This is a genomic window from Defluviitalea raffinosedens, from assembly GCF_016908775.1.
Classification (GTDB): domain Bacteria; phylum Bacillota; class Clostridia; order Lachnospirales; family Defluviitaleaceae; genus Defluviitalea; species Defluviitalea raffinosedens.
In genome coordinates this window covers 115,343-230,685 of the sequence record NZ_JAFBEP010000001.1, presented here as the reverse complement: position 1 = coordinate 230,685, position 115,343 = coordinate 115,343, and the positions used below count along the sequence as shown (strand labels likewise).

At 36.0% G+C, this 115,343-nt stretch carries 123 protein-coding genes and 1 other annotated feature (2 of these 124 running past the window's edge); of the genes, 114 read left to right on the top strand and 9 right to left on the bottom strand.

What is annotated here, in order from left to right:
• From JOD07_RS01145 to JOD07_RS00765, 77 genes are all read left to right on the top strand, one after another.
• Positions 1-700, top strand: the 3' portion of a protein-coding gene (locus JOD07_RS01145) for a hypothetical protein (protein WP_204611706.1). 485 nt of this gene lie to the left of the window's left edge; 700 of the gene's 1,185 nt are visible here — the last part of the coding sequence; its start codon lies beyond the left edge, outside the window; the stop codon is at positions 698-700.
• 143 nt (positions 701-843) lie between these two features.
• On the top strand, positions 844-2,034 hold the full coding sequence (locus tag JOD07_RS01140; protein ID WP_204611704.1) for a glycosyltransferase: 1,191 nt from the start codon (positions 844-846) through the stop codon (positions 2,032-2,034).
• A 92-nt stretch (positions 2,035-2,126) separates the two neighbouring features.
• The gene (locus JOD07_RS01135; protein ID WP_158739837.1) at positions 2,127-2,612 is read left to right on the top strand and encodes a nucleoside-diphosphate sugar epimerase/dehydratase; all 486 of its coding nucleotides are present in this window, start codon (positions 2,127-2,129) and stop codon (positions 2,610-2,612) included.
• Between the two features lie 69 nt (positions 2,613-2,681).
• Entirely contained in the window at positions 2,682-4,313 is a 1,632-nt protein-coding gene (locus JOD07_RS01130) for a glycosyltransferase family 4 protein (protein ID WP_204611702.1), read from the top strand.
• A gap of 85 nt (positions 4,314-4,398) precedes the next feature.
• Positions 4,399-5,472, top strand: a complete 1,074-nt coding sequence (locus JOD07_RS01125) for a glycosyltransferase family 4 protein (protein ID WP_158739835.1) — start codon at positions 4,399-4,401, stop codon at positions 5,470-5,472.
• Between the two features lie 62 nt (positions 5,473-5,534).
• Entirely contained in the window at positions 5,535-6,620 is a 1,086-nt protein-coding gene (glf, locus tag JOD07_RS01120) for a UDP-galactopyranose mutase (RefSeq protein ID WP_204611700.1), read from the top strand.
• 73 nt (positions 6,621-6,693) lie between these two features.
• Positions 6,694-8,001: a glycosyltransferase family 2 protein gene (locus JOD07_RS01115; RefSeq protein ID WP_204611690.1), complete on the top strand. Its 1,308-nt coding sequence runs from the start codon at positions 6,694-6,696 to the stop codon at positions 7,999-8,001.
• A 4-nt stretch (positions 8,002-8,005) separates the two neighbouring features.
• Positions 8,006-8,905 carry a glycosyltransferase family 2 protein gene (locus JOD07_RS01110; RefSeq protein ID WP_204611689.1) on the top strand — a complete coding sequence of 300 codons (900 nt, stop codon included), beginning with the start codon at positions 8,006-8,008 and terminating at the stop codon, positions 8,903-8,905.
• A 10-nt stretch (positions 8,906-8,915) separates the two neighbouring features.
• The gene (locus tag JOD07_RS01105; RefSeq protein ID WP_158739831.1) at positions 8,916-9,419 is read left to right on the top strand and encodes a glycosyltransferase family 9 protein; all 504 of its coding nucleotides are present in this window, start codon (positions 8,916-8,918) and stop codon (positions 9,417-9,419) included.
• 19 nt (positions 9,420-9,438) lie between these two features.
• Entirely contained in the window at positions 9,439-10,383 is a 945-nt protein-coding gene (locus JOD07_RS01100; protein ID WP_158739830.1) for an ATP-grasp domain-containing protein, read from the top strand.
• Positions 10,384-10,481: 98 nt separating this feature from the next.
• The gene (gene neuB / locus JOD07_RS01095) at positions 10,482-11,528 is read left to right on the top strand and encodes an N-acetylneuraminate synthase (protein ID WP_204611687.1); all 1,047 of its coding nucleotides are present in this window, start codon (positions 10,482-10,484) and stop codon (positions 11,526-11,528) included.
• Positions 11,529-11,546: 18 nt separating this feature from the next.
• Positions 11,547-12,284 (top strand): cytidylyltransferase domain-containing protein, encoded by a 738-nt coding sequence (locus JOD07_RS01090; RefSeq protein ID WP_204611685.1) that lies wholly within the window; start codon positions 11,547-11,549, stop codon positions 12,282-12,284.
• A 31-nt stretch (positions 12,285-12,315) separates the two neighbouring features.
• A complete protein-coding gene (locus tag JOD07_RS01085; protein ID WP_204611683.1) occupies positions 12,316-13,494 on the top strand; it encodes a glycosyltransferase family protein in 1,179 nt (392 codons plus the stop codon).
• 14 nt (positions 13,495-13,508) lie between these two features.
• Positions 13,509-14,477, top strand: a complete 969-nt coding sequence (gene pseG, locus JOD07_RS01080; protein WP_158739826.1) for a UDP-2,4-diacetamido-2,4,6-trideoxy-beta-L-altropyranose hydrolase — start codon at positions 13,509-13,511, stop codon at positions 14,475-14,477.
• A 15-nt stretch (positions 14,478-14,492) separates the two neighbouring features.
• On the top strand, positions 14,493-15,653 hold the full coding sequence (gene pseC, locus JOD07_RS01075; RefSeq protein WP_204611681.1) for a UDP-4-amino-4,6-dideoxy-N-acetyl-beta-L-altrosamine transaminase: 1,161 nt from the start codon (positions 14,493-14,495) through the stop codon (positions 15,651-15,653).
• A 34-nt stretch (positions 15,654-15,687) separates the two neighbouring features.
• Positions 15,688-16,635, top strand: coding sequence for a dTDP-glucose 4,6-dehydratase (locus JOD07_RS01070; RefSeq protein ID WP_204611674.1), 948 nt, complete (start codon positions 15,688-15,690; stop codon positions 16,633-16,635).
• Positions 16,636-16,727: 92 nt separating this feature from the next.
• Positions 16,728-17,114 carry a flagellar protein FlaG gene (locus tag JOD07_RS01065; protein WP_204611672.1) on the top strand — a complete coding sequence of 129 codons (387 nt, stop codon included), beginning with the start codon at positions 16,728-16,730 and terminating at the stop codon, positions 17,112-17,114.
• Between the two features lie 18 nt (positions 17,115-17,132).
• Positions 17,133-19,688 carry a flagellar filament capping protein FliD gene (gene fliD, locus JOD07_RS01060; RefSeq protein ID WP_204611670.1) on the top strand — a complete coding sequence of 852 codons (2,556 nt, stop codon included), beginning with the start codon at positions 17,133-17,135 and terminating at the stop codon, positions 19,686-19,688.
• Between the two features lie 15 nt (positions 19,689-19,703).
• The gene (flgN, locus tag JOD07_RS01055; protein ID WP_158739821.1) at positions 19,704-20,183 is read left to right on the top strand and encodes a flagellar export chaperone FlgN; all 480 of its coding nucleotides are present in this window, start codon (positions 19,704-19,706) and stop codon (positions 20,181-20,183) included.
• Between the two features lie 152 nt (positions 20,184-20,335).
• Positions 20,336-20,719, top strand: a complete 384-nt coding sequence (fliS, locus tag JOD07_RS01050; protein WP_158739820.1) for a flagellar export chaperone FliS — start codon at positions 20,336-20,338, stop codon at positions 20,717-20,719.
• Between the two features lie 24 nt (positions 20,720-20,743).
• Positions 20,744-21,214, top strand: coding sequence for a flagellar export chaperone FlgN (locus JOD07_RS01045; RefSeq protein ID WP_158739819.1), 471 nt, complete (start codon positions 20,744-20,746; stop codon positions 21,212-21,214).
• Between the two features lie 143 nt (positions 21,215-21,357).
• A complete protein-coding gene (gene rpmG / locus JOD07_RS01040; protein ID WP_158739818.1) occupies positions 21,358-21,507 on the top strand; it encodes a 50S ribosomal protein L33 in 150 nt (49 codons plus the stop codon).
• 36 nt (positions 21,508-21,543) lie between these two features.
• Positions 21,544-21,726, top strand: a complete 183-nt coding sequence (gene secE / locus JOD07_RS01035; protein ID WP_243144550.1) for a preprotein translocase subunit SecE — start codon at positions 21,544-21,546, stop codon at positions 21,724-21,726.
• Positions 21,727-21,738: 12 nt separating this feature from the next.
• Positions 21,739-22,257, top strand: coding sequence for a transcription termination/antitermination protein NusG (nusG, locus tag JOD07_RS01030; RefSeq protein WP_158739816.1), 519 nt, complete (start codon positions 21,739-21,741; stop codon positions 22,255-22,257).
• Between the two features lie 75 nt (positions 22,258-22,332).
• On the top strand, positions 22,333-22,758 hold the full coding sequence (rplK, locus tag JOD07_RS01025) for a 50S ribosomal protein L11 (RefSeq protein WP_204611663.1): 426 nt from the start codon (positions 22,333-22,335) through the stop codon (positions 22,756-22,758).
• A gap of 65 nt (positions 22,759-22,823) precedes the next feature.
• Entirely contained in the window at positions 22,824-23,519 is a 696-nt protein-coding gene (gene rplA, locus JOD07_RS01020; RefSeq protein ID WP_158739814.1) for a 50S ribosomal protein L1, read from the top strand.
• A 91-nt stretch (positions 23,520-23,610) separates the two neighbouring features.
• Positions 23,611-23,754: a sequence feature (ribosomal protein L10 leader region), on the top strand.
• Between the two features lie 24 nt (positions 23,755-23,778).
• Entirely contained in the window at positions 23,779-24,288 is a 510-nt protein-coding gene (gene rplJ, locus JOD07_RS01015) for a 50S ribosomal protein L10 (RefSeq protein WP_158739813.1), read from the top strand.
• A gap of 42 nt (positions 24,289-24,330) precedes the next feature.
• Entirely contained in the window at positions 24,331-24,711 is a 381-nt protein-coding gene (gene rplL, locus JOD07_RS01010; protein WP_158739812.1) for a 50S ribosomal protein L7/L12, read from the top strand.
• Positions 24,712-24,995: 284 nt separating this feature from the next.
• Positions 24,996-28,862, top strand: a complete 3,867-nt coding sequence (gene rpoB / locus JOD07_RS01005; RefSeq protein ID WP_158739811.1) for a DNA-directed RNA polymerase subunit beta — start codon at positions 24,996-24,998, stop codon at positions 28,860-28,862.
• A 25-nt stretch (positions 28,863-28,887) separates the two neighbouring features.
• Positions 28,888-32,415 carry a DNA-directed RNA polymerase subunit beta' gene (rpoC, locus tag JOD07_RS01000; protein ID WP_158739810.1) on the top strand — a complete coding sequence of 1,176 codons (3,528 nt, stop codon included), beginning with the start codon at positions 28,888-28,890 and terminating at the stop codon, positions 32,413-32,415.
• 407 nt (positions 32,416-32,822) lie between these two features.
• Positions 32,823-34,343, top strand: a complete 1,521-nt coding sequence (locus JOD07_RS00995; RefSeq protein WP_158739809.1) for a methyl-accepting chemotaxis protein — start codon at positions 32,823-32,825, stop codon at positions 34,341-34,343.
• Positions 34,344-34,525: 182 nt separating this feature from the next.
• Complete coding sequence (locus JOD07_RS00990; protein WP_158739808.1) at positions 34,526-34,765, top strand: ribosomal L7Ae/L30e/S12e/Gadd45 family protein; 240 nt, start codon at positions 34,526-34,528, stop codon at positions 34,763-34,765.
• A gap of 13 nt (positions 34,766-34,778) precedes the next feature.
• A complete protein-coding gene (gene rpsL, locus JOD07_RS00985; protein ID WP_158739807.1) occupies positions 34,779-35,192 on the top strand; it encodes a 30S ribosomal protein S12 in 414 nt (137 codons plus the stop codon).
• Positions 35,193-35,342: 150 nt separating this feature from the next.
• The gene (gene rpsG / locus JOD07_RS00980) at positions 35,343-35,813 is read left to right on the top strand and encodes a 30S ribosomal protein S7 (RefSeq protein WP_158739806.1); all 471 of its coding nucleotides are present in this window, start codon (positions 35,343-35,345) and stop codon (positions 35,811-35,813) included.
• A gap of 132 nt (positions 35,814-35,945) precedes the next feature.
• Entirely contained in the window at positions 35,946-38,036 is a 2,091-nt protein-coding gene (fusA, locus tag JOD07_RS00975; RefSeq protein WP_204611661.1) for an elongation factor G, read from the top strand.
• 79 nt (positions 38,037-38,115) lie between these two features.
• Complete coding sequence (gene tuf / locus JOD07_RS00970; RefSeq protein ID WP_204611659.1) at positions 38,116-39,309, top strand: elongation factor Tu; 1,194 nt, start codon at positions 38,116-38,118, stop codon at positions 39,307-39,309.
• Between the two features lie 409 nt (positions 39,310-39,718).
• On the top strand, positions 39,719-40,030 hold the full coding sequence (rpsJ, locus tag JOD07_RS00965) for a 30S ribosomal protein S10 (RefSeq protein ID WP_158739803.1): 312 nt from the start codon (positions 39,719-39,721) through the stop codon (positions 40,028-40,030).
• A 109-nt stretch (positions 40,031-40,139) separates the two neighbouring features.
• Positions 40,140-40,772, top strand: a complete 633-nt coding sequence (gene rplC, locus JOD07_RS00960) for a 50S ribosomal protein L3 (protein ID WP_158739802.1) — start codon at positions 40,140-40,142, stop codon at positions 40,770-40,772.
• Positions 40,773-40,800: 28 nt separating this feature from the next.
• Positions 40,801-41,415 carry a 50S ribosomal protein L4 gene (gene rplD / locus JOD07_RS00955; protein WP_158739801.1) on the top strand — a complete coding sequence of 205 codons (615 nt, stop codon included), beginning with the start codon at positions 40,801-40,803 and terminating at the stop codon, positions 41,413-41,415.
• Positions 41,415-41,714, top strand: a complete 300-nt coding sequence (rplW, locus tag JOD07_RS00950) for a 50S ribosomal protein L23 (RefSeq protein ID WP_158739800.1) — start codon at positions 41,415-41,417, stop codon at positions 41,712-41,714. The genes rplD and rplW overlap by 1 nt, the downstream gene beginning before the upstream one ends.
• Before the next feature lie 57 nt (positions 41,715-41,771).
• The gene (gene rplB, locus JOD07_RS00945) at positions 41,772-42,605 is read left to right on the top strand and encodes a 50S ribosomal protein L2 (RefSeq protein ID WP_158739799.1); all 834 of its coding nucleotides are present in this window, start codon (positions 41,772-41,774) and stop codon (positions 42,603-42,605) included.
• Positions 42,606-42,657: 52 nt separating this feature from the next.
• Positions 42,658-42,942 carry a 30S ribosomal protein S19 gene (rpsS, locus tag JOD07_RS00940; protein ID WP_158739798.1) on the top strand — a complete coding sequence of 95 codons (285 nt, stop codon included), beginning with the start codon at positions 42,658-42,660 and terminating at the stop codon, positions 42,940-42,942.
• A 24-nt stretch (positions 42,943-42,966) separates the two neighbouring features.
• Positions 42,967-43,353: a 50S ribosomal protein L22 gene (gene rplV / locus JOD07_RS00935; protein ID WP_158739797.1), complete on the top strand. Its 387-nt coding sequence runs from the start codon at positions 42,967-42,969 to the stop codon at positions 43,351-43,353.
• A gap of 11 nt (positions 43,354-43,364) precedes the next feature.
• Positions 43,365-44,024, top strand: a complete 660-nt coding sequence (gene rpsC / locus JOD07_RS00930) for a 30S ribosomal protein S3 (protein WP_158739796.1) — start codon at positions 43,365-43,367, stop codon at positions 44,022-44,024.
• Positions 44,024-44,464, top strand: coding sequence for a 50S ribosomal protein L16 (rplP, locus tag JOD07_RS00925; protein ID WP_158739795.1), 441 nt, complete (start codon positions 44,024-44,026; stop codon positions 44,462-44,464). Before rpsC ends, rplP begins: the two co-directional genes overlap by 1 nt.
• Positions 44,454-44,657, top strand: coding sequence for a 50S ribosomal protein L29 (rpmC, locus tag JOD07_RS00920; RefSeq protein WP_158739794.1), 204 nt, complete (start codon positions 44,454-44,456; stop codon positions 44,655-44,657). Before rplP ends, rpmC begins: the two co-directional genes overlap by 11 nt.
• Positions 44,658-44,684: 27 nt before the next feature.
• Complete coding sequence (rpsQ, locus tag JOD07_RS00915; protein ID WP_158739793.1) at positions 44,685-44,942, top strand: 30S ribosomal protein S17; 258 nt, start codon at positions 44,685-44,687, stop codon at positions 44,940-44,942.
• 27 nt (positions 44,943-44,969) lie between these two features.
• The gene (rplN, locus tag JOD07_RS00910; RefSeq protein WP_158739792.1) at positions 44,970-45,338 is read left to right on the top strand and encodes a 50S ribosomal protein L14; all 369 of its coding nucleotides are present in this window, start codon (positions 44,970-44,972) and stop codon (positions 45,336-45,338) included.
• A gap of 19 nt (positions 45,339-45,357) precedes the next feature.
• Positions 45,358-45,681, top strand: a complete 324-nt coding sequence (gene rplX, locus JOD07_RS00905; RefSeq protein WP_158739926.1) for a 50S ribosomal protein L24 — start codon at positions 45,358-45,360, stop codon at positions 45,679-45,681.
• Between the two features lie 21 nt (positions 45,682-45,702).
• Complete coding sequence (rplE, locus tag JOD07_RS00900) at positions 45,703-46,242, top strand: 50S ribosomal protein L5 (protein ID WP_158739791.1); 540 nt, start codon at positions 45,703-45,705, stop codon at positions 46,240-46,242.
• A 16-nt stretch (positions 46,243-46,258) separates the two neighbouring features.
• Complete coding sequence (locus JOD07_RS00895) at positions 46,259-46,444, top strand: type Z 30S ribosomal protein S14 (RefSeq protein WP_158739790.1); 186 nt, start codon at positions 46,259-46,261, stop codon at positions 46,442-46,444.
• Positions 46,445-46,467: 23 nt separating this feature from the next.
• Positions 46,468-46,869: a 30S ribosomal protein S8 gene (gene rpsH / locus JOD07_RS00890; protein ID WP_204611656.1), complete on the top strand. Its 402-nt coding sequence runs from the start codon at positions 46,468-46,470 to the stop codon at positions 46,867-46,869.
• Between the two features lie 49 nt (positions 46,870-46,918).
• The gene (rplF, locus tag JOD07_RS00885) at positions 46,919-47,455 is read left to right on the top strand and encodes a 50S ribosomal protein L6 (RefSeq protein ID WP_158739788.1); all 537 of its coding nucleotides are present in this window, start codon (positions 46,919-46,921) and stop codon (positions 47,453-47,455) included.
• A 21-nt stretch (positions 47,456-47,476) separates the two neighbouring features.
• Positions 47,477-47,845 carry a 50S ribosomal protein L18 gene (gene rplR / locus JOD07_RS00880; RefSeq protein ID WP_158739787.1) on the top strand — a complete coding sequence of 123 codons (369 nt, stop codon included), beginning with the start codon at positions 47,477-47,479 and terminating at the stop codon, positions 47,843-47,845.
• Between the two features lie 16 nt (positions 47,846-47,861).
• Positions 47,862-48,371, top strand: coding sequence for a 30S ribosomal protein S5 (gene rpsE / locus JOD07_RS00875; protein ID WP_158739786.1), 510 nt, complete (start codon positions 47,862-47,864; stop codon positions 48,369-48,371).
• A gap of 12 nt (positions 48,372-48,383) precedes the next feature.
• Positions 48,384-48,566 (top strand): 50S ribosomal protein L30, encoded by a 183-nt coding sequence (rpmD, locus tag JOD07_RS00870; RefSeq protein ID WP_158739785.1) that lies wholly within the window; start codon positions 48,384-48,386, stop codon positions 48,564-48,566.
• Between the two features lie 29 nt (positions 48,567-48,595).
• A complete protein-coding gene (gene rplO, locus JOD07_RS00865) occupies positions 48,596-49,036 on the top strand; it encodes a 50S ribosomal protein L15 (RefSeq protein WP_158739784.1) in 441 nt (146 codons plus the stop codon).
• Complete coding sequence (gene secY / locus JOD07_RS00860; protein ID WP_158739783.1) at positions 49,037-50,293, top strand: preprotein translocase subunit SecY; 1,257 nt, start codon at positions 49,037-49,039, stop codon at positions 50,291-50,293.
• Between the two features lie 20 nt (positions 50,294-50,313).
• Positions 50,314-50,964, top strand: a complete 651-nt coding sequence (locus tag JOD07_RS00855; RefSeq protein ID WP_204611654.1) for an adenylate kinase — start codon at positions 50,314-50,316, stop codon at positions 50,962-50,964.
• Positions 50,964-51,713, top strand: coding sequence for a type I methionyl aminopeptidase (gene map, locus JOD07_RS00850; protein ID WP_243144549.1), 750 nt, complete (start codon positions 50,964-50,966; stop codon positions 51,711-51,713). Before JOD07_RS00855 ends, map begins: the two co-directional genes overlap by 1 nt.
• A gap of 21 nt (positions 51,714-51,734) precedes the next feature.
• The gene (locus tag JOD07_RS00845; RefSeq protein ID WP_158739781.1) at positions 51,735-52,028 is read left to right on the top strand and encodes a KOW domain-containing RNA-binding protein; all 294 of its coding nucleotides are present in this window, start codon (positions 51,735-51,737) and stop codon (positions 52,026-52,028) included.
• A gap of 4 nt (positions 52,029-52,032) precedes the next feature.
• Positions 52,033-52,251 carry a translation initiation factor IF-1 gene (infA, locus tag JOD07_RS00840; protein WP_158739780.1) on the top strand — a complete coding sequence of 73 codons (219 nt, stop codon included), beginning with the start codon at positions 52,033-52,035 and terminating at the stop codon, positions 52,249-52,251.
• Between the two features lie 27 nt (positions 52,252-52,278).
• Positions 52,279-52,392 carry a 50S ribosomal protein L36 gene (gene rpmJ / locus JOD07_RS00835; protein ID WP_058485943.1) on the top strand — a complete coding sequence of 38 codons (114 nt, stop codon included), beginning with the start codon at positions 52,279-52,281 and terminating at the stop codon, positions 52,390-52,392.
• A gap of 194 nt (positions 52,393-52,586) precedes the next feature.
• A complete protein-coding gene (gene rpsM, locus JOD07_RS00830) occupies positions 52,587-52,955 on the top strand; it encodes a 30S ribosomal protein S13 (RefSeq protein ID WP_158739779.1) in 369 nt (122 codons plus the stop codon).
• Between the two features lie 22 nt (positions 52,956-52,977).
• Entirely contained in the window at positions 52,978-53,379 is a 402-nt protein-coding gene (gene rpsK / locus JOD07_RS00825) for a 30S ribosomal protein S11 (protein ID WP_158739778.1), read from the top strand.
• A gap of 20 nt (positions 53,380-53,399) precedes the next feature.
• Complete coding sequence (gene rpsD, locus JOD07_RS00820) at positions 53,400-54,026, top strand: 30S ribosomal protein S4 (RefSeq protein WP_158739777.1); 627 nt, start codon at positions 53,400-53,402, stop codon at positions 54,024-54,026.
• A gap of 57 nt (positions 54,027-54,083) precedes the next feature.
• On the top strand, positions 54,084-55,043 hold the full coding sequence (locus tag JOD07_RS00815) for a DNA-directed RNA polymerase subunit alpha (RefSeq protein WP_158739776.1): 960 nt from the start codon (positions 54,084-54,086) through the stop codon (positions 55,041-55,043).
• Between the two features lie 33 nt (positions 55,044-55,076).
• Positions 55,077-55,607, top strand: coding sequence for a bL17 family ribosomal protein (locus JOD07_RS00810; protein WP_158739775.1), 531 nt, complete (start codon positions 55,077-55,079; stop codon positions 55,605-55,607).
• Positions 55,608-55,744: 137 nt separating this feature from the next.
• Positions 55,745-56,608, top strand: a complete 864-nt coding sequence (locus tag JOD07_RS00805; protein ID WP_158739774.1) for an energy-coupling factor transporter ATPase — start codon at positions 55,745-55,747, stop codon at positions 56,606-56,608.
• Positions 56,584-57,438, top strand: a complete 855-nt coding sequence (locus tag JOD07_RS00800) for an energy-coupling factor transporter ATPase (protein WP_158739773.1) — start codon at positions 56,584-56,586, stop codon at positions 57,436-57,438. Before JOD07_RS00805 ends, JOD07_RS00800 begins: the two co-directional genes overlap by 25 nt.
• Before the next feature lie 8 nt (positions 57,439-57,446).
• Positions 57,447-58,247, top strand: a complete 801-nt coding sequence (locus JOD07_RS00795) for an energy-coupling factor transporter transmembrane component T family protein (protein ID WP_158739772.1) — start codon at positions 57,447-57,449, stop codon at positions 58,245-58,247.
• Positions 58,248-58,261: 14 nt separating this feature from the next.
• Positions 58,262-59,011 (top strand): tRNA pseudouridine(38-40) synthase TruA, encoded by a 750-nt coding sequence (truA, locus tag JOD07_RS00790; protein ID WP_330576532.1) that lies wholly within the window; start codon positions 58,262-58,264, stop codon positions 59,009-59,011.
• A gap of 150 nt (positions 59,012-59,161) precedes the next feature.
• Complete coding sequence (rplM, locus tag JOD07_RS00785) at positions 59,162-59,599, top strand: 50S ribosomal protein L13 (protein ID WP_158739771.1); 438 nt, start codon at positions 59,162-59,164, stop codon at positions 59,597-59,599.
• Positions 59,600-59,622: 23 nt separating this feature from the next.
• Positions 59,623-60,015 carry a 30S ribosomal protein S9 gene (rpsI, locus tag JOD07_RS00780; protein WP_158739770.1) on the top strand — a complete coding sequence of 131 codons (393 nt, stop codon included), beginning with the start codon at positions 59,623-59,625 and terminating at the stop codon, positions 60,013-60,015.
• Positions 60,016-60,337: 322 nt separating this feature from the next.
• Positions 60,338-60,901 carry an HD domain-containing protein gene (locus JOD07_RS00775; protein WP_158739769.1) on the top strand — a complete coding sequence of 188 codons (564 nt, stop codon included), beginning with the start codon at positions 60,338-60,340 and terminating at the stop codon, positions 60,899-60,901.
• 206 nt (positions 60,902-61,107) lie between these two features.
• Complete coding sequence (locus tag JOD07_RS00770; protein ID WP_158739768.1) at positions 61,108-61,341, top strand: polya polymerase; 234 nt, start codon at positions 61,108-61,110, stop codon at positions 61,339-61,341.
• A 187-nt stretch (positions 61,342-61,528) separates the two neighbouring features.
• Entirely contained in the window at positions 61,529-63,217 is a 1,689-nt protein-coding gene (locus JOD07_RS00765; RefSeq protein WP_158739767.1) for a methyl-accepting chemotaxis protein, read from the top strand.
• Here the strand turns inward: JOD07_RS00765 and JOD07_RS00760 are convergent.
• Positions 63,214-64,401, bottom strand: a complete 1,188-nt coding sequence (locus JOD07_RS00760; RefSeq protein WP_204611652.1) for an MFS transporter — start codon at positions 64,399-64,401, stop codon at positions 63,214-63,216. The two genes, JOD07_RS00765 and JOD07_RS00760, sit on opposite strands and share 4 nt — an antisense overlap.
• Before the next feature lie 168 nt (positions 64,402-64,569).
• On the opposite strand from JOD07_RS00760, the gene JOD07_RS00755 reads away from it, so the two are divergent.
• Genes JOD07_RS00755 through JOD07_RS00745 form a run of 3 tightly spaced genes read left to right on the top strand, consistent with a single transcriptional unit; the run spans position 64,570 to position 66,986 of the window.
• Entirely contained in the window at positions 64,570-65,556 is a 987-nt protein-coding gene (locus tag JOD07_RS00755) for an ABC transporter substrate-binding protein (protein ID WP_204611650.1), read from the top strand.
• Positions 65,531-66,289: an ABC transporter permease gene (locus JOD07_RS00750; protein WP_204611648.1), complete on the top strand. Its 759-nt coding sequence runs from the start codon at positions 65,531-65,533 to the stop codon at positions 66,287-66,289. Before JOD07_RS00755 ends, JOD07_RS00750 begins: the two co-directional genes overlap by 26 nt.
• Before the next feature lie 4 nt (positions 66,290-66,293).
• Complete coding sequence (locus tag JOD07_RS00745; RefSeq protein ID WP_158739763.1) at positions 66,294-66,986, top strand: ABC transporter ATP-binding protein; 693 nt, start codon at positions 66,294-66,296, stop codon at positions 66,984-66,986.
• On the opposite strand, the gene ymfI is transcribed toward JOD07_RS00745, so the two are convergent.
• The gene (gene ymfI / locus JOD07_RS00740; protein WP_158739762.1) at positions 66,966-67,706 is read right to left on the bottom strand and encodes an elongation factor P 5-aminopentanone reductase; all 741 of its coding nucleotides are present in this window, start codon (positions 67,704-67,706) and stop codon (positions 66,966-66,968) included. The two genes, JOD07_RS00745 and ymfI, sit on opposite strands and share 21 nt — an antisense overlap.
• A 215-nt stretch (positions 67,707-67,921) precedes the next feature.
• Here ymfI and JOD07_RS00735 point away from each other — a divergent pair, with 215 nt between their 5' ends.
• The 15 genes from JOD07_RS00735 (at position 67,922) to JOD07_RS15750 (ending at position 86,505) form a co-directional block, all read left to right on the top strand.
• Positions 67,922-68,896, top strand: a complete 975-nt coding sequence (locus tag JOD07_RS00735) for an LCP family protein (protein ID WP_158739761.1) — start codon at positions 67,922-67,924, stop codon at positions 68,894-68,896.
• 29 nt (positions 68,897-68,925) lie between these two features.
• The gene (locus JOD07_RS00730; protein WP_158739760.1) at positions 68,926-70,221 is read left to right on the top strand and encodes an LCP family protein; all 1,296 of its coding nucleotides are present in this window, start codon (positions 68,926-68,928) and stop codon (positions 70,219-70,221) included.
• 179 nt (positions 70,222-70,400) lie between these two features.
• Entirely contained in the window at positions 70,401-73,262 is a 2,862-nt protein-coding gene (locus JOD07_RS00725) for a phosphodiester glycosidase family protein (protein WP_204611646.1), read from the top strand.
• A 13-nt stretch (positions 73,263-73,275) separates the two neighbouring features.
• The gene (locus JOD07_RS00720) at positions 73,276-73,752 is read left to right on the top strand and encodes a hypothetical protein (protein ID WP_158739758.1); all 477 of its coding nucleotides are present in this window, start codon (positions 73,276-73,278) and stop codon (positions 73,750-73,752) included.
• A 26-nt stretch (positions 73,753-73,778) separates the two neighbouring features.
• Positions 73,779-75,725: a DUF5693 family protein gene (locus JOD07_RS00715; RefSeq protein WP_158739757.1), complete on the top strand. Its 1,947-nt coding sequence runs from the start codon at positions 73,779-73,781 to the stop codon at positions 75,723-75,725.
• Entirely contained in the window at positions 75,713-76,762 is a 1,050-nt protein-coding gene (gene csaB, locus JOD07_RS00710; protein ID WP_158739756.1) for a polysaccharide pyruvyl transferase CsaB, read from the top strand. The genes JOD07_RS00715 and csaB overlap by 13 nt, the downstream gene beginning before the upstream one ends.
• Positions 76,763-76,841: 79 nt before the next feature.
• Positions 76,842-77,609 carry a WecB/TagA/CpsF family glycosyltransferase gene (locus JOD07_RS00705; RefSeq protein WP_330576531.1) on the top strand — a complete coding sequence of 256 codons (768 nt, stop codon included), beginning with the start codon at positions 76,842-76,844 and terminating at the stop codon, positions 77,607-77,609.
• Positions 77,610-77,640: 31 nt separating this feature from the next.
• Positions 77,641-78,507 (top strand): YitT family protein, encoded by an 867-nt coding sequence (locus tag JOD07_RS00700; protein ID WP_158739755.1) that lies wholly within the window; start codon positions 77,641-77,643, stop codon positions 78,505-78,507.
• Between the two features lie 240 nt (positions 78,508-78,747).
• A complete protein-coding gene (locus JOD07_RS00695; protein WP_204611644.1) occupies positions 78,748-79,860 on the top strand; it encodes an ABC transporter ATP-binding protein in 1,113 nt (370 codons plus the stop codon).
• A gap of 132 nt (positions 79,861-79,992) precedes the next feature.
• On the top strand, positions 79,993-81,084 hold the full coding sequence (locus JOD07_RS00690) for a PucR family transcriptional regulator (RefSeq protein WP_158739753.1): 1,092 nt from the start codon (positions 79,993-79,995) through the stop codon (positions 81,082-81,084).
• 91 nt (positions 81,085-81,175) lie between these two features.
• A complete protein-coding gene (gene ftsE / locus JOD07_RS00685) occupies positions 81,176-81,862 on the top strand; it encodes a cell division ATP-binding protein FtsE (protein ID WP_204611636.1) in 687 nt (228 codons plus the stop codon).
• Positions 81,852-82,751 (top strand): permease-like cell division protein FtsX, encoded by a 900-nt coding sequence (gene ftsX, locus JOD07_RS00680; RefSeq protein WP_158739751.1) that lies wholly within the window; start codon positions 81,852-81,854, stop codon positions 82,749-82,751. The genes ftsE and ftsX overlap by 11 nt, the downstream gene beginning before the upstream one ends.
• A 25-nt stretch (positions 82,752-82,776) precedes the next feature.
• Positions 82,777-83,919: a murein hydrolase activator EnvC family protein gene (locus tag JOD07_RS00675; RefSeq protein ID WP_158739750.1), complete on the top strand. Its 1,143-nt coding sequence runs from the start codon at positions 82,777-82,779 to the stop codon at positions 83,917-83,919.
• Between the two features lie 115 nt (positions 83,920-84,034).
• Positions 84,035-85,219: a S41 family peptidase gene (locus tag JOD07_RS00670; RefSeq protein WP_158739749.1), complete on the top strand. Its 1,185-nt coding sequence runs from the start codon at positions 84,035-84,037 to the stop codon at positions 85,217-85,219.
• Positions 85,220-85,260: 41 nt separating this feature from the next.
• Complete coding sequence (locus JOD07_RS15750; RefSeq protein ID WP_204611634.1) at positions 85,261-86,505, top strand: PDZ domain-containing protein; 1,245 nt, start codon at positions 85,261-85,263, stop codon at positions 86,503-86,505.
• Positions 86,506-86,611: 106 nt separating this feature from the next.
• Here JOD07_RS15750 and JOD07_RS00660 read toward each other — a convergent pair whose 3' ends face one another.
• Both JOD07_RS00660 and JOD07_RS00655 read right to left on the bottom strand, forming a co-directional pair.
• Positions 86,612-87,397, bottom strand: a complete 786-nt coding sequence (locus JOD07_RS00660; protein ID WP_158739747.1) for a rhomboid family intramembrane serine protease — start codon at positions 87,395-87,397, stop codon at positions 86,612-86,614.
• A 12-nt stretch (positions 87,398-87,409) separates the two neighbouring features.
• Positions 87,410-88,210, bottom strand: a complete 801-nt coding sequence (locus JOD07_RS00655; RefSeq protein ID WP_158739746.1) for a mechanosensitive ion channel family protein — start codon at positions 88,208-88,210, stop codon at positions 87,410-87,412.
• A 159-nt stretch (positions 88,211-88,369) separates the two neighbouring features.
• Here JOD07_RS00655 and uvrB point away from each other — a divergent pair, with 159 nt between their 5' ends.
• The 3 genes from uvrB (at position 88,370) to JOD07_RS00640 (ending at position 93,629) form a co-directional block, all read left to right on the top strand.
• The gene (uvrB, locus tag JOD07_RS00650; protein ID WP_204611632.1) at positions 88,370-90,355 is read left to right on the top strand and encodes an excinuclease ABC subunit UvrB; all 1,986 of its coding nucleotides are present in this window, start codon (positions 88,370-88,372) and stop codon (positions 90,353-90,355) included.
• 9 nt (positions 90,356-90,364) lie between these two features.
• Positions 90,365-93,196 carry an excinuclease ABC subunit UvrA gene (uvrA, locus tag JOD07_RS00645; RefSeq protein WP_158739744.1) on the top strand — a complete coding sequence of 944 codons (2,832 nt, stop codon included), beginning with the start codon at positions 90,365-90,367 and terminating at the stop codon, positions 93,194-93,196.
• Positions 93,197-93,278: 82 nt separating this feature from the next.
• Positions 93,279-93,629: a hypothetical protein gene (locus JOD07_RS00640; RefSeq protein ID WP_158739743.1), complete on the top strand. Its 351-nt coding sequence runs from the start codon at positions 93,279-93,281 to the stop codon at positions 93,627-93,629.
• 29 nt (positions 93,630-93,658) lie between these two features.
• On the opposite strand, the gene JOD07_RS00635 is transcribed toward JOD07_RS00640, so the two are convergent.
• From JOD07_RS00635 to JOD07_RS00625, 3 genes are all read right to left on the bottom strand, one after another.
• Positions 93,659-94,756, bottom strand: coding sequence for a copper amine oxidase N-terminal domain-containing protein (locus tag JOD07_RS00635; RefSeq protein WP_204611624.1), 1,098 nt, complete (start codon positions 94,754-94,756; stop codon positions 93,659-93,661).
• Between the two features lie 111 nt (positions 94,757-94,867).
• Complete coding sequence (locus tag JOD07_RS00630) at positions 94,868-95,278, bottom strand: hypothetical protein (RefSeq protein ID WP_158739741.1); 411 nt, start codon at positions 95,276-95,278, stop codon at positions 94,868-94,870.
• 161 nt (positions 95,279-95,439) lie between these two features.
• Complete coding sequence (locus JOD07_RS00625; protein ID WP_158739740.1) at positions 95,440-96,165, bottom strand: lysophospholipid acyltransferase family protein; 726 nt, start codon at positions 96,163-96,165, stop codon at positions 95,440-95,442.
• An 87-nt stretch (positions 96,166-96,252) separates the two neighbouring features.
• On the opposite strand from JOD07_RS00625, the gene uvrC reads away from it, so the two are divergent.
• The 10 genes from uvrC to JOD07_RS00575 all read left to right on the top strand — a co-directional run bounded on the left by uvrC (position 96,253) and on the right by JOD07_RS00575 (position 104,869).
• The gene (gene uvrC, locus JOD07_RS00620; RefSeq protein ID WP_158739739.1) at positions 96,253-98,118 is read left to right on the top strand and encodes an excinuclease ABC subunit UvrC; all 1,866 of its coding nucleotides are present in this window, start codon (positions 96,253-96,255) and stop codon (positions 98,116-98,118) included.
• A 98-nt stretch (positions 98,119-98,216) separates the two neighbouring features.
• The gene (locus JOD07_RS00615; protein WP_158739738.1) at positions 98,217-98,522 is read left to right on the top strand and encodes a hypothetical protein; all 306 of its coding nucleotides are present in this window, start codon (positions 98,217-98,219) and stop codon (positions 98,520-98,522) included.
• Positions 98,523-98,668: 146 nt separating this feature from the next.
• A complete protein-coding gene (gene hprK, locus JOD07_RS00610; protein ID WP_158739737.1) occupies positions 98,669-99,604 on the top strand; it encodes an HPr(Ser) kinase/phosphatase in 936 nt (311 codons plus the stop codon).
• Positions 99,605-99,652: 48 nt separating this feature from the next.
• Positions 99,653-100,594, top strand: a complete 942-nt coding sequence (locus JOD07_RS00605; protein ID WP_158739736.1) for an ROK family protein — start codon at positions 99,653-99,655, stop codon at positions 100,592-100,594.
• 7 nt (positions 100,595-100,601) lie between these two features.
• Entirely contained in the window at positions 100,602-100,754 is a 153-nt protein-coding gene (locus tag JOD07_RS00600) for a hypothetical protein (protein ID WP_204611623.1), read from the top strand.
• Between the two features lies 1 nt (position 100,755).
• Entirely contained in the window at positions 100,756-101,670 is a 915-nt protein-coding gene (gene murB / locus JOD07_RS00595) for a UDP-N-acetylmuramate dehydrogenase (protein WP_330576529.1), read from the top strand.
• A 91-nt stretch (positions 101,671-101,761) separates the two neighbouring features.
• Positions 101,762-102,634: an RNase adapter RapZ gene (gene rapZ, locus JOD07_RS00590; RefSeq protein WP_158739735.1), complete on the top strand. Its 873-nt coding sequence runs from the start codon at positions 101,762-101,764 to the stop codon at positions 102,632-102,634.
• A 9-nt stretch (positions 102,635-102,643) separates the two neighbouring features.
• The gene (locus tag JOD07_RS00585; protein ID WP_158739734.1) at positions 102,644-103,648 is read left to right on the top strand and encodes a gluconeogenesis factor YvcK family protein; all 1,005 of its coding nucleotides are present in this window, start codon (positions 102,644-102,646) and stop codon (positions 103,646-103,648) included.
• 1 nt (position 103,649) lies between these two features.
• Positions 103,650-104,612, top strand: a complete 963-nt coding sequence (whiA, locus tag JOD07_RS00580; RefSeq protein WP_158739733.1) for a DNA-binding protein WhiA — start codon at positions 103,650-103,652, stop codon at positions 104,610-104,612.
• Positions 104,609-104,869, top strand: a complete 261-nt coding sequence (locus JOD07_RS00575) for an HPr family phosphocarrier protein (RefSeq protein ID WP_158739732.1) — start codon at positions 104,609-104,611, stop codon at positions 104,867-104,869. Before whiA ends, JOD07_RS00575 begins: the two co-directional genes overlap by 4 nt.
• A gap of 150 nt (positions 104,870-105,019) precedes the next feature.
• On the opposite strand, the gene JOD07_RS00570 is transcribed toward JOD07_RS00575, so the two are convergent.
• A complete protein-coding gene (locus JOD07_RS00570) occupies positions 105,020-105,613 on the bottom strand; it encodes a DUF1836 domain-containing protein (RefSeq protein ID WP_158739731.1) in 594 nt (197 codons plus the stop codon).
• A gap of 202 nt (positions 105,614-105,815) precedes the next feature.
• Here JOD07_RS00570 and trhA point away from each other — a divergent pair, with 202 nt between their 5' ends.
• The 3 genes from trhA (at position 105,816) to JOD07_RS00555 (ending at position 108,925) form a co-directional block, all read left to right on the top strand.
• Positions 105,816-106,457: a PAQR family membrane homeostasis protein TrhA gene (gene trhA / locus JOD07_RS00565; RefSeq protein WP_158739730.1), complete on the top strand. Its 642-nt coding sequence runs from the start codon at positions 105,816-105,818 to the stop codon at positions 106,455-106,457.
• A 138-nt stretch (positions 106,458-106,595) separates the two neighbouring features.
• Positions 106,596-106,868 (top strand): site-specific integrase, encoded by a 273-nt coding sequence (locus tag JOD07_RS00560; RefSeq protein ID WP_158739729.1) that lies wholly within the window; start codon positions 106,596-106,598, stop codon positions 106,866-106,868.
• 254 nt (positions 106,869-107,122) lie between these two features.
• On the top strand, positions 107,123-108,925 hold the full coding sequence (locus JOD07_RS00555; RefSeq protein WP_204611621.1) for a methyl-accepting chemotaxis protein: 1,803 nt from the start codon (positions 107,123-107,125) through the stop codon (positions 108,923-108,925).
• 143 nt (positions 108,926-109,068) lie between these two features.
• Here the strand turns inward: JOD07_RS00555 and JOD07_RS00550 are convergent, their stop codons facing one another.
• Positions 109,069-109,299: a DUF3892 domain-containing protein gene (locus JOD07_RS00550; protein ID WP_158739727.1), complete on the bottom strand. Its 231-nt coding sequence runs from the start codon at positions 109,297-109,299 to the stop codon at positions 109,069-109,071.
• 158 nt (positions 109,300-109,457) lie between these two features.
• Between JOD07_RS00550 and JOD07_RS00545 the strand changes: the two genes are divergently transcribed.
• The 3 genes from JOD07_RS00545 to pyk all read left to right on the top strand — a co-directional run.
• The gene (locus JOD07_RS00545) at positions 109,458-112,934 is read left to right on the top strand and encodes a DNA polymerase III subunit alpha (protein ID WP_207756723.1); all 3,477 of its coding nucleotides are present in this window, start codon (positions 109,458-109,460) and stop codon (positions 112,932-112,934) included.
• Positions 112,935-113,067: 133 nt separating this feature from the next.
• Complete coding sequence (pfkA, locus tag JOD07_RS00540) at positions 113,068-114,042, top strand: 6-phosphofructokinase (RefSeq protein WP_204611619.1); 975 nt, start codon at positions 113,068-113,070, stop codon at positions 114,040-114,042.
• A 12-nt stretch (positions 114,043-114,054) separates the two neighbouring features.
• Positions 114,055-115,343, top strand: the 5' portion of a protein-coding gene (pyk, locus tag JOD07_RS00535) for a pyruvate kinase (protein ID WP_158739724.1). 484 nt of this gene lie beyond the right edge of the window; only the first 1,289 of its 1,773 coding nucleotides appear in the window; it begins with the start codon at positions 114,055-114,057; its stop codon lies beyond the right edge, outside the window.

The following is a 115,343-nucleotide window of genomic DNA, read 5'->3' as shown; positions in this document are numbered from 1 at the left end:
TATTTATGATGTATCTTGTAGAGATGCGGCAGTAATAGCTAAGGCAGTTCATCTAAAGAGGAAAGATTATATTCAAGGGGATTTAGATGATATAATACAATATTGTAAAAATACAGGTATTTATTTTAATGCAATAGGTTCTTATGATGTTATCGAACATATATATGACATAAAATACTTTTTTTTAAACATTGATAAAATTGCTCATAACAAGTGTACTATATTTATGATTTCAGGAGCAAATCCATATAATAAAAAGATAAAAAATGAACTCATGTTACAACATAAAAAGCTGGAAAATGAGAGCCGTAATAAATATTATGGATGGAAACAAAGGGATACATTAGAATCATACCACTCTGTTAGGAAAAGAATTATAGAACAATATATAGATCAAAATAATATAAAGCTTAAACAAGATGAAATTCAATTATTATCAAAGTACACCAGGGGAATGGTAAAGCAAGATATAGAAAAAAGTGTTGATCAATATATAAAAAATGGTGTATTGCCTGAAATAGATAAAAAGTTTCCTACAAATACTTGTGATCCTTATACAGGTAATTGGGCTGAACACCTCATGGATTTCGATATGTTGATAAATATTTTGAAGACTACTAATTTTAAAAGTGCGAGAGTGGTTCCTGATAAGGATAAATTAAGTAGTTCTGATATTATAGGAATATTTGCTAGTAAGTAAGATAGATAAGCTATTCAATATGAAATAAGTACTACTTGATAAGCATTTTAGATTTTGCTTCTGAAAGAGGGGATAATGTGCAAAAGAAGGTACTGATCATTACGAGAGAATTTTTACCTTACTGTCATTCTCTTGGTGGGGTAATGAGAGTATTAAAACTTGGAGAATATCTTGTAGAAAACGGATGTGAAGTTTTTATATTGGCAGGAAAAGGAGAAAAAAAGTTAAATTATTTTGGATATAAAGATTCTTTATATAAAATGCATATTTCTTATAATCCTGTTAAGCAAAAAGAAGATAAATATTGGAGAATATTGTATTCGTTTAATAAAAACATAGGGAGAGGATTTGAAGAATTCGCCATTCCAGACGCTTATGTATATTCAGTCAATAGTTATTTTAAAAGTGCAGTCAAAATGATAAAAAAGTATAAAATAAAAAACGTGATTATTTCAAGTCCTCCTCATAGTATGCAACTTGTAGGATTAAAGCTGAAAAAATATTTTGGGAAAAGTATAAACTTAATTGTAGATTATAGAGATAGTTGGAATACTAATGAAATTTTTATGAAGAAAAATTATTTAGCGCAGCGGATTAGTGAATTTTTAGAAAAGAAAGTTTTGAAAAATGCAGATCATTTTACTTTTATTTCGCAACCTATATTAAAAAAAGTTGAAAAAAAATATAATATAGATATTTCTAAGAAATCAACCTTAATTGCCAATGGATATGATCAATCTACATTAAGTGATGATTATATTAATAAGAATAATAAGATTAGTGGAGATTGTATATTATTAGGGCACTTTGGAACAGTATCTGATAGCGACCCTTACAGAAATATTTCAAACTTTTTGAGAGCTTTAAATAAACTTCAGAATGATAGTCATTATGCTTCAAAAATTAACCTTCATCTTTTTGGAACAACAGAATTTAAGAAATTCAGAAGCGGAAAAATAAAAGAAATAATAAATATTCATAAACCAGTATCTCATTTAGAGGCACTAAATAAGATGAAAGAAATGGATTGGCTATTAGTTTTTTGCTCAAATTATTATGGAGCAGATGAAGTGGTGACCGGAAGATTATATGAATATATATCCGTTAGAAAGCCTATTATTGTTATTGGCCCTCAAAGTATGGAAGCAGTTCGGATAGTTGAAGAAGAAAATATAGGAATTTTCATAAATATAGAAGATGAAAATGATATTCTCAATAAATTAAAAGACATTATAGATGGAAAGATAGATGAAATTAATGGCTATGATACGATAGATCTGGAAAGGTATAGTAGACAATACCAATATTCTAAGTTCTTTAAAATATTTAAGTAAGGAATATCTTAAGGGAAACTAAATGAAATAAGTTTTTTGACGATATTTAGTATAAAGAGTTTATTTGATTGTCGATGGAAGGAGAGTTTCAGTTGAAGATTTGGAAGACTATTTTTAATGTGGGTGTTATTGCAGCAGTAGGCGGAGTGCTTTGGACAGCAAAGAAAGTAATTGATAAAAGTTCAAATTTAGAATCGAGATTTAGAAATTATTATGAAGTGCTCAACCAATGGGTTAAAAATAAAAATCAACATATAGAAATTGTAGAATATTTTAAAGAAAATGATATTAAAAATATAGCTATTTATGGCATGGGAGAATTAGGAAACAGATTATATGAAGAGCTTAGAACATCGGACATTAATATAGCCTATTTTATTGATAAGAACGCTGCAGAAATTTATTCAGGAGCAGATGATATTCCTGTTGTTGGATTGGATGAAATTTCTCAAAGAGATGATGTAGATGCTATCATTGTAACGCCTATATATGATTTTGATAAAATAGAAGAAGAATTAATTAACCAAGGAATAGATTTAGATATTATATCGCTTGAAGATATTATCTATGCACTTTAATTTAAAATTAATAGTCTGAGTAATATACTCAGACTATTATTGTATAGGCAAGATGAGAGGAGCAATATTGTGAAAAATCAAAGCGTTTTATTAGTTTTAGAATTCGATTTAAATGAGATGATGACTCAACGGCCCCATCATTTAATTAATTATCTTAAAAATACTTTTAAAAACGTGGTAATCCTATATTTTAATAAAAAACTTTATTTAAAGAATCAACTGTTTGATTTTGAAGTGATCAAAGAACAAGAAGATAATATAACATATATAAGTATTCCTTACTGTAAACATTATGATGCAGAAAAGAAACTATTAATAAACTCTCAATTAATGAAACATTATATTCTTAATAATTTTACCAATAGGAATTTCGATATTTGCATTTTCACCAATCCGTTATCCGCGCCATTGGTAGAATCCATAAAGAAAGAAAATGTCGCAAAAGTATTAGTATATGAGGATCTGGATGACTTTACACAATATTATTCTTTGTATTCACCTGAAATTACTTCTTATATGGAGTTATGTGAAGGATATATGTTAGATAATGCAGATGTAATTTTTTCAGTGAGTGAGAGCTTAAAGGATTATAGAATAGGCCAAGGCCATACCAATGTTCCTATTTATATATCTCCCAATGGAGTTATCTTAAAAAATTTTAATTGCTCATCCAATAGTACTAGGGAAGATAAAATAATTTTTATTGGTGCATTAGAAGAGTGGGCCGGGGTTCAATTTGCAATAAGAGGATTGAAACAGTGTATTGACCGAGGATTTAAGACAGAATTTATTATTGTTGGAGAAGGTTTGTATGAAAAGGAATTAATGCAATTAACTAAAGATTTAAACATAGAGCAGTATGTTAAATTTTTGGGGAGATTAGAGCATAATAAGTTACCGGAATTAATGAACAGATGTAAAGTAGGTATTATAACCTTTGAAGAAAGCAATCTAACAAAAGTGGCCCATCCAATAAAGATTATTGAATATTTTGCGTGTGGACTAGCGGTTATTGGAAGTGATTTTGGAGAAATCAAGAACGCTATAGATGAATCAGGAGCAGGCTTAACTGTAGGCAATGAAGAGGAATTTGCAGATGCGGTTATAAAACTGTTGACTGATCATAATTTTTATATACAATGTCAGAAAAATAGTAGAAAGTATGCAGAAGAATTTGATTGGACAAGGATATTCGATAATGAATTCACGATTATTTCTGAAGTTAGACCCAAAACAAGAGTGAATAAATTAAATATTAATTTTGAAGAAGTGTTGCAAGAGTTTGAAATGACATTAAACAGTAATGGTCAAGATGAATTTTCACTAAGCAATTTATTTAATAGTTTAGAGAAAGAATGGGTACGCAAAGGATATAAGAAAGCAGCAATTTATGGGGCAGGAGAACATACAGAAAGATTACTAAAACATATCTCCTTTGAAAACATGGAAATTGGCGGGTTAATTGATTCTAATCCAAAGTATTTAGGCCAAAGCAGATATGGCTATAAGATCATTTCTTTTCAAAATGCTATTGAGCAGGAAGTAGATGTGATCATCATATCTTCTCGAAAATATGAAGAGGAAATATATAATATGATTAAGAACGAATGCAGTAAAAATCATATTGAAATATTCAAATTGTACAAAGAAAACAAAGAGTATGAAGATCAAATATGGAGGCAGTTATACATTGAAGAATAATAAGCATAAGTCTGTACTATATATTTGTTTTATACAGAATTATTTTAATACGTTGATTCAAAGAACCCATCATATAGTGCAATATATGACAAAACAAAATGATATAGAAAATATAGATATAATTTATGTAAAGCAAGATCCGGAAAAGCATGTTGATATATTTCAGGAAGGCAAGCAAACATATTACGGTATCAGTACTATTCCGGCTTGGAAATATGGGTTAGGTCATATATCAAACCCGTTAAAAATGTTTTTTAGATTTTATAAAATCAACAAAAAAAAGTATGATTACATTGTTGCTGAATCTCCGTGGGGAGGCATAGTAGCATTAATGCTCAAATTATTCCGTAAATCATCTGTTGTAATATATGAAGACATGGATTATTATCCTGGTTTTTATACAAAGTCCAAAATTCGAAATATCATCGTAAATATGTTTGAAAAAATAGTTATGAGACATTCAGATTTGATCATTACTGTAGGGCAAGAGTTGAGAACACTAAGAAGGACTTATACGAAAAAGGAGATAAAAGTTATTCCAAACGGCGTTAAGTTCAATACATTTTATAATGGTATAAAACATAAGCCGGAACATGATTTAACCATGATCTATATGGGTAAATTGGATGATTGGGCGGGGGTAGATCTTCCAATTAAAGCAATGCCTCAATTAATCAAAATTATACCTAATATAAAATATCTGATTATTGGAGAAGGACCTAGCGAAAAGAAATTAAAAGAAATGGCTAAACAGTTAGGAGTAGAAAAAAATGTAGAGTTTTTAGGATTAAAATCTTACGAAGAATTACCATATTATTTAAGCAAAGCAGATATAGGTATTGCAACATTTCAGCCTATTCCATTAATGAAATATGCATTTACTTTAAAAGTAGTAGAATATGGTGCGGCAGGATTACCTGTTATAGCTACTCGCATAGGAGAAACAAAAAGATATATAGAGGATTATCAAACCGGGTTAACCATTTCATATGATGTTCAAGAGTTTATTGATAAGGTTAAAATGATTTTTGAGAATAAAACGCTCTATGATCAATTAAGTAACAATGGGATAAAACGAGCTCAAGAATTAGATTGGGATAATTTATTACAGAATAGATATGAAATTATTAATAAGTTTTTAAGTGAAAAGGCATTATAGAGATATAGTGGAAATTGTTCTATGAAATTCAGATGATAAATTGAAATTGAGAGGAGATAAAAATGAAAATAAAAAACGTTGTAGTTGGTGCAGGATATGCAGGTGCTGTTACAGCGCGCCGTTTGGCAGAAGAAAAAAATGAAAAAGTTCTTGTTATTGACAAACACAATCATATAGCTGGACATGCCTATGATCAATATAATGAGTATGGCGTTTTGATACACACATATGGACCTCATATTTTCCATACCAACAATAAGAAAGTTTGGGATTGGCTTTCTCGATTTACCGATTGGTATTTATATCAGCATAGAGTCTTAAGCTATATTGATGGTATGAAAATTCCTATGCCAATATCTGCAGAGACGATTAATCAACTTTACAATCTGAATTTAAGCTCTGATGAAGTTGAAAAATGGCTAGAAAAGCAGGCAGAACATATTGATGAAATCAAAACTTCTGAAGATGTTGTTATTTCAAAAGCAGGTCGAGATATTTACGAAAAGTTTTTTAAAAACTATACCTATAAACAATGGGACAGATATCCTGATGAATTGGATCCCAGTGTCATCAAAAGAATTCCTTTTAGGAATAATCGTGATACCAGGTATTTTACAGATAAGTATCAAGGGCTTCCAAAACAGGGATATACAAAGATGTTTGAAAAGATATTAGATCATCCCAATATACATATTATGTTAAATACAAATTGGCTGGATATTAAAGATCAGATTCAATATGATAAGTTGTATTTTACTGGGCCTATTGATTTATATTATGATTATAAATTTGGAGCCTTAGAATACCGTTCAGTACGATTCGAATATGAAACATTTTTTAATAAAGAATTTTATCAAGAGGTTGGAACGGTCAATTATCCAAATGATTATGACTTTACAAGAATTACAGAATATAAACATTTAACAGGTCAAAATATCCCATACACTACAATTGCTAAGGAGTATTCAATGGCTCATGGAGAACCTTTTTATATTGTACCTGACAAAGAAAATCAAGATAAGGCGGAACAGTATCGCCAATATGCTCAGAAAGAAAAGAATGTTACCTTTATTGGAAGGTTAGCAGAGTATAAATATTATAATATGGATCAAATTGTAGACAGAGCATTGGAGCTTCCATTAGATTAACAGCCTTTTAGGCTGTATTTTTATATATAACATGTTATAATATTTTTAATAATTGAAAAGTGTGGTGAACATGATGGAAATATGTAATATTCCAGTGGGAATTGTAATTTGCAATTGGAATAAAAAAGACTATGTCTTAAAATGTATAGAATCAGTTAAACAATTAAATTATAGGAATTATGATATAACTGTTGTAGATAATGCTTCAACAGATGGTTCCGTAGAAGCTATTGAAGCAGAATATCCAGATGTTACTCTTATTAAAAATACAGAAAATAAGGGTGGTTCTGGAGGATTTAATACAGGAATTAAATATATGCTTAATAAGAATAAGTATAAATACCTATATTTATTAGATAATGATGTCATAGTAGATCAAGATGCATTATATGAACTTGTTAAAGAAATGGAGTCAGATGAGCATCTAGGGATTGTAGGGTCCAAAATATATGTAATGGATATACCGAATCAAATTCAAGAATTAGGCGCTTTTGTACGATGGAATAATGCTACCCTTGAATTTAATAAAAGAGGATATATCGAAGAGGAAGGCATAGTAACTGAGAATGTTGAAGTGGACTATGTACCAGCTTGTTCACTTTTAGTTAGAGTGAATGCAGTAGAAACAGCAGGAATTATGGATGAGGAGTTTTTTCTCTATTGGGATGATATTGAATGGGCTCATAGAATAAAATTAAAAGGATACACGATTAAAGCAATCAGTTCTTCAAAGGTTTGGCATAAACTTGGTGGTGGGAACAAAACGAACACCCTGGGTACGTATTATTTTTGGCGTAATCGTATTTATTTCTTTAATCAATATGCCCCCGAGGAACAATGGGAAGAGATCATGTCTACTATTTTTGAAGACTATTTTACAGGTATGTATACTAGCCTGTTTTACGGGAAAAAGCAGACTGCTAGAAGTATGTATGAAGCTATTAAGGATGGAATAAATGGCAGGAGAGGTAAAGCTAAGGAAAATCAGTATGGATTAGTTGGTACGCCTCGAATAAAATTAAATGATATTATAACCAGTGACCAGAAAATTGTGATAGCAGATAATCAATATTCCCATTCTGTTAAAACGATGCTTGATAGAAGATTTCCTGATTTAAATTACGGTTCAGCAAATGATAATGATATTACCAATGAGAAAGTTATTTTAATTCCTTGCTCTCATGTTTTTGATCATACGGACGATATTAAATATGAAGGTACAAAATCTTATTGGATTGATGGCTATTTAAATGTTTTACCCAATAATACTTTTGGTAAAAAAGCAATCAACCGTTTTCAAAATAAAAAGCATCAATTTATAACAAAGCAATTAACGGTTTTATTAGAAAGATTAAGACAACAGAGGGTGGAAAAGGAGTAGACGAATGCTGCAAATACAACCATTAGTAAGTGTAGTCATTTTATGCTGGAATCGAAAAGACGATGTCAGAGAAAGCTTAACTCGTCTCAGAGGACAAACTTACAAAGAAATTGAGGTTATTGTGGTTGACAATGGTTCTACTGATGGAACAATTGCAATGATTGAAGAGGATTTCCCTGAAGTCAGATTGCTGAAGATGCCTAAAAATATGGGTATTGAAGCTTATAATATTGGATTTAAAAATGCAAAAGGAGAATATATTGTAATCCTGGACGATGATTCTTTCCCGGCAGAAGATGCTATAGAAAAGATGGTAGATAAATTTAAGAATGATGAGAAATTAGGAATTGTGGCTTTTGATGTCAGAAATTATTTTAGTTATGATGAAACGAATAAGAAAATAGAAGAAAGGAAGAATACTTCTGCTGCCATACAAAAATATTTAATGGCCTTTAATGGAGCCGGAGCAGGGGCAAGAAAAGATGTCATAGAGCAGGTGGGGTTTTATCCAGAAGAGTTTTTTTTGTACTGGAATGAGCAGGACCTGTCTTTCCGCGTGTTAGATGCAGGCTATAAGATAGAATTTTTCTCGGATATTGTATCTTATCATAAATACTCTCCAGTTAATCGTGCATCATGGAGAGCGCCATTTTACTATACCAGAAATGCTTTTTGGCTTTTATGGAAAAATTATCCCATGTCCATGCTGATACCTCTTACTTTTCGATTAATATATCTGGTATTTTATTATTCTTTAGAGCAGTATACGACGGTTTATATAAAAGCAATGTTTTCTGCGATATTCAATGTAAAGCAAATTAAAGATAAAAGAAAACCGGTTAAAAAATATATAGCAGAAAATCTTCGTATTCCATTTGATGTGTCTTTTACCTTTTATAGATAGGTGGGGAAACGTGAAAAAGTTATTGATTATTCGTTCGGTTAGTTTTCAGCAATTAGATCATAATTTAAAAGCAATCAAAGATAAATTTCCAGAACATGAGATCCATTTATTAACCCATGAGCATGGGAAGAAATTAGCAGAAAAATATAAAGATATAAAACAGATTTGGATTTATCCTTATAAAGAGGGATTTGGATATACAAGAAAGTGTTTAGATTTAAAAGATGAATATTTTGATGTAGTAATTGTTCCATGTACGAATTTATCAGGGACAGGATTTATAAATGTCTTTTTATTTAGTTTATCCATTCATGCAAAAGAGAGATATAAATGTAATTTGATATCAGAAATCAAAGCTTTTTCAAAGGTTCAGGTTATGTTTTGGTGGATAAGAAGCCAAGTCTTTAAAATAATTTCTTTATGTTTATCAGGAATAGTGGGAACTATAGGATTTGGAATTTTCTTTTTGTGTAAGGCATTAGGAAAATTAAGGTTACACAAAAGCAGATCATAAATAATAGGAAGGCGAAACAATGAATATATTATTAACCGCCATTGGTAAAAGAGTTCAATTGATTTCTTTTTTAAAGAAGAGTTTTAACATTATCGGGGTTGATTGCTCTTCTAATAATCCTGCAAAGCATTTTGTTGATGCTTTTTTTGAAGTTCCAAGTTATCAAGACGAAAAATATGTAGATACACTTCTTAAGATATGTAACGATAAAAAGATCAATGTATTGATACCTTTGTTTGAAAGAGAATATCTCCTGCTGGATAGCAGAAGAAAAGAGTTTCATGATATAGGTGTTCATTTGCTTCTTTCTAATTACTTGGTACTTAACATCTGTGAAGATAAGTTTAAAACCTATGAGTTTTTTTTAGAGCATGATATTAAGTCCCCCAAAACATGGTCTAAGGCAGAAGATATCAATATATATAATGAAAAATCTTCCTTTATTATAAAGCCAAAAGATGGTATGGGGAGTCAAGGAGTTTATCGTGCTGGTAATCAAGAAGAACTGGTTTTCTTTTCGAAATATGTATCAAATTCAATTATTCAAGAATATATTCAAGGGACAGAGTATACTGTAGATGTGTTTTGTGACAATGGTGGCCGTGTGGTTTCTTGTGTTCCCAGAGAGAGACTTCAAGTTCGAGCTGGAGAAGTGTCTAAATCTATAACAAGGAATCATCCTAGAATTATAGAAGAGGTAGTAGAAATCTGTGAAAAATTAGGTGGGGTAGGTCCGCTTACTCTTCAGTGCATTGAAGATTCTAAAGGTGAAATATATTGGATTGAAATTAATCCTCGTTTCGGAGGAGGAGTACCTCTTTCTATAGAAGCTGGAATCGATTATGGAAAGATGATTAAAGAATGGGCAGAGGGGAAACTGGTAGAATCCCAAATGGGGAAATTTAAACCGAATCTTTTAATGTTAAGATATGATGATGCAATTTTTCTAGAGAACTATAAATAAGCCAATTACATTTGTAGTTGGCTTTTTTTTGATGTATAATTATTAAAGAGAATATTTACGATAACATTAGTAGAAATATTTTACTAGGAGGAAAGTATATGAGGAGTATTTCCATTGGGGACAGATTAATTAGTGAAGATAGTCCCTGTTTTATTATTGCTGAAGCAGGAAGTAACCATGACAGAGATTTAGGTCAAGCAAAAAAATTAATAGATGTAGCGGTAGAAGCAGGGGCAGACGCAGTTAAGTTTCAAACGTTTACAGCGGATAAGATTGCTGCTAACACTTCTCATCCTATTATGAAACTTGGAGATGAATATGAAGGAGTTCCAACTTTATATGAATTATATAAAGGATTAGAGCTTCCAAGAGAATGGCAAAGGGAATTGAAAGAATATGCTGATGAAAAAGGGATTATGTTCTTATCTACACCCTTTGATTATGATGCTGTTGAAGAATTAGAAGAATTAGAAATGGAAGCATATAAAATTGCGTCTTTTGAAATGGTAGATATTCCTTTTTTAAGATATATTGCTAAGAAGAATAAACCTATTATTCTTTCAACAGGTATGGCGAATTTAGGGGAGATAGAAGATGCCCTTAATGCCATTTATGAGCAGGGGAATAATCAAGTTATTCTTTTACATTGCGGAATTAGTTATCCTATGCCTGTAGAAGAAGTGAATTTAGCAGCGATGGATACGATGAAAGCTGCTTTTAGGCTTCCTGTTGGATATTCTGATCATACTTTGGGAATTGCTATACCAATTGCTGCTGTAGCCAGAGGTGCTAAGGTAATCGAGAAACACTTTACTCTTGATAGAAATCTAAAAGGCCCCGATCATAAATTTGCGATTGAGCCGGATGAATTAAAAGCTATGGTAAAAGGCATTAGAGATGCCGAAAAAGCTATCGGTTCTTCTGTTAAGGAATTAGCTGATACAGAAAGATTGCATCATCAAAGAGGCCGAAGAAGTATCTTTGCTAAAATGGATATTCCAAAGGGGACTATTATAACAGAAGATATGTTGGCAGTACTTAGACCGGGGGTTGGGCTTATGCCAAAGTATTTTGATATTGTGGTTGGCAGAGAAGCCAGAAAAGATATTAAAAAGAATGATCCCATTACTTGGGAAGTTATTTAGCGAAAGAAGGGTTATAATATGGGGAATGGCGTAATTTGCATTATTCAAGCCAGAATGGGATCTGAGCGATTGCCGGGTAAAGTTATTAAAGAGATTAAAGGTGTTCCTATGATTGTGCACATATTAAATCGATTAAATCAATCTAGTAAAATCGAAAAAACAATTGTTGCTACTTCTACCAATTCTGAAAATGATCAACTGGTTGAAATAGTAGAGAATGCAGGAGGAACTATTTTTAGAGGCTCGGAAGATGATGTGTTAAAGAGATATGTTGATGCAGCAGAACAGTTTGAAGGAGAATATATTATAAGAGTTACTGGGGATTGTCCTCTTATTAGTGCAGAAGTTATTGACGAACTAATTGATAAGTTTTTAGAAGCAAAGGTAGACTATATGAGAGTCGATGTTCCAAATACCTTTAGCCGGGGTTTTGATGCGGAGATATTTACAAGAGAAGCCCTTATGAAAGCCCATTATAAAGCCACAGGAGCAAGATATAGGGAACACGTAACCTTATATATGTATGAGCATCCAGAGGAATTTTCTGTTGAAAGAATGGAAGCAAAGGAAAGCTGGAACAGACCGAATTATAGATTATGTGTTGACACTAAAGAAGATTTTGACCTTGTAGAAAAAGTATATGAGGCTTTATATGATCAGAATAAAGGGTTTGAGATAGATGAGATTATTTCATATCTAGACAACCATCCTGAAGTGGCAGGGATCAACCAATTTATTATTCAAAAAAATGCATAGGAATCTTGCTGAAATCTAATAGGAGGGCTTTATGGCTAGAATTGTATTATTAAAAGGGCGATCCCAATATGATGTGCTTAGAATATTTGTCGATTATTTAGGAGAAGCCTTTAATCAATTAGGTGATGAGATATTTATTGTAGATTTAACGAACCCCAATAGAATGAAAGCGTTACAAGATGCTTTTTCTTTTCCGTGTGATTTCGTATTTGCGTTTAATTGCATAGGAATAGATTTAAAATTAGATGATGAGTATTTGTTTAATCTTGCTGATACAACTTATATTGGCTGCTTAGTAGATCATCCAATTTATCACCTCCAAAGAATTAATACCAATTTAAATAACCTTATTTTGACATGCGTGGATTATTCTCATATTGAATTTCTGTGTACATATTTTCCACTCAAGAGATCTGCATTTTTACCTCATGGAGGCTCTGTTAAAGGAGAGGATATTAAAGAGCAAAGAATAAGAGATATAGATGTATTATTTGGAGGAAGCTTTAAAGATCCTGATTTGATACGTAAAGAATGGCTCGTTTTACCTAAAACCATGATTTCTATAATGGACGAAGCAGCAGAATATTTATTGGCAAATCCAGATAAAACATTAGAGGGAGAACTTCAGTTTGTACTCCAATCAAGAAATTTTTATGGAGAATATGGTATTTTAATGAATAATCCTGCATTTCTCCAATTAGTGGATAGCTACGTAAGGAGTTATCGCAGATATAAATGTGTTGAAGAATTGATAAAATCTGGAATACCAATAGATTTTTATGGTGTACTAGGATGGGATAGAAATCCTTTTGAAATGTATAAGAACTTTAGAGTGCATAATTCTGTGGATTTTAATGAAATGCTTTCTCTAATGGGAAATTCAAAATTTGTCTTAAATGTACTCCCTAATTTTAAAAATGGCTCTCATGAAAGAATCTTTACTTCTATGCTTCAAGGAGCAATATCTGTAACAGATAAAAATCAATATTTAGAAAATCAATTTAATGATGAAGAAGATATTATTTTTTATACTTGGGATAAAATAGAGCTTTTACCGGAAAAAATTAAAGATATATTAGAAGATGAGGACAATAGGAATTATATTGCTTTGAACGGAATGAAAAAAGCAAATGAAAAGCATACCTGGTTGCAAAGAGCAAAGGAAATTAAAGAGTTAGTGGAAATAAACAGTGTATTTAGAACTCCCTGAAGGTAGGTTTAATGATGAAAATTCTGATTCGCGCAGATGGAGGCAAAACCATAGGTATGGGGCATATTATGAGAACTTCTGTATTGGCTGAGGAATTAAGACGATGTGCAGAGGTTTCCTATGTTTGCTCAGAAGAGGAAGAATTTGATTTTGGCGTTAACTTCTTAAGACAAAATGGATATTTCGTTTATCGATTTTCGGAAGAAAACTTATTAAGCAAGATTAATGACATAGCCTATGATTGTATGATTGTAGACAGTTATAATGTAGATGCAAACTTTTTTAAAAGTGTGAAAAGGGCAGGAAGTTTTCTGGGATATATCGATGATTTAAAGAAAGAAGAATATCCCGTTGATTTTATTGTCAATCAAAACCCCTATGCCTTAGATTTAAACTATACAGAAGAAAATTATATAGAAACATTTTTAGGCATTACATATGTTTTGCTTAGAAAAGAGTTCCAAAATCCAACGAAACGATATATTAATCCTATTTGCAAAGATATCCTGGTAACTATAGGCGGTTCTGATATAAATAGAATTACGGAAAAAATTATTCAAAATATCCTAAAAGAAGAGTTGGATATGACCCTTCATGTAGTCATTGGACCGGCATTTCCTAAGGGGTATTTAGATACCTTCAGTCACCCTAAGGTTAAATTATATTATAATCCTATTATGTCACATTTAATGAAAAAATGTGATTTAGCTGTTTCAGCCTGTGGTTCTACAGTATATGAACTGGCAGCCTGCGGCACGCCTACTATAGGAATTGTAGTAGCAGATAATCAAATGATGGCATATGAAAAATTAAAACAATTGGGTATTATAAAAGGATCAAATGTTGAAAATATACTGGATTCAATTAAAGAAATGACCTATGAAAAAAGACTCGAGATGTCCAGGAAAGGGCAAGAATTGGTTGACGGGTTGGGAGCAAAACGACTGGCCTCCGAAATAATCCGCCTTATAACGAAAGAATAACAGGAGCGTGACGAAATGAGAGACGATTTTTTACCCTATGGGCGTCAGTGGATTGATGAAGATGATATACAGGCTGTTGTAAATGTATTAAAAAGCGACTATTTAACCACAGGTCCGGCCATAAAAGAATTTGAAGATCAATTAAAGTCAGTGACAGGAGCAGAATATGTGGTTGCCATATCCAATGGAACAGCAGCCCTTCATGCGGCTTGCTTTGCGGCAGGAATTGGTGAAGGAGATGAAGTCATCACAACACCAATGACTTTTGCAGCGACTGCCAATGCAGTACTTTACTGCGGAGGAACACCCGTATTTGCAGATATTGATCCTGAAACCTATAATATTGATCCGGAGGACATTAGGAGAAAGATAACAGATAAAACAAAGGCGATTATACCCGTTCATTATACAGGGCAACCCTGTGATATGGATGAGATTATGAAAATAGCAAAAGAACACAATTTGATTGTCATAGAAGATGCAGCCCATGCTTTAGGTGCTGAATATAAGGGCAGAAAAATTGGAAGTATTGGGGATATGACAACCTTTAGCTTTCATCCTGTTAAACCCATTACAACAGGAGAAGGAGGAGCCATAACCACCAACAATAAAGAATTTTATGATAAATTAATGCTCTTTCGCTCTCACGGTATTACCAGAGATCAGAAGATGCTTTTAAATGATAATGCAGCTTGGTATTATGAACAGCACTTTTTAGGATACAATTACAGAATGACGGATATTCAGGCGGCCCTTGGCTGCAGTCAGCTTAATAAACTGGAATTTTTCCTTCAAAAAAGAAGAAAATACGCCAAGATGTATAGTGAAGCCTTTAAAGATTTAGAAGGCGTCATTATTCCAAAGCAGCTTGATGATACTTTATCCGGATGGCATCTCTATGTTCTTCAACTCGATACGGATAAAATAAGACCGGATAGAAGAGTAATATTCGATGAATTACGTATTCATAATATAGGGGTTAATGTCCATTACATTCCTGTGTACTATCATCCTTATTATCAAAAACTGGGTTATAAAAAAGGCTTATGTCCCAATGCAGAAAAACTTTATGAAAGAATTATTACCCTTCCTCTTTTTCCTAAGATGTCAGAAGAAGATATTATGTATGTAATAAAGATTGTTAAAGAATTAGTCGATACTTATAGAGTAGGTTAATCCTACTCTTTATATTTGATAAGGAGTGAGTATTTTGAATATATTGGTAACTGGCGGAGCTGGTTTTATTGGAAGATGGGTTGTAAAAAAACTACTAGACGACAATCATAATGTTTGGGTTCTAGATGATTTATCCAATGGCAGAGAGGAAAATATCAAAGAATTTACTAATTACCCGAATTTTAAGGATTTTATTAAAGGAGATATCAAAAACAACGATATTCTTGAAAAACTCTTTATTAATAAATTCGATATTTGTTATCACCTGGGGGCCAGCATTAATGTTCAAGACAGTATTGATGATCCAAAAACAACTTTTGACAATGATGTGATAGGAACCTTTAATGTATTGGAACAGTGTAAAAAATACCGTACCAAAATGGTCTTTATGAGTACCTGCATGGTTTATGACAGAGCAAATGATGAAAACGGTATTACAGAGATGCATCCGACCAAACCTGCTTCTCCTTATGCAGGCAGTAAGATCGCAGGAGAAAATATGGTGCTTTCTTATTGGTATGCGTATCAACTTCCAACAGTAGTCGTAAGACCCTTTAACACTTATGGACCTTTCCAGAAGACAGGGGGAGAAGGTGGAGTGATCGCAATTTTCCTTAAAAAGGCTCTAAAGGGAGAAGAACTTTTTATTTATGGAACAGGCGAGCAAACAAGGGACTTCTTATATGTTGAGGACTGCGCAGAATTTGTCGTACAAGCAGGATACAGTGACAAAGTAAACGGAGAAATTATTAATGCTGGATTAGGACGTGACATATCCATTAATGACTTAGCCTTATTAATCGCAGAGGATGAAGCAAAAATCAAACATGTTCCCCATATTCATCCTCAAAGTGAAATTATGAAGCTGCTTTGTAATTTCGATAAAGCAAATCGCTTGCTTGGATGGAAACCCAATCATCCCCTGGAAGCTGGAATCGCTAAAACAAAAGCTTGGATTGAGCAAAATCCTCATCTTATATAGCTATAGGATATAATAGCTATAGATCATCTATAAATCCTTAAAAAGAAAATGACGATACATAAGTAAAGAATTTGTTTTCGGAGGGATCTAGCATGAAAATAGAAAACAATATTCAATCGCCCCATGTACCTATGTCTACACCACAAACAATGCACAACGAAAACATTGACAAAGGTAGAAAAGACTCGATTCTTGACAAAAATATTGACTTGCTGGAATACACGCAAATTCACCCTGAGTATCAGCCTACCATAGCAGAGAAGACAGTTATTGAAGCTATTGAAAAAGCAAATAAAAAATTAAATGGTGTAATGGCGGAATTTGAGTTTTCAATTCATGAAGAAACAAAGCAAATTATGGTGAAAGTCATTAATAAAGAAACGAAAGAACTCATCCGTGAAATACCTCCAGAAAAAATTTTGGACATGGTAGCTCACCTCTGGGAAGTGGCAGGTATTATAGTGGATGAAAAAAGATAAGGAATAAGGAGGGACACTATGCTTGTAAGTAATAGACTTAGGCTTACAGGGTTTTCCGGCTTTGATACGGAATCCATGGTCGAGCAATTAATGAAAGCCGAATATACGAAAGTAGATACAATGAAGCAAAAGCTGCAGAAGTTAAAATGGCAGCAAGAAGGCTACAGAGAAATGATCAATGTTCTTAAAAATTTCAGGGATAAATATTTAGACATTTTATCTAAGGATAACTTGATTTCTGCAACGAGCTTTCGAGCTTATTCGATTTCTACCAAGATTAATGGAGTAGATACCACTGCTGTTCAGGCAGAAGCATCATCCAGTGTAGCTACTGGTACCCATACAATAAAGGTTACCCAACTGGCTAAAAATGAAATATGGGAAAGTAATAAAACTGTTTCAAAAAGTATGGCTTCAAGTATAGATTCTATTAATTGGGATTATTTGAAAAAAGGGAAAACCTTTGATATTACATTAGACGGAGTTAAGAAGACAATTACATTATCAAATGATTATTCAGGCCCTGCATTAGATCAAGAAAAAGCAAGACAATTAGTAGCAGAGTTAAATGAAAAAATATCCGACGCTTTTGGAGCAGGAAATGTAGAAGTAATAGCAAAGGATACAGATGGTAATAAAATAGATGTAAAAAATGTTGATGATATAAACAAAATTATAGCAAATATAGAGTTTAAAGCGACAGGACATACATTAAAAATTTCTGATACCACAAATACCTACGTTAGTTCCCTGGGATTTTATAACAATCAAACGAATGCCATTACAGGGAGCAAACTGACAAGTTTTCCTGTAGATTTGAGTGATGGTACATTTAAAATAAGTGTAAATGGAGAAGAAAAGGTAATCACTTTACCATCTGATAAAGTTTATAATGAAGGCGATTTAGATACATTGGCAAGCGATTTATCAAATGCAATAAATGATGCATTTGGCAAAAATGTAGTCAAGGTAACTGCAACAGATGATCAACAGCTTAAAATCATATCTTATAATACTTCAGACGAAATAAAGTTTAGCAATGGAGATACGAATAATATCCTGTCTAAATTAGGATTCAATAATGGTGCTAAAATTTCAAAATTAGAGGGCGCCCCTGATCTTACAATATCTGAAATAGGAAAAGAATTTGATATTTATGTAGACGGCAAAAAAATTTCAATTGATCTTACTGAAGAAATAGCTAATGGTAATATAGACAGGTTAGCAGAAATAATTAATGATAAGGTACAAGGTGAAGGCATCGAAGTTGCTGTAAACGAAGGTAAATTAGTTTTTAAAAATACCAATGGAAAAGAAATCAGAATTGCAAACAGTACTCATCAAACGGTAAAATCTTTAGGATTTACAAATGGAACAACCAATGTTTTAAATTTAAAAGATACTTTAGGTAATGCGTTTGAAATTACAGACGATGTTAAACTTGAAATCAATGGAGTTTCCTTCACATTTAAAGCAACGGATACAATACAATCGGTAATGGACCAGATCAATAAAAGTAATGCGGGCGTTAATCTCTCCTACAATAGTGTGAGCGATAAATTTATACTTCAAGGCGAAAAAGAAGGAGCAGCCAATAAAATCAGAATCTCTACAGGCAGTCCTGAGGGAGATAAGTTAATGAAAGCAATGTTTGGAGAGAGCGGACCAAACATTAAGCAGGAGGCTGCTGATGCAAAATTCATTTTAGATGGTGTAGAGACTCAAAGAAGCTCCAATACATTTGAAGTTGATGGGGTAAAGTATACATTAAACAGCGTTACAACTGAAGAAGTGCAAATAACCATCAAAGGAGATCCAGATGCCCTCGTTTCTAAAATCAAAGATTTTGTGAATGCTTACAATGAGTTAATTGGCAAAATTAATGGAAAAACGAGTGAAAGCAGAGTAAAGTCAGGTAAATACGAATATTATGAACCCCTGACAGATGAGCAGAAGGAATCAATGTCTGATAAAGACATCGAGCTTTGGGAAGAAGCTGCGAAAAAAGGATTACTAAGAAATGATTCTACACTGATGAAAATCACAGAATCCATGAGAAGAGCATTATATGATAGCGTAGAAGGCGTAGGAATCAGAATCTTTGATATAGGTATTACCACATCAACTGTCTATAGTGACAAAGGAAAACTTGTTATTGATGAAGAAAAATTAAGAAAAGCTATAGAAGAAAACCCTGATCAAATTGCAGAATTATTTACAAAGAAATCCAACATATCTTATAATGACAGTGAGAATAGATCAAAAAGATATGCGGAAAATGGTTTGTCTGCCAGACTTCAGGATATCATTAATGACAATATTCGTACAACCATGGACTCGAAAGGCTATAGGGGAATTTTGATTGAGAAAGCAGGTCTTGAGAATACAACTACTGTATCAAATAACTGGATGAGTAAAGAAATAGACCGCCAAAGCCAGGCTATTGAAGAATTTTTGGAAAAATTAGAGCGAAAAGAAAACAATTACTTTGCTATGTTTGCAAGAATGGAATCCGCTCTGGCGTCCTTAAATAATCAAACCAGCTATTTCACTTCTATGCTGGGACAACAATAAAAGTAGGATGATTATATGGAAATTAATTTGCTTATTCAAGAAATGACGTTACTGGGAGAAAAGAAAATTCAACTTTTAAAAAAGGCATGGGAACTTACTGAAAAACAGGCACAGCATTGTACAGAGGAGCAATTTTTTGAATTTGAAAGGCTCGTTAATGAAAGACAAAAATGTATTGATGAAATGAAAACATTGGATCAAAGCTTTGAAGAAAAATCCAGTCTTCTAAAAAAAGCTTTGAGCATTCATTCTCTGGATGAAATTGATGTAAACGTATATCCAGTGGCTCAAAGGCTAAAAAAAGTTCGGGAAGACATCATTAATCATGCTTTGAGAATAAAATCTCTGGATGACGAGAATAAGAAAGTTCTGGAAAAATTGCTGCATGAAACAAGCCTGGAATTAAAAAAGATCAGACAGGGGAAGGCGGCTAATCAGCTGTATCAATATGAGTCGCCGGGTTCTGGGGGATTTTATTTCGATACTAAAAAATAAATCGTTCCTTCACCTTACAAGGTGAAGGAACGATTTTCTTTTTATTACATTTCAATTTTATTAAGCAAAATTCCGATATTTATAGTATAATAATTATTAAATATAAAAATCATTATAAAGCTTCTCTTGAAGTTTTTTAGGGAGGAATGTTTATGACATACTCAAATGCGTATCAAACATATAAAAATAATTCGATTTTAACTGCTTCTCCTCAAGAACTTACATTGATGTTATACGATGGAGCGTTAAAATTTTGCAACCAGGCAATAAAAGCTATTGAAGCAGGTAATAAGAGCGAAGCCCATAGATGCATTGTTCGTACGGAAGACATTATAGAAGAATTCCAGGCCAGCTTAGATAAAAAATATCCAATCAGCAAAGAATTAGGTGCCCTTTATGATTATATATACAGAAGACTGGTAGAAGCAAATATCAAAAAGGATAAGGTTATTTTAGAAGAAGTATATGGATTAATTAAAGAATTAAGAGATACATGGAAGGAAGCTATGAAACTGGCAAAACATCAGTCTGTGTAATCACGTTTTTCTGGAGGCATTCAGATGACTTATAAAGAAGTCCAGGTGCAGTTAAAAATTTTGTTGGAAATACTGAATAAAAAAAAGAAACTGTTAGAGCAGATTTATACCATTACCGAAAATCAAGCATTAATCCTGGGGTCAAAAGAAAACAATATGGATTTGTTTGATCAGCTTAGTTGTGAAAAAAAACAGCAAATAGATCAAATTAATGATTTGGATAAACACTTTGATGATCTGTATAAAAAGATTTCGTATAATATTCAAAACAATGTTGAGGAATATAAGGACTTAATAAAAAGTTTGCAGGATCAAATTAAAATTATTACGGATATAGGCGTAAAAATCCAAATCCAGGAAGAAAAAAACAGCCAGCTTATTCAAATGAAGTATAAAAATATACGGGAAGAAATAAAAAGCATCACTAAGGGGAAAGTTCAGGCAGTTCAGGTGTATAAAAATATAGCTTCATTTACTGCAAGAAAAATCAAATAATTACCATTTGCAAATATGCACTGGCTTTTTTACTAAAGTCTTGACTTATTTGCCATACCATGATATATTATTGGAGTGGCAAAAGGTCTTTTTTTTATGCCTAAAAATATGGAACTCATTAGTAGTAAGTGGAGGTGGAAGTTGTGAGAGTAAAGATCACTTTGGCATGTACAGAGTGCAAACAAAGAAATTATAACACAACAAAAGAAAAAAGAAATCATCCTGACAGGATGGAAACCAAAAAGTATTGCAGATTCTGCAAAACTCATACTTTACACAAAGAAACCAAGTAGGAAGTACCAAAAGTACTTATAAAGGGAAGTGGAATGATGAAAGAACTCTTTCACCAGTTCAGAGGTGAGTTTAAGAAAATCATTTGGCCCAATCGAGAAGATCTAATCAAACAAACCACAGTAGTTATTGTTACTTCTTTATTGGTAGCAGCGGTTGTTTTTGTTATGGATTTTATTTACAGTAATGGATTCGACTTTATTATGAAAATTTTTGGATAAAAGGATGATTGTATGTCTGACGAGGCAAAATGGTATGTGGTCCATACCTATTCCGGATATGAGAACAAAGTTAAGGCGAATATTGAAAAAGTTATAGAAAACAGAGGTATGCATGACCTCATCCATGAAGTGATTGTACCGCTGCATGATGCAGTTGAAATCAAGAATGGAAAGAAAAAGACAGTTCAGCGAAAAATATTCCCGGGATACGTACTGGTGAAAATGTTGATGACAGATGACACATGGTATGTTGTGAGGAATACTAGAGGAGTAACCGGATTTGTAGGACCTGGTTCAAAACCTGTTCCTCTTTCAGAGGAAGAAATAAGAGGTATGGGCATTGAACTTCCAAAAGCAAAAATTGATATAGAAGTCGGAGATGCTGTAAAAGTCATAACAGGACCGTTTGAGAATTCAGTTGGTGTAATCCAGGAAATCCATGAACATAAACGAACGGCGATTGTGAGATTATCCATGTTTGGACGAGAAACACCAGTTGAACTTGATTTTACTCAGATTCAAAAGATGTAAACAAAGAGCATGCAAAAGCATGAGCAGTGGGAGGGAAATCCCCGCAAATACCACATTATATGGAGGTGCGCTTAAATGGCGAAAAAAGTTACTGGAATGATTAAATTGCAGATTCCTGCAGGAAAGGCAACACCAGCACCACCAGTTGGACCTGCATTAGGACAACATGGTGTAAATATTATGGGATTTTGTAAAGAATTCAATGAAAGAACAGCTCAACAAGCAGGATTAATAATCCCTGTTGTAATCACTGTTTATCAGGACAGAAGCTTTACATTTATCACAAAGACTCCACCGGCAACAGTATTGCTCAAGAAAGCATGTAAAATAGAGTCCGGTTCCGGAGTACCAAATAAGAATAAAGTTGCAACCATTTCCAAAGAAGAAATCAGAAAAATTGCTGAGCTTAAAATGCCAGATTTAAATGCTTCAACTATAGAAGCTGCTATGAGCATGATTGCAGGAACAGCAAGAAGTATGGGAATTGTAGTACAAGACTAATGAACTAAGTATTTAGAACAGTGGGAGGGCATTTGTCCCCGATAATACCACAAGGAGGTAATGAAATGAAAAGAGGAAAAAAATATATCGAAGCTGCGAAATTAATCGATCGTAGCACTCTTTATGAAGCAAGAGAAGCTATGGAATTGGTTCAAAAAGTAGCTATTGCGAAATTTGATGAAACAGTAGAAGCACATATTAAATTAGGTGTTGACTCAAGACACGCGGACCAACAAGTTCGTGGTGCAGTTGTTCTCCCTCATGGAACAGGTAAAACAGTACGTGTACTTGTATTTGCTAAAGGTGATAAAGCAAAGGAAGCAGAAGAAGCAGGAGCAGATTTTGTTGGAGGAGAAGAACTGGTTCCAAAAATCCAAAATGAAGGATGGCTGGAATTTGACGTTGTTGTTGCAACACCAGATATGATGGCTGTTGTTGGACGTCTTGGACGTGTTTTGGGACCAAAAGGCTTAATGCCAAACCCTAAAGCAGGAACCGTTACTATGGACGTTGCAAAAGCAATTGCAGATATTAAAGCCGGTAAAATTGAATACCGTTTAGATAAAACAAATATTATCCACGTACCTATTGGAAAAGTATCTTTTGGTACAGATAAATTACTCGATAACTTCCAAACACTTATGAGTGCAGTTATAAAAGCAAAACCGGCAGCTGCTAAAGGACAATACCTGAAGAGCATTGCCGTATCTTCCACTATGAGCCCTGGAATCAAAATCAATCCTTTGAAGATATCAGAATAATATTCTGGTACAAGCTTTTGGTAAAAATAGTTTATTGCAACAATGTGTTGACAAATACAGAAGAAATGGATATAATATCTTTTGTTGAATAAAACTGAAAACCTTGTGGCCGCAGACAGTAGGTGCCGTATGGCGTAAAGATTTTCTACCTACCGAGGTATAGAAGTTATAAATGATTTATGATCGTTATATATAACCTCTTTGTCTGCGGGCAAAGAGGTTTTTTGATTGAATGGTTATATCCAAGGAGGTGGAAGTAGTGGCTAAATTAGATCAAAAACAAGCAGTGGTTAATGAAATTAAAGAAAAATTAAATGGTGCTGCGTCTGTTGTATTGGTTGATTACAGAGGTTTAACTGTTGAACAGGATACAGAGCTTAGAAAGAAGCTCCGTGAAGCAGGAGTAGACTACAAAGTTTACAAAAACACAATGATGAACTTCGCTGTAAAAGATACAGAGTTCGAACCTTTAAAAGATTACCTTGAAGGACCTAGCGCTATTGCGTTCAGTTATAATGATCCAACCAATGGCCCTAGAGTTCTAAATGAAATTGCATCCAAATATAAAGCTTTAGAATTTAAAGCAGGCGTTGTAGAAGGTAAATTATACGATGCACCTGGAATTACTAAGATCGCAAAGATCCCACCAAAAGAAGAATTGCTTTCCAAATTGCTTGGAAGCTTCAATTCTCCTATTGCATCTTTTGCTCGTGTAATAAAAGCAATTGCAGAAAAGAAAGCAGAAGGCTCAGAAGCTGCTGCAGAATAATGTGTGAAAAATATAAAATAAAATATTCGGAGGTGTCCTAGAATGGCAAAATTATCAATTCAAGAAATTATTGATGCTGTTAAAGAACTTACAGTTTTAGAACTTAATGAATTAGTAGAAAAATGTGAAGAAGAATTCGGAGTATCCGCTGCTGCTGGTGTTATGGTAGCTGCTGGCGCTGTAGCTGGTGGAGCTGCTGCTGCAGAAGAAAAGACAGAATTCGATGTTGAATTAACAGATGCAGGCGCTCAAAAGATTAAAGTAATCAAAGTAATCAGAGAAATCACTGGCCTTGGATTAAAAGAAGCTAAAGACCTTGTAGAAGGCGCTCCAAAAGTAGTTAAAGAAGGCGTTGCAAAAGAAGAAGCTGAAAGCTTAAAAGCAAAATTAGAAGAAGCTGGAGCAAAAGTAACATTAAAATAATGAATTTCATAAAAAATAAAATCTCCCTAGGGAGATTTTATTTTTTTTATAATAATAAAAAGACCTTGACAGGTCTAGTGAAGTATGCTAACATTTTAAAATGTGTCAATATGTATATAATTAGACTTTATATCATTTTTATTATAACATATTCACACAGCAATGACAATATGCATTAAATATTTTATTATTTTCTACTAAGTTTTGCAGTGTTATCTAATTGTGGTTACAAAATGCATTTATTGCATTTGTGAGTATAAAAAATTCAAGGGGTGAGAGTATACATGGAGAAAAATAGAATCCATCCCGTGCCAGTCGGGAAAGGAGTTCGCATGAGCTATGCCAGAATGGATGAAGTTCTGGAAATGCCAAATTTAATTGAAGTGCAGAAAAACTCTTACAAGTGGTTCTTAGAAGAAGGATTGAAAGAAGTTTTTCAAGATATCTCCCCTATCACGGATTATAGTGGTAATCTAGTGCTGGAGTTTGTCGATTTTTCATTGGACAAGGAGCCAAAGTATTCAATCGAAGAGTGTAAAGAAAGAGATGCTACATATGCAACAGCACTGAAAGTAAAGGTTCGTCTGCATAATAAGGAAACAGATGAAATCAAAGAACAAGAAATATTTATGGGCGATTTTCCGATCATGACCGATAATGGAACTTTCATTATTAATGGTGCAGAGAGGGTTATCGTAAGCCAGCTTGTGCGTTCACCGGGCATTTATTATGGAGTAGATTTTGATAAAGTAGGAAAACAACTCTTTTCAGCTACGGTTATTCCTAATAGAGGTGCTTGGTTAGAATATGAAACCGATTCCAACGATGTTTTCTATGTACGCGTGGATCGTACAAGAAAAGTTCCGGTTACAGTTTTGATTCGTGCATTTGGAATTGGAAGCGATGAAAAGATAAAAGAATTATTTGGAGAAGAAGCAAAGATATTAGCTACGCTTGAAAAAGACAATACAAAATCCCACGAAGAAGGATTAATTGAAATCTATAAGAGAATTCGTCCGGGAGAACCTCCGACTGTTGAAAGCGCGAAGTCTCTTCTAAATAATATGTTCTTTGATCCCAAAAGATACGATTTAGCGAAAGTTGGACGATATAAATTTAATAAAAAGCTCGCATTTAGAAATAGAGTACGCAATTTAGAACTTGTAAATCCGGTAATTGATGAAAGTACTGGAGAAATTATTGCTGAAGCGGGACAAAAGATAACAATGGAGTTGGCTGATGCGATCCAAGATACAGGCGTAAAATCCATTGTCGTAAAAGCACCAGGCTCAGATACACCGGTAATTATTCTTAGCAACTTAACCGTAAATATCGAAAAGCATCTTAATATCAATGCAGAAGAGCTAGGAATAAAAGAAAAAGTTTATTATCCGGTACTAAAAGAATTGATGGATGCCTATGAAGATGAAGAAGAGTTGAAACAGGCAATAAAAGATAATATTGCCAGATTGATTCCAAAACATATCACCCTTGAAGATATTATGGCATCAATTAATTACAATATTCACTTAGAACATGGAATAGGCAATGTAGATGATATTGACCATCTTGGCAACAGAAGAATTCGTGCAGTAGGTGAATTGTTCCAGAACCAATTCCGTATTGGCTTGTCAAGAATGGAAAGAGTAATAAGAGAACGTATGACCATTCAAGATATGGAAGCAGTTACTCCACAGGCGCTTATTAATATCAGACCTGTTTCCGCAGCCATAAAGGAATTCTTCGGAAGTTCTCAATTGTCTCAGTTCATGGATCAAACCAATCCATTAGCAGAGTTAACTCATAAAAGAAGATTATCCGCCCTTGGACCTGGTGGACTTTCAAGAGAAAGAGCAGGATTCGAAGTGCGTGACGTTCACTATTCCCATTACGGAAGAATGTGTCCTATTGAAACACCTGAAGGTCCAAACATTGGTTTGATTAACTCCTTGGCTACTTATGCAAGAATCAATGAGTACGGTTTTATTGAAGCTCCTTACCGTGTTGTTGATCATTCGAGCGGTAAAGCTATTGTTACCGACAAGGTTATCTATGTAACTGCTGATGAAGAAGAAAACTATATGGTTGCTGAAGCAAACCAACCATTAACAGAAAATGGAGAATTTGTCAACAAGAAGATCACTGGTAGACATAAAAAAGAGATTCTTGAGATAGATGTTGATAAAGTAGATTTAATGGATGTATCTCCAAAGCAATTGGTTTCAGTTGCAACAGCGATGATTCCTTTCCTTGAAAACGATGACGCTAACCGTGCCCTTATGGGATCCAACATGCAGCGCCAGGCAGTTCCGCTTTTAAAGACTGAAGCGCCTATTGTAGGAACAGGTATGGAATATAAAGCAGCAAGAGATTCTGGAGTTGTTGTGATTGCAAAAGAAGGCGGCATTGTTGAGAGAGTTACTGCAAATGAAATTGTCATCAGAACAGATAAAGGAGATCGACATACTTATAAACTATTGAAGTTCTTAAGAAGCAACCAGGGAACCTGCATCAATCAAAGGGCGATTGTGGACAAAGGTCAAAAAGTAGAAGCAGGCGAAGTGATTGCTGACGGTCCATCTACTGACCATGGAGAAATTGCCTTAGGTAAGAACCCTCTCATTGGCTTTATGACATGGGAAGGTTATAACTACGAAGATGCTGTTTTACTCAGTGAAAGATTAGTGCAAGAAGATGTATATACATCTATTCATATAGAAGAATACGAAGCAGAAGCCAGAGATACGAAATTAGGTCCTGAGGAAATCACAAGAGATATTCCAAACGTAGGGGAAGACGCTCTTAAAGATTTGGATGAAAGAGGAATCATAAGAATTGGTGCCGAAGTACGCTCAGGAGATATCTTAGTAGGTAAGGTAACCCCTAAAGGAGAAACTGAGTTAACTGCTGAGGAAAGATTACTTAGAGCAATTTTTGGAGAAAAAGCAAGGGAAGTAAGAGATACTTCACTTCGTGTTCCTCATGGAGAAGCTGGAATTATTGTAGATGTTAAGATCTTTACAAGAGAAAATGGTGATGAATTATCTCCAGGAGTGAATCAATTGGTTCGATGCTACATTGCTCAGAAGAGAAAGATCTCTGTAGGAGATAAAATGGCAGGGCGTCATGGAAACAAAGGGGTAATCTCGAGAATTCTCCCCGTAGAAGACATGCCATTCTTACCAAATGGTCGTCCGTTGGATATCGTACTCAATCCTCTTGGTGTGCCTTCTCGTATGAACATAGGTCAGGTCTTAGAAGTCCATCTTGGTTTAGCGGCAAAAGCTTTGGGCTGGAAGATTGCGACGCCAGTATTTGACGGGGCTAACGAAATAGATATCATGGATACTTTAGAACTTGCTAATGATTATGTGAATACAGAGTGGGAAGAATTTGAAAGCAAGTGGAAGGACAAACTTCATCCTGAAGTATTTAAGTATCTGGAAGAAAATAAAGATCACCGAGAAGAATGGAGAGGCGTACCAATACCAAGAGATGGAAAGATCATGTTAAGAGATGGGCGTACAGGGGAATACTTTGATAACCCAGTTACTGTCGGATACATGCATTATCTGAAACTTGCACACTTGGTTGATGATAAGATTCATGCCCGTTCAACAGGACCTTATGCTACCATCACTCAACAGCCTCTTGGTGGTAAAGCACAATTCGGAGGACAACGTTTCGGAGAAATGGAAGTTTGGGCGCTTGAAGCATATGGTGCGGCATATACCCTGCAAGAAATTCTTACTATTAAGTCTGACGATGTTGTAGGTCGTGTAAAAACCTATGAAGCTATTGTTAAAGGCGAAAATATCCCAGAACCAGGTGTTCCGGAATCTTTCAAAGTTCTCTTAAAAGAACTGCAATCTCTTGCTTTAGATGTAAAAGTATTGTTGGAAGACCAAACAGAGGTAGAAATCAAAGAATCTGTAGACGATGTTGATGAATTGAATGTGAATATAGAAGGTACTGAAGATGGACCAAACTATTCTGCAGGCTATAACAATGAAAGTGCCAATGAAGATGAGGAAGAAGACTTAGACGCAGATGATTTAGACGAAGATTTCTTTGATACAGCGGAGGATGTTGAGCCTTTGGATGACGATGCATTTGGCCTTTTTGACGATGAAGACGATATCGATTTTTAAACGGAATAGGAAAGGAGAGTAATCCATGCCTACAAATATGGACCAATCCGTTTTATTTGATGCCATAAAAATATCTTTGGCTTCTCCCGACAAGATAAGAGAGTGGTCCAAGGGAGAAGTAAAAAAACCTGAAACGATTAATTATCGTACATTAAAGCCCGAAAGAGACGGTCTATTCTGTGAAAGAATTTTCGGGCCCAGTAAAGACTGGGAATGTCACTGCGGAAAATATAAACGCATTCGCTATAAAGGCGTTGTATGTGACCGCTGTGGTGTTGAAGTAACAAAATCTAAAGTTCGAAGAGAAAGAATGGGACATATTGAGTTGGCTGCTCCTGTTTCTCATATTTGGTACTTTAAAGGGATTCCGAGCCGCATGGGACTGATCCTTGATATGTCCCCTAGGGCTTTGGAAAAAGTGCTGTATTTTGCATCCTATATTGTATTGGATTCAGGAGATACCGGCTTACAATACAAGCAACTTTTAACAGAGAAAGAGTACAGAGATGCTGTAGAAAAATATGGTAATGGCTTCCGTGCGGGAATGGGTGCAGAAGCTATAAAAGAATTATTAATGAGTATTGACCTTGAAAAAGAATCTAAAGAATTAAAGAAAGCTCTCCAGGAAACGACAGGTCAAAAAAGAATCCGTATTATTAAAAGATTAGAAGTTGTAGAAGCGTTCAGACTTTCAGGCAACAGACCAGAATGGATGATTCTGGATGTTATTCCCGTATTGCCTCCTGATCTTAGACCTATGATTCAGCTGGACGGAGGAAGATTTGCGACTTCTGACCTTAATGATTTATACAGAAGAGTAATCAACAGAAACAACCGCCTTAAAAGACTCCTGGATTTAGGGGCTCCTAATATCATTGTACGCAATGAAAAGCGTATGCTTCAGGAAGCCGTAGATGCCTTAATTGACAATGGCAGAAGAGGCAGACCTGTAACAGGTCCTGGTAATAGACCGCTTAAATCCCTTTCTGATATGTTAAAAGGAAAGCAAGGACGTTTCCGTCAAAACTTGCTTGGGAAACGTGTTGACTACTCCGGCCGTTCCGTTATCGTTGTAGGACCTAATTTGAAGATTTACCAATGTGGGCTTCCTAAAGAAATGGCTATTGAGCTATTTAAGCCTTTTGTAATGAAGAAACTCGTGGAAGACGGATTGGCTCATAATATTAAATCTGCAAAAAGAATGGTTGAAAGACTTCAAAATGAAGTATGGGATGTATTAGAAGAAGTGATCAAAGAACATCCTGTTATGTTAAACCGTGCTCCCACACTTCACCGTTTGGGAATTCAAGCATTTGAACCGGTATTGGTTGAAGGTAGAGCGATTAAACTCCACCCCTTGGTATGTACGGCGTATAATGCTGACTTTGACGGAGACCAGATGGCTGTTCACGTACCGTTATCCGTTGAAGCACAGGCAGAATGCAGATTCTTGCTTCTTTCTCCGAATAACTTATTAAAACCGTCTGATGGTGCTCCTGTGGCTGTACCTTCTCAGGACATGGTATTAGGAACATATTACTTAACTCTTGAGAAAGATGGCGAAAAAGGAGAAGGAAAAGTCTTTAAAGATGAACAGGAAGCGATCTTAGCGTACGATAACAAGATAATTGGCCTTCATGCTAAGATCAAGGTACGACGCTATAGAGAAATCAATGGAAAAATGGAATCCAGACTGGTTGAAACAACAGTTGGCCGTATCATTTTTAACGAGGCAATACCTCAGGATATTGGTTTTGTAGATAGAAGTATTCCAGAAAACCAATTCAAATTCGAAATAGATTTCCTGGTGGATAAAAAAGCCTTAGGAAAGATCATTAACAGATGCATCATCAAACATAAAGCAACCAAAACTGCAGAAGTATTAGATAAAATTAAAGAATTAGGTTTTAAATTCTCGACAATAGGAGCTATTACAGTATCCGTTTCCGATATGGAAATTCCGGAACAAAAGAAAGCAATCCTAAAAGAAGCGGAAGAAACTGTGGATAAAGTTACCAAACTCTTCAGAAGAGGATTAATGACGAATGAAGAAAGATACAACAAAGTTATTGCGGCGTGGAACAAGGCAAATGACAAGATCACAGCGGCTCTGTTAGAGAATTTAGGCAAATACAACAATATCTACATGATGGCTCATTCCGGTGCCCGTGGTTCAACCAATCAGATTAAGCAATTAGCTGGTATGAGAGGACTTATGGCCAGTGCATCAGGTAGAATTATCGAGCTGCCTATTAAAGCGAACTTCCGTGAAGGACTGTCCGTTCTTGAGTACTTTATTTCTGCTAACGGTGCTAGAAAAGGTCTGGCAGATACAGCGCTTCGTACAGCGGACTCCGGATACTTAACAAGACGTCTTGTTGACGTTGCACAGGATTTAATCATAAGAGAAGAAGACTGCATAAAAAATGGCGAAGAAGTTCCAGGAATGTGGGTTAAGGCATTTACAGACGGAGATGAAGTGATTGAATCCTTGCAAGACAGAATTCGTGGTCGTTGGGCAGTAGAGGATATTAAACATCCTGAAACAGGTGAGATTATCGTAAAAGCAGACAATATGATAGGCGCAGACGAAGCTGAAAAAATTGTAGCGGCTGGTATTACTGAAGTGCACATAAGAACCGTATTGACTTGCCGCTCAAGAATTGGTATTTGTGCAAAATGCTATGGTGCAAACCTGGCATCAGGCAATAAAGTAAGAGTAGGTGAATCTGTCGGAATTATTGCTGCTCAATCCATTGGTGAACCAGGTACACAGCTTACCATGCGTACATTCCATACCGGAGGTATCGCAGGAGACGATATCACACAAGGTCTTCCTCGTGTAGAAGAATTGTTTGAAGCAAGAAAACCAAAAGGACTTGCAATTATTGCGGAATTTGGCGGCGTTGTTAAGATCAGTGATACAAAGAAGAAAAGAGAAGTTATCGTTACAAACGAAGAAACAGGAGAATCTAAATCATATCTCATCCCTTACGGTTCCAGAATTAAAGTATATGATGGAACAAAGGTAAAAGCTGGGGACGAATTAACTGAAGGTAGTGTAAATCCTCATGACCTTCTGAAGATTGAAGAAAAAGGTGTAAGAGCCGTTCAGGATTATATGCTCAAAGAAGTACAAAGAGTATATCGTCTTCAAGGGGTTGAGATCAATGATAAGCATATCGAAATTATTGTTCGACAAATGCTCAAAAAAGTAAAAATCGAAGAAAACGGAGATACAGATCTGCTTCCGGGAAGTTTAGTAGACAGACTGGAATTTGAAGAAACCAATAAGAGAGTGAGAGAACTGGGACTTAGAGAAGCTGAAGGAAAGCAGGTTCTGCTTGGTATTACAAAAGCTTCCTTGGCAACAGATTCTTTCTTATCGGCAGCATCTTTCCAGGAAACTACCAGAGTATTAACAGAAGCAGCGATCAAAGGAAAGACCGATCCATTAATTGGTCTTAAAGAAAATGTAATTATCGGTAAACTCATTCCGGCAGGAACAGGAATGCAAAGATATCGCAGAATAGATGTTGAAAAGGTTGACTAACCAAAAGAGGACCCATAGGGGTCCTTTTTTGTTAGAAAATAATTACTGGTGATCACTTAAGATGGTAACATAAAAGAAATAAGAGAATCATAAAATGAATCAAAATAAATTATATTATTGTGATATTCTTGACAATTGTTAATTTGTAATATATAGTTATTTTATTAGTAATAGCAACGAGGCTTAAAACCTGGTTGCTTTTTTTGATTTTTAAGATGGAAAATAAATGATGTAATTACAATTATTTGATGCATGTAAGTTTTACATGTTTAATGGGGGACGCTTTCTGAACATAAGAATATGGTATTGGCAACACTATAAAATGTACTAAAATGCGGTGTGTATAAGCAGAAAAATAAAGATTATTAAAATTATTAAAATAGATATGAGAAGGGGGAAATGAGCATATGAGGCTGAGAAAACATAATAAGGAATTAAGAATAATTTCAGAAGAAGCGGATCACATTAGAAGCCATATAAAGCAAATGCGTAATGGTAACCTGGATGTCAAGATTGATACAGACCAATTTGCTTTTTTAGGAGATTTGGCAGAGGAAATTAATCAAATCAATAATACCTTTAATTCTTATATCAATGAGATATCCCATATATTATCCCATTTGTCGGCTGGGAATATGGCTGTTTCCTTTTCAAAGGATGTAGTTTATCAGGGAGATTTTTTGCCCATTAAAAATGCTCTTCATAAAATCAGGCATTCTCTGAATTGCTCCTTCGAAGAGATTCACAAGCTGTCTACGGAGATAGACAGTATGAGCAATCAGGTTGAGACGGGTTCTTCATTCCTGGCAGAAAATACGACGGAACAGGCAGCTTTGATTTCTGATTTGACAGAAACTATATATGATATTACAAGCAAAACGGTAGTTAATGCAGACAATGCAAAGGCAGCCGCGCAGACCGTCGAAGCGATTACAAGAGAAACCGAAATCGGCAGAGACTGTATGGATCAGATGCTATCTTCTGTAGATAAAGTTAAGTCTTCCATTGATGATATATCTCATATTATCGGATTAATTAATGAAATTGCCGAACAGACCAGATTGCTAGCTTTAAATGCAACAATTGAAGCCGCAAGAGCTGGGGAGACCGGTCAAGGTTTTTCAGTAGTTGCCAAAGAAATTACCAAACTGGCACAGAAAAGTACTGAAGCGGTTGGTCAGACTACGCAACTCATTAATAACAGTATAATTGCAGCCGATGAAAGTGCAAAAATCACGCAAAGGACGGCAGAAAGTTTTAAAAACATACATGACTCGATTCAAGGGGTAGCTGGCCTCTGTAAGCAAATAGCAGATTTGTCTAATATTCAGGCAGAAAACCTCAAAGAAACTTCTGTGATCATTACAAATATTTCAGAAGGGGTACAAAGTAGTGCAGCTTATGCCGAAGAAAATAGTGCAGGGGCAATGACCTTGTCGAATATTTCTACTCATTTGAAAGAAGTTCTTCAACGATACCGGTTAAAGGGAGACAAAAAAGTAGCTGTCATTGATAAGAAAACGGAAGAAATATTCACAAGAGAACTGGTTACCAGACTCGTATCAAAATTATTTAATGCAACGACTACACAGACAATCGATGTGATCCTGAAGGCAGAAATTGAAAACCTTAATGATATTGAATGTCTGTATGTCATTAATGGATCAGGTAAACAAGTAAGTCATACGATTATGAATCCAAAAATCCAGGTGGAGCAGGATGAAAACTTTAAACCGGCAATGCCTGGAGACGACTATAGCTCCAAAAAATACTTCCGTCAGGCTATGAAAAATCAGGAAGAATGGTATACTTCTCTTGAATATATTTCAAAGGCCACGGGCAACTTGTGCAAGACGATATCAGTTGCTTATAAAGCTGCAGATCAGGAAACTTATGTACTTTGTATCGACCTGCTATGCAGATTCTAGAACGTGAGAAGCTTCCACACTCTCAGCATATTATGTGATATACCAAGGTATCGCAAAAACTGGAAAATTCAATATTACCTTGACATTTTTCTTGCTAAGTGATAAAATTCATCAGTGTGTGTTTAAAAATCATATTATGATATGATTTCCCACATAAAAATGAACCTGAGAGGGGGATTTATGTGCACAGACTAAAAACACATCAAAAAGTAGTAGGAGCAAAGCAAACAGCCAAAGTATTAGAGAATAATCAAGCTGAGGTTGTTTATGTTGCTAAAGATGCAGACGAGCGCGTAGTGCGCAGAGTTCTGGAGCTCGCAAAAGAGCGTAATGTACCGATCGTCATGGTAGAAACCATGGCAGAACTGGGTAAAGCATGCAATGTAGAAGTAAAAACTGCGGCAGCAGTAGTTATTAAGTAAGGAGGTGTAAAGCATGCCCACATTTAATCAGTTAGTACGTAAAGGAAGAAAAACAGTTGAGAAAAAATCAACTGCACCAGCGCTTCAAAAAGGATTCAACTCCTTAAAGAAGAAAGCAACGAATCTTTCTGCTCCACAAAAGAGAGGAGTTTGTACAGCTGTTAAAACAGCTACACCAAAGAAACCAAACTCAGCTCTTCGTAAAATTGCGAGGGTACGTCTTACTAACCAAATCGAAGTAACAGCGTACATTCCTGGAGAAGGACACAACCTCCAAGAGCATAGCGTTGTTCTTATCAGAGGCGGAAGAGTAAAAGACCTTCCTGGTACAAGATATCACATCATTCGTGGTACATTAGACACAGCTGGAGTAGCAAACAGAAAACAAGGCCGTTCCAAATACGGAGCAAAGAGACCTAAAAAATAAGTCGTTTAAGACATAAAGTGCCCAGACGGATACAGATATAACTCTGCGTGAAGCGGTTATAATATAGATGTAGCGGACCTGGAGCACGTAACGTACATTTTGTACGAGTACCGATGAGATAATTAATCCATTATTAAGGAGGGAAGAATCGTGCCACGTAAAGGACATGTTTCAAAAAGAGAAGTACTGCCTGATCCTTTGTACAATAGCAAGGTTGTTACAAAGTTAATTAACAATGTAATGCTTGACGGGAAAAAGGGAGTTGCTCAAAAAATCGTATACGGCGCATTTGAAAGAATAGCTGAAAAAACAGGTAAAGATGCTTTAGAAGCATTCGAAGAAGCATTAAACAACATTATGCCTGTTTTAGAAGTAAAAGCTCGTCGTGTAGGGGGAGCAACATACCAAGTACCAGTAGAAGTAAGACCTGACAGAAGACAAACATTAGGACTTCGCTGGTTAGTGTTATATGCTAGACAACGCGGTGAAAAGACAATGACAGATCGTCTTGCAGCAGAAATCTTGGATGCTATTAACAATACAGGCGGAGCTGTTAAGAAAAAAGAAGATACACACAAAATGGCAGAAGCCAACAAAGCATTTGCACACTACAGATGGTAATGATATACGAAAGTATATCATTACTCTACATAGAAATTGGATTCTTTGTAGATGTGCATAAAAGTTAAAAAACAGTAAAAACTACCGAAGTAAAGAAATAGATAAGTAGATATTACCAAAGGAGGAGTAACTTTGGCAGGAAGAGAATTCCCGCTTGAACGTACCAGAAATATTGGTATTATGGCTCATATTGATGCGGGAAAAACAACATTAACTGAGCGTATTTTATTTTATACCGGTCGTACCCATAAACTTGGTGAAAGCCATGAAGGCACTGCAACTATGGACTGGATGGAACAAGAACAAGAAAGAGGTATCACGATCACCTCTGCAGCAACAACTTGCCAATGGAAAGGTAATCGTATTAATATTATTGATACACCTGGTCACGTTGACTTCACCGTTGAAGTTGAACGTTCTCTTCGTGTATTAGATAGTGCTGTTGGTGTGTTCTGTGCAAAAGGTGGCGTAGAACCTCAATCAGAAACTGTATGGCGTCAAGCTGACAAATATCATGTTCCACGTATGGCTTTCGTAAATAAGATGGATATTATGGGAGCCGACTTTTACAATGCAGTGGCAATGATGAAAGAAAGATTAAATGCCAATGCAGTGCCAATTCAATTACCAATTGGTAAAGAAGAAACTTTTACAGGAATTATCGACTTAATGAAAATGAAAGCCTACATCTATAAAGATGATTTAGGAAAAGACATTTCAGAAGAAGAGATTCCTGAAGACATGAAAGAACAAGCAGAAGAGTACAGAATGGCAATGGTTGAAGCAATTGCTGAAACCGATGAAGAATTGATGATGCTTTATCTTGAAGGAGAAGAATTAACTGAGGAACAGTTAAAAGCAGCTCTTAGAAAAGCAGTAATCAATGTACAAATCATTCCTGTACTTTGCGGTTCTGCGTATAAGAATAAGGGAGTTCAAAGACTATTAGATGCTGTAGTAGAATACCTTCCTGCACCAACGGATATCCCATCTATTAAAGGGGTAATTCCAGGTACAGAGGAAGAAATCGAAAGACATTCTTCCGATGAAGAGCCTTTCTCAGCATTAGCATTTAAAATTATGAGCGACCCTTATGTTGGAAAACTTGCATTCTTTAGAGTATATTCTGGTACAATGAACTCCGGTTCTTATGTACTTAACTCTACAAAAGGCAAGAAAGAAAGAATCGGTCGTATCCTGCAGATGCATGCAAATCACCGTGAAGAAATTGATAAAGTATATTCCGGTGACATTGCGGCAGCAGTTGGATTAAAATTCACAACAACAGGAGATACCCTTTGTGATGAACAACATCCTGTTATCTTAGAATCCATGGTATTCCCAGAGCCTGTTATTTCTGTTGCGGTTGAACCAAAAACAAAAGCAGGTCAGGAAAAAATGGGAATTGCCCTTTCTAAACTTGCAGAAGAAGACCCAACATTTAGAACTTACACCGATAAAGAAACAGGACAGACCATTATTTCAGGAATGGGAGAACTTCACCTTGAAATTATTGTTGACCGTCTGCTTCGTGAATTTAAAGTAGAAGCAAATGTTGGTGAACCACAAGTTGCTTATAAAGAAACCATTCAGGCAGCTGCAGATGTTGAAGGAAAATTCGTTCGACAATCTGGTGGACGTGGACAATACGGACACTGTAAAGTTAGATTTGAGCCAATGGATGTTAATAGCGAAAAAACTTACGAATTTGAAAACAAGATTGTTGGAGGAGCTATTCCAAAAGAATACATCCCAGCAGTTGATAATGGTATTCAGGAAGCAATGCAAAGTGGTATTTTAGGTGGATATCCTGTACTTGGTATTAAGGCTATATTATACGATGGATCTTACCATGAAGTTGACTCATCTGAAATGGCGTTTAAGATTGCTGGTTCCATGGCATTTAAAGAAGCTATGAAAAAAGGTAATCCAGTTCTTCTTGAACCTATTGAAAAAGTTGACGTTACTGTTCCTGAAGAATACATGGGAGATGTTATAGGTGACCTTAACTCTCGCCGTGGTAGAATCGAAGGAATGGAAGCAAGAAACGGTGTTCAAGTTATCCATGCATTTGTGCCATTGGCTGAAATGTTTGGATATGCGACAGACCTTCGTTCCAAGACTCAAGGACGTGGTGTATATTCTATGGAATTCCATCACTATGAGCCAGTGCCAAAGAGCATTCAGGATAAAGTAGTAGCCGGTAGATCAAAGGCTGAATAGCATAAAAGGCTTGAAATAAAGAAAGACTTCAAATATAATTAATATTGATGTTAAGCAAATAAAAGGAGGATAATTTAAAATGGCAAAATCTAAATTTGAAAGAACAAAGCCCCATGTTAACATTGGTACAATCGGACACGTTGACCATGGTAAAACAACATTAACAGCAGCAATTACAAAGACTCTTCATGCTAGATATGGATTAGGTGAAGCTGTAGCTTTCGATAATATTGACAAAGCTCCAGAAGAAAGAGAACGTGGAATCACAATTTCTACATCTCACGTAGAATACGAAACTCCAAACCGTCACTATGCACACGTTGACTGCCCAGGACACGCTGACTACGTTAAAAACATGATCACAGGAGCAGCTCAAATGGACGGTGCTATCATCGTTGTTGCTGCAACTGATGGTCCTATGGCTCAAACAAGAGAACATATTCTTCTTTCCCGTCAGGTAGGCGTTCCTTACATCGTAGTATTCATGAATAAATGTGACATGGTAGACGATGAAGAATTACTTGACTTAGTTGAAATGGAAATTCGTGAATTATTAAATGAATATGAATTCCCAGGAGATGAAATCCCAGTAATCAGAGGATCTGCTCTTAAAGCATTAGAAGATCCAAACAGCGAATGGGGAGACAAAATTCTTGAATTATTCGAAGCTGTTGACTCTTACATCCCAGCTCCAGAAAGAGATGTTGACAAACCATTCCTTATGCCTGTAGAAGACGTATTCTCCATTACAGGACGTGGAACAGTTGCTACTGGTAGAGTAGAACGTGGAGTGCTTAAAGTACAAGACGAAGTTGAAATCGTAGGACTTTCTGATGAATCCAGAAAAGTAGTTGTAACTGGAGTAGAAATGTTCCGTAAATTATTAGATCAAGCGCAAGCTGGTGACAACATCGGAGCACTTCTTCGTGGTGTTCAAAGAGATGAAGTTGAAAGAGGACAAGTTTTAGCTAAACCAGGATCTATTACACCTCATAAAAAATTCAAAGCACAAGTTTACGTTCTTAAGAAAGAAGAAGGTGGACGTCATACTCCATTCTTCGCAAACTACAGACCACAGTTCTACTTCAGAACAACAGACGTTACAGGTGTTATCGCTTTACCAGAAGGCGTTGAAATGTGCATGCCTGGTGATAACATTGAAATGACAATTGAACTTATTGCACCAGTTGCTATGGAAAAAGGACTTCGTTTCGCTATCCGTGAAGGTGGTAGAACAGTTGGTGCTGGTTCCGTAGTAGAAATTATTGAATAATATAATATAAAATCACATCCCATTTGGGATGTGATTTTTTCAATTAACGAAGAAGATAAACAAGCTTCTTCAATTTTAGTCAAATAATTAAGTTTTTTTTACGAGCATGGGTAAATTTTCTAGTAGAAAAAAAGGAATTAATGAAAAAAACCCTTGCAATGCAAAGGATTTTATTGTATACTCATTAATGTTGTGACATTGAGAGCGATGATGTGAAAGGTTGCCGCAAAAGCGGGATAATTTTCACTGAGCAATGTCCAGTTCAAGAAACGGGGCGACAAGGTCACTGTACCATATCGAGGGAATTGCATTTTTAATGCATTTGTGTATTATTAGATACACCCGGATGAGTGTGCAGTCACCACTTGTCGTACTAAACTAAAAGTGCGAAAAGGAGGGGACTTTTTTTATGGCAAATCAAAAAATTAGAATTAGCTTAAAGGCGTATGATCACAAGTTAATCGATCAATCAGCTGAAAAAATTATTGAAACAGCTAAAAAGACTGGGGCAAAAGTAAGTGGACCTATTCCATTGCCAACTAAAAAAGAAGTGATTACTATTTTAAGAGCGGTTCACAAATACAAAGATTCCAGAGAACAATTCGAAATGAGAACTCACAAGAGATTGATCGATATTGTTGTTCCAACACCTAAGACTGTAGATGCTTTAATGCGCCTTGACTTGCCTGCAGGCGTAGATATTAAAGTAGATGTAAAATAAGTTTTCGGAAATAGATTCAGCATCAAAGATATAAAATCCAAGATATTGAATCTATCTAGGATGATTGTATGAATGTACAATCCGCTGTAGATTAATAGGAGGTGTAATAATGAAGAAAGCTATTTTAGGAAGAAAAATTGGTATGACTCAGATTTTCGATGCAGATGGCAAATTAATTCCTGTTACCGTTTTAGAAGCAGGACCTTGTGTAGTGGTTCAGAAGAAGACTGTTGAAAACGACGGATACAATGCAATCCAGGTTGGATTTGTTGATGCTAAAGAAAAGCATGTGAATAAGCCAATGAAAGGCCACTTTGAAAAAGCTGGCGTAGCGCCAAAAAGAAAATTAAAAGAATTCCGTTTGGAAGATATCAGTAGCTACGAAGTAGGCAGTGAAATCAAAGCAGATATCTTCGCTGCTGGAGAAAAAGTTGATGTAACTGGTATTTCTAAAGGTAAAGGATATCAAGGTGCTATTAAAAGACATGGCCAACATAGAGGACCCATGGCACACGGTTCTAAATATCACAGAGCTGCGGGTTCAATGGGAGCAAGTTCTTTCCCATCAAGAGTATTTAAAGGAAAGAAACTTCCAGGACATATGGGCGCTGTACAAGTAACTGTTCAAAATCTTGAAGTGGTACGCGTAGACGCTGAGAAGAATTTGCTTCTTATTAAAGGTGCGATTCCCGGACCTAAAAAGTCAATCGTATTAGTAAAAGACAGTGTTAAAAACGCATAGTTGACATTGTGAGAAAGGAGGAACTATAATGGCTAAAGTTGCTGTGTATAATATGAGCGGACAGCAAGTTGGAGAAATCGAATTAAATGATGCTATTTTCGGAGTAGAAGTAAACGAACATGTGCTTCATGCTGCAGTAGTACAGTACTTAGCAAACCAAAGACAAGGTACACAAAGTGCTAAGACTCGTGCAGAAGTACGTGGAGGCGGAAGAAAGCCTTGGAGACAAAAAGGAACAGGAAGAGCAAGACAAGGATCCATTCGTGCACCACAATGGACTGGTGGCGGTGTTGTATTTGCTCCAAAGCCAAGAGACTATTCTTTCAAATTAAATAAGAAAGTAAAAAGATTAGCGCTTAAATCTGCGTTAACCAGCAAAGTACAAGAAAATAAATTTATCGTTTTAGATGAATTAAAATTAGATGCAATCAAAACTAAAGAAATGAAAAAGGTTTTAGACAACCTGAAATTAACTAAAGCATTAATCGTAAATGATGATAAAAACGTAGTGTTATCAGCAAGAAACATTCCAGATGTAAAAACAATCTCTGTAAATAACATAAATGTATATGATATTTTAAAATATGATACATTTGTTGTTTCCAAAGATGTGTTGCAAAATATCGAGGAGGTGTATGCATAATGGCAGATTTGAAATATTATGATGTCATTTTGAAACCAGTTATCACTGAAAAAAGTATGAATCAAATGGCAGAAAAAAAATACACCTTCCTTGTGCATCCATCAGCAACCAAAACACAGGTAAAAGATGCTGTAGAAAGAATGTTTGAAGGTGTAAAAGTAGAAAAAGTTAACACAATTAATCAAGACGGAAAAATCAGAAGAAGAGGAATGACCTTTGGTAAAACTGCAAAAACCAAAAAAGCAATTGTTAAATTAACAGCAGATAGTAAAGAAATTGACTTTTTTGAAGGAATGTAGTTAATGAGTTGAAGAAACACCAGGGAACGTGTATAGAAGTTGAAAGGAGTGAATACGATGGGTATTAAAAAATACAATCCATATACCCCTTCAAGAAGACAAATGACTTCGTCTACCTTTGAAGAAATTACAAAGACCACTCCCGAAAAATCATTAGTGGTATCTTTGAAAAAACATTCAGGTAGAAATAATCAAGGAAAAATAACAGTTCGCCATCGTGGAGGCGGAGTTAGAACAAAATATAGAATCATCGATTTTAAGAGAAATAAGGATGGAGTTCCTGCAAGAGTAGCAGCCATCGAATACGATCCAAACAGAACAGCAAACATCGCGCTTTTACACTATGCTGACGGTGAAAAAGCTTACATCTTAGCTCCTAACGGCTTAAAGGTAGGAGACAAAATTATGAATGGAGAAAATGCAGAAATTCGTGTAGGTAATGCACTTCCTCTGCAATTTATTCCTGTTGGTACTACCATTCATAACATTGAAATGAAACCAGGAAAAGGTGGACAGCTTGTTCGTTCTGCAGGAACAGCTGCGCAATTAATGGCTAAAGAAGGCAAATATGCAACAATTAAATTACCTTCTGGAGAAACAAGACTGATTCCAATCACTTGTAGAGCAACCATAGGACAAGTAGGAAATCTTGATCATGAACTTATCAATATCGGTAAGGCAGGAAGAAAACGTCACATGGGAATCCGTCCTACTGTTCGTGGATCTGTAATGAACCCTAATGACCATCCACACGGTGGTGGAGAAGGTAAAGCACCTATCGGACGTCCAGGACCATCTACTCCATGGGGTAAACCAGCACTTGGATTCAAGACAAGAAAGAAAAATAAACCTTCAAATAAATTAATTATTCGTAGAAGAGGTCAAAAGTAAATTTAGATTTTTATAGCTTAATATAAGCTTGAAATCGGAAGGAGGAGCATTTATGGGTCGATCCCTTAAAAAAGGACCTTTTGCAGATGACCATCTGTTAAAAGCAATTGATGCAATGAACAAAAGCGGAGAGAAAAAGGTTATAAAGACTTGGTCTCGTCGTTCAACAATTTTCCCACAAATGGTTGGACATACAATTGCTGTTCATGATGGAAGAAAACATGTTCCTGTATACATTACAGAAGACATGGTTGGTCATAAATTAGGAGAATTTGCGTTAACAAGAACCTATAGAGGACACGGAAAAGACGCTGAAAAGAGATCAAAGGTACGTTAATTTTGATGGAAGGAGGGTCGCTTCATGGCTAAAGGACATAGAAGTCAAATCAAAAGAGCGAGAAACGAAAATAGAGATACAAGACCTAAGGCACATGTAAAATATGCAAGAGTATCTGCAACAAAAGCGAAAATTGTTCTTGATACAATAAAAGGTAAAGGAGCAGGAGAAGCGCTTGCTATCCTTGCATATACTCCAAGATATGCTGCAAGAATCATTGAAAAGGTATTAAAATCCGCGGTAGCAAATGCAGAAAACAATTATGGAATGGATGTTTCCAAACTTTATGTAGAAGAAGCATATGCAAACCAAGGACCAAAATTGAAGAGAATCCGCCCAAGAGCGCAAGGAAGGGCATATCGTATAGAGAAACACACCAGTCATATTTCTATTGTACTCAATGAAAGATAAGGAGGTAAGGTATGGGACAAAAAGTTAATCCCCACGGCTTAAGAGTCGGTATAATTAAAGACTGGAGCGCCAAGTGGTACGCACCAAAGAAGAATTTTGCCGATTTATTAATAGAAGATAATAAGTTAAGAACTTATGTTAAAAATAAATTATATGAAGCTGGAATTTCCAATGTTGAAATAGAAAGAGCGGCAGAAAGAGTAAAAGTGCATATTCATACCTCCAAACCAGGTATTGTAATTGGTAAGGGAGGAGCTTCTATTGAAGACTTGCGCAATGAGCTTCAAAAATTAACAGAAAGCAAAGTAATGATTAACATTGTTGAAGTTAAGAAACCAGAAGTTGATGCGCAATTAGTAGCAGAAAACGTTGCACTTCAATTAGAAAACCGTATTTCTTTCAGAAGAGCAATGAAGCAAGTAATGGGAAGAGCAATGAAAGCTGGCGCAAAAGGAATCAAAGTAGCATGTTCCGGCCGTTTAGCTGGTGCTGAAATTGCTCGTACAGAACATTACCATGAAGGAACTATTCCTCTGCAAACATTAAGAGCGGATATTGACTATGGATTTGCAGAAGCAAATACAACTTATGGTAAGATCGGCGTAAAAGTATGGATTTACAAAGGTGAAATTCTTCCTCAAAGAGCTAAAAAGGAAGGGAGCGATGAATAATGTTAATGCCTAAAAGAGTAAAACACCGTAAGCAATTCCGTGGGCGTATGAAAGGTGAAGCAACCCGTGGAAACAAAATCACTTATGGTGAATTCGGACTTGTAGCAGAAGAACCAAGTTGGATCACTTCCAATCAAATAGAAGCTGCTCGTATCGCAATGACAAGATATATTAAACGTGGCGGTAAGGTTTGGATTAAAATATTCCCTGACAAACCGATCACACAAAAACCAGCAGAAACTCGTATGGGTAAAGGAAAAGGCTCTCCGGAATATTGGGTAGCAGTAGTAAAGCCAGGCAGAGTAATGTTTGAACTTGCAGGAGTAGCAGAAGAAACTGCAAGAGAAGCTTTACGTCTTGCAATGCACAAGTTGCCAATTAAATGTAAAATTGTATCACGTGCAGAACAAGAAATGGACGGTGATAGTAGTGAAGAGTAATGTATATTTAGAAGAATTACGCAATAAAACGTCAGAAGAATTACAGTTAGAATTAGTTTCTGCTAAGAAGGAATTGTTCAACTTAAGATTTCAAAATGCAACCAATCAATTAAACAATACAGCAAGAATCAGAGAAGTGAGAAAAAACATTGCAAGAATTCAAACAATCATTACACAACGTTCCAATGGATAATGATTGTTACGGAAGGAGGAATTCACTGTGGGAGAAAGAAATCTTCGCAAAACATTAATCGGTAAAGTAGTCAGCGATAAGATGGATAAAACCATAGTTGTAGCTGTTGAGAATAATGTTAAGCATCCTTTATATGGAAAAATCGTGAAGAGAACATATAAATTAAAAGCGCATGATGAAAATAATGAATGCAAAGTTGGCGATCGCGTAAAAGTTATGGAAACAAGACCACTGTCCAAAGACAAGAGATGGAGATTAGTATCGATCGTAGAAAAAGCAAAATAATGTCTCGACTCGAAAGGAGGGTATATTATGATTCAACAAGAAACCAGATTAAATGTTGCAGACAACACCGGAGCAAAAGAACTTTTATGTATCCGAGTTTTGGGCGGATCCAAAGTAAGATATGCGAGTGTTGGAGATATAATCGTTGCTTCAGTTAAAGATGCAACACCCGGTGGTGTTGTAAAGAAAGGCGACGTTGTTAAAGCTGTTGTAGTTAGAACTGTTAAGGAAGTTAGAAGACCAGATGGTTCCTACATTAAATTTGATGATAACGCAGCAGTTATTATCAAAGAAGATAAGAATCCAAGGGGAACTCGTATTTTCGGACCAGTAGCAAGAGAATTAAGAGAAAAGAAATTTATGAAGATATTATCCTTGGCACCAGAAGTACTATAAGGAGGTGTTTTGAGTGAAAATTAGACTTAAAAAAGGCGATACAGTTCGAGTGATTACTGGAAAAGACGCCGGAAAAGAAGGCAAGATACTGCATGTTGACCGTAAAAATGGCCGTGTAATCGTAGAAGGCGTTAATATGATCACAAAGCATAAAAAAGCTAATCCAATGGGACAGGGCGGAATTATTCACCAAGAAGGTCCTATTCATGTTTCCAATGTAATGTATGTGCATAACGGAAAGCCTACAAGATTGGGAGTTAAAGTAGTAATGGAAGAAAGAAACGGACGTCAGAAAGCAGTTCGCTATAGAGTTGCAAAATCTACTGGCGAAGTGATTGATTAAGCATCGGAAGGAGGGTAAGCTTTGAGTAGAATAAGAGAAATGTATGAAAACGAAATTGTAGATGCAATGATGAAAAAGTTCGGATATAAAAATAAATTGGCAGTGCCCAAGATTGAAAAAGTGATCATCAACATGGGAGTTGGAGAAGCAAAAGACAATCCAAAAGTGCTTGAAGCTGCTGTAAGCGATTTAACTCTTATTGCAGGACAAAAACCTGTAGTAACAAAAGCTAAAAAGTCAGTGGCAGCATTCAAAATCCGTGAAGGAATGCCTATCGGATGTAAAGTAACACTCCGTGGAGAAAGAATGTATGATTTCATTGATCGTTTAATCAACTTGGCGTTGCCTCGTGTTCGTGACTTCAGAGGAGTTAGCCCTGATTCATTCGATGGAAGAGGGAACTATGCATTAGGAATCAAAGAACAATTGATTTTCCCTGAAATAGAATACGATAAGATTGATAAAGTAAGAGGTATGGACGTTATTTTTGTTACCACAGCAAACACGGACGAAGAAGCTCGTGAATTGTTGAGATTGTTTGGAATGCCATTTAGAAAGTAAAAAAGGAGGGTAACGAATGGCAAAAAAGTCTATGGTGATTAAGCAACAACGTAAGCCAAAGTATTCAACAAGAGCTTACAATCGTTGCAGAATCTGTGGAAGACCTCATGCATACTTGAGAAAATTTGGTGTATGTCGTATTTGCTTTAGAGAATTAGCATATAAAGGTCAAATTCCAGGTGTTAAAAAAGCTAGCTGGTAAAAAAGGGGAAGGAGGTACATTCAATGACAATGAGTGATCCAATTGCAGATATGCTCACAAGAATCAGAAATGCCAATATCGCAAAACATGATACAGTAGATATACCTGCATCAAAAATGAAACAGGCGATTGCAGATATATTATTAAACGAAGGATATATTAGAGGATACGAAATCATTGAAGATGGCGCAAAAGCTACAATTCGTATCACATTAAAATACGGAAAAGACAAAAATGAAAAAGTTATTTCCGGTTTAAAAAGAATTTCAAAACCAGGCCTTAGAGTATTTGCTGGTAAAGATGAACTGCCTAGAGTATTAGGTGGGCTTGGAACAGCAATCATCTCTACAAGCAAAGGTTTATTAACTGACAGAGATGCCAGAAAATTAGGCGTTGGTGGAGAAGTTGTTGCATTTATTTGGTAATAAAATATGAATAATGATGAGAGTGTAATAAGCTTAAGGAGGTGCAACCATGTCACGTATTGGTAAATTACCGATTACAATTCCATCAGGTGTAGAAGTAAAAGTTGGTGATGGAAATCTTGTAACCGTAAAAGGGCCAAAAGGAACCTTAGAAAGACAATTATCCGCTGAAATCAATGTAGCGGTTGAAGATAATCAAGTAGTAGTAACAAGACCAAGTGATCTTAAAAAGCACAAAGCACTACATGGTTTAACAAGAACACTGGTTGCCAATATGGTAGAGGGAGTAACAAATGGATTCTCTAAAGTATTGGAAATCAACGGTGTAGGATACAGAGCACAAAAACAAGGAAAGAAATTAATCTTATCCTTAGGATATTCTCATCCGGTTGAAATGGAAGATCCTGAAGGTATTGAAAGCACAGTAGACGGAAATAAAATCATCGTTCGTGGAATCGATAAAGAAAAAGTTGGCCAATATGCAGCCGAAATTCGATTCAAACGTCCTCCAGAACCTTATAAAGGTAAAGGAATCAAATATGAAAACGAAGTGATCAGAAGAAAAGAAGGTAAAACCGGTAAGTAATAGAAAAGGGGTGAAATCCACATGATTCGAAAAGAATCTCGTTCTGAAGTTCGTGCAAAGAAACACTTAAAAATACGTAAGAAAATCCATGGCACAACCGAAAGACCCAGATTATCCGTATTTAGAAGTGATAAACATATCTATGCACAAATCATTGATGATGTTAAAGGAACTACATTAGTTGCAGCATCAACACTGGAAAAAGATATTGCGAAACAGCTCGAAAAAACCAATAATGTGCAGGCAGCTAAGCTAGTAGGCGAAATAGTTGCTCGTAGAGCTTTAGATAAAGGTGTTACTGAAGTGGTATTCGATCGTGGAGGATATATATATCACGGAAAAGTAAAAGCATTAGCTGATGCAGCTAGAGAAGCTGGATTACAATTCTAGTAAAGGAGGGAAAAAGATGCCTAGAACTAAAATTGACGCAAGCAATTTGGACTTAAAAGAAAGAGTAGTTACAATTAAAAGGGTTACCAAGGTAGTTAAAGGTGGACGAAACTTCCGATTCTCTGCTTTAGTAGTTGTTGGTGACGAAAACGGCTATGTAGGTGCTGGATTAGGAAAATCAACTGAAATTCCTGATGCAATCAGAAAAGCTATAGAGGATGCAAAGAAAAACTTAATCTATGTTCCAAGAGATAAAAATGACAGTATTCCTCATGAATTTATAGGAGAATTTGGCAGTGCGAGAGTATTATTAAAACCCGCTGCTGAAGGTACTGGAGTTATTGCAGGTGGTCCAGCTCGTGCGGTACTTGAATTAGCAGGAATTCGCAATATTAGAACAAAATCCTTGGGTTCCAATAATAAGAGAAACGTTGTTAATGCAACGATCGAAGCTCTAAAAAATCTTAAAAATCCAGAAGACGTTGCAAAGTTACGTGGTAAAACATTAGAAGAACTTCTGGGATAAGGAGGAATTGCGATGGCCAATAAATTAAAAATTACATTAGTGAAATCCACAATTGGCGCAAAACCTAAGCAAAAGCTTACTGCACAAGCTTTAGGCCTTACAAAAATGCATAAAACAGTTGAACACCAAGACAATGCAGCCATTCGTGGAATGATTAACAGAATTTCTCATCTCGTAAAGGTTGAAGAAATATAAGAAAATAAGACTTTAAAGGAGGTGCCAAGATGAACTTAAGTGAATTAAGACCAGCAGAAGGTTCCAAACAAAACCGTTTCAGAAAAGGAAGAGGTCATGCTTCTGGTGCAGGTAAAACTGCAGGAAAGGGACATAAAGGTCAGAAAGCACGTTCAGGTGGCGGCGTAAGACCTGGTTTTGAAGGTGGACAAATGCCACTTTACAGACGTCTTCCTAAGAGAGGATTCACAAATAGAAACAGTAAAGAAATCATAGCAATTAATGTAGATCGTTTGAATATCTTTGAAGACAACACAGTAGTAACTGTAGATACTTTAAAAGAAGCAGGCATCATCAAAAATCCTAAAGACGGCGTAAAAATTCTCGGGAACGGAGACATAACCAAGAAATTAACTGTAATGGTTAACTATTACAGCAAATCAGCAGTAGAAAAGATCGAAGCTGCCGGTGGAAAAGCAGAGGTGATTTAGGTGTTCAAAACCCTTAGAAACGCCTGGAAGATACCTGATTTAAGAAAAAGATTAATATATACATTTATGATGTTGTTAGTAATTCGTTTAGGAGCCCATATTCCTGTTCCTGGTGTTAATGCCTCTGCAATCAAGAATTTATTAAAACAGCAGGGAGGAGCTTTAGGGCTTTTTGACATGATTTCTGGTGGGGCATTGCAAAATATGACTATTTTTGCAATGGGAATAGTTCCTTATATTAATGCATCCATTATCCTTCAACTTCTCCAAATAGCTATTCCTAAATTGGAAGAGATGGCTAAAGAAGGAGAAGAAGGAAGAAAAACAATTGCAAAATACACAAGGTATTTGACCATTGTATTGGCTGCAATCCAGGCATGGGGCTTCACCTTTGCAATGCGCAACCAAAACGTTTTAATTAATCCAAATTTATGGTCTTGGATTGTTGCAATTCTTTCATTTGTAGCTGGAACTGCCTTCATGATGTGGATTGGAGAACAGATCACCGAAAAAGGAATCGGCAATGGAACTTCACTGATTATCTTTGTAAACATTGTGTCCAGATTACCTGTAGGTGTCAATGTACTTCTAAGCTATAAAAATTACGTTGTCACGGCGCTCCTGCTAGTAGTCTTCGTAATTATGATTGCTTTTGTTGTTTTGGTGCAACAAGGAGAAAGAAGAATTGCTGTTCAATATGCGAAGAGAACATCAGGAAGAAAGGTATATGGAGGCCAATCCACCCATATTCCTGTGAAAGTAAACTTAGCAGGGGTTATACCAATTATCTTTGCTATGTCTTTACTTCAATTTCCTGAGATGGTAACCAATTTCTTTGTAGCGAATCCAACAGGAGTTTGGGGTAAAATCTTAGTTTGGCTTCGTTGGACTCATCCCTTTGGTGCAGTGCTTTATGCACTCCTTATCCTCTTCTTTACATTCTTCTATTCAACGATCACATTTAATCCAATTGAGATCGCAAATAATATGAAGAAAAACGGAGGATTTATTCCAGGGATCAGACCGGGGAAACCAACAGCAGACTATTTAACTAAAGTTGTTAACCAAATTACACTGGTTGGAGCCATTTTCTTAGCGATCATTGCTCTTATGCCTGTAGCTTTACAGGCGATATTTAAGATGAACGTTAGTTTCGGAGGAACCTCATTACTGATCGTAGTAGGTGTAGCATTGGATACTGTTAAGCAAATGGAAGCTCAAATGCTCATGAGGCATTACAAAGGCTTTTTAAGCTAGAGCCCAAGGAGGAGACCATTATGAGATTGATTATGCTAGGCGCACCGGGAGCTGGCAAAGGAACACAAGCACAACTTCTTTCCAAGGCATATAATATTCCTCAGATTTCTACTGGGGATATACTCAGAATGAATATAAAGAATGAAACGGATTTAGGCAAGAAAGCTAAAGAATACATGGATAAAGGTCTTTTAGTACCTGATGAATTGGTTGTGGAAATTGTAAAAGACAGACTTACCCAGGATGATTGTAAGAACGGTTTCATACTGGACGGATTTCCAAGAACTATACCACAAGCTAAGGCGTTGGATGAGGCTTTGGATCATATGGGTATAAAACTTGACAGAGCTGTAAATGTTCATGTTCCAGATGAAAAGATAATTATAAGAATGAGCGGAAGACGAGTATGCCCACAATGTGGTGCTTCTTATCACATCGAGTTTAAGAAGCCTGCAAAAGAAAACATTTGTGATGAGTGCAGTTCAGATTTAATACAGCGGGATGATGACAAAGAAGAAACCGTCAGAAAAAGATTAGAAATTTACCATGAACAAACTCAACCGTTGATTGAATACTATCAAAATAAGGGAATACTTACAACTGTAGACGGTGTTGGTGAAGTGGAAGAAATAAGTAATCGGATTAAAGAAGCATTGGAAGTGAGTAAATAGTGGGTATAATAATAAAATCTGACGAAGAAGTTAAAAAGATTCGGTCAGCAGGTTTGATTCTAGCAAAAACACACGAACTCCTTGCCCATGCACTTAAGCCAGGAATAACTACACTGGAATTAGATCAGATTGCTGAAGAATTTATTCGTAGTCAAGGTGCTGTTCCTTCATTTAAAGGATTATACGGTTTTCCTGCATCTATATGTACATCAGTGAATGAAGAGGTCGTCCATGGGATCCCCAGTAAGGATGTTAAGCTAAAAGATGGAGATATCATTGGCATCGATATTGGTGTATGTTTAGATGGACTTCATGCCGATGGAGCAAAAACCCATGCTATTGGAGAAGTACCTGAAGAAACAAAAAAACTCATACAAGTTACGAGAGAAAGTTTCTATAAAGGAATCCAATATGCAAAAGCGGGTCATCATTTATATGAAATATCTGCAGCAATACAAGAGTATGTTGAGGCTCATGGATTTTCTGTTGTTCGAGACCTTGTTGGCCATGGAGTAGGACGAAAACTACACGAAGAACCTCAGATTCCAAATTATAAGGTGCCTGGGCGAGGCCCCAAATTACAAAAAGGAATGGTTCTTGCAATAGAGCCAATGGTCAATGCAGGAAGCTATGAAGTAAGAATCTTAAGTAACGATACAGTTGTTACAAGAGACGGCTCTCTTTCAGCCCATTATGAACATACTATTGCTATAACAGATGGCGAACCTGAAATTCTTACAAAATTGTAATAAGGATTGGATGGAGTAAATATGAATGAATATACCATCGGGCAAGTTGTATTTTCAAAATCAGGTCGTGATAAAGGAAGACCGTTTATTATTGTAAAAGTAGAACATCCATATTTATACTTAGTAGACGGCGATCTGAGAAAACTGGAAAAACCAAAGAAGAAAAAAATGATGCACGTGCAAAAGACACATGATGTCATAGAGGATATTAAAACCAAATTGGAAGAAGGTATAGGATTAAAAGATGCTGATATCAGAAAAGCGTTAAGATCTTATTATCCTTCTTCTCCAAAAGCAATAAATGAGGAGGCATGATACCTTGGCGAAGAGTGATGTAATAGAAGTAGAAGGAACCGTGGTAGAAAAGTTACCCAATGCAATGTTCCAAGTAGAGCTGGAAAACGGACATAAGGTGCTGGCACACATTTCCGGAAAGCTTCGAATGAACTTTATTCGCATATTGCCGGGAGACAAAGTGACCATTGAACTTTCTCCCTATGATCTAACAAAAGGCCGAATTGTTTGGAGATCCAAATAAGTCGAGCAGAGGAAAGGAGATAAGCAAATGAAAGTAAGACCTTCTGTAAAACCGATTTGCGAAAAATGTAAAGTAATCAAAAGAAAAGGTCGCATTCGTGTTATTTGCGAAAATCCAAAACATAAGCAAAAACAAGGTTAATGTATAAAAATATGCTTGCTCGAGGGGCAAGCATCCTTGGGCAAGCTTAATGATAAATTTAGAAGTAAAAATAATTGATAAATTATATAATTTATTATATAATCTCATAAGCGGCTGTAAGAAAAAATTGCTGATAGAAGATTAATATGAAAAGATAGATATTAAAAGAAGATTGTAGGAGGTGCACGAGCTATATGGCACGTATTGCAGGTATAGATTTACCAAGAGATAAGCGTGTTGAAATCGGTCTTACTTATATTTATGGAATTGGTCGCGCTACTTCAAATAAGATTTTAAAAGAAGCGGGAATCAATCCTGATACAAGAGTGAGAGATTTAACAGACGATGAAGCAGCAAAACTTCGTGAAATCATTGAAAAGTCCTATGTGGTTGAAGGAGATTTACGTAGAGAAGTTGCGTTAAACATTAAACGTCTTATGGAAATCGGATGTTATAGAGGAATTCGTCACAGAAAAGGTCTTCCTGTAAGAGGACAAAACACTAAGAATAACGCAAGAACAAGAAAAGGACCAAAAAGAACTGTTGCGAACAAGAAAAAATAAGGCATAAAGGAGGTTATGTAGAATGGCAAAGAAAGTAGCTAAAAAGGGAACAACCCGCAGACGCCGCGATAAAAAACATGTTGACCGTGGCCAAGCGCATATTCAGTCTACTTTTAACAATACAATTGTAACGTTAACTGATACCAATGGTAATGCTCTTTCATGGGCAAGTGCTGGTCAATTAGGATTTAGAGGTTCAAGAAAATCCACTCCATATGCAGCTCAAATGGCAGCAGATACTGCAGCAAGAGCAGCTATGGATTACGGTTTGAAATCTGTAGAAGTTTTGGTAAAAGGTCCTGGATCCGGTAGAGAAGCTGCTATTCGTGCGCTTCAAGCAGCAGGATTAGAAGTAACCATGATTAAGGATGTAACTCCAGTTCCTCACAATGGATGTCGTCCGCCAAAACGTAGAAGAGTTTAGTTTTAGGAGGTGTAGACTTAATGGCAAGATATATCGGACCTGTATGCAGACTATGCCGTAGAGAAGGGCAGAAGCTGTATTTAAAAGGAGAAAGATGTTTTTCACCCAAATGTGCTGTAGATAGAAGACCTTATGCTCCAGGACAACATGGTCAAAATAGAAAGAAACTGTCTGAATATGGACTTCAGCTTCGTGAAAAACAAAAAGCTAAAAGAATTTATGGCGTTCTTGAAACACAATTTGCAAATTACTTCGAAGAAGCAGACCGTATTCCTGGAATCACTGGTGAAAACTTACTTCGTTTATTAGAGTTAAGATTGGATAATGTAATTTATCGCTTAGGATATGGACGTTCAAGAACAGAAGCTAGACAAGTTGTTCGCCACAACCATGTTTTAGTAAATGGTAAAAGAGTAAATATCCCATCTTATCAAGTAAAAGTTGGAGATGTTATTGAAATCAAAGAAGATTCCAAATCCATGCAAAGATTTAAGGATATCGTTGAAACAACAGCATCCAGACTTGTACCCGAATGGCTTGAAGCTGATAAAGATAACTTAAGTGGTAAGATTGTTTCTGTACCAAACAGAGATCAAATCGATGTGGAAATTCAAGAAACACTTATCGTAGAGTTATATTCCAAATAATAGTGCATTAATTGTCACCCTCAGAATGATTAAAAACCAAAAAGGAGGGTTTATCGGGTGTTTGAATTTGAAAAACCTCGCATTGAAATTGCTGAGCTGTCTGAAGATGGAAAATATGGACGTTTCGTTGTTGAGCCTTTGGAAAGAGGATATGGAACAACACTTGGAAATAGTCTAAGAAGAATACTCCTTTCTTCTCTCCCGGGTGCTGCAGTAAGCAGTGTGAAGATTGAAAATGTACTCCATGAGTTCAGTACCATTCCTGGAGTTAAAGAAGATGTAACTGAGATTATCTTAAACATTAAAAACTTAGATATCAAGTGCAATAGTGACAGCAATGAACCTAAGATTGCTTATATAGAAGCTGAAGGCGAAGGGGAAGTCACAGCTGCAGACATTAAGGTAGACTCAGATATAGAGATCTTAAATCCTGATCTTCATATTGCTACATTAAGTGGCGGACCTGATAGTAAATTATTTATGGAAATGACCATAATAAAAGGCAGAGGCTATGTAAGCGCGGAAAAGAACAAAAGAAAAGACCAGCCTATAGGGGTAATACCTGTTGATTCTATTTTTACTCCTGTAAGAAGGGTTAATTTTACAGTTGAAAATACCAGAGTTGGTCAAATTACTGATTATGACAAGTTAACACTAGAAGTATGGACCAACGGAACAAAGAAACCAGACGAAGCGATTAGTCTGGGAGCTAAAGTATTAAGTGAACATTTGAATTTGTTCATCAATCTGTCTGAAAATGCAAAAAATGTAGAAGTAATGGTAGAAAAAGAAGAAGACAAAAAAGAAAAAGTCTTGGAAATGAGCATAGAAGAACTGGATTTGTCTGTGCGTTCTTATAACTGTTTGAAACGAGCAGGTATCAATACAGTTGAAGATCTTACTAACCGTACAGAAGAGGAAATGATGAAAGTTCGTAATTTAGGACGCAAATCATTAGAAGAAGTTCTTAACAAACTGGCAGAATTAGGATTTTCCTTAAAGCCCAGTGATGACTAAACTTGTTGATATTCACGAAAAGGAGGTTGAACAATGGCTGGATACAGAAAGTTAGGACGCACTTCTTCTCAGCGTAAAGCATTATTGAGAAACCAAGTGACTAATTTATTATATCATGGCAAAATCAGAACAACTGAGCAAAAAGCAAAAGAAGTTAGAAAGATTGCTGAGAAGCTTATCACCCTTGCTGTAAAAGAAAAGGACAACTTTACTGAAGTAACTGTTAAATCTAAAGTAGCAAGAAAAGATGCAAATGGAAAACGTGTAAAAGAAGTAGTGAATGGTAAGAAAGTTACTGTTTTTGATGAAGTTGAAAAGACCATCAAAAAAGACAATCCTTCCCGCCTTCATGCTAGAAGACAAATGTTAAAGGTTTTATATCCTGTAACAGAAACTAGCGATGTGAAGAAAAGAAGAAACACTAAAAAAGTGGATATGGTTGAAAAATTATTCAATGATATAGCACCCAAATATGCAGACCGTAACGGTGGTTATACAAGAATTATTAAAATTGGACCTCGTAAAGGCGACGGTGCTGAAGAAGTAATTATTGAATTAGTATAATTATATATGTAGGGATTAAGAAGTTCTTCTTAATCCCTACATGTGTATAGTTCATAATTGAAAATTGATTATTCATCTGTTAATGAGAATAATCAATTTTGAGTTATGAAAGATTGAGCGCAAAGGCTGGTGAACATATGGAGAAGATCGTAACTGGGAAAGGGCTTGTATATGAATATTTTACCCAGAATGAAAAAGGCGAAATAGAAAATACATTCAGAGCACTGGACGATTTAAATATAGAAATAGAAAAAGGGCAATTTGTTGTAATACTGGGTCATAACGGTTCAGGCAAATCCACTTTGGCAAAACATCTAAATGCTATTTTACATCCTACAGGAGGAACACTTCTGATTAAAGGAATGGATACAAAAGATGAAAAGAACCTGTGGAATATTCGTCAAAATGCAGGAATGGTATTCCAAAATCCCGATAATCAAATTATCGCAGCAATTGTGGAAGAAGATGTTGCCTTTGGCCCTGAAAATTTAGGAGTGAAACCAGAAAAAATCAGAACTCGTGTTAATGAATCCCTTGCAGCAGTTCAAATGACAGAGTATATGACCCATTCCCCTAATTTACTATCTGGAGGTCAAAAGCAAAGAATAGCAATCGCAGGTGTACTGGCCATGAGACCGGAATGCATTATATTGGACGAGCCGACGGCGATGCTGGATCCGGTAGGACGTAAAGAAGTAATGGAAACCATTCATCGCTTGAACAAAGAAGAAAATATAACCATCATTCATATCACCCATTATATGGAAGAAGCGATCCATGCAGACAGAGTTGTGGTGATGGATCATGGAAAAATAGTAATGGATGGCACTCCAAGAGAAATATTTAGCCAGGTGGAAACCTTAAAGAATTTAGGCTTAGACGTTCCTCAGGTAACCGAACTTGCATATCATATGCAGAAGCAAGGGATAGATATTTCTACAGAAATACTTACGATAGAAGAAGTGGTGGATGCGATATGGCAATTAAGTTTAGAGAAGTAAGTCATGTGTATAGTCAGGGGACTCCTTTCGAAAAAGTTGCCCTTAATAATATCAATCTTCATATTGAAAAAGGCCAATTTGTTGGACTGATCGGGCATACTGGTTCAGGTAAATCTACTCTGATCCAACATTTCAATGGACTGCTTAAGCCTACCAGCGGAGAAATTACCATTCTTGGCCAAAAAATTAATGATCCAAATACATCTTTAAGAGAAATTCGCCAAAAAGTAGGCCTTGTTTTTCAATATCCGGAACATCAGCTCTTTGAAATGACTATTTTTAAAGATGTATCCTTTGGACCTGAGAATATGGGATTATCAAAGGATGAAGTGGATCATAGAGTAAGAGAAGCTTTAAGCATGGTAGGAATTAAGGAAGAAATGTATGAGAAATCTCCTTTTGAACTTTCCGGAGGACAAAAGAGAAGGGTGGCTATTGCCGGAGTTCTTGCCATGAAACCAGAAATCCTGGTTTTGGACGAGCCTACGGCAGGACTTGATCCTAAGGGAAGAGATGAGATACTTGGGCAAATTCAAATGCTTCATGAATCCTTAGGCATTACAGTTATTTTAGTATCCCACAGCATGGAGGATATTGCAAAACTTGTTGATCGAATCATCGTTATGCATAGGGGAAGCGTTGCACTAGATGGAGCTCCAGACAGTGTGTTTGAACATGTGGAGCAATTAGAAAAAATGGGGCTTGCAGCCCCCCAGATCATGTACATTATGAAAGCATTGCGGGAAAAAGGGCTCGATGTTCCTACCAATATATTAACAGTAGAAGAAGGAGCTAGAGAAATAGCTGCCTTACTGAAAAAACAGAAGTAGGTGTAAAGATGCTTAGAGATATTACCATCGGACAATATTACCCAACGGATTCATGGATTCACAGACTTGATCCAAGGGTAAAGATTGTATCTACATTTGTCTTTATTATTGCATTATTCATTGCCAACAGATATATTGGGTATGCACTGACATTTCTATTTTTGGCTTGTATTATCGCAATATCCAAAGTACCAGTCAAGTTTATGTTAAAAGGCTTAAAGGCAATTTTCGTTATTATTTTAATAACCGTAGCTTTAAACATTTTTATGACCCCTGGAGATACGATCATTTGGCAGTACAAGAGCCTTCGAATAACCGGAGAAGGGCTCTATCTGGCAGGATTAATGGCGCTTCGTTTAATCTTTCTCATTATTGGCTCATCCATATTGACCCTTACGACATCCCCAATTCAGTTAACGGATGGCATAGAAAGTATACTTAAGCCATTTAAAAAAGTAGGTATTCCTGCTCATGAAATAGCCATGATGATGACCATTGCACTTCGATTTATCCCTATTCTTTTAGAAGAAACAGATAAAATCATGAAGGCTCAAATGGCAAGGGGAGCAGACTTTGAAAGCGGCGGCATTGTAAAGAGGGCAAAAAGCTTGATTCCTCTTTTAGTACCCCTATTTATTTCAGCTTTCAGAAGAGCCGATGAGCTGGCTATGGCAATGGAAGCAAGATGCTATCGTGGAGGAGAAAACAGGACAAGAATGAAGCAGCTCGTTATAGAAAAACGGGATTATGTTGCGATGGCTGTGATGATCTTTTTCACATCAGCAATGATTTTGATCCGCTTCATTTAATCAAAAGGAATGGTGTGTTTAAATTGAAACATATTTTACTTACCATTGCGTATGATGGCACCAATTATAACGGATGGCAGCGACAGCCCAATGGCATGGGCATACAAGAAAAGATTGAAGAAGCATGCTACAAGATTTTCAGACAAAATCTAAAAGTGATTGGAGCCAGCAGAACAGATACAGGGGTTCATGCTTTGGGGCAGAGAGCCTTAATTCATGTAGACACGAATATTCCAGAGGACAGAATTCCTTACGCACTTAACTCTGTTCTTCCGGAAGATATTGTGATCAGAGATGCTAAAGAAGTTTGTGAGGATTTTCATCCACGTTATAGCGCTATTAATAAAACCTACTACTATCAGATTTTAAATGGAAGATTTCCTATTCCTCAATATAGAAAGATTAGTGCATTTATATCGTCTCATTTAGATATCGATGCAATGCATGAAGCTGCACAGTACTTTGTCGGAACCCATGATTTTGCTGCTTTTTGTTCTACGGGGGGTTCAGCAAAAACAACTGTGAGGACGATTTATAGAGCATCTGTCCAGAAAGAAGGTCCATTTGTGACTTTTAAAGTAACTGGTAACGGATTTTTGTACAATATGGTTCGAATTATGACAGGAACTTTAATCGAAATAGGTTTGGGAAAGAAAGAACCTTCTGATATAAAACAGATTATTTTATCCAAAGATCGCAATTTGGCGGGAAAAACAGCACCACCTCAGGGATTGACGCTGATAGAAATTCAATATGAAGAATGAATTGGAAAAAAACTCTAATAAAATATATTCCTTGACACGCCAGGGTGGATGTACTATAATGAATTTTGTGTAATTATGCCACTTTAAAATCCCTTAGCCCCGGATTTTAAATAGAGACGTGAACACTGTAAGAATTAAGGAGGGTATGTAATGAATACAACATATATGGCGAAAGCTGAAACAATCGAAAGAAAATGGTATGTTGTTGATGCAAAAGACATGACTTTAGGACGTTTGGCTTCCGAAGTTGCTAAGATTCTTCGTGGAAAACATAAACCAATTTATACACCCCATGTAGATACTGGAGATCATGTAATTATCATCAACGCAAAAGATGTAAAATTAACAGGAAAGAAACTGGATCAAAAATATTTCAGATATCATACAGGACATCCTGGTGGATTAAGAGAAATAAAATACAGAGACCTTATGGCAACCAAACCAGAAAAAGTTGTTTACCAAGCAGTTAAAGGCATGCTTCCTAAAAACAGCTTAGGAAGACAAATGATTAAAAAACTTCGTGTGTATAGAGATGCTGAACACAAACATGAAGCTCAAAAACCAGAAGTATTGGAAATCAAATTTTAAGGAAGCGAAGGGAGGATATCTGAATGGCTGAAGTAAGATATTATGGAACAGGTAGAAGAAAAAAATCCATTGCAAGAGTATATTTGGTACCTGGAAATGGAAACTTTAAAATAAATAAAAGAGATATTGATGAATATTTTGGATTAGAAACATTAAAGGTAATAGCAAAACAACCTTTAGTATTAACTGAAACATTAAGCAAATTTGATGTATTAGTAAATGTACACGGTGGTGGATTCACAGGCCAAGCTGGTGCAATCCGTCACGGAATTGCAAGAGCACTTTTACAAGCTGATCCTGAACTTAGACCAGCTCTTAAAAAAGCAGGTTTCTTAACAAGAGACCCAAGAATGAAAGAAAGAAAGAAATACGGTCTCAAAGCTGCAAGAAGAGCTCCTCAATTCTCCAAGAGATAATATTATTACAAACAAGTTTGTTACGCACAAAAGAACCGTCAAGGGAAGAACCTTGGCGGTTTTTGTTGTATAACGAAAACTAAATGTATTTGATGTAGTCTAAAAAGATTAGTCTTTAAATGGGAGACAGTTTGTTACACCCCTTGTCAAGTAAACAAGGAATGTATTAAGGCCTAAGACTAAGGATCGAAATACTTTTGATAAAATATAATAAAATGAATGGAAATTTTAAATATGTAATAAGTTCATGTGTTATCTAAGGAGATCAACTATACAGAGTAAGAGAGAATAAATGCGTAATACAAAAGGGGGAGAAATGTATATGAAGGCAAGAGAATTTTTAGAGATATTGCATGTGGCAGAACGACTAAAGGACACAACAAGACATTGCACAACAACAAAGGGGAGGATTGAGAGTGTAGCTGAACATAGCTGGAGAATCTCACTTATGGCATTTTTATTAAGAAATGAATTTCCAAATGTTAATATTAGTAAGGTTGTGGATATGTGCTTGATTCACGATCTCGGAGAGTGTTTTACAGGAGATATCCCTACATTTAAAAAAACAGATAAGGATAGAGATATGGAAAATACTTTGTTGTATGAGTGGGTAAAATCTTTGCCAGAAGATATTTCAAAAGATATGCAATTACTGTATGCGGAAATGGATGAGCAAAAGACAATAGAAGCAAAATTGTATAAAGCTTTAGATAAACTTGAAGCGTTAATTCAACATAATGAGGCGCCTCTAACGACTTGGTCAGAAAATGAATATGAATTAAATAAGGAATATGCTTTTGATAGTGTAGCATTTTCTGATTGGTTGATGGATTTGAGAAAAGAAATATTAAATGATACATTATATAAAATTGAAAATGAAGCATGAACAATTTCTATTTAATTGTGTTTTTAAGAAGAGTTATGGCAAAGAATAATATAACTTGCAACAATATTGGAAAAGATACGAATGAAGATTGGCATTGAGAATACAAGAAAATTATAATTATTCTTTAAAATCTATATATTAAAGTAGATGTTTTTAAAAATATATGATAAAATAAATAAAGTAATAATATGGGGGAGGTTGTTTAGATGAAAATAACCAATATAAAAGATGTAGATAAGTTTTTTAAAATCGTGGATGAATGCAAAGGGAAAGTTGAACTGGTAACAGCGGAAGGAGACAGATTAAACTTAAAATCCAAGTTGTCGCAATATGTTTCATTTTCAAAGATTTTTAGCGATTTAACAATTTCGGAAATGGAAATTATCGCATACGAACCAGAAGATCTTAATAAACTTATTAGTTTCCTTATGAACGGCTGATCAATTGAGGAATTTTTAGCCAATCTTACTGTAAAGTATAAGCTTTTGTCCTTAAGGGACAAGAGCTTTTTTTTATTGTATAGGGAATTGATCTAATGTCGGTTTTTAATCAGACTATTTGGTTTTAAAAGGAAATATGGTATAATTATCTCAAAAATCACACTAATATCAAAAAAAGGGGTGCGCTATGAGTAAGATAGGGATAAAATCTTTAAAAAGAGTTATGGCAATCTTACTTGTTTTTGTGATTACTTTTTTATTATTGAATTTCTTGATTTTTAAATCTATGTTTTCAAAGTTACAGGCAGATTCAATAAAAACTGTTACTGAATTCAGCAGCACGATTGATGGAGATCAGTTGCAGAAAGTTATAGACAGTCAATCCATGCACAGCACAGAGTATGCAGAAATACAGAAAGCTATGGCAGAATTTAAGAATAATCATGACATTAAATACCTTTATACATTGATGAAAGGAGAAAACAATAAGGCACATATCATTGTGGATGTATCTTTAAATACATCTTCTTTGGGGGAAGAATTTGAATTAGAAAAAGCAATGGAGGAAGCATTCAATGGGAATATTGCTTCTACAGACGAACCGGTAACAGACATGTATGGAACTTTTATTTCTGCTTATGCACCGATAAAAAATTCTTCAGGAGAGGTCATAGCAATTGCCGGCATTGACAAGGATGTAGAGGACTTTTTATACATACGATCTACTATTTTTAAAGCTACGATCATTGTATCAGTAATTTTTTTAATTCTTGCTGCTTTAGTAAGTATGGTCTTTTCCAGAAATATTACTTTGGCAGTTGAGGACATAAAAGATCACTTAATTAAAATGTCACAGGGAGATTTAACTGTATCACTTAACATAAATACAAGAGATGAAATGCAAACGATTGCTGAATCGATCAATCATGTAAGAATGAATACGGTAGATACCCTTAAACGTTTAAAACAGGCCTATCAGTCCATTATGGAGCGTATAGATAGCTTATCAACCATGTCAGAAGAAATGGCTGCATCTTCTGAAGAAGTTGCGTCAAGAATAGAAGAAGTGAACGTAGGAATCAATGCACAATCTAACGAAATGACAAAGATGAATGATATTATTAACCATTTTGGCGTTAAGATTAATGAAGCCGTAAAAGCAATTGAAGAGGTCAATACTAAAATTGTAGGGATTAATTCTAAAGCTCAAAACAGCAATAAAGATTTAATATTGCTGGAAGATGCGATTAAGGGAATCAATGCTTCATTTTCTGATGTGAGAAAAGAAATTAAAGGACTTGGGGATTATTTGTCTCAAATTGGAGAGATTACGGGTATTATCAATAACATTGCAGAACAAACGAACCTCCTGGCATTAAATGCTGCCATAGAGGCAGCACGGGCAGGAGAAGCTGGAAGAGGCTTTGCCGTTGTAGCAGATGAAATAAGAAAGTTGTCAGAGCAATCCAAAAACTCAGCTTTAAGTATAAGCAGTTTACTGGATAATGTGATTACAAGCAGTAATTTGGTCAGAAAGACTTCTAAAAAAATGGATAATCAATTAAGTGAGCAAATAGGTGTCATCAGCAATTCGATCAATTCTTTTAAAGCAATTATCAATGATGTTGAAGAAATTATTCCAAGAATCAATGCTGTAAGCAATAATATGAATGATATTGACCATGAAAAGGCAAATATTATTGAAAGCGTTGAAGCCACCGTTGCTGTAGCGCAGGAGGTTTCTGTCGCATTAAAACAGATTTCAATGTCTTCCGAAGAATTAAGTGCAGCTTCAGAAGAGGTAGCTTCTTCAACTCTGCATTTAAGTCAATTATCGAACAACATCATGGAAACGATAGATCAGTTTAAAATTTAGGATCTTATTTTGCAGGCTTTGTCCGTAAAGGCAAAAACCAGGATCAGACCGACTGCTGTTACAATTGCTCCTACCAAAAGCATTCCTTTAACAGTGGTATAATCTAAAAGCAACCCTCCAATACAGCTGGCAAAGATGCCAGCTGCTGTCATGGAGGCAGATACCAGTGCCTGTCCTTTTGCCTGATCTTCTTTTTCCATACATTCATTGGCATAATAAACAACAGCTGGAGCTAAAAGCGCAAATCCTCCAATTTGCATAAACTGAGCAGTATAAAGCATTACTATAGAATTAGCTAAAAAAATCAGTAAATGTTTTAGCGTAAAAAATACTGAGGAAATGCACAGCCACCAGCCGCAGCTTAATTTAGATTTTATTTTTGAAAAGCTAAACATGGCAGGCAGTTCCAATGCGGCAGCCATAAAGAAACATTTTCCCATTACATCACTATCGGCTCCAAGGGAGGTCACGATCTGGATCATATATTGATTAATCAGGCTATGGCCAAACATAAGACAAATGACGCCTATAAGAAATACAATGAATTTCTTATATTTTTTAAGAAGAATGATACCAGAGACTTCATTTCTTTGCAGTGTTTTTGCTTGCTTTCTGGGAGGTTCATATCGAAAGAGAAGGACCCACACAATCAAACATAAAAAAATAGCTATATAAGTTTTTGGTAGGATTGTAGGAGGCTTTTTCAGGAGTATTTTCCCCATTGCAAATGACATTACTGCAAAAGTCAGAGAACCAAGGCCTCTTGCAAGTCCAAAGTTAATTTTTAGGCCAGTTCCTTCAAATTGGACGCATAAGGAATTCAGCAGAGGTTGTAAAGAATTGGCAAGGGAGTATACTAAAATCATTGTTACAGTAATGAGGAATCCTGATTTTTTTCCCAGGAGCTGAAAAGCTGCGGGCATTAAGAAAATGAGGATGTGACAGCAGGTGAACTTTCGTAATTGGATTTTTGGGTATTTGTCAAGAACACGTCCACTCACCAGCTGAAAGAGTACAGAAAGGATACTTCCTGTAGATGCTATAAGCCCTATTTCTGAATTGGAATATCCGAAATATAGCAGAAATACACTCATAAAACTGCCGACCAGGCAGTATCCCATCCAATAGGTGGCTTGAATCATTGAATAGATCGTTTCAGGTAGTTTTGAATGTTCGTTGTCCATATTAATCTCCGTTCTCTATTTTGCATTTTTTAATCTATGTAATTCCTTTTTAAACATAAGGTATTATACACCATAATCAAAGGAATAAGGTATGTTTTTTTGACAAAAGTAATAGTATATACTATACTGATGTAGTTAATAAATTAACATGCATTAAGGAGAGATACAATGAAAAAGCTACAAGTAACTTTTTTACTTTTTATAATGATGATATTTGCAGTAGGCTGTGGACAAGCAAATACAGCAAAAGAAGAAGCAAAAAAGCCTGATAAAATTGTGATTCAGGCCCCTTCAGCACCACCAACTGCACCTTTAATTAAATTGGTAGAAGATAAGGCATTAGAAGGCAGTGTAGAAGGTGGCAGCATTGAGTTTGTGATTTATCAGAACGTTGAAGAAGCTACCACCAGAGTAGCCAGGGGAGAAGCAGATTTCACAGTGCTTCCTGTTAATGTTATTTCGAAGTTATATAATAAAGAAGCGGATATTTCCCTTCTGAATGTAAATACCTGGGGTATTCTTTACTTATTGTCAAGAGATGGAGAAGTTAAGTCCTGGGAAGATTTAAAAAGTAAAGACTTATTTGTAGGGGCGCAGGGTGCCAGTCCGGATGTTATTACGAGATACTTACTCAGTAAAAATGGAATAAAAGAGGACGAAATCCATATTTCCTATGGGACTTCTCCTGAAATGCTTCAATGGATGATTGCCGGGAAAGCAGATACAGTGGTGCTTCCAGAGCCCTTGGTAACCCAAGGCCTTCTAAAGGCAGAAAATATGCAGATTGCTATGGATTACAGCACGGAATGGGAGAAGATTAATGGAGAAGGCAGCAAATTACCTCAGACAGGTATTGCAGTCAGAACATCCTTTGCCAATGAATATCCTGATGTGGTTGAAGCTTTCCAGAATGCATATAAGGAAGCCTTAGAAGCCGTTGTAAAAGATCCATCCTCCGTATCATCCTTAATAGAAGAAAAGCTGGAAATACCTGCTGCAATCTTTGAAAAATCCATGGAAAGAACAAAATTAGAATTTGCTTCAGCTCAAGAAGCCAAGAAAGATGTGGAAACATATTTAAATGCTTTAAACGAAATATCAGGAGAAATGATAGGGGGAAAACTACCCGATGAAGGATTCTATTACAAGAAATAAGAAGGCTTACCTTCTTATTTCTATTTTTATATTCATTATTATTTGGCAGACTTTATCATCCATTGTTGGACCTTTAATTATGCCTTCTCCTGTTGAAACGGTAAAAACTCTGGTTGATTTGGCTGTACAGCCAGAGTTTTGGAAGGACATTGTAATTTCTATAATAAGGGGCCTTCTTGGTTTTTTACTTGCTATATTGATTGGAACACCTTTAGGCTTTTGGATGGGGCTTAGAGAAGAAATAGAAGCTTTTTTCTATCCTTTTTTGATATTAACCCAGACTACACCCACTGTATCATGGCTGATTCTAGGATGGCTTTGGTTTGGTACAGGGGACGGGGCAGCTGCTATTTTCATCATATGGATCATCGTCATCCCCTTTATTATCGTGAACGTTATGGAAGGCACAAAGCAGCTGGACAAGCAGCTTATGGAAATGGCGAAGGTTTATAAAATTTCTTTTAAAAAAAGAATCCTTCACTTTTATTTTCCTCAAATTTTTCCCTATTGGCTTGCAGGATGTTCCATAGGCAGCGGCTTAACCTGGAAAGGAGTCGCTATGGCAGAACTTTTGACAGCAAGAACTGGAATCGGTGCTGCCATGGGAGTAGCCCGGATTAATTTAGAAATCGCTGAGGTCATTGTGTGGTCGGGCATCCTTGTGCTTTTGGGCTATGGGTCCAGTGCCTTAATCAAAAGGTTAGAAGCAGCATATACAAAAAAATGGCGGTGAAAAAATGCTTATACTAAATAATGTAACCAAACATTATGATGATGTAGTCGTTCTTAAAGATTTCAGCCTTTTTGTAGAAAAGGGCAAAATATATTCCTTACTGGGGCCTTCTGGTTGTGGGAAAACTACTATGCTCAGGCTGATTACAGAACTGGAAAAACCTGATCAGGGGAAAATAGAATTAAAAGGTCAAAGGGTCAGCTATATTTTCCAGGAACCTAGATTATTGCCTTGGGAAACCGTCAGAAAAAATTTGGAACTTGTATGTCCCAAAAAAGAAAGGCAAAAAATCGATGAACTTTTAGAGCTTATGGAGCTTAAAGAGTACGAGGGCGCATACCCTAAAGAATTAAGCGGAGGAATGAAGCAAAGGGTGTCTATTATGAGAGCCTTTTTACACCCCCATGAGATTCTTTTAATGGACGAGCCTTTTCAGGCATTAGATTTAAAATTAAAAGCCATACTCATGAAAGAGATTTATAATTTGCATCAATCTATAAAGAACACCATCCTTTTTGTAACCCATGACTTGGACGAAGCACTCTTGTTGGGGGATGAAATTTTTGTATTGTCTCCAAAACCGGCCAGTGTGGTTAAAAAGTTTTCTGTGAGTACCCCTCAAATGGAAAGAAAATCAGAAGATATGCAGTTCATTAAAGAGGAACTGATAAAGCTTCTAAATCATGCCCCCATCTAAAGTAATCACTTGCCCTGTCATATAATTGGCAGCGTCAGAGCAAAGATAAAGACATAAGTTTGCGACATCTTTCGGATTTCCCATTCGCATCAGAGGGATCTGATCAATGAGGGTATTTTTTTCATCATCATCAAGCCAGGTATTCATTTGTGTGTCAATCACTCCGCAGGCTATGGCATTGACTCTTATATTTGAAGGTCCCAGCTCCCTGGCCAGAGCCTTTGTGAAGCTGTTTACGCCTCCTTTTGATGCCGAATAGGCCACCTCGCAGGAAGCACCGCTAACACCCCAGATGGATGAGATATTTAATATGGTTCCGTGATGATTTCTGATCATGGGAGGAAGGGCTGCGTGACAACAGTTATAAAGAGAAGTCAAATTCACATCGATGATTCTTTTCCACTGCTGAGGTGTGGTTTCTGTGAATAACCCTATATAAGAAATACCAGCATTGTTGATAAGTATGTCAACCTGATTAAATTTTTCATGGATGGTTTCAAACATGGATGCAACAAAATCATAATCGGATACGTCTCCCAGAAAATAAAGACAACGCCCGCCTAAAAGATGTATTTCTTCTTGCAAAGTCTCTAAAGCACTAATATTTGTGGAACTGTTAATGACAACAATTGCGCCTTCTTTTGCAAAGGAAAGGGCGATTTCTTTTCCGATTCCTCTGGAAGACCCTGTAATGACAACAACTTTATCCTTAAATTGCATTCTATTCACCTCAAACATTTTATTTTTTTACAAAAAGAGATTTATCATCAAAATTAATTTACATTTAAATTATTTTGGATTATTATATACTACGGTGATATTCCAATGCAAATATAAGCCGATTTTCAATCATTTTGCAGGAAATTTTATGCTTTTGTTGCAACTTTATCATTTATGTAGGATAATATTATGTTGGAGGTATGAGGGGGAAAAACGTGGAAGATACTAATAATAGTTTAAAATCTCATAATAATATTAAAAAAATAGTTACCATTATCATAGGGATCATTGTAGTATTAGGAAGTTTTTTGCTTTTTATAAGAACTTCCGATTCAAAAGGACAAGAACTGGAATCGGATGAAAATATAATAGATAGCGACAAGATTAAACAAGAGATAGTAAAAGAGGATAAAAATAAAGATAAAAAGAATCATGAACCCCAAAATATTACAGGCTTGATTATTGGTTTGGATGAATCTAAGGTATTGACAGATGTAGTTATGGTTGTTCATTTTGACCCAACTAGCAAAGAGATACGCCTGATCTCTATTCCCAGGGATTTTTATGTGGATTTTGAAGATCCTAGATTTTCTTCAATTAAAGAAAACAATCCTAATATAAAGGTTAATTATAGTAAACTTACAGAAGTGTATAATCGTATTAAAGATAAAGATAAGGCAGTAAAAGCAATTAAAGAAATAGCAGAACAAATAGTAGGATTTCCTCTTGATTATTATGTAAAGATCGATTTGGACGGTTTTAAAGCTGTTATTGATCTGGTAGGAGGAGTAGAAGTAGAATTGCCAAATGGAGATACACAGATATTGGACAGTGAGAAGGCAGAAGAGTTTGTCAGAAATCGCTATGGGCATGCAGATGGAGATTTTGGAAGAATCAGAATGCAACAGCTGGTTATAAAGTCCTTGACGAAAAAAATTATGGAAATGCGAAATCCTGTTGAAATATCAAAAGTTGTTAGAGAAGGTTACAAAAATATAGAGACAGATTTTAGCCTTCTGGATGGAATGAAGTATATTCAATATTTATTAGATGTTAAGTCAGAGGACATTTTCCAGAATAAAAACATGGTAACCATTCCGACTAAAGGAGAAAAGATCGACGGAATTTGGTACGAAATGCAAGACAAAGAAAAAACTAAGGAAATATTGGACAAGTTGTTCGAATTATAAAAATAGCAAAGAACTTTGAGGTGAAATCAATGGCTAAAACGAATAAGAAACAAAAAAGTAAACAGTATTTGGTTAAAAGATTTTTTTCCATTGTATTTTTAATCGTCTTCTCATTTTTGGTTTTAGCTGGCATAGGAGCTTATGGATATCTGCATTTTGCAAAGAATGATTTCGATGGGATGATGCCCAGCCAAAAGAATCAGCAAAAAAAAGGTGTTATGGATTTATTTAAAAAAACGCCTAAAAAAATCAGGACCAATGTAGCCATATTTGGAGTAGACAAAGGCGGAATGAGAACAGATGTAATCATTGTAGCGACGTTTAACAGTGAAACCAAAAAAATCAATCTTGTTTCCGTTCCAAGGGATACAAGAGTATTCTTAACAGAATCCATGCTTGCAGATATGAGAAGCAGAACATCCGGAGTACCAGATACGGTTAAAATCAATGAAGTTCATGCCTATGCAGGGAAAGAAAAGGCTAACGAATATTCTGTTAAAGAAGTAGAAAGACTTTTAGGGATCGATATAGATTACTTTGTTAAAGTGGATATTGAAGCATTCCGTAAAATCGTAGATCAAATAGGCGGTGTTGAAATGACCCTGGACAGAGATTACTACTATGTAGACAGAGCCGGGGGATTATACATTAATCTAAAGGCAGGACCCCAGACTTTAAATGGAGAACAGGCAGAACAGCTGGTGCGCTATAGAAAAGATTACGGGGATTTAGGAAGAATACAAACCCAGCAAAAATTCTTAAAGGCTTTTGCCCAAAAGATGTTAAGCCCTTCCAATATCAAAAATGCTCCGGCAATTGTTAAGATACTTTTTGATTATGTAGAGACAGATGTAGACTTGACTGATGCTCTGCAGTATGTGCAATACTTAGATGATATTGATCTTAACAATATAGAAATGACTACAATTCCTGGAGAAGCCCAATACATTGGCAATAAATCTTATTTCATTCATGATGAAGAAGGCACAAAAGAATTGGTAGAAAAAATATTCTTCTCAGATGACAAGAATGAAGCGACTACGACAGCAAACAGTAAGAATGCAAGGATCGAAGTGTTGAATGGCGGGTCTGTGTCAGGATTGGCTCAGACTACCGGCGATCAACTAAAATCTGACGGATATAATGTTGTTCATATAGGAAATTATGAAGGAACCAGGGAACAAAACACAAGAATTTTCGTCCGTAAAGAAGGATGGGGAGAAGACTTAAAGGCATACTTTAAAAACAGTACAGTGATTGTTGACGAATCCGCTTTAAGCGATGATGTAGACATTCAAATTGTATTGGGCCTGAGTGAAAAATAATATATGGTATGGAAACTGTATTCATGCGAATACAGTTTTTCATTATGTGCCATTGATTTCTAGTATCCCCGGTGTTAATCTATATATAGTTATGCAAAAAAATACAAAAATAAGGGGGGATCATAAAGGTTAGGCAATAAATGCTATTGTGACATCATCGATGAAGGAGGAATTGATTAATGAAACGAAGATACAATAAAATATTTTACATATGTCTTATTTTTTGCTTTGTTTTAACAAATGTGGTTCCGCAAGTCGCAGAAGCTGCGCTGAGCAATGTATTACATAAACAGGTGGATGAACAGGAAATCAGAAAAGGAGTTACTTACATAAAAGACAGACGTTTAACAGAGGACGGCTGGCTGGATACCCATATTTTAAAAGTGGATATAACCAATCCTTATATACGTTTGGATGTTATTGAGTCCAGGAATGAGTATAATCTGAAAGAAACAACTACCGATTTGGTTAAATCCAATGGAGCCGTAGCCGGTATTAATGGGGACTTTTTTGATATGTCCAAAAACCCAACAGCTTCTTTAGGAATGGTTATCAGGGATGGAAAACTGATCTCTGCCAGCAATTATGTCAATTTAAAAGAAAATCAATGGACCACCTTTTTCATGGATGAAGGCGGTATGCCATTTATTGATTACTGCAAAGTTGCTATGTATTTTTATAACGAAGACAGGGTATCTTTTGAAATTGCAGGAATCAATAAGGTAACAACATTTAAGAAAGGCGTATACTTAGACAGAAATGCATATACCACAACTGCTCAGGTGGACAAAATCAATAATACTTTGTACAAAATTGTTGTGGAAAATGACGTGATTACATATATCTCTCAAAAAGGTGAGACTGTTGAGATTCCTAAAGACGGATATGTTATTGCCATAGAAGAATCGGTGGCCGTTCCAAAGATCAATCAATTTCAAATAGGGCAGAGAGTAACCTTTGATTTACAGACATCTATTGACTTAAGCAAGATCAAAATGGCGCTAGGCGGCGCAGGAAAAATAGTGGACAAGGGAAGCGTTCCTGCAAATCCAGGTCATCTAGTGTCTCCTAATGCAAGAAATCCAAGAACGGCATTAGGTATTTCTAAAGACGGCACAACAGTATATCTGATTGCTGTAGACGGCAGGAATCAAAGTTTAGGGGCAACCCATGGTGAAATGACTTCTCTGCTGTTGGGATATGGTATATATGATGCCATCCATTTAGATGGTGGCGGTTCTACTACCATGGCAGCAAAGCCAGCGGGAAAAGCAGAAGTAACACTTCTAAACAAGCCTTCTGACGGAACCCAGAGGAAAGTAGTCAACGGGCTTGGAGTTTTTTTAGATGTACCAACAGGAAGTTTATCTGGAATTCGTATTGTACCTAAATATACCAGAGTATTTAAAAATACGGGCGTTGAAATGAGTGTAATAGGATACGATGAAAATTTAAACCCTGTTAATATTTCCATAAATGAAATCAAGTGGAGTACAGAAAACATATCCGGGAAATGGTCAGGGAATGTATTTTATCCTGAATCTGTTGGAACCGGTATTATTACTGCACAAATTGGAGATGTCAAAGGAAGGACCACATTAACCTGTATGGGAACTCCACAGGAATTAAAAGTTACTCCTGAAGCCATTCAGTTAAAACCCGGTGAAAGCGTGAATCTGAAAGTCGAAGGCTTAGACGGAGAAGGATATCGGGCTTCCATTGACTGGAATAAGTTAACATGGAAAGTCGATGGTGTCTTAGGAACAGTAAAGGATGGTAAATTTATTGCAGGAAACAGCTCTGGACAAGGTGTACTGGAAGGGGCACTGGGAGAGATAAAAGTATATGTTCCTGTGGTAATCGGCGAACAAGTGACTGCTGTGGAATCCTTCGAATCCCAGGCAAATGTAGAGTGGACAAGTTATCCAAGCTATGTAACCGGCCAGGTTACCATTGACAGCACTGTAAGTTACGAAGGGAAAAAATCAGTAAAGATGACTTATTCTTTTAAAGCAAAGCCTAATGAAACTCAGGCGGCTTATTTACAATTTAAGAAGCCTTTAAACCTGAAAGCAAATTCTAAAGCCATTGGTATGTGGGTTTATGGAGATTCATCAAAAGATTGGTTAAGGGGAAGAATTATTGATGGCAATGGAAGCAGCCATACCATTAATTTTGCGAGTCAAATTGACTGGAAGGGTTGGAAATATGTAAAGGCAGAAATACCAAAAACTGCAGTATCTCCAATTTCTTTAGACAGAATTTATGCAGTTACTCTGAACAATACCGCAGAGCGAAATAACACTCTTTACATCGACCACATATCCACCATAGCTTCTCCGGAAGTAAATAGAAATAATTTGCCTTCAAGCACTAAGATTAAGGACAAATATGAGAAGTCCTTATCAAAAGATTCCGGACAAAATACTGTTGACATCACTGTTTTTGGCACAACATCCAATAAAAACACATTGCTGGATGAAGTGGTTCAAAGGGAAGTCCTTGCTCAAATGAACAATGCTTCTTTTAGTATTTATGCAGGCAGTACAGATATCAAAGTATCCGACATTAAAGTGCCTCATATGATCTGGAACAGCCAATATGCTGTAAAAGACTTAAACAACACAAGAATTATTCAACTGAGTGCATCAAAGGGCGGAATCAGAGCTACCAATCCTGAACAGTGGAAGTACCTGCAAAAAGATCTGCAGACGGAACAACCCCATATTATCATTGTTATGGATAAGAATCCTTTAAGTTCAGGAAGTTTTAAAGATTCTATGGAAGCAGAATTATTCCATAATGTACTCAAAAAAGTGCGGGAAGAACAGGGCAAGAATATATTTGTAGTCAGTGCGGAAGGTTATACTACAAGTGTTCAGGTTAAAGAAGGCGTAAGATATATCAATCTGAACGGATTATGGTATTCTGGCCAGGATGTGAATCTCTACAATGATTTTTCAATATTAAGGTTTAGAATAAAAGATTCGGAGATTTATTACGATATTCAGCCAGTATATCCAGCTGTTATTGTAAATTAGGGGGGAGTTCTCAATGAATAAGAAATGGAAACGTATTGCTTTTACGTTATCTGTCTTTATATGTGGACTGTTTTTTGGGACAGGAAAAGCCATGGGAGTTGATCCGGGAACCAATCAGGATCCTTTAGTATCCAAAAGTTATGTGGATGCCCGGGTTAAAGAAGTCACAGACTTACTGGGAAGCATTTTGTCAAATAATAGTTCATCTTCTAATGGAAGCTCAATGATTTTTGAAGTAGTGAATGTATCTGCGGGTCAGACTCTAGTCGGAGGACAAAGTACTGAGATTATTTTACGAGGTGGAAAAGGACTGGCCATCACGTCTGAGCAGGGAGGACTGCAGGATATTACAGATGGAGTAGATATCAGTAGTGGACAAAACATTCCTAAATATCATCTGCTCATTATACCGAGGGATGATGGAAGAGGGATTTATGCAGAGATGGATTCTGTGTTCATGATAAGAGGAGAGTATAAAATTCTGCCATAAATACAAGATATATTAGGAGGCAAATGATGAAGAAGATATTTGGTCTACTGCCTACAGCAGTTATTATCGTATCCCTGATTCTATCAGGGATACAAGGGTTTATCAGATTTTCAGTAGAAAAAAATCAAAGAGAAGTAGAGATCCTTGCCAACTACAGTGATATTAAAAAGGCAGCGGAAACCTATGAAGAATCTTTAGAAACAGTGGTAAAAAGATTAAAAGATGCAGGAGTAACAGGGGTCTTAATCAAAGAACAGACCATTAAAGCTGCATCTCCCGGGTCAATGACCAGCTGGGAAGAACTGGGAGAAGTAACTGCATTTACGGGAGCCGAATTAAAGATTTTAGGAATGATGGATGGTATAGATTTAAAATCTATTATTCCAAACCACTATTATATATGGATTTCAGATGATGCCGTCCGCGATACAATCAAAGAACACATGGCTTATAAATTAGGAGAATATGATGCAGTCACGATTAATAATGAAGTATTCTTAGATACCGGAGTATCCAATAACGTCATTTTAAACTTGGGAACAGGATATCCCATGGATGATCTGAAAATCATTGCAGATCAGGGATTATCTGTTTCTCCTCAAATCCGTTCATGGAACAACGTAACTGAAGAAGCTTTAGAATATGTGTTAAAGGATGTAGAGAATATTCCAAATTTAGGAACGGTTTATTTTAATGATTCAACGGTGCCTGGATTTGATTTGCCTGTAATGACCGAATTTGCCAAAAACCATACAATAGGTATAATTGAATTCTTTTCAGATAAGCAAAAGGGACTCTATACTTTGATCCGTAAGGCAAGCCAGGGAGGGAAAGACTTTAATACCATACGCCTTCATACCGTTACTGAGGGAGAAACATCTACTTTAACTCCGGCACAGATCGTTGACAGATACCTTCTTGCTGCTGAAGAAAGAAATATGAAAGCTCTACTTGTAAAAATGCCCAATACTGCAGAACCTGAAAAGGATTATGAAGATTGGTTTAAAATGGTAGAGGATATTCGCAATGAATTAAATCAATCGGGATATACAGTTGTTGCAAATCCAAAGCCTATGAATCTCCCCGTATCCAACCCGTTGATGATTTGGACCATCGGATTTGGACCAATTTTCTTGCTTATTCTTTTCGGAAGATGGGCAGATAAGAATAAATGGGAAAAATGGGCATGGCTTCTTGCCTTAGGAGGACTTTTCGTATGGACAGGGCTGTTAAAAATTCGTCCAATCCTGGCAAGGCAATTAATGGCATTGGCTGCAGCCATCCTTTATCCTACCTGGGCTGTAATAACCTGCATAGACAAAGAGAATAAATCCTGGAAGCAAATCATACTTACATTCTTTAAGATTTGTTTTATATCCTTTGGAGGAGCTCTGACGATCATAGGGCTAATGTCTCAAACATCTTCTACACTGACCATAGATATGTTCAGAGGGGTTAAAGTTGCCCATGTCATTCCTCTTCTTCTGGTATTTTTACTGCTTGAATATAAAAGAGGAGAGCTGGAAATTAAGAAAGTTAAGAAATTCCTTCAGAATCCTATTACCTATTTAACCCTCCTGATTATTGGAATATTAGGAATAGCGCTTATCGTGTATGTTCAAAGGACAGGAAATACAGGACAAGCCTCAACGTATGAAATTATGTTCAGAAATGCACTGCGCAAAATCCTTGGGGTACGTCCGCGAACCAAAGAATTCTTAATCGGTCATCCTCTGATGATTTTCATGCTGTATTATGGATATAAAGAAAGGTATTTCCCATTGCTTTTAGGTGCTGTTATAGGACAAATATCCCTGGTAAATACCTACGCGCATATTCATACCCCAATTATGATTTCTCTTATTAGGAGTTTTCACGGGATTTGGATTGGCATGATCGGAGGCGTAATACTTGTATATATCGTTAATTGGATTATAAAACTGGGGAGACGATGGAATCTATGGGAAGTATAGTTGTATCAGGATATTACGGATTTGACAATGCAGGGGATGAAGCAGTCCTGTATTCGATCATAAAAACATTAAAAGAAGAAGTTGGAGAGCATGTTAAAATTACTGTGCTATCCAATAAGCCTCATGAAACAGCCTCTACATATCATGTAGAGGCTGTGAACAGGTGGAAGTATAAAGAGATTATAGCCGCTATTAAAAACGCTGATGTGTTAATCAGCGGAGGAGGGAGCCTTCTTCAGGATGTAACAGGCTGGAAGAGTATCGTGTATTATCTTTCTATTGTAATGATTGCAAAGTTTTTCCGCAAAAAAGTTATCTTTTATGCACAGGGAATTGGCCCTGTCAACATGAAATTCAATCGGCTTTTGATTGGATGGATTGCCAATAAAGTGGACTATATTTCTGTACGGGATCAGCAGTCAAAAGAAGAGCTTATAAAAATGGGGGTAAAAAGAGAAATTGAAGTTGTAGCAGACCCTGTTTTAAAGCTTAATCCTAAAGAAAGGCAAAAAGATACTAAAAAACGCCTCGGGGTATATTTAAGACCATGGAAGGTAGAAGAACATTTTTTTGATAAAATAAAAGGCATACTCAATTGGTTTGATCAAAAAGGATGGGAAATCATATTCATTCCTATGCATGATCCGGAGGATGTGGAGCTTTCCCAAAAAATATGTGCTTCTTTACCCGGTTCTGTGGTATATGATGGAGAGCACGATCCACAAAGTATCTTAGACTTTACGGCTACTTTGGATTATGTGTTGGGCATGCGGCTGCATTCTCTTATTATGGCAGCGGCTGCAGGTGTTCCTTATATGGGAATATCCTATGACCCAAAGGTAAAAAGCTTTGTAGAAGCTATGGAAGCTGGAAAAGTGATAGACATTTATGAACTGGATCAAGATAAAGCAATTCATTATTTAGAATCGACATTGAACCATCTGGATGAAATGAAAGAAACCATAAAAACCAGAAGAAATCAATTGCTGGAACAAAGAAATATGGCTGTAGAAGTTATAAAAAACAGTATTTTGTAAGTATTGTAAGCACAGAAGTATATATTTATTACGAGCAGAAAATTTCACAAAGAATCAAGAGTCATAAGGAGTGGGGAGATTGTCTGAGAATGGGGTAAAAGCTACAGAAAGTAAAATCAATATAATGGATGTTCCTATTGATGTCATTACAATGGAACAGGCTGTATCCAGGGTATTTAGTTTTTTTGAAACTACAGAATGTCATTCTGTTTATACGCCGAATCCGGAAATCATTATGGCAGCACAAAAAGATAAAGCATTAATGGATGCTCTTTATCATGCTTCACTCATTGTACCGGACGGAATTGGCGTGGTATTGGCGTCAAGGCTGCTCAAAGGACCAAAGCTTCCCGAAAGAGTAGCAGGGTATGATTTGGTTCAGAACTTGTTTGCTCATATGGCAACTACGGACTATACGGTATACTTTTTAGGAGGAGCTCCTGGGGTATCAGAGGAAGCCGCCAAAGTCATGCAGAAAAAATATAAAGGATTAAAAATTACAGGAACGGACCATGGTTATTTCAAAGAATCTGAGGAAGAAGCAGTGATTCAAAGAATTCAGGCAGCGAAACCAGATCTTCTGTTAGTGGGCTTAGGTGCACCCAAGCAGGAAAAATGGATAGAAAAAAATAGAGGAGTTCTTCCTGTTAAAGTATGTATAGGTGTCGGAGGAAGTTTTGATGTTATGGCAGGAAAGGTTAAAAGAGCACCTGTTGCATTTCAAAAACTGGGTTTAGAATGGTTTTACCGTTTGATTACTCAGCCTACAAGGGCAAAAAGGATGCTTCAGCTTCCTGTATTTGCATGGGAGGTAGTGAAACTTTCCGCTAAAAATAAAAACAAGTAAATTCAAAACATGATCAAGGAGAAGGGAAAACATGGGGCAATCGCAGAAACAAAAGGTTATAACGGATTATTTACTTATTATTGTTGGAACGACTCTTTTAGCTTGTGCCATAAATTTGTTTTTTGAGAAGCAAGATCTTGTGACAGGTGGAGTGACCGGCCTGGCTATTGCAATCAAAGCCCTTACTGAACCTTATTTTGCCGGAGGAATTCCCTTATGGTTTACGAATATCGCATTAAATATCCCCCTGTTTTTAATCGGTACTATGTTAAGAGGGAAAATGTTTGGCGCAAAAACATTGTTTGCTACATTTTATCTTTCTTTTGCTCTGTATTACACAAAATTTTTACCGGAAATTCCTGCAGATATTTTGCTTTCCAGTCTATTTGGAGGTGTTTTGGCTGGTATAGGCATCGGATTTGTATTTATAGCTTCTGCCACAACAGGAGGAACAGATCTTGCTGCCAGCATTATTCAACACTACTTTAAGCATCTTCCTGTAGGACGTATGATGATGGCTTTGGACGCAGTGATCATCACTATGGGTGTATTTATTTTTGGCCCTGTAAAAGCGATGTATGCCATTATTTCTGTGTATATTTCAGGGAAAGTACTTGATAATATGCTGGAAGGTATCAATTTTTCCAAGGCAGCATTTATTATTTCCGATAAAGCAGAAGTTATTGCAGATGAGATAATGAAAAAAATGGACAGAGGTATAACGGGGTTAAATGGACGAGGTATGTACACAAAACAAGAAAAAGAGATCCTATTTTGTGTTGTATCTAAAAAAGAAATTTTTCAGTTAAAAGAAATAGTGAAGAATGAAGATCCTAAAGCTTTCGTAATTGTAGGAGATGTGAGAGAAGTTTTAGGTGAGGGATTTATAGAATATTAACAATACATTACAATTGTTTCCATTTAAAACAAGGTTTTTATCATCAATATATAAAATGGCCATGTTGAATAATGTAGAATAATAACCAAAAATTTTTCATACAGACAAGCACATATACAATTTAAACAAAGGAATTTTTTAGGATTTGTTAAAAAGAGCAATAGTACAAATTATCTAAATATAGTATAGTATTTATACACTGAGATTGTTTGATAACTATTTATTAAGGGGGCAATTGTAATGGCAGAATTGAAATTGAAGAATGTTACAAAGAAGTATCCTAATGGATTCGTTGCAGTAAAAGATTTCAATCTGGATATAGCGGACAAAGAATTTATCATCTTTGTTGGACCATCTGGATGTGGAAAATCAACAACACTTCGTATGATCGCTGGTCTCGAAGAAATATCTTCAGGAGAATTATGGATAGGCGATAAGCTATGTAACGATGTTGCTCCTAAAGATAGAGACATTGCCATGGTGTTCCAAAACTATGCTTTGTATCCGCATATGACTGTATATGACAATATGGCGTTTGGATTAAAACTTCGTAAAACGCCTAAAGATGAAATTGATAAACGTGTTCGTGAAGCAGCAAAGATCCTTGATATTGACCATTTGTTAGATAGAAGACCAAAGGCATTGTCCGGGGGACAAAGACAACGTGTAGCGATGGGGCGCGCTATCGTTCGTGAGCCAAAGGTATTCTTAATGGACGAACCTCTGTCTAACTTGGACGCAAAATTAAGGGTACAGATGAGAACAGAAATTTCTAAACTTCATCAAAGACTTCAAACTACATTCATCTACGTTACCCATGACCAAACAGAAGCTATGACATTGGGTACAAGAATCGTTGTAATGAAAGACGGTATTATCCAACAGGTAGATTCACCAAGCAACCTATATTCAAAACCAAATAATTTATTCGTTGCAGGATTCATTGGTTCACCACAAATGAACTTTATTGATACTAAGGTAGTTAAACGTGGAGATGATATTATTCTCACTTTCGGAGATGAAGAAATCAAACTTCCACAAGAAAAAGCAAAGAAACTTATAGAAGGTGGTTATGAAGGCAAAGAAGTAATCATGGGTATTCGTCCGGAAGATCTCCATGATGAACCAGCTTTCCTTGAAGTATCTCCAGACAGCATTATTACATGTGACATTGAAGTAACAGAAATGCTTGGTGCAGAAGTATTCTTATACATGGTATGTCAAGGACAAAACTTGACTGCTCGTGTAGATCCAAGATGCCAGGCAAAACCAGGTGACAAGTTTAAAATTGCTTTAGATGTAAATAGAATCCATGTATTCGACAAAGAAACAGAGCAAACTATTACTAATTAATATTGCTAATGAAAAAGATAAAAGGAAAATACACATTATTTGTGTATTTTCTTTTTTTTTTTAAGAAATTCTACTATAATATAAAATAAAAGCAATAAATAAACAAAAAATTTATTTAGGAGCGTTGATGGTATGATTTCAAACCAAATTTTACAAAGTACAATTGATGGCTTAAAAACCATTACAAGACGGGACTTTTTCATCACAGATATTGAAGCTAAAGTTGTGGCATCTACAGAAGAAAATCAAATAGGAATGCATATGGAAATCGTAGAAGATTTCGTGAATTCTCAGGCAGAAAGTCAACTGATTCAAGGATATCATTATTTTAAAGTTTTTGATGAAAACACAGCGGAATATGTCGTTGCTGTTCGAGGAGAAGATGAGGAAGTATACCGAATTGGTAAGCTGGCAGCATTCCAAATTCAAAGCCTTTTGGTGGCATACAAAGAAAGATATGACAAGGACAATTTCATTAAAAATCTTCTCCTGGATAATCTGCTCTTGGTAGACATTTATAACAGGGCTAAAAAACTTCATATTGAAAACAATGTGCCAAGGGTTGTATATCTCATAGAAACCCAACCGGATAAAGACATCAATATCAAAGAAGTAGTAAGAAGCATTTTCCCATCCAAATCAAAGGATTTTGTTACTGCAGTAGATGAAAGAAATATTATTTTAGTAAAAGAAGTAAAAGAAAAAGAGCTCATGGAGGATAAAGAAAAAGTTGCAAGAATGATTTATGATACATTAAGCAGCGAAGCCATGAGTACCATTTCTGTTGCGGTAGGAACTATGGTTGAAGACTTAAAGGATGTATCAAGATCTTACAAAGAAGCTAAGATGGCATTGGAAGTAGGAAAAATCTTCTATAGTGAAAAACACATAATAAGTTATAATCAGTTGGGCATTGGCCGCTTGATTTATCAACTGCCGGTACCTCTTTGCCATATGTTTGTTAAAGAAGTACTTCATGGAAGAACGATAGAAGAATTTGATGAAGAGATCTTAACAACTGTTCAGAAGTTCTTTGAAAATAATTTGAATGTCTCAGAGACATCAAGACAGCTCTACATTCATAGAAATACTTTAGTATATAGACTTGATAAACTACAAAAAATGACAGGTTTAGATTTAAGAAATTTTGAAGATGCCATTACTTTTAAAATCACCATGATGGTTAGCAAATATATGAACTATATGGAAAAAATGTCATATTAGTATTACTCCCTAAGGCGTAATGTATATTGCTATTTAATATAGAATATTGTAAAATAAAATGGATTTTATGCCTCTTATGGGAGGGGATAACTTGATTGAATTGCATAATATTACAAAAATTTACCCGAACAATGTAACAGCTTTAAAAAACATATCCCTATCGATCGAAAAAGGAGAGTTCGTTTTTATTATAGGAAGCAGCGGTTCTGGAAAATCCACTCTGCTCAAGCTTTTGTTAAAAGAAATAGAACCTACCGAAGGAGAAATTATCATTAGTGATAAAAATATCACGCACTTAAAAAAGAAAGAAATTCCTTTTTTAAGAAGAAAATTAGGGGTTGTATTTCAAGATTTCAGATTACTTCCCAATAAAACAGTGTACGAGAATGTTGCCTTTGCGATGCAAATTGTCGAAGCAACACCAAAAGAAATAAGAAGGAATGTACCAATGGTACTTTCTATGGTAGGCTTGGCTAAGAAAGCCAGATGCTACCCTTCGCAGTTATCAGGAGGAGAACAGCAAAGAACGGCTTTGGCAAGAGCTATTGTAAACAATCCTCCTATTCTTATATGTGACGAGCCTACGGGGAACCTGGACCCACTAACCTCATGGGAAATTATGAAATTATTAAAAGACATTAATGACAGAGGGACTACAGTCATCATTGCAACCCATGAAAAAGACATTGTAGACAAAATGAAGAAAAGAGTCATAGAAATAAAAGAAGGCGTACTGATTCGAGATTTACAAAAGGGTGGATACAGCGATGAAGATTAGAACCATGAAATATTTTGTGGGTCAAGGTTTTCGCGGCATTTGGCGGAATAGATTGATGTCGCTGGCATCAATCGGAACGATTGCTTCCTGCTTAATGATTGTGGGCATATTTTACTGTATTGCTGTGAATGTTGACTATATACTGGAGACTTTAGAAGAAACTGCAGGAATCACAGTTTTTTGTACAGATGAAGAAGTTTCGGAAGATAAAATTCGAGATTTAGAAGAGCGAATTAGAAAAATTGACCATATTGATGAAGTTGTCTACATTTCTCCGGAAGAGGCTTTGAATAAAGAAAAAGAAGAGTGGGGGGAATATGGCTCGCTGTTAGATGGACTAGAAAACGATAATCCATTACCCCCTTCCTTTGAAATTACACTGGACGATATTAGATATCAAAAAGAGGTTGTTGCAGAACTAAATCAATTAAGTGGAATAGAAATCAGATATTTAGAAGAAGAAACCAAAATCCTTATAGGATTTAATAATATGATCCGGCTCATCAGCCTGGTATTGATTCTTGTACTGGGCTTTATTGGCGTAATGCTTATGGATAATACCATTCGGCTCACAGTGTATATCAGAAAAAATGAGATTAATATTATGAAATATATCGGAGCGACCAATTGGTTTATACGATGGCCTTTTGTCATAGAGGGCATTATTATTGGAATCATTGGTTCTGTGCTTCCTTTGGTTCTTATTTGGTTTTCCTATAATTTTATTACAGAATTGATTTATGAAAAGAATACATTTATTCGCAATGTATTGGTGTTCAGAACGCCGGGAGAGATTTTTAATGTACTGACTCCGATTTCACTCATAATAGGTATTGGAATTGGTGTTATAGGAAGTACGATATCCATTAGAAGATATCTTAAAGTTTAGTTGTTCATTTAGTAGGGGGAATTGTATGCATAAAGTTATAAAACGGGGGATCATTTTACTACTCATTATGGTCCTCGGATGTGGTCCGATTTTCTCTGTATATGCGAATAGTCTGAAAGAGAAAAAAAGTAAGCTGGAAGAAGTTCAAAAGAATTTAAAAAACGCAAAAGAAAAGTTAAAAAAGACCAAAGAAGAAAAGGCCAATATTATGCAGAACATAGAGGCTCTGGATAAAGAATTGGCCCAAGTGGATGCATATCTTGAAAAGATTAATGAACAACTGGAAGATTTAGAATCAGAAGTAAAGCAAAAACAAGATGAGCTTGAAAAAGCAGAAGCGGAAAGAGAAGCGCAATATGAGGCTTTTAAAGAACGTCTTAAATATATGTACATGAATAAAAGAGTTGGCTATATGCAGGTCCTTCTTCAGTCCAAGGATTTTTCTGATTTTCTTAACAGGGCAGATGTGATTACTAAGATTGTGGAATATGATCAGAATTTAATTAAAGAAATGAAGGAGAACGAAAAGAAAATAGAAGAACAGAAGGAAGAATTAGAAGAAAAGAAAGAAGAAGTTACCCTGGTTAAAAAACATCAGTTGGGTGTCAAACACAGCCTGGAGGAAGCTAGACAAGAAAAAGCCACACTCATTGCTCAATTAAATGATGATGAAGCATCTTACATGGAACTTATTAAAGAGGAAGAAGAGATTTCCAAGCAATTGGAAAAAGAAATCAAAGAACTTACAAGAAAGAGTACGAGAGTGTACAGTGGAGGACAATTTGAATGGCCTGTTCCGGGGTATTATACACTGAGCTCCTATTATGGAGGAAGAACTGACCCGGTATACGGAGGCTATGCTTTTCATAACGGTATTGACATTCCTGCTCCTGCAGGAACCAGTGTATTAGCAGCAGCCGATGGAGAAGTGATCGCAGCAGGATATATTAATGGATATGGCTATACAATCATTATTGATCACGGTAGTGGTATTACTACATTATATGGTCATAATTCTCAGTTAGTTGCATCAGTCGGCCAATTCGTACAACGAGGACAAGTCATTTCGAAAGTGGGAAGTACAGGAAAGTCTACTGGAAACCATTGCCATTTTGAAGTCAGAATCAATGGAAGTCATACAAATCCTATCCCATATTTATCAAAATAAAGGACTTAGTCCTTTATTTTTTTCTAGCAAAATGACTTTAATCTTTTAACTATGGTATAATAATAAGTAGTGAATAATACAATGAAAATATAATCACTAAGGGAGTGCCGATTGAATGAAAGATAAAAAATCATTTTTAAGTGGTTTAGCTGTAGGGATGTCGATTGTTATTTTTGTTAACATCGTATTCATCGGCTTTCGTATTGCCATGGGAATGACAGGACATTCTAATTTAGGAATGAACCAAAAGGTAAATAAGATTCTTGCATATCTTAACAGATTCTATGTAGATAAGATAGATGAAGTTGCTTTAGAAGAAGGAATGTATAAAGGGCTTGTGGCAGGTGTGGGAGATCCTTACACTACATACATGAGTAAAGAGGAATTTGAGGATTTTCAGACAGAGACGACCGGGCGTTATGCTGGAATTGGCGTTGTTGTATCGGTGGATCAAACGGACCAATTGATTACTGTGGTTTCACCTTTTGAAGGGTCTCCTGGAGCTGAGGCAGGACTGATTCCTGGTGATAAAATCATTAAAGTCAATGATTTTGAAGTGACAGGAGATGATTTAAATGAGGCTGTGTCCATGATGAAAGGACCGGCAGGTACCAAAGTAAAATTAACCGTTTACAGAAAGTCTGAATTTAAAACTTTTGATGTAGAAATTACCAGAGCTAATATTGACTATCCTACAGTTTCCCATAAAATGTTGGACGGCAACATTGGATATATCAAAATCGTATCTTTTGATGAAGTAACCTACGATCAGTTTATGACTGCTTATAAAGATTTGACCAGCAAAGGACAAAAAGGACTGATCATAGATCTTAGAAATAATCCCGGAGGCCTGCTTTCTATTGTAACCAAAATCGCTGACCAATTGCTTCCGGAAGGAATGATTGTTTACACAGAAGACAAAAATGGAAAAAAAGATACGTATTTATCTGATGCGAATGAAATCAAAGTGCCGTTAGTGATCCTTGTCAACCAAAACAGTGCCAGCGCATCAGAGATATTGTCAGGAGCAGTAAAAGACCATAATAAAGGTAAATTGGTAGGCACAACGACCTTTGGAAAAGGCTTGGTTCAGTCGATTTATCCTTTAGGTGATGGTTCCGCAATCAAAATTACGATTTCAAAATATTACACGCCCAGTGGTGTATGCATCCAAGGCATAGGAATTGAACCTGATTATGTAGTAGAATTGCCCGATGATTTAAAGTCTAAGTTAACTTTGGATGAGAAAGAAGATATTCAGCTTAAGAAAGCACTGGAAGTCATAAAAGAGCAGTTATAAAGTCTCTAAGAATAGGTGATGGGATGCATTCTTTTTTTCAGGTGGTTTATACAACACTACAGGCGGTGGCAACCGCCATTTTTCATCCTTGGTTTTTGATTGTTATTTACTTAATGTATAGAATGTATAAGAAAATTGGAGACATGGAAGTAACGACTTTGCTTTTTATGCGGCAAAATATAGGCAGCAAGATGGTTCAGTCTGTTTTGAGCGGTATTTTAATCGGTATAGGTGCCAGCATCCTGCTGGTTGCCATAGGTCTTCCTATACATCTTTCAGATTATATGGTTTTTCTTCTCCCCATTGCGATCATGCTTGCAATGATTAATTTCAGGTATTTATGTTTTTCTTATGCTGGCGGCCTTCTGGGCATATTATCTTTTATTCTTAGGGGACAAATGTTTTTAGGTGTCAAACTGCCAGATATGAATCTGGATATACCGGGAATCATTGCTCTTGTAGGGATACTGCACTTTATGGAGTCTCTTCTAATTTTACTGGAAGGTGCGGAGGATAGTATTCCGATGATTATCAAAAAAGATGGGAAGTTCGCTTCTGCCTATATGATGCAGAGGTATTGGCCGCTGCCTTTTGCACTGCTCGTTATGGAAGTTGTGGCTGCAGTCCCTCAGGGGAGCATAGCCATGCCGAATTGGTGGCCGCTTATGAAAAATATTGTTGATCATGCGGATGGTGTAATCGTCTATTCTATTTATCCCATTACAGCAGTTCTGGGATATGGAGATATTGCGGTATCTATGACTCCGGAGCAAAAATCCAGGAGAACTTCCTTGTCTCTTATGGCATATAGTTTATTTCTCTTACTTATTGCAGTTTTTGCACCCAACAGGATTTGGTTGCAAGGCCTGGGTGTTATTCTAATGCCTGTTTTACATGAGATGCTTATTGTTCGAAGCCAGATCAGGGAAAGGAATTCTAAACCTCTATATACTTATCCGGACAAAGGGGTTAGAATTTTAGATTTAAAACCAGAAGGACTGGGAGAAAAGATAGGACTTAGACGAGGGGACATTATCTTAAAAATTAATGGTACAGAGATAGAAAATTATGCTCACATGAAATCCATGTTTAATAATTATTTCACTTTCATATGGATCGATATTATAGGGATAGATGGAAAAACGAGATGTATTGAACATCAGGCCTATTCTTCAGGAGTGAATGATTTAGGAATTATTCCGCTAATACAAGAACCTTTGGCAGTATACAGATTAGAAAATATGGAAAGTGTAGGGCTTTTTAAAATGTTCACAGGGAAAAAATAGAAATAGAGCGTCTTAAACGTTCTATTTCTATTTTTTTATGAAATAAGAAAGTTGCTCTTGCTTGCAAGGGATCAAACTTTCTTATTTCATAAGTGCGACGGAGTGACTATCTTATGTGTTCATGATTTTTTAAATGATTCATACAGTATTCATAATCCCCTTCACAAGTGGAGCAGTATCTAAACTCCATGTCAGGATCGTCTTTTTCTGTTATTCCGCAGATTGTACATTTGTGTATGGTAAAGTCCCGAGGAAGTTGCGCTTTAAACTGTTGCCTGTTTTGATGAACGACTCTGCTTGTCTTGGCATTGGTTACAATATCCTTGCCAAAGAAGACAAAGTAATTGATTAAAGAAACGATAGCCGCTAATTTATAGGGTAAAGGATAAACTAAAATGGTAAAGGCAAAAATGATCCAGTCAAGCCAGGCCAAATACTTTATTTTTATAGGAAGAATAAAGAATATCAGAATTTGATAATCAGGATAAAGCCTTGCAAAAGCAAGGAAAAGGGATAAATTAATATAAGTTGAGGACACAATGGAATTCGATACAAAAGCGGATAAAATGGTTCCAATCATTCCTAATACATAAAACAGATTAAATCTGAAGCTTCCCCATTCATGCTCAAGAGCAGTACCGATCATATAGTAAAAATACAATACAAAAGCTGCCCATAAAGGAGAAGTGGTAGGAGGTATGAATATAAAGGTAATCAGCCGCCATACTTCTCCGTTTAAAACTCGTCCAGGATCGAGCATGAGCATATATAGACTTTCCTGAGAAAGATAAGTCATTACAAATACTACAGCATTTAAACCAATGATATAGGTCATTAAATTAGGAATAGCAAAGCGACCTAGTTTTCTTTCTAACTGATCCAGCCAACGCATATAGATTCTCCTTTATTGATGAATATGAATATCCATTTGAGGATAGGGGATAGTGATCTTTTCTTTGTCAAATTCCAATTTTACTTTTTCACGAAAATCATAGTAAAGGGTCCAGTAATTTTCAGTTTTACACCATAACTTCACATCAAAGTTTACAGACCTTTCTCCTAATTCCGACACACCAATTACCCATGCCGGATCCTTAAGAATCAATGGATGTTTTTTGGCGATCGTATTTAAAATTTCCTTAGCTTTTAATATATCGCTGTCATAACCCACTCCAAAAACAAGGTCTAGTCGCCTTGTATCCTGGGCAGAATAATTGATAACACTATGATTAGACAGTTCCCCATTAGGAATGACAATTTTTTTATTATCCGGGGTTAAAAGGATCGTGTATAAGATCTGAATTTCTTTTACAGTTCCACTGAAGCCTTGAGCTTCTATATAATCTCCTACGTTAAAGGGCCTGAAAGCTAAAATTAAAACCCCTCCTGCAAAATTGGCAAGGCTTCCTTGAAGTGCGAGGCCAATTGCCAAGCCAGCAGCCCCAAGTGCAGTAATGAGCGAAGATTCTTTAACACCTAAAGTAGCAGCTACAGTAACATATAGAATGAGTTTTAATCCAAATCTGGATAAAGAAATTATAAAAGAATGGAGAGACTCATCTGTTTTACTCTTTCCCAAAGAGCGGTCGATGATTTTAACTAAAAATTTAATAAGCCATAATCCACCAACCAGCAATACGATACTTCCAAGAAGCCTTGGACCAAATTCTAAGGCTTTATCAGTCAGTAGATCTATCCAAGTCATTTCATCACCTCATTTTTTAGTTTTATTATGTCTCGTTTTTACCTTTTAGTCAAATCTTATATAAGTTATTTTTTGCAAACATATGTTTTCAAATGCTGTAACATATGCTATAATGAGTGAGTTATTAAGAATAATTATTAAATAGAAGGTGGGTAGAATATGCCAGATTTTCAAATTGTGTCCGAGTATAAACCGACAGGGGACCAGCCAGAAGCTATAGAGAAACTCTCAAAAGCCATCAAAGAGGGAAATAAGTTCCAAACACTTCTTGGTGTAACTGGCTCTGGAAAAACTTTTACGATGGCAAATATTATACAGAATGTCCAAAAACCCACGCTAATCATTGCTCACAATAAAACTTTGGCAGCACAGCTTTACAGTGAATTCAAAGAGTTTTTTCCAAACAATGCAGTAGAATATTTTGTAAGCTATTATGATTATTACCAACCAGAAGCATATATTCCTCAAACGGATACATTTATAGAAAAAGATTCATCGGTTAATGAAGAAATAGACAAACTTCGCCACTCGGCAACAGCTGCTTTGGCAGAGCGACGGGACGTTATTATTGTTGCCAGTGTTTCATGTATATATGGCTTAGGAGACCCTATTGATTACAGTACGCAGGTACTTTCCTTAAGACCAGGAATGGAAAAAAGCAGAGACGAGGTTTTAAGAAAGCTGGTAGATATTCAGTATACAAGAAACGATATGGAATTTACGAGAAGTACCTTCAGGGTGAGGGGCGATGTAGTGGAAATTATTCCTGCAGCTTCTTCTGAACGGGCTATTCGGGTAGAATTTTTCGGAGATGAAATTGATCGGATTTCTGAAATCGATACCTTAACAGGAGAAGTCATTGGATTAAGGGATCATGTTTCTATTTTTCCGGCATCCCACTATGCCATTCCCCAGGACAAGCTGGAAAGAGCTATTCAGGCAATAGAAGAAGAATTGACACAGAGGGTAAAAGAATTAAAGGAACAGGATAAACTTTTAGAAGCCCAAAGACTTGCACAAAGAACGAATTTCGATATAGAAATGATGAGGGAAGTAGGATATTGTTCCGGTATTGAAAACTATTCAAGACATCTTTCCGGAAGACCACCGGGAAGTACCCCCCATACACTCATTGATTACTTCCCGGAGGACTTTTTAATCATAGTGGATGAATCCCATATTACAATTCCTCAGGTCAGAGGCATGTATAATGGGGACAGGGCGAGAAAAACAACATTAGTAGAGTATGGATTCAGACTTCCATCCGCCCTTGACAACAGACCTTTAAAATTCGAAGAATTTGAAAGAAAGATCAATCAAATATTATTTGTGTCCGCAACCCCCTCTACCTATGAGTACGAGCATTCTACTGTGGTTGCAGAACAGATTATAAGGCCTACAGGGCTCCTGGATCCGATTGTAGATGTTCGTCCGGTTAAGGGACAAATTGATGATTTATTTCATGAAATCCAAAAGTGCGTAGAAAAAAAGCAAAAGGTTTTGGTCACCACCCTGACTAAAAAAATGGCAGAAGACTTGACAGATTATATGAAAGAAATGGGTGTTAAAGTAAGATATTTGCATTCGGATATTGATACCCTGGAACGTATTGAAATTGTCAGAGATTTAAGAATGGATGTATTTGATGTTTTAGTAGGCATTAATCTGTTAAGAGAAGGACTGGATATACCTGAAGTATCCTTAGTGGCTATTTTGGATGCCGATAAGGAAGGATTTTTACGTTCAGAAACCTCCCTGATTCAGACCATAGGCCGGGCAGCGAGAAATGCTGAAGGCTGTGTGATTATGTATGCGGATACGATTACGGATTCTATGAGAAAAGCCATATCGGAAACCAACAGAAGACGGCAGATTCAGGATGCGTATAATAAAGCCCATGGCATTGTGCCTAAAACGATTGAAAAGAAGGTCAGAGACTTAATTCGTGCAACGAAAACAGCAGAAGAAGACGAAAGATATACTGCCGAGAAAGATCCGGAATCTATGGACAGAAAAGAACTGGAAGAAAGAATTGTAAAGGTAACGAAGGAAATGAAACAGGCTGCTTCTGATTTGCAATTTGAGCGGGCAGCACAGCTTAGGGACGAACTAATAGAGCTAAAAAAATATTTGCAAGATTTATAGAGGTGGATTATGTCAACGAATAAAATTGTCATTAAAGGAGCAAAGGAACACAATTTAAAAAATATTAATTTAGAAATTCCAAGAGATAAATTTGTAGTATTCACAGGATTAAGTGGTTCCGGAAAATCCTCTTTGGCTTTTGACACCATTTATGCAGAAGGGCAGAGAAGATATGTCGAGTCCCTTTCTGCTTATGCAAGGCAGTTTTTAGGACAGATGGAAAAGCCCAATGTGGATCTCATCGAAGGGTTATCTCCGGCCATTTCCATTGACCAAAAGACCACCAGCAGAAACCCAAGATCTACAGTAGGTACCGTAACAGAGATCTATGATTATCTAAGACTCTTATTTGCCAGAATAGGGGTACCCCATTGTCCGAAATGCGGAAAAGAAATCAAAAGACAGACCCTGGACCAGATCGTAGATCATATTATGGCGCTGCCCCCAAGAACGAAGATCCAGCTACTGGCTCCTGTTGTCAAAGGAAGAAAAGGTGAACATGTTAAGGTTCTGGAAAATGCAAAAAAGAGTGGATTTGTACGGGTAAGAGTTGACGGCATCATCTATGAACTTTCCGAGGAAATTAAGTTGGAAAAAAACAAAAAACACTCTATTGAAATCGTCGTAGACAGATTGGTTGTTAAAGAGGACATGGCAAAGAGGTTAAGCGATTCCATAGAAACGGTTATGAATCTTTCCAATGGTCTGCTATTGGTAGATGTAATCGGGGGAGAAGAACTTGTGTTCAGTCAAAACTTTGCCTGTCCGGATTGTGGAATCAGTATCGATGAAATAGAGCCGAGGATGTTTTCTTTTAACACACCTTATGGCGCTTGTCCAGCTTGTACAGGCCTTGGCTTTCAGATGAAAATAGATCCTGAACTGATTGTTCCGAATCCTGATTTGAGCATTCTGGAAGGGGCTATTAGTGCCCCTGGATGGAATGCTATAGACAATCCCGAAAGTTATGGACATAGTTTCTTCAAGTCTTTGGCTAAGCATTATCAATTTGAATTAAGTACTCCTTTTAAAGATTTGGATGAAGAGATTAAAGATATTATTTTATATGGTTCCAAAGGAGAAAAGATTAAAGTAGAATATAAGACAGCCCATGGCCAAGGTTCCTATATGTATGTCTTTGAAGGCATTATTCCTAACATTCATAGAAAATATTCTGAAACCTCTTCAGAATTTATGAAGCAAGAATATGAAAACTATATGACCAATATTCCTTGTCCTGTATGTTCCGGAACCAGACTAAAGCCGGAAGCCTTAGCTGTACGGGTAGGCGGAAAGAATATTGCTGAAGTGACGAACATGTCCATCATAGAATTGCAAAAGTTCTTTAATTCCATGGAGATTAGTGATAGACAAAGACTGATTGGAGAACAGATTTTAAAAGAAATTCATGCAAGAATTGGATTTTTGATTGATGTTGGATTAGATTATCTGACCCTTTCAAGACAAGCAGGGACGCTCTCGGGAGGAGAGGCTCAGAGAATCAGACTGGCCACTCAAATTGGCTCAGGGTTAGTAGGCGTTGTATATATTCTGGACGAACCAAGCATCGGTCTTCATCAACGGGATAATGAAAAACTCATCAAAACCTTGGAACACTTAAGAGATTTAGGCAATACCCTTATCGTTGTTGAACACGATGAAGACACCATGTTTGCAGCCGATTATATCGTGGATATAGGCCCTAAGGCAGGTGCTCACGGAGGAGAAGTGGTTTGTGCCGGAACGGTTCAGGAAATTATGGCTTGTCCTGAATCTGAAACTGGTGCATATCTTAGCGGAAGAAAAAAAATAGAGGTACCCAAAGAAAGAAGAAAGCCCAACGGCAACTGGCTAATTGTAAAAGGGGCCAGAGAAAATAACTTAAAGAATATTGACGTGAAGATACCTTTAGGGGTATTTACCTGTGTGACTGGGGTTTCAGGTTCAGGCAAAAGTTCGTTTGTAAATGAAATTTTGCTTAAAAGACTGGCAAGGGATTTAAACAGAGCTAAAGAAAAACCAGGACTTCATGATGATCTTATAGGTATTGAACATTTGGATAAGGTCATCAGCATCGACCAGTCTCCGATCGGCAGAACTCCAAGATCTAATCCTGCCACCTATACCGGAGTATTTGATGATATAAGAGAAGTATTTGCCAATACTCAGGAAGCAAAGATGAGAGGCTATCAAAAGGGGCGCTTCAGCTTCAATGTAAAAGGCGGAAGATGTGAGGCTTGTCACGGAGACGGGATTTTAAAAATCGAAATGCATTTCCTGCCAGATGTATATGTACCCTGTGAGGTTTGCCATGGTAAACGTTATAACAGGGATACTCTGGATGTGCATTATAAAGGAAAGTCTATTGCAGATGTTCTGGACATGACAGTGGAAGAAGCATTGGAGTTTTTTGAAAATCATCCTAAGATTAAAAGAAAGCTTGAAACTTTAAATGATGTAGGCTTGTCCTATATGAAGCTGGGACAACCTTCTACTACCCTTTCAGGAGGGGAAGCCCAAAGGGTAAAATTGGCAACAGAATTAAGTAAAAGAAGTACGGGAAGAACCATGTATATCCTGGATGAACCAACTACAGGACTTCATTTTGCCGATGTTCATAAGCTTATAGAAATATTACAGAAGCTGGCAGAGGGAGGCAACTCTATTTTGGTGATCGAGCATAATCTGGATGTGATTAAAACGGCAGATTATATCATTGATTTAGGGCCTGAAGGTGGAGACAGAGGAGGAGAAGTGATTGCCACAGGAACTCCTGAAGAAGTTGCTTTGGTAGAAGGCTCTTACACCGGTAAATTCTTAAAAAAGGTATTAAGCAAATGATATTTTTTACCAGGATTTTTTCTGCATGAATACCCTGCGAATAGAAAAAACTAAAGGAAAATAAGAAAGCAGGGTGATAATCATGATCAATAGCATTATGGACACCAGAGAGAGACATGAAGACGGACATTATCATATATTCCTTAAAATCCCAAGAGACGAATTCGAAAGGGCCTATGATGGCAATTACAGTAATGAAAATGCGGCAGATTTTTTAACTTATTATTTAGAAATGCGTGGAGATGACGGAAAACCTAAAAATATTATCATCAAGCGAAGTGAAAAGCAGGATTTGGTAGAAATTCAGGCGGATCTGGAATACTATAACAATGAACATACGGATTATAATAAGCAGTTGGGAAGTTTCTTTATCAATAACATGGAACCCAGAGAAGAAGTAAATAGTTTAAATAAATTTAATGAACACAAATAAATAAAACAGCCTTAAGGCTGTTTTATTTATTATGGATTATATCGGTCATATCTATCGCTGCCGGAAGAACTGCGATAATATTTAAACATTAGATCTTTGTTGGATTTGGTGTAGATATATCCTTCAATGTCAGCATCCCGGAACTCATCTTCTATTTCGTTATAAATTTTAGACATAAGTCTTGTGATTTCAGAATCCGACAATGCTTTCCACTCATCTTTGTATTCGCTATAGTCTATTCTCACTTCATATACGATGTCATCTCTGTCTCCGCTTAGTTCAATGGATGAGAGACGAATACCTGACAAATAGTCTTTGTAATAAGAATACAGATCTTTTTCTAAGTCTTCTAATGTATCTGAAACATTATCGAAGGTAAATTTAAGCTTTTTCTTGGAATCGCTCTTAAATTCCACAAGATAGTCACGTGAATCTGTATCATAAATATAACCTTCTATTTTTGCGGAGTCATAAGTATCCCAGATATCGTCACAAATGTCTTCTATATAGTTTTGAATATCTTTTTGAGTTAACTTGTTCCATGCTCTCTTGTAGTCATCCAGATCCACTTTGATCTTTAAGCTGATTTTGCTTGAATTACCGCTTAGCTGGATGTCAAACTCAATGTTTTTATATTCTTCATAGTCTTCTATGATCTGATCTTCCAGATCAGATAAATCTTTATTTTTTGAACTTGACTTACTGTTTTGTAAAGTTTTAATTTGCTCCTCCAAAGCGGTTTTTTCCTGCTTTAATTGAGCTATTTCAAGGCTTTTTTGAGCCAATTGAGCTGTTAAAGTGGAGATCTGTTGCTGTGCCTGCTCATATAAAGCATTAGAAGTAGTAGAAGAACCATTATCCGTAATGATAATTTGCTTATTTTGCGCATCCCATTTTACAGTTTTTCCAACTAATTCTGCCACCATTCTGAGAGGAACATATGTAGTATTATCTACAATAAACGGTTCTTTTTCATCTGTTTTAATCTGACCGTTGTAGCTGATTCTAATACCATTAAACGTAGCTTTTAACGTTTTGGTTGTGGGAGCGGCATAAATTGCACTGGAAGATAACAATACAGCAGTTGTTGCCAATGCCACCATACGCTTTTTTCTGTTATTGACCATCATTCATCCTCCTTAATTTTTATTATCCATGTTTATTATAAAAGACTTATATTTTTTTTTCAAGGATATGAAGGACGAATTGGAAAACTGTAACATAAATTTAACCTAACCTTAATGTAAGCGATCCACGATAGCTGTATAAAGAGGTTCTAATCTATCCCAAATCCAACGATTGGAATCATATCCTGACTCACCTATATCAATAATGTCTGTTTTATCCAATATAAAGCCCGGCATGGATTTAAGGGCCGGCAGGATGGTGTATAATATTGATGCAATTTTATGGGGGTATACATGGCCTAAGATTTCCAGAGCTATGGAATCTGTAGAAATATTTAAATGCCTCTTCATTTGCTCCTGATAGTTTTGCTTTAACGTTTGTGCGATATCTCTGCATGCTAAAGCTTCATTTTTAAGCAGTTCATTTAAAACTTGATTGTTTTTCAAATGAATCGTATGATCTGAAAAAGCAACATGAATATGATGATTATTAACATTAAGAAGTCTGTAGTTTAAGTTCATCTTTAGCACCCCTTTTTAGTTAATGTACTTATTATATCTTAGGTTTATTTAACTTATACCTATTGAGTCTCGTTCAGTTGATTATGGTATAATTTAAAAATAAAGATAAAAGAGTTACAATAAAAAAAGAGTGATCACAGACCACTCTTAAAATCACTATATTAAGGATTATTATTAAGCAAATCTTTAATCGTAGATTCAACTAATGCAATAGCATTTTTAGCCATGTCCTGAGGAAGTTCATGAAGAAGGATAGGTTTTCCAATGTGCACCGTTACTTCAGCCGGAGTAATGCGGCCTTTTCTTTCTTCCATGATTTTATACGAGCCGGAAATTGCAATTGGAACAACAGGGACATTGGTTTTTTGGGCCAGGCGCAGGCTTCCTTTTTTGAATTCACCCATGGGACCGCCTTTACTTCTCGTACCTTCAGGGAAAATGACCATGGATTGCCCTGATTTTAATATTTCAATACCTTGGTCTATTGCTTTAAGGGACTGTCTTAAATCTTTTCTGTCCATAAATACACATTGGATTAATTTCATCCATGTGCTTACAAGAGGAAGCTTAGACAGTTCGATTTTAGCAATAAAACCTTTTGGTTTATCGATATAACCCATAAGAATAGGAATATCAAAGTTTCCCTGATGATTGCTTACAAAAAGCACAGGACCATTATTTGGGACATTTTCAAGACCTTTTACACAAACTTTGCTTCCGGTAGCCCGAACCATAGATTTAGCCCAATGATGGGTTACTTTGTGAATGTATGTTTTTGCTTTTTCGGGAGTGCCAAATTTCTTAAGGAAGTAAATTTTAATAAGGAAGAACAGTGCTATGATTTGATAGAGCCAAAAATAAATAAACCATAAAATCGTACGTAACATGTATTCACCTCGACTAAAAAATATTTTTTTATTATAACATAAAAGTAAAGGATTCACTACTTATGTTTTGAGAATGGGAGTGACACTATGTTTGATATACAGGAAGAACTGAAGAAATTGCCTCAAAAACCAGGGGTTTATCTTATGAAAGACCAGTTTGAGAATATTATTTATGTTGGTAAAGCAGTTAATTTAAGAAATCGTGTAAGACAATACTTTCAAAATTCCAGGAATCATTCTCCCAAGGTACAGAAAATGGTCCTTCATATTAAAGAATTTGAATATATTGTTACAGATTCAGAGGTTGAGGCACTGATCCTCGAATGTAATCTGATTAAAAAATATCATCCAAAGTATAATATTCGCCTAAAAGACGATAAACATTACCCTTATATTAAAATTTCTGTGAATGAAGCTTTTCCTAAAGTATTTATGACCAGAAAGCTTTTAAAAGATAAGGCAAAATACTTTGGCCCCTATACAGATGGAATGGCCTTAAAGGAAACATTGGAACTTATTAAAAAGCTTTGGCCCATTCGTACCTGCAACAGAAATTTGCCGAGAGATATAGGCAAAGAAAGGCCATGCCTTCAATACCATATCGGGCAGTGTAAGGCTCCTTGTGCAGGATTGATTTCTGAAGAAGAATATAAAAAAATGATTGCAGAAATCATTTCATTTTTGGATGGAAAATATGAAGATGTTATAGAAGATTTAGAAAAGCAAATGGTGGCTGCTTCAGAGGCGCTTAATTTCGAAAAAGCAGCCCACTTAAGAGATCAAATTCAAAGCATCAAAAGAATTGCCCAAAAGCAAAAAATGATTAACGCTTCCATGGAAGATCAGGATGTTATCGCTTTTGCAAAAAAAGAAGATGAAGCTTTAGTACAAGTCTATTTTGTCCGAGGAGGCAAGGTGGTCGGAAGAGAGCATTTTCTGTTAGACGGAGTGGATGAAACCAGCTCAAAAGACATTATGACTTCATTTATCAAGCAGTTTTATGCTGGCACGACTTTTATTCCTAAGGAAATTATTCTTCAGGAAGAAATTGAAGAATTAGAGATCATTCAGTCCTGGCTCAGCGAACGCAAAGGACATAAGGTCTATATCACGATTCCTAAAAAAGGAGAAAAGTCTAAATTAGTAGAAATGGCAGGAAAAAATGCAGAACTTACACTGAGCCAATTTGGAGAAGAAATGAAGAGAAAAGAACAAAGAACCAAAGGTGCAGTGGAAGAAATTCAAAATGCCATAGGGCTTGAAAATACGATTCATCGAATAGAAGCTTACGATATTTCAAATACTCAAGGCATAGAATCGGTAGGATCCATGGTTGTATTTGAAGATGGAAAACCAAAAAGAAGTGATTATCGAAAGTTTAAGATTAAGTCTGTTTTAGGCCCCAACGATTATGCCAGCATGGAAGAGGTTATCAGAAGACGATTTACCCATGCTTTAGAAGAGCTTAAAGTATTAAAAGAAAAAGGATTAACAGTAGAGGAAGGCAAATTTACAAAGCTCCCTCAGCTGATCCTAATTGATGGAGGCAAAGGACAAGTTCATGCGGCACAAAAAGTATTGGACGAACTGAATATTTCCATCCCTGTTTGCGGAATGGTAAAAGACGATAAACACAGAACCAGGGGACTTCTCTATCATGACGAAGAAATAGGACCGCCTCCGGGGACTGAAGGGTTTAAACTCATTACCCGTATACAGGATGAAGCCCATCGCTTTGCTATTGAATACCACAGAAAATTAAGAAGCAAAGCCCAGATTCAGTCAGTGCTGGATGAGATACCGGGAGTAGGGACTGTAAGGAAAAAAGCACTTCTTGAACATTTTGGAAGTGTGCAAAGATTAAAAGAAGCATCTCTTGAAGAAATTCAGCAAGTGGAAGGCATACCCGATAGTATCGCAGAGCAAATTTTTAGTTTTTTTCACCAAAGATAGGTATTTTGATTTAATTTTTATATAAAGATTGAAATTATGTGTAAAAATTGATATGCTTGTTTTGTAGGTCAAAAGATTGTCATAGATGGGGTGAAAACATGGCGGGTTCTAGCAACCGTAAATTTACTTATGCATATGTTGCAAAAGATACAGGGGAAATTTTTAGTGTAGACGTTAGTCTGGGCGTTGGGAATGATAAAATGCAGATTTTTATTAAGCCCAATGAGCAGCAAAATTTATACAATGATTTGCCTGAAATTTTAAAACAGATCGAGAAAAGTCAATTATCCCGAGTAAACTTAAATATTTTGAATGACTGTGAAGTATATATATTAGATGATGAAAATTCCGGTCATTATAAAAAGGTTGAATTTATAGATGAAAATTTCACATTGAAGGAATAATAAAACAGAGAAAAATATTTCTCTGTTTTTTTGTACGGATCAGTAAAAACTTTCTAAAAGTGTCAAAACGAATTGATGTAGTCCATTGATTTTACCAGAAAATATGATAAAATTAAAAAAAGATTCCAATGGAAAGAGGGATATCCTTGTACAACGTGAGTGTTAAGCAAATCGTAGAGAAGTTTAATCTCGAAAATATCACACCGGAGGTTAAGTTTGAACACATATTGGTTACGCAGCCGGACGTAAATAGGCCAGCCCTGCAGTTGGCAGGATATTTTGATTATTTTGATGAAGAGAGAGTACAAGTCATTGGTAAAGTAGAGTATACATATCTTAGCAAGATGGAAGAAGAGATAAGAGAGCAAGTTTTAGAAAGATTATTTCAGTTTCATATTCCTTGTTTGATTTTATGCAGAGATTTGGATGCGTTCCCTGAAATGATTTTTTATGCCAATAAATATGGCGTACCTGTATTAAGAACCAGTGAAACAACATCAGATTTCATGTCAGAGCTGATTCGATGGCTTAAGGTTGAGTTGGCTCCCAGGATATCCATTCATGGCGTTTTAGTTGACGTTTTTGGAGAAGGTGTATTGATCACAGGAGAAAGCGGCGTTGGAAAAAGTGAAACTGCTCTTGAACTTATAAAAAGAGGCCATCGTCTGGTGGCAGATGATGTGGTAGAAATCAAGAAAGTTTCTAATCAAACCTTGATTGGTTCATCTCCTGAGGTGATCAGACATTTTATAGAATTAAGAGGGATTGGAATCGTAGATGTTAAAAAGCTGTTTGGTATTGAATCGGTAAAAGATGTTCATAATATTGACTTGGTTATTAAAATGGAATTATGGGATAATCAGAAAGAATACGACCGTTTGGGCTTAACGGAAGAGTATACTGAAATTCTGGGAAATAAAGTCGTATGCCACTCCATCCCGATTCGCCCAGGGAGAAATTTAGCTTTGATTTGCGAAACGGCGGCAATCAACCACAGACAAAAGAAGATGGGGTATAATGCGGCAGAAGAACTGAATAATCGTATCATGGAGAATATCAAAAAAAGACGGGAAGAAAGATAAATAATCATTTAAAATATAAACTATATCTTTAAAGATGGAGGAAAGATTATGTATTATATTGGAGTTGATTTAGGGGGAACAAACATAGCAGCAGGGATTGTTACCGAGGAAGGCAAGTTAATCAAAAAGAAAAGTATTCCTACTCTTCGTCACAGAAATTATCAAGAAATATTAAAAGACATGGGTGAATTATGTCTTACGATCATTAAAGAAGAAGGAATTTCCTTAAATGAAGTTGCTTCTGTTGGAGTAGGCAGCCCAGGAACGCCCGATCCGGAAAACGGTATATTGGTTTATGCCAATAATTTAAAATTTAAAGATGTACCTATTCGAACAGAACTCCAAAAATATATTAATGTTCCAGTATATTTAGAGAATGATGCCAATTGTGCAGCTTTAGGAGAAGCTGTTGCAGGAGCGGCAAAAGGATATAAAAATTCTGTTACAGTAACTTTAGGAACGGGAGTTGGCGGAGGAATCATCCTAGACGGCAAGATTTTCAGCGGAAGTTTCTATGGAGGTGGTGAAATAGGCCATCATGTTATTGTAGCAGATGGTGAACCATGTACCTGCGGAAGAAAAGGTTGTTGGGAAACATATGCTTCTGCCACTGCATTGATTAGAGAAGCTCGAATTGCTGTTATAAGGAATCCTGAATCCGGACTTGCAAAACTGGTAGGAGGAGATATCAATTTAATCAACGCCAAAGTACCTTTTGATGCAGCTCAAAGTGGGGATCCAGTAGGACAAGAATTGATAGATAATTACATAAAATATCTTGGCATGGGAATCGCCAATGTGATTAATATCATACAGCCCGAAATTGTCGTGATCGGGGGAGGCGTATGTGCTCAGGGAGACAATCTCCTTAATCCATTAAAGGAAATTGTGAAGAAGAATGTATATCAAGGCACCTTGAAAACAGAATTGCGTATTGCAGAGCTTGGAAATGATGCAGGGATCATAGGGGCTGCAATGCTTGGAAAATAGCAAAAGTATGGACAGATTGAAGAAAAATCTCACCCATGTACGCACAGGTGAGATTTTTCTTTTTATTATAGACTACATATATTATAATGTAGGGGCAGTAAGACAAAAATATATTCATATACCATTCAATAATAATCTATATATGTATAGAGGTGAATAAATTGGATAACGAGCAATTGCTTAAAAAAATGTCAGAATACATTCCGAGAGATTTAATTAAAATCAATGAGCCTATGAAAGATCATACTTCATTTAAAGCGGGAGGATGTGCGGACTTTTTTATTGTGCCTGAAAATTCCACTCAGCTTATAGAGCTTGTACAATTCCTGAAAGAAAGCCAAGTTCCTTATTACATCATGGGAAACGGAAGCAATCTTTTAGTGCGGGATAAAGGATTTAGAGGTGTCATTATCCAAATTTATAGAAATATGAGTGACGTTAAAATCGATGGTGAAGAAGTGTGGGCAGAGGCTGGTATTTTACTTTCTTCCTTATCGAATAAGATAATGAACAGCCATCTTACTGGTTTTGAGTTTGCCAGTGGGATTCCGGGAACTTTGGGAGGCGCCATTTATATGAATGCTGGAGCCTATGGGGGAGAAATGAAACAAGTTCTTGTATCGGCCGATGTAGTAGATGAAGATGGAAAGATCATTACCCTGACAAACGAAGAATTAAAATTAGGCTATAGAAGCAGTATTCTTCAGCAAAAAAAATACATCGTTCTCAGTGCAAAACTTAAACTTCAAGAAGGCGATATAGATGAGATTAAAGCGAGAATAAACTATTTAACCGAGCAAAGAAAAGCAAAGCAGCCTCTTGAGTTGCCCAGTGCAGGCAGTACGTTTAAAAGGCCTGAAGGATATTACGCAGGGAAACTCATTATGGATGCGGGTCTTAGAGGATATTCCATTGGAGATGCTCAAGTCTCAGAAAAGCATTGCGGTTTTGTAGTGAATAAAGGAAATGCCAGTGCAGGAGACATTATTAAACTGATCCATCATATTCAAAATACAGTTAAAGAAAAATTTGGTGTTTTCATGGAACCGGAAGTACGTATTATAGGAGAGGAATAGGTAATTTTATACTTTGGTTGCAACAATAAGCTATGGTATAATTAAAACATTGGAAAGAACTTAAGATAAGCTTTAAATAAGGGGGATTATCATGCGGTTTGTAATCGTTACAGGAATGTCCGGTGCAGGAAAAAGTACTGCAGCAAAGATGCTAGAAGATTTAGGTTTTTTTTGTGTGGATAATCTTCCTCCGGCACTCATTCCCAAATTCGCTGAAATCTGTTCAGCCCAGGGAAGTGAAATTGATAAAGTAGCTGTAGGTATTGACACCAGGGGGGGCAAGCTTTTTTCAGATTTGTTTGACGGATTAGAAGCCCTAAAAGCAAAAGGATTTAATTATGAGATTCTTTTTCTGGATGCATCTGATCATGTTTTGATCAAACGGTTTAAGGAAACAAGGAGAAAACACCCTTTAATAGATAGTGAGCGCATTAATGTCGGTATCGAAAAGGAAAGACATATTTTAAAAGAAGTCAAAGAAAAAGCAGATTATATCATTGATACAAGCAATATTTTAACAAGACAGTTAAAAGAAGAGTTGTTTCACATTTTTGTAGAGGAAAAGCCTTTTGAAAGTCTAATGATTACTGTACTGTCTTTTGGCTTTAAATATGGCATTCCCAATGATTCGGATTTGGTTTTTGATGTAAGATTTATTCCCAATCCCTATTATATACCAGAAATGAAGCATAAGACGGGTAATGACAAAGAAGTGCAGGAATACGTTATGCATTGGGAAGAAAGTCAGACGTTTTTAAGCAAAATGGAAGATTTGGTAGAATTTTTAATTCCTAATTACATTAAAGAAGGCAAGAATCAATTGGTGATCAGCATTGGATGCACAGGCGGAAAACATCGGTCTGTTACTTTAGCCAATGCACTGTATGAGGTTCTAAAAAAGAAAGGCCATCGCACAATTATCAATCATAGGGATATAGATAAGGACAAAAAATTGGGAAAATGAGGAGTTTATATGAGTAAATCAAATAAAATGCCTAAAATTGTAGCCATTGGAGGAGGAACTGGCCTCTCCACTATGCTTCGAGGGCTAAAACAATTTACAACCAATATTACTGCCGTTGTGACGGTAGCTGATAATGGCGGTGGTTCGGGAATTTTAAGACAGGAAATGAAAATGCTGCCTCCAGGAGATATTCGAAACTGTATTCTAGCTCTGGCCAATACTGAGCCAATCATGGAAAAGCTGCTTCAATATCGTTTTACAGAAGGAAGTTTAACAGGACAAAGCTTTGGGAATTTATTCCTGGCTGCAATGACGGGAATTTGCGGAAATTTTGAAGAAGCGGTTCAACGGATGAGCGAGGTATTAGCAGTAACGGGAAAAGTTCTTCCTGTAACGAAGCAAGATGTTCAGCTTTGTGCTGAACTAAAAAATGGAGAAATCATTTGTGGTGAAAGTGAAATTGTAGAAAAAAGCAAAGAAAGTCGTATTCCTATTAAAAATGTCTATTTGTCTCCTTCCAATCCAGATCCGCTTATTGAGGTATTAGAATCTATTGAAGATGCTGATGCAGTGATTCTTGGACCTGGAAGTTTATATACAAGCATTATACCGAATCTTTTGGTGAAAGAAGTTCCAGAGGCACTTCAAAGATCAAAAGCTATAAAGATTTATATTTCAAATATCATGACACAACCAGGAGAAACAGATGGATTTGACTTACTAAAGCATATCAGGGAATTAGAGCAGTATGGAGGTAAGGACATTATAAATTACGTTGTTGCCAATACGGATGAGATCCCTGAAGATTTACTTAAAATTTACCATGAAGATGGGGCTGATGTAGTCAAATGGGATATGGACGCTGTAAAAAAAGAAGGATTTCACCTCGTAGAAGCTTCTGTCCTTAAAGTATACCCTGAAAGGGGGTTAGTAAGGCACGATCCTCAGAAATTAGCACAAGTAGTTGCAGATATTATAACACGAAACAAGGAAAACTCTTGTGGAGGTGAATAATTTGTCCTTTTCTTCACAAGTTAAGAGTGAATTGGCTCGCCATATAGAGACTTCAAGACATTGTAGAATAGCAGAAATAGCGGCACTCATCAATATGTGCGGAGAAATTCTGATACATGAAGACCAAAAAATATCCATAAAATTTCAAACCGAGAATGCTGCTGTTGCTCGAAAATACTTTACTTTACTTAAGAAAACTTTTAATATAAATACAGAAGTATTAATAAGGAAAAATACTCAGCTTAAAAAGAATCAGGTTTACTTTCTTTTTGTTACCAATACGGAACAAGCTATGAAATTATTAAAAGCAACAGGGCTGATTATGGAGCAGGAAGGAAGGTTGATTAGAAGACGAGGTATATACCCTTTAATTATCCAAAGTTTCTGCTGTAAAAGGGCATATATAAGAGGTGCTTTTTTAGGGGCAGGCTCTTTAAGTGATCCTGAAAAAGCATATCATTTAGAGTTTGTTAATCAGGACTATTTACATAGTCAGGAATTAAAAAATCTCATTAATTTATTTCAAATGGATTCAAAGATCGTAGAAAGAAAAAAGCATTATATCGTTTATTTAAAAGAAGGATCACAAATCGTTGATCTTCTTAATATTATGGGGGCTCATCTTGCATTAATGGATTTGGAAAATGTCCGCATCATTAAAGAAATGCGTAATAATGTAAATCGTATTGTGAATTGTGAAACCGCCAATTTAAATAAGACTGTTTCTGCTGCGGTAAAGCACCTGGAAGATATTGACTATATTGAGCAGCATATGGGTTTAAGCAGTCTTCCAAAATCTTTGGAAGAAGTGGCGAGACTAAGGGTACAATATACTGAAGCCAGTTTAAAAGAGTTAGGATCTATGTTAAATCCACCTGTTGGAAAATCGGGGGTTAATCACAGATTAAGAAAAATTAGTATGATTGCGGATCGATTAAGAGAAGAAAAAGGAGGATCATTATGATTGAAAAGACAGTTAGAGTTCAAATCGAATCAGGTTTAGAGGCAAGACCTGCGGCATTATTTGTGCAGATTGCCAGCCAATATGAAAGTCAGATTTATGTTATGATGGAGGACAAGCAAGTTAATGCAAAAAGCATCATGGGCATGATGTCTTTAGGAGCTTTGGAAGGACAAGAGGTAATTATTCATGCAGAGGGAAAAGATGAAAACGAAGCAGTGGAAAAATTGGTTGAATTTCTGACTTCCCATAAAGAATAAGAAATAAGAAAAACATAATAAAAAAAGATGCCATTTATTTGGCATCTTTTTTTTATTGCATAGGAAATTCCTCTGAATCTCCTATGCAATAAAAAAGCCCTTCGGGCAGGATGTGTGATTGCACGAAAAGTGTGCCAGTAAAACTCTTTTTTATGCAAGAATATCCGGAAATTGGCGAATAAGCTTTTGAGCAAAATTCTTTTGAATACTTGAACTGATGACTAAATGCATAATGATCATAAACAATAAAGCATATCTGTCCTTTTCTTCCCCGTCAAAGCTGTCAAAGAGATTTTTCATTTTATCAGAAAAGCGTTCTTCAAAACCCTGCATTTCTTCCTTTTGAATTTTTATAAACGCTTCATACAAAGAATGAAGATTTTTATGAGTATCAGAAGTTTTAGACATATTCTTTTTAACTATGGGAGATAATAGAGTATGAATTTCATTGATGGATAGTACTTGTTTCAGGTGATAAATAAGTATAAGCAGAATGATATGTTCTTTGGAGTATTTCTTTTTCACCGGTGGGAAAAGAACATCAGCTTTCGTGTAATTATTAATCATTGTTTTTGTAAGTACTTTATCTTCTTTGTCTAATTTCCAGGGCCCTAATTTGTCATCAAAGAAAGTAGTAATTTGGTCCATGTACAAATCAATATTGGGGATATCTGACAATTCAATGACATCCAATGAACTCAACTCCTTAAGGAGTGCATCTAAGGTATCGTTTTTAAAATCCATTTTCATCTCTCCAGTATATAGTTTTAACAGTATTATATCATACTTATATACAATGACAAGATATATTCATATATAGAAACGTATCGAATAATAAACAACATATATCAAATTAATAATAATATATCTTGCAATAATCAATAATGTATATTACTATAATAATATTACTATATGTAGTATTTAATACTATATGAGGAGTGATTTAATGTTTACAAAAATGAAGGAACCAATGAATGCGTTGACCCATCTTATAGGGGATATCCTTTCTGTAATTGGATTGGCATTTTTACTTTATTATGCGGTTGCCAGAGGGACGACTTGGCATATCGTATCATTTACTGTATTTGGAGTAAGTTTGATTTTACTCTATACAGCAAGTACTTTATACCACGCCCTTAGATTACCGGAAAAGAAAACAGAAATTCTTCACAGGATTGATCATATGATGATTTATGTTCTGATTGCGGGAACATACACACCGGTATGTTTATTAGCTTTAAGAGGGGTATGGGGATGGTCTTTACTCATATCCATCTGGACCATAGCCATAATAGGCATTCTCCTAAAAATCTTCTGGTTTGATGCGCCCAGATGGCTGTCTACTTTATTCTATATTGGAATGGGTTGGCTGGTAATAATAGCGTTTTATCCCTTGATGAATGCCCTCTCACCCCGAGGATTGGTTTGGCTGGTTACTGGAGGAATTTTATATACTATAGGTGGCATCATATATGCAGCCAAATGGCCTAAAATGAATTTTAAATACTTTGGTTTTCACGAAATATTCCACCTTTTTGTTTTAGGTGGAAGTATATGTCACTTTTGGTTCGTAATCAATTATTTATAATTCTGTAAGAAGTGTAAAAAAGGATCGAAAAAAGAAAATGGAATTCGTTTGGAAAATATTTTAATAAATGGTATAATGGTTTCGAATATAAATGGGTTGTCTAAATTAAAGCGCTAATATTTAAAAGGAGGAATACCCATGAATTTAGAAATGATTGAACAAGAGATCGCAAGTACATTTGATACCTATGAAATATCTGTAGAGAAACGTATAAGATATATATCAGGGATGAAACATTTTGCAGAGTATTTGCATAAAAATAATTTAGAACTCGATGAAGTTGAAGAATCCGTTATTCAGGATTATACCAATGAATTAAAATCTTATGGCTATCCGGATCTTTTTATCAATAACAATCTAAAAGCTGTAAGGAAATATTTTTCTTATCCAAAAAACCATTTGAACTTTTAAATTGAATAAAATCTGATATGATTTATATAAATAGCCAACTATTTAAATAGTTGGCTATTTATATTTTATCCAATATTTTTTCTATATAGAGTTTTTGATATATTTAATATTTTATAAAATAATTAAAACTCATCTAAATAACTAATATTTGTATAAAATACTTATTATTTATATTAAAGTCAGACTTTAAATTTATATATATATCTGATATGATAAAATTATCATATTTTGTTGAAGAAAGTAGGAGGGATACTATGGGGGTAAAACTAAAAAGCAATAAACCTAAGATAAAAAAGAATATTAGGATCAGAAACAAAATAAGAGGAAATTGGTTTAACAACTTGAAAATCAGAACCAGAATCATCTTATTGATTGCAGTAATTATTAGTTTTATGACAGCCTTATCTTTCATATCTCTTAACTACATGGATAGAATTTCTCATAACATGAACAATCTTTTTGTCAACAGAATGATTCCTAATGACAAAATATCCAGCATTGAAACTTTATCACAAAAATCCATTAATAATATTTCAGAGGGACTCCTACAATATAGTAAAGATCGTGACAGTAATATCATAAAGTCAATAAAAGAAGAAAATGAGAATTATTATAATGAAATTCATGAGTTATTAAATTACATTAACAGCATGGAACTGGTTCCGCTGGAAAAGAAATTAGCAGATAGCTTTACAAGTTTTTATGAGAGATTGTATACAGCGCAGAAGGAAGTTATTGATGCGTTAGAAAAAGGGGATTTAGAAACTGCACTGGAAGTCAATCAAAAGAGCAAGAGAATAAGAAGTGTTATTGAATCAGATATTGCTGAGTTAAAGGAAATGAATTTTATTGTTGCCAACTCTTTAAATGAAGCAGGGAAAGACTATGTACAGGCTTCAAAGCAGATTGTTCTGATATTTATCATAACCACTCTGATACTGTCTATATTTATGACCTTCCTGATTACTTTATCTATTAACAGAGGTTTAAGCAGGTGTATCAGACAAGCCAAACTTCTGGCAGAGTATGATTTAAACTCAGATATATTAAAAAGCGATATCAATCGTAAGGATGAAATTGGACAATTGGCAAAGGCCTTTGAAGATATGAGAAATTTGTTGAAAAATATGATCAAGGATATTCAAATCAGCAGTATGGAAGTAACTGCTTCCAGTGAAGAATTGGCGGCAACGGTGGACGGTATTAATGATAAAAGCAAAATGATAAATACCAGTGCCAAGGAAATAGCAGAGGGCGTGGAAAGTACCGTAGAAATCATTGATGCCCTTTCTAAAGCCAATGATGAAATACTTTCATATTCTACTCAATTAAGAGAAAAAGCCAGAAATAGCGTAGATATAATTAAAGAAGTAAAGTTCCGTGCGTTAAATATGAAGGAAAATGCCAATAGATCCAAAGCACAAGCCATTGGCACTTATCAGGAAAAACAGAAAAACATTGTTCGAGCTATTGAACAAGGTCATGTAGTAGAAGAAATCGCAAAAATGTCCGATGCCATATCCAGGATTTCTGAACAGACGAATTTATTGGCTCTTAATGCTGCCATAGAAGCTGCCAGAGCAGGAGAATACGGACGGGGATTTGCAGTGGTTGCAGATGAAGTAAAAGCCCTGGCTGAGGGAACCAAAACTCTGGTAGACAAGATAAAAGTTTCGATCACGGAAGTACAATTGGCATTTCAGGACTTATCCCATAATGCCAATGATCTCATTCATTTTATTGAAGAAGATGTTACCAAAGATTATGACCAGTTAGTAGATACAAGCATTCAATATGAAAATGATGCTACAGTAATCAGTGATATTTTCACAGAATTTGAAAATGGTTCTGATACCATAGGAGAGCTCATAGGTGGCATGAATCAGCATATCGATCATGTGGTAAGCAACATTAATAAAGCCAATATCAGTGCTAAGGATATCTCAAGCAACATTGACGTAACGACATATTCCATTGAAGAGATTGCAAAAGCAACTCAAGGACAGGCAGAAGTTGCTGAAGCACTGTCTAATATGATTATGAAGTTTAAACTGTAATTCAATCACATAGAATAATAGAGCAAAATAGCATAATACAAGGAAAAAAGATGCATTGAATTTAATAATTGAAATAATACAAAATAGGAAATTTGAAACAATTTCCTATGCAATAAAAAAGAGTAGGCCATGGGTCTACTCTTTTAAAACATCGGAAGATTGTCCAGATTATCGCTTTCTTCACCATTTGGATTGCTTCTTAAATATTCTCGCCCATTTTTGGCTTTTCCTACATTCACTCCATCGATCAAATCATTTTTAGCCATTGTAATGGCTTCATCAATAGCATGAACACTTCCATTATCGAGCATTACATCGGTAATATCTCCCTCACTGTTTTTCTTTACTTTTACGATTTTAGATTTTTCCTCCACAGGGGAACCTCCTTTTATACCCGAATAAATTTAAAATATATTATTTGAAAAAACGAAAAAAATATACGGAACAAGTATATAAAGCTTGGGCGGTAATTCGCACAATAATATGTTATAATAGGAGTATATATATGTAGTTTTACGGAAGGGAGTTTATTATGGAGACAGCAGTTCAACCTATTCCCTTTACCCATCTTCATGTCCATACAGAGTACAGTCTGCTTGACGGTTCTTCTAAGATCAAAGAGCTCATAGCGAGAGCAAAAGAGTTGGGGATGGATAGTATTGCTATAACAGATCATGGCTCTATGTATGGGGTCATTGATTTTTATAAAGAAGCTAAAAAACAGGGAATAAAACCTATTATCGGCTGTGAGGTATATGTTGCCCCCAGAAGCCGTTTTGATAAAGAAAAACAGGATGCCAACTATTTTCATCTTGTACTTTTGGCAGAAAATATGGATGGCTATAAAAATCTCATTAAGCTGGTTTCCTACGGATTTATAGAGGGTTTTTATCATAAGCCCAGAATTGACCTGGAACTTTTAAGGCAACATTCAAAAGGGCTTATTGGGCTTAGCGCCTGCCTTGCAGGGCCAGTTGCCAAAACAATCAGAGAGGTTTCCTATGAAAAAGCAGTTGAAATAGCTCTTCAGTACGAAAGTATCTTAGGTAAAGGGAATTTCTATCTTGAACTTCAGGACCATGGCATGCGGGAACAGGGAGAAGTGAATCAGTATTTAATCCGCATGAGCAAAGAAACAGGTATCCCTTTAGTGGTTACGAATGATGTGCACTATACTTATAAAGAAGATAATAAGGCCCATGAGATCCTTCTCTGTATTCAAACAGGAAAAACCATGGATGACGAGGACAGAATGATTTATCCCGGAGGAGAATTTTACTTAAAATCTCCGGAAGAAATGCAGGAGAGATTTCCCTATGCCAGGGAGGCAATAGAGAATACTTATAAAATTGCCAAGAGATGTAATGTAGAATTTACTTTCCATGAATTAAAGCTTCCAAAATACGATGTACCTGAAGGGTATACTGCCAGCGAATATCTTAGAAAATTGTGTTTGGAAGGCTTTAAGCAAAGATATCCCAATCCTACCCCGGAACTTAAGGAAAGACTGGAATATGAACTTTCTACCATTGAACAGATGGGGTATGTGGACTATTTTCTCATAGTATGGGATTTTATTAAATATGCCAAGGACAATGGCATTATGGTTGGTCCGGGAAGAGGTTCAGCGGCAGGAAGCATGGTTTCTTACTGCCTGCAGATTACCAATATCGACCCGATACAGTACCAGCTTCTCTTTGAAAGATTTTTAAATCCTGAGAGAATCAGCATGCCTGATATAGATATAGACTTTTGTTATGAAAGAAGGCAGGAAGTCATAGACTATGTCATAAGAAAATATGGGGAAGACAGAGTGGCACAGATCATAACCTTTGGAACCATGTCCGCAAGGGCTGTTATTCGGGATGTAGGGCGTGCGCTTAATATGCCATATGCAGAAGTGGATAAAGTGGCAAAGATGATTCCGGCAGAACTAGGCATTACGATTGACAGGGCCCTGGAAATTAACGGAGAACTCAGGAATTTGTATGAGAACGATGACAGAATTCATTATCTCATCGATATGTCAAAAAGGCTGGAAGGTCTTCCAAGGCATTCTTCAACCCATGCAGCAGGGGTTGTTATATCCAAAGAACCGGTTGTGGAGTACGTGCCCCTTAATTCCAATGACGGTGTCATTACAACCCAGTTTACCATGACCACTTTAGAAGAATTAGGCCTTCTTAAAATGGACTTTTTAGGCCTTAGAACCTTGACAGTCATTCGCAGCGCTCTGGAACAGATCGAAGCAAATCACAATATTAAGATAGACATTGATAAAATAGATTTTAATGACCAGAAAGTATATGATTTGATTTCTGCAGCGCAGACAGAAGGAGTCTTCCAGCTGGAAAGTACCGGTATGAAAAACTTCTTAAAAGAACTTCAGCCAAGAAATCTGGAAGACATTATTGCAGGAAACGCCCTCTATCGGCCAGGCCCCATGGATTTTATACCAAAATACATTAAAGGGAAAAGAAATCCAGAGGCCATTGAATATACCTGTGATGTCCTGGAGCCAATTTTAAAAACGACTTATGGCTGTATTGTGTATCAGGAGCAGGTAATGCAGATTGTAAGGGATCTGGCAGGCTATAGTCTTGGACGAAGTGATTTGGTAAGAAGAGCTATGTCTAAGAAAAAAGCAGATGTGATGGCAGAAGAGAGAAAAGTTTTCGTTTATGGAAATGGCAAAGATATTCCGGGATGTGTTAACAGAGGGATACCCGCAGAGACGGCAGAAAAAATATTTGATGAAATGACAGACTTTGCAAAATATGCTTTTAATAAATCCCATGCTGCAGCATATGCGGTGGTGGCCTATCAGACGGCGTGGCTAAAAACCCATTATCCTGTAGAATTTATGGCGGCGCTTATGACTTCAGTGATGGACAGTACCGATAAAATCAAAGAATACATTTATGCCTGCAAAAAAATGGGCATAGAGTTAATGCCGCCGGATATCAACGAAGGATTTTGTGATTTTTCCGTGTCTCAGGGAAAAATCAGATATGGTTTGGCTGCCATTAAAAATGTGGGCCGAAATATGATTCACGCTATAGTAAAAGAAAGAAAAGAGAATGGTAAATTTACCAGTTTGACAGATTTCTTTGAACGAATGGACAGTGGTGACTTAAATAAGAGAAGCGTCGAAAGTTTAATCAAAGCCGGTGTTTTTGATTCGCTAGGAGGAAAAAGAAGTCAGTATTTAGCTGTTTATAAGCAAATTTTAGACCAGATTGCTCAGCAGAAAAAGAAAAATATAGAAGGGCAAATTAATCTGTTTGACTTGGGTACCCCTGAAAGAGTTAAACACGACATCCTTCCGGATATAGAAGAATACCCACACAAAGTACTTTTGGCAATGGAAAAAGAAGTACTTGGCATGTATTTAAGCGGACATCCCCTGGATGAGTATGAAGAAGAACTGAAAAAGCATACGGATGCCACCAGTTTAGATTTTATGAAAAGAGAAGAGGACCACGGTACTAGTTCCATATATGATGGTCAGATCGTGACCATAGGAGGCATGATTACTGGAAAAAGTATTAAAACAACCAGAAGCAATCAAATTATGGCATTTATTACACTGGAAGATTTGTATGGAAGCGTGGAAGTCATCGTATTTCCTAATATATATGAAAGCAGCGCAGAGTATTTAAGAGAAGATGAAATTTTGTATATAAAGGGAAGGGCGGCTATACGAGAAGATGAAGATGCGAAATTAATATGCGAGGCCATTACCCCCTTCGAGAAAATGCGAGATTTAAAAGAAGAAAGCAACATCAAACTATATTTAAAAATTCCAAAAGATAAAGGTAATATGGAAGTTGTAGAAGGCATTAAACCTCTTTTGCAGATGAACAAAGGAAATGTTCCGGTCATAATACACATTGAAGGGCTTCAAAAGACTATGAGAGCATCTCAAAGCTTGTGGATACATCCAAATGAGGCATTAATGTCTAAATTAAAGGGGTTTTTAGGCGATAAAAATGTCGTAATTAGATAAAATAAGAAAAGCAGAAGAGATTTTTATTGCAATGAAAATATAAATTGATTAAAATGTATGTGATAATATGGGTATAATAGTATTTCATGCATCTTAATCATAAGAAAAGTTAAAAAATAATGGAGGGAAAATCATGAGCAAAGAGATAAAAACCATTGGCGTATTAACAAGCGGAGGAGATGCACCAGGCATGAATGCAACAATCCGTTCCGTTGTACGTACGGCTATTGCAAGAGGTCTTAGGGTCATGGGCGTAAGAAAGGGTTATAACGGACTTATCCATGGAGATATTTTCGAAATGAGTCCAAGAAGTGTATCAGATACCATTCAAAGAGGGGGAACCATCCTTCAAACAGCAAGATGTCCCGAATTTATAACTGAAGAAGGACAAAAGAAAGGCGCTCAGATTTGTAAAGTGTTCGGTATAGATGGTCTTATCGTTATCGGCGGAGACGGATCCTTCCAGGGGGCAGAAAAATTAGCGAATTTAGGAATCAATACAATAGGCATTCCCGGAACAATTGATTTAGATATTGCATGTACAGATTATACTATTGGCTTTGATACCGCAGTAAACACAGCTATGGAAGCAATCAATAAAATCAGAGATACATCAACCTCCCATGAAAGATGCAGTATTGTAGAAGTAATGGGAAGAAATGCTGGATATATTGCACTTTGGTGCGGCATTACCAATGGGGCTGAAATGGTTCTGATTCCTGAAAAAGAAAGACCCAGCGATGAAGAGATTATAAGAGAAATACTCCAAAACAAGCAACGCGGTAAAAAGCATTTCCTTATTATTGTTGCAGAAGGGGTAGGAGGCTCTCAAGAATTAGCAGTTAAAATAGAAAAAGTAACAGGAATAGAAACCAGAGCAACGATTTTAGGATACCTTCAAAGAGGAGGAAGTCCTTCAGCAGTTGACCGCCTTCATGCTTCAATGATGGGAGCATTGGCAGTAGATCTCCTTTGTGAAGGAAAAAGCAATCGTGTTATAGCGTATAAAGATGGACAATATGTAGATTATGATATCAACGAAGCATTAAAGATGACAAAAACAGTTGATGAAAGAATGTATGAAGTGGCTAAAATCCTTTCTATTTAGGAGAGATATAAAATGAGAAAAACAAAAATCGTATGTACTTTAGGGCCTGCATCTGGTGATATCGAAACGATTAAAAAACTTATTCTAAATGGAATGGATGCTGCAAGAATTAATTTTTCCCATGGAACTTATGAATCCCATGGAGAAATCATTAAAAATCTTATTGCCGCAAGAGAAGAGCTTAATGTTCCTATACCATTGGTCCTGGATACAAAGGGACCAGAAATTCGCATTAAAGAATTTTCTAAAGAAGTTGTTTACTTAAAACAAGGGCAAACGTTTACACTGACGACAGAAGATATAGAAGGGGACGAAAGCAGAGTCAGCGTTACTTATAAAAACCTTCCTTACGATTTAAGACGGGGAAGCAGAGTACTTTTAGATGATGGACTCATTGAACTTCGGGTGAAAAATATAACCGATACAGAAGTTGAATGCGAAGTAATTAATGGTGGACCTTTAAGTTCAAAAAAAGGAGTTAACATACCGGATGTGTATGTAAATCTGCCGTCTTTAACAGATAAAGATATAGAAGACATCAAATTTGGCATTAAGATGGGATTTGACTACATTGCAGCTTCTTTTGTCCGCTCTGCCAATGATGTTATTAAAATTAGAAAAATCTTGGAAGAGAATGGCGGCAATAATATTTCAATTATTGCAAAAATCGAGAATAGAGATGGTGTAAATAATATTGATGAAATTTTGGAAGTAGCTGACGGGATCATGGTGGCAAGAGGAGACTTAGGAGTTGAAATTGCCACAGAAGAAGTACCTCTTGTTCAAAAAATGCTTATTCAAAAGGCAAATCAAGTAGGAAAACCCGTTATTACAGCTACTCAGATGTTGGATTCTATGGTTAGAAATCCAAGGCCTACAAGAGCGGAGGCCAATGACGTTGCCAATGCTATTTTCGATGGCACAGATGCGATCATGCTTTCTGGGGAAACTGCGAAAGGTTCTTATCCTGTAGAAAGTGTAATTATGATGTCAACAATTGCAAAAAGAACAGAAAACTCTATTGATTACATTAAAAATATGAATGAATATCATAGAACCATTAAGACCGACATTACGAATGCCATAAGCCACGCAACCTGTACTACAGCAGCAGATTTAAATGCCGCTTGTATTGTAACGGTTACAAAGTCAGGAGATACCGCAAGAATGGTATCTAAGTTCAGACCTTCAGCGCCTGTTCTGGGTTGTACGGTTGAAGAGCAAACCTGGAGGCAGCTTAATTTGGTTTGGGGCTGTATACCGGTTAAAACTGAATTAAAATCTACAACAGATGAACTTTT

What these genes read in the sequence shown, in the direction of transcription:
- pfkA (WP_204611619.1), top strand. Translation starts at nt 113,068, where the DNA reads ATGAGCAAAGAGATAAAAACCATTGGCGTATTAACAAGCGGAGGAGAT.
- JOD07_RS00640 (WP_158739743.1), top strand. Translation starts at nt 93,279, where the DNA reads ATGATCAATAGCATTATGGACACCAGAGAGAGACATGAAGACGGACAT.
- JOD07_RS00855 (WP_204611654.1), top strand. Translation starts at nt 50,314, where the DNA reads ATGAGATTGATTATGCTAGGCGCACCGGGAGCTGGCAAAGGAACACAA.
- JOD07_RS00755 (WP_204611650.1), top strand. Translation starts at nt 64,570, where the DNA reads ATGAAAAAGCTACAAGTAACTTTTTTACTTTTTATAATGATGATATTT.
- JOD07_RS00715 (WP_158739757.1), top strand. Translation starts at nt 73,779, where the DNA reads ATGAAGAAGATATTTGGTCTACTGCCTACAGCAGTTATTATCGTATCC.
- JOD07_RS00730 (WP_158739760.1), top strand. Translation starts at nt 68,926, where the DNA reads ATGGCTAAAACGAATAAGAAACAAAAAAGTAAACAGTATTTGGTTAAA.
- pseG (WP_158739826.1), top strand. Translation starts at nt 13,509, where the DNA reads ATGAAAATTCTGATTCGCGCAGATGGAGGCAAAACCATAGGTATGGGG.
- rpsD (WP_158739777.1), top strand. Translation starts at nt 53,400, where the DNA reads ATGGCAAGATATATCGGACCTGTATGCAGACTATGCCGTAGAGAAGGG.
- JOD07_RS00720 (WP_158739758.1), top strand. Translation starts at nt 73,276, where the DNA reads ATGAATAAGAAATGGAAACGTATTGCTTTTACGTTATCTGTCTTTATA.
- rplO (WP_158739784.1), top strand. Translation starts at nt 48,596, where the DNA reads ATGAACTTAAGTGAATTAAGACCAGCAGAAGGTTCCAAACAAAACCGT.
- JOD07_RS00555 (WP_204611621.1), top strand. Translation starts at nt 107,123, where the DNA reads ATGGGGGTAAAACTAAAAAGCAATAAACCTAAGATAAAAAAGAATATT.
- JOD07_RS01110 (WP_204611689.1), top strand. Translation starts at nt 8,006, where the DNA reads ATGCTGCAAATACAACCATTAGTAAGTGTAGTCATTTTATGCTGGAAT.
- rpoC (WP_158739810.1), top strand. Translation starts at nt 28,888, where the DNA reads ATGCCTACAAATATGGACCAATCCGTTTTATTTGATGCCATAAAAATA.
- uvrB (WP_204611632.1), top strand. Translation starts at nt 88,370, where the DNA reads ATGCCAGATTTTCAAATTGTGTCCGAGTATAAACCGACAGGGGACCAG.
- JOD07_RS00750 (WP_204611648.1), top strand. Translation starts at nt 65,531, where the DNA reads ATGAAGGATTCTATTACAAGAAATAAGAAGGCTTACCTTCTTATTTCT.
- rplP (WP_158739795.1), top strand. Translation starts at nt 44,024, where the DNA reads ATGTTAATGCCTAAAAGAGTAAAACACCGTAAGCAATTCCGTGGGCGT.
- JOD07_RS00675 (WP_158739750.1), top strand. Translation starts at nt 82,777, where the DNA reads ATGCATAAAGTTATAAAACGGGGGATCATTTTACTACTCATTATGGTC.
- JOD07_RS01045 (WP_158739819.1), top strand. Translation starts at nt 20,744, where the DNA reads ATGACTTATAAAGAAGTCCAGGTGCAGTTAAAAATTTTGTTGGAAATA.
- JOD07_RS00765 (WP_158739767.1), top strand. Translation starts at nt 61,529, where the DNA reads ATGAGTAAGATAGGGATAAAATCTTTAAAAAGAGTTATGGCAATCTTA.
- rpsH (WP_204611656.1), top strand. Translation starts at nt 46,468, where the DNA reads ATGACAATGAGTGATCCAATTGCAGATATGCTCACAAGAATCAGAAAT.
- rpsL (WP_158739807.1), top strand. Translation starts at nt 34,779, where the DNA reads ATGCCCACATTTAATCAGTTAGTACGTAAAGGAAGAAAAACAGTTGAG.
- JOD07_RS00575 (WP_158739732.1), top strand. Translation starts at nt 104,609, where the DNA reads ATGATTGAAAAGACAGTTAGAGTTCAAATCGAATCAGGTTTAGAGGCA.
- JOD07_RS01115 (WP_204611690.1), top strand. Translation starts at nt 6,694, where the DNA reads ATGGAAATATGTAATATTCCAGTGGGAATTGTAATTTGCAATTGGAAT.
- rplV (WP_158739797.1), top strand. Translation starts at nt 42,967, where the DNA reads ATGGCTAAAGGACATAGAAGTCAAATCAAAAGAGCGAGAAACGAAAAT.
- JOD07_RS01065 (WP_204611672.1), top strand. Translation starts at nt 16,728, where the DNA reads ATGAAAATAGAAAACAATATTCAATCGCCCCATGTACCTATGTCTACA.
- rplM (WP_158739771.1), top strand. Translation starts at nt 59,162, where the DNA reads ATGAATACAACATATATGGCGAAAGCTGAAACAATCGAAAGAAAATGG.
- rplW (WP_158739800.1), top strand. Translation starts at nt 41,415, where the DNA reads ATGGCAGATTTGAAATATTATGATGTCATTTTGAAACCAGTTATCACT.
- rpsK (WP_158739778.1), top strand. Translation starts at nt 52,978, where the DNA reads ATGGCAAAGAAAGTAGCTAAAAAGGGAACAACCCGCAGACGCCGCGAT.
- fliS (WP_158739820.1), top strand. Translation starts at nt 20,336, where the DNA reads ATGACATACTCAAATGCGTATCAAACATATAAAAATAATTCGATTTTA.
- neuB (WP_204611687.1), top strand. Translation starts at nt 10,482, where the DNA reads ATGAGGAGTATTTCCATTGGGGACAGATTAATTAGTGAAGATAGTCCC.
- rplF (WP_158739788.1), top strand. Translation starts at nt 46,919, where the DNA reads ATGTCACGTATTGGTAAATTACCGATTACAATTCCATCAGGTGTAGAA.
- uvrA (WP_158739744.1), top strand. Translation starts at nt 90,365, where the DNA reads ATGTCAACGAATAAAATTGTCATTAAAGGAGCAAAGGAACACAATTTA.
- fliD (WP_204611670.1), top strand. Translation starts at nt 17,133, where the DNA reads ATGCTTGTAAGTAATAGACTTAGGCTTACAGGGTTTTCCGGCTTTGAT.
- rplR (WP_158739787.1), top strand. Translation starts at nt 47,477, where the DNA reads ATGATTCGAAAAGAATCTCGTTCTGAAGTTCGTGCAAAGAAACACTTA.
- JOD07_RS00695 (WP_204611644.1), top strand. Translation starts at nt 78,748, where the DNA reads ATGGCAGAATTGAAATTGAAGAATGTTACAAAGAAGTATCCTAATGGA.
- JOD07_RS00570 (WP_158739731.1), bottom strand. Translation starts at nt 105,613, where the DNA reads ATGGATTTTAAAAACGATACCTTAGATGCACTCCTTAAGGAGTTGAGT.
- JOD07_RS00800 (WP_158739773.1), top strand. Translation starts at nt 56,584, where the DNA reads ATGGCAATTAAGTTTAGAGAAGTAAGTCATGTGTATAGTCAGGGGACT.
- JOD07_RS00560 (WP_158739729.1), top strand. Translation starts at nt 106,596, where the DNA reads ATGAATTTAGAAATGATTGAACAAGAGATCGCAAGTACATTTGATACC.
- JOD07_RS00630 (WP_158739741.1), bottom strand. Translation starts at nt 95,278, where the DNA reads ATGAACTTAAACTACAGACTTCTTAATGTTAATAATCATCATATTCAT.
- JOD07_RS00600 (WP_204611623.1), top strand. Translation starts at nt 100,602, where the DNA reads ATGGACAGATTGAAGAAAAATCTCACCCATGTACGCACAGGTGAGATT.
- rpmJ (WP_058485943.1), top strand. Translation starts at nt 52,279, where the DNA reads ATGAAAGTAAGACCTTCTGTAAAACCGATTTGCGAAAAATGTAAAGTA.
- rplL (WP_158739812.1), top strand. Translation starts at nt 24,331, where the DNA reads ATGGCAAAATTATCAATTCAAGAAATTATTGATGCTGTTAAAGAACTT.
- JOD07_RS00655 (WP_158739746.1), bottom strand. Translation starts at nt 88,210, where the DNA reads ATGACTTGGATAGATCTACTGACTGATAAAGCCTTAGAATTTGGTCCA.
- tuf (WP_204611659.1), top strand. Translation starts at nt 38,116, where the DNA reads ATGGCAAAATCTAAATTTGAAAGAACAAAGCCCCATGTTAACATTGGT.
- JOD07_RS00770 (WP_158739768.1), top strand. Translation starts at nt 61,108, where the DNA reads ATGAAAATAACCAATATAAAAGATGTAGATAAGTTTTTTAAAATCGTG.
- rpoB (WP_158739811.1), top strand. Translation starts at nt 24,996, where the DNA reads ATGGAGAAAAATAGAATCCATCCCGTGCCAGTCGGGAAAGGAGTTCGC.
- rpsS (WP_158739798.1), top strand. Translation starts at nt 42,658, where the DNA reads ATGGGTCGATCCCTTAAAAAAGGACCTTTTGCAGATGACCATCTGTTA.
- secE (WP_243144550.1), top strand. Translation starts at nt 21,544, where the DNA reads ATGAAAGAACTCTTTCACCAGTTCAGAGGTGAGTTTAAGAAAATCATT.
- JOD07_RS00700 (WP_158739755.1), top strand. Translation starts at nt 77,641, where the DNA reads ATGGGGCAATCGCAGAAACAAAAGGTTATAACGGATTATTTACTTATT.
- trhA (WP_158739730.1), top strand. Translation starts at nt 105,816, where the DNA reads ATGTTTACAAAAATGAAGGAACCAATGAATGCGTTGACCCATCTTATA.
- JOD07_RS00545 (WP_207756723.1), top strand. Translation starts at nt 109,458, where the DNA reads ATGGAGACAGCAGTTCAACCTATTCCCTTTACCCATCTTCATGTCCAT.
- JOD07_RS00895 (WP_158739790.1), top strand. Translation starts at nt 46,259, where the DNA reads ATGGCAAAAAAGTCTATGGTGATTAAGCAACAACGTAAGCCAAAGTAT.
- JOD07_RS00635 (WP_204611624.1), bottom strand. Translation starts at nt 94,756, where the DNA reads ATGGTCAATAACAGAAAAAAGCGTATGGTGGCATTGGCAACAACTGCT.
- JOD07_RS00615 (WP_158739738.1), top strand. Translation starts at nt 98,217, where the DNA reads ATGGCGGGTTCTAGCAACCGTAAATTTACTTATGCATATGTTGCAAAA.
- rpmD (WP_158739785.1), top strand. Translation starts at nt 48,384, where the DNA reads ATGGCCAATAAATTAAAAATTACATTAGTGAAATCCACAATTGGCGCA.
- rplD (WP_158739801.1), top strand. Translation starts at nt 40,801, where the DNA reads ATGGCTAAAGTTGCTGTGTATAATATGAGCGGACAGCAAGTTGGAGAA.
- JOD07_RS00660 (WP_158739747.1), bottom strand. Translation starts at nt 87,397, where the DNA reads ATGCGTTGGCTGGATCAGTTAGAAAGAAAACTAGGTCGCTTTGCTATT.
- csaB (WP_158739756.1), top strand. Translation starts at nt 75,713, where the DNA reads ATGGGAAGTATAGTTGTATCAGGATATTACGGATTTGACAATGCAGGG.
- ftsX (WP_158739751.1), top strand. Translation starts at nt 81,852, where the DNA reads ATGAAGATTAGAACCATGAAATATTTTGTGGGTCAAGGTTTTCGCGGC.
- uvrC (WP_158739739.1), top strand. Translation starts at nt 96,253, where the DNA reads ATGTTTGATATACAGGAAGAACTGAAGAAATTGCCTCAAAAACCAGGG.
- JOD07_RS00745 (WP_158739763.1), top strand. Translation starts at nt 66,294, where the DNA reads ATGCTTATACTAAATAATGTAACCAAACATTATGATGATGTAGTCGTT.
- ymfI (WP_158739762.1), bottom strand. Translation starts at nt 67,706, where the DNA reads ATGCAATTTAAGGATAAAGTTGTTGTCATTACAGGGTCTTCCAGAGGA.
- JOD07_RS01140 (WP_204611704.1), top strand. Translation starts at nt 844, where the DNA reads ATGAGAGTATTAAAACTTGGAGAATATCTTGTAGAAAACGGATGTGAA.
- JOD07_RS00810 (WP_158739775.1), top strand. Translation starts at nt 55,077, where the DNA reads ATGGCTGGATACAGAAAGTTAGGACGCACTTCTTCTCAGCGTAAAGCA.
- rpsI (WP_158739770.1), top strand. Translation starts at nt 59,623, where the DNA reads ATGGCTGAAGTAAGATATTATGGAACAGGTAGAAGAAAAAAATCCATT.
- JOD07_RS01100 (WP_158739830.1), top strand. Translation starts at nt 9,439, where the DNA reads ATGAATATATTATTAACCGCCATTGGTAAAAGAGTTCAATTGATTTCT.
- rapZ (WP_158739735.1), top strand. Translation starts at nt 101,762, where the DNA reads ATGCGGTTTGTAATCGTTACAGGAATGTCCGGTGCAGGAAAAAGTACT.
- JOD07_RS00775 (WP_158739769.1), top strand. Translation starts at nt 60,338, where the DNA reads ATGAAGGCAAGAGAATTTTTAGAGATATTGCATGTGGCAGAACGACTA.
- rplC (WP_158739802.1), top strand. Translation starts at nt 40,140, where the DNA reads ATGAAGAAAGCTATTTTAGGAAGAAAAATTGGTATGACTCAGATTTTC.
- JOD07_RS01125 (WP_158739835.1), top strand. Translation starts at nt 4,399, where the DNA reads ATGACAAAACAAAATGATATAGAAAATATAGATATAATTTATGTAAAG.
- JOD07_RS00585 (WP_158739734.1), top strand. Translation starts at nt 102,644, where the DNA reads ATGAGTAAATCAAATAAAATGCCTAAAATTGTAGCCATTGGAGGAGGA.
- nusG (WP_158739816.1), top strand. Translation starts at nt 21,739, where the DNA reads ATGTCTGACGAGGCAAAATGGTATGTGGTCCATACCTATTCCGGATAT.
- JOD07_RS00795 (WP_158739772.1), top strand. Translation starts at nt 57,447, where the DNA reads ATGCTTAGAGATATTACCATCGGACAATATTACCCAACGGATTCATGG.
- JOD07_RS00995 (WP_158739809.1), top strand. Translation starts at nt 32,823, where the DNA reads ATGAGGCTGAGAAAACATAATAAGGAATTAAGAATAATTTCAGAAGAA.
- JOD07_RS00690 (WP_158739753.1), top strand. Translation starts at nt 79,993, where the DNA reads ATGATTTCAAACCAAATTTTACAAAGTACAATTGATGGCTTAAAAACC.
- JOD07_RS01090 (WP_204611685.1), top strand. Translation starts at nt 11,547, where the DNA reads ATGGGGAATGGCGTAATTTGCATTATTCAAGCCAGAATGGGATCTGAG.
- JOD07_RS00760 (WP_204611652.1), bottom strand. Translation starts at nt 64,401, where the DNA reads ATGGACAACGAACATTCAAAACTACCTGAAACGATCTATTCAATGATT.
- rpsC (WP_158739796.1), top strand. Translation starts at nt 43,365, where the DNA reads ATGGGACAAAAAGTTAATCCCCACGGCTTAAGAGTCGGTATAATTAAA.
- rplB (WP_158739799.1), top strand. Translation starts at nt 41,772, where the DNA reads ATGGGTATTAAAAAATACAATCCATATACCCCTTCAAGAAGACAAATG.
- rplN (WP_158739792.1), top strand. Translation starts at nt 44,970, where the DNA reads ATGATTCAACAAGAAACCAGATTAAATGTTGCAGACAACACCGGAGCA.
- JOD07_RS00670 (WP_158739749.1), top strand. Translation starts at nt 84,035, where the DNA reads ATGAAAGATAAAAAATCATTTTTAAGTGGTTTAGCTGTAGGGATGTCG.
- flgN (WP_158739821.1), top strand. Translation starts at nt 19,704, where the DNA reads ATGGAAATTAATTTGCTTATTCAAGAAATGACGTTACTGGGAGAAAAG.
- rpsJ (WP_158739803.1), top strand. Translation starts at nt 39,719, where the DNA reads ATGGCAAATCAAAAAATTAGAATTAGCTTAAAGGCGTATGATCACAAG.
- JOD07_RS00805 (WP_158739774.1), top strand. Translation starts at nt 55,745, where the DNA reads ATGGAGAAGATCGTAACTGGGAAAGGGCTTGTATATGAATATTTTACC.
- JOD07_RS00725 (WP_204611646.1), top strand. Translation starts at nt 70,401, where the DNA reads ATGAAACGAAGATACAATAAAATATTTTACATATGTCTTATTTTTTGC.
- JOD07_RS00845 (WP_158739781.1), top strand. Translation starts at nt 51,735, where the DNA reads ATGAATGAATATACCATCGGGCAAGTTGTATTTTCAAAATCAGGTCGT.
- rpsE (WP_158739786.1), top strand. Translation starts at nt 47,862, where the DNA reads ATGCCTAGAACTAAAATTGACGCAAGCAATTTGGACTTAAAAGAAAGA.
- JOD07_RS01085 (WP_204611683.1), top strand. Translation starts at nt 12,316, where the DNA reads ATGGCTAGAATTGTATTATTAAAAGGGCGATCCCAATATGATGTGCTT.
- JOD07_RS00605 (WP_158739736.1), top strand. Translation starts at nt 99,653, where the DNA reads ATGTATTATATTGGAGTTGATTTAGGGGGAACAAACATAGCAGCAGGG.
- rpsM (WP_158739779.1), top strand. Translation starts at nt 52,587, where the DNA reads ATGGCACGTATTGCAGGTATAGATTTACCAAGAGATAAGCGTGTTGAA.
- rplA (WP_158739814.1), top strand. Translation starts at nt 22,824, where the DNA reads ATGAAAAGAGGAAAAAAATATATCGAAGCTGCGAAATTAATCGATCGT.
- rplK (WP_204611663.1), top strand. Translation starts at nt 22,333, where the DNA reads ATGGCGAAAAAAGTTACTGGAATGATTAAATTGCAGATTCCTGCAGGA.
- pseC (WP_204611681.1), top strand. Translation starts at nt 14,493, where the DNA reads ATGAGAGACGATTTTTTACCCTATGGGCGTCAGTGGATTGATGAAGAT.
- JOD07_RS00625 (WP_158739740.1), bottom strand. Translation starts at nt 96,165, where the DNA reads ATGTTACGTACGATTTTATGGTTTATTTATTTTTGGCTCTATCAAATC.
- glf (WP_204611700.1), top strand. Translation starts at nt 5,535, where the DNA reads ATGAAAATAAAAAACGTTGTAGTTGGTGCAGGATATGCAGGTGCTGTT.